Source organism: Allobosea sp. 2KB_26 (assembly GCF_052115715.1).
GTDB lineage: Bacteria > Pseudomonadota > Alphaproteobacteria > Rhizobiales > Beijerinckiaceae > Allobosea.
Genome location: NZ_JBFRHE010000005.1, coordinates 1 through 114,036, shown reverse-complemented (window position 1 = coordinate 114,036; position 114,036 = coordinate 1). Strand labels below are relative to the sequence as shown.

99 protein-coding genes and 3 pseudogenes (1 of these 102 only partly in view) are annotated in these 114,036 nt (G+C 65.4%); 54 read left to right on the top strand and 48 right to left on the bottom strand.

Features of this window, described 5'->3' with window-relative positions; all coding sequences use genetic code 11:
• Positions 1 to 3,318, bottom strand: partial view of an apolipoprotein A-IV repeat region-like domain-containing protein gene (locus AB4099_RS16370; protein WP_441478822.1) — the 5' portion only. It extends 3,108 nt beyond the left edge of the window; the window shows 3,318 of its 6,426 coding nt (coding positions 1–3,318); its start codon is at positions 3,316 to 3,318; the stop codon falls past the left edge of the window.
• Between the two features lie 216 nt (positions 3,319 to 3,534).
• On the opposite strand from AB4099_RS16370, the gene AB4099_RS16365 reads away from it, so the two are divergent.
• A complete protein-coding gene (locus AB4099_RS16365; RefSeq protein ID WP_113515579.1) occupies positions 3,535 to 3,924 on the top strand; it encodes an Hpt domain-containing protein in 390 nt (129 codons plus the stop codon).
• Between the two features lie 84 nt (positions 3,925 to 4,008).
• Positions 4,009 to 4,329: a 2Fe-2S iron-sulfur cluster-binding protein gene (locus AB4099_RS16360; RefSeq protein WP_069882120.1), complete on the top strand. Its 321-nt coding sequence runs from the start codon at positions 4,009 to 4,011 to the stop codon at positions 4,327 to 4,329.
• Positions 4,330 to 4,349: 20 nt separating this feature from the next.
• On the opposite strand, the gene AB4099_RS16355 is transcribed toward AB4099_RS16360, so the two are convergent.
• Positions 4,350 to 5,588, bottom strand: a complete 1,239-nt coding sequence (locus AB4099_RS16355) for an MFS transporter (protein WP_113515580.1) — start codon at positions 5,586 to 5,588, stop codon at positions 4,350 to 4,352.
• Between the two features lie 205 nt (positions 5,589 to 5,793).
• Here AB4099_RS16355 and AB4099_RS16350 point away from each other — a divergent pair, with 205 nt between their 5' ends.
• A complete protein-coding gene (locus AB4099_RS16350; protein WP_069877316.1) occupies positions 5,794 to 6,222 on the top strand; it encodes a universal stress protein in 429 nt (142 codons plus the stop codon).
• 20 nt (positions 6,223 to 6,242) lie between these two features.
• On the opposite strand, the gene AB4099_RS16345 is transcribed toward AB4099_RS16350, so the two are convergent.
• The 3 genes and pseudogenes from AB4099_RS16345 to AB4099_RS16335 all read right to left on the bottom strand — a co-directional run.
• Positions 6,243 to 6,839, bottom strand: coding sequence for a hypothetical protein (locus AB4099_RS16345; RefSeq protein ID WP_441478821.1), 597 nt, complete (start codon positions 6,837 to 6,839; stop codon positions 6,243 to 6,245).
• A gap of 32 nt (positions 6,840 to 6,871) precedes the next feature.
• Complete coding sequence (locus AB4099_RS16340; protein ID WP_441478820.1) at positions 6,872 to 8,047, bottom strand: vWA domain-containing protein; 1,176 nt, start codon at positions 8,045 to 8,047, stop codon at positions 6,872 to 6,874.
• Positions 8,048 to 8,127: 80 nt separating this feature from the next.
• Positions 8,128 to 8,418 (bottom strand): annotated as a pseudogene (locus AB4099_RS16335) (HU family DNA-binding protein); the annotation flags it as partial.
• Between the two features lie 271 nt (positions 8,419 to 8,689).
• Here AB4099_RS16335 and AB4099_RS16330 point away from each other — a divergent pair.
• A complete protein-coding gene (locus AB4099_RS16330) occupies positions 8,690 to 9,931 on the top strand; it encodes a flavin-dependent oxidoreductase (protein ID WP_441478819.1) in 1,242 nt (413 codons plus the stop codon).
• Positions 9,932 to 9,939: 8 nt separating this feature from the next.
• On the opposite strand, the gene AB4099_RS16325 is transcribed toward AB4099_RS16330, so the two are convergent.
• The 15 genes from AB4099_RS16325 to xdhA form a co-directional block, all read right to left on the bottom strand.
• Entirely contained in the window at positions 9,940 to 10,305 is a 366-nt protein-coding gene (locus AB4099_RS16325; RefSeq protein WP_113515584.1) for a PilZ domain-containing protein, read from the bottom strand.
• A 225-nt stretch (positions 10,306 to 10,530) separates the two neighbouring features.
• Complete coding sequence (locus AB4099_RS16320) at positions 10,531 to 10,866, bottom strand: hypothetical protein (protein WP_441478818.1); 336 nt, start codon at positions 10,864 to 10,866, stop codon at positions 10,531 to 10,533.
• A 105-nt stretch (positions 10,867 to 10,971) separates the two neighbouring features.
• A complete protein-coding gene (locus AB4099_RS16315; RefSeq protein ID WP_069877310.1) occupies positions 10,972 to 11,430 on the bottom strand; it encodes a cupin domain-containing protein in 459 nt (152 codons plus the stop codon).
• A 15-nt stretch (positions 11,431 to 11,445) separates the two neighbouring features.
• Positions 11,446 to 12,144, bottom strand: a complete 699-nt coding sequence (locus tag AB4099_RS16310) for an ABC transporter ATP-binding protein (RefSeq protein ID WP_441478817.1) — start codon at positions 12,142 to 12,144, stop codon at positions 11,446 to 11,448.
• Positions 12,145 to 12,147: 3 nt separating this feature from the next.
• Entirely contained in the window at positions 12,148 to 12,897 is a 750-nt protein-coding gene (locus tag AB4099_RS16305; protein WP_441478816.1) for an ABC transporter ATP-binding protein, read from the bottom strand.
• Entirely contained in the window at positions 12,890 to 13,885 is a 996-nt protein-coding gene (locus AB4099_RS16300) for a branched-chain amino acid ABC transporter permease (protein ID WP_441478815.1), read from the bottom strand. Before AB4099_RS16300 ends, AB4099_RS16305 begins: the two co-directional genes overlap by 8 nt.
• A complete protein-coding gene (locus AB4099_RS16295) occupies positions 13,882 to 14,808 on the bottom strand; it encodes a branched-chain amino acid ABC transporter permease (protein WP_113515619.1) in 927 nt (308 codons plus the stop codon). The genes AB4099_RS16300 and AB4099_RS16295 overlap by 4 nt, the downstream gene beginning before the upstream one ends.
• Positions 14,809 to 15,138: 330 nt before the next feature.
• On the bottom strand, positions 15,139 to 16,308 hold the full coding sequence (locus AB4099_RS16290; RefSeq protein ID WP_113515589.1) for an ABC transporter substrate-binding protein: 1,170 nt from the start codon (positions 16,306 to 16,308) through the stop codon (positions 15,139 to 15,141).
• A gap of 218 nt (positions 16,309 to 16,526) precedes the next feature.
• Positions 16,527 to 17,606 (bottom strand): BMP family ABC transporter substrate-binding protein, encoded by a 1,080-nt coding sequence (locus tag AB4099_RS16285; RefSeq protein WP_441478814.1) that lies wholly within the window; start codon positions 17,604 to 17,606, stop codon positions 16,527 to 16,529.
• A 31-nt stretch (positions 17,607 to 17,637) separates the two neighbouring features.
• Positions 17,638 to 18,561, bottom strand: coding sequence for an ABC transporter permease (locus AB4099_RS16280; RefSeq protein ID WP_441478813.1), 924 nt, complete (start codon positions 18,559 to 18,561; stop codon positions 17,638 to 17,640).
• Positions 18,558 to 19,637 carry an ABC transporter permease gene (locus tag AB4099_RS16275; RefSeq protein ID WP_441478812.1) on the bottom strand — a complete coding sequence of 360 codons (1,080 nt, stop codon included), beginning with the start codon at positions 19,635 to 19,637 and terminating at the stop codon, positions 18,558 to 18,560. Before AB4099_RS16275 ends, AB4099_RS16280 begins: the two co-directional genes overlap by 4 nt.
• The gene (locus tag AB4099_RS16270; RefSeq protein ID WP_441478811.1) at positions 19,630 to 21,195 is read right to left on the bottom strand and encodes an ABC transporter ATP-binding protein; all 1,566 of its coding nucleotides are present in this window, start codon (positions 21,193 to 21,195) and stop codon (positions 19,630 to 19,632) included. The genes AB4099_RS16275 and AB4099_RS16270 overlap by 8 nt, the downstream gene beginning before the upstream one ends.
• The gene (gene xdhC / locus AB4099_RS16265) at positions 21,176 to 22,054 is read right to left on the bottom strand and encodes a xanthine dehydrogenase accessory protein XdhC (protein ID WP_441478810.1); all 879 of its coding nucleotides are present in this window, start codon (positions 22,052 to 22,054) and stop codon (positions 21,176 to 21,178) included. The genes AB4099_RS16270 and xdhC overlap by 20 nt, the downstream gene beginning before the upstream one ends.
• On the bottom strand, positions 22,051 to 24,402 hold the full coding sequence (xdhB, locus tag AB4099_RS16260) for a xanthine dehydrogenase molybdopterin binding subunit (RefSeq protein ID WP_441478809.1): 2,352 nt from the start codon (positions 24,400 to 24,402) through the stop codon (positions 22,051 to 22,053). Before xdhB ends, xdhC begins: the two co-directional genes overlap by 4 nt.
• A complete protein-coding gene (gene xdhA, locus AB4099_RS16255) occupies positions 24,395 to 25,873 on the bottom strand; it encodes a xanthine dehydrogenase small subunit (RefSeq protein WP_441478808.1) in 1,479 nt (492 codons plus the stop codon). The genes xdhB and xdhA overlap by 8 nt, the downstream gene beginning before the upstream one ends.
• Before the next feature lie 117 nt (positions 25,874 to 25,990).
• On the opposite strand from xdhA, the gene guaD reads away from it, so the two are divergent.
• Positions 25,991 to 27,331: a guanine deaminase gene (gene guaD, locus AB4099_RS16250; protein WP_441478807.1), complete on the top strand. Its 1,341-nt coding sequence runs from the start codon at positions 25,991 to 25,993 to the stop codon at positions 27,329 to 27,331.
• On the opposite strand, the gene AB4099_RS16245 is transcribed toward guaD, so the two are convergent.
• From AB4099_RS16245 to AB4099_RS16205, 9 genes are all read right to left on the bottom strand, one after another.
• Positions 27,292 to 28,149 (bottom strand): D-amino-acid transaminase, encoded by an 858-nt coding sequence (locus AB4099_RS16245; RefSeq protein ID WP_113514572.1) that lies wholly within the window; start codon positions 28,147 to 28,149, stop codon positions 27,292 to 27,294. The two genes, guaD and AB4099_RS16245, sit on opposite strands and share 40 nt — an antisense overlap.
• 162 nt (positions 28,150 to 28,311) lie before the next feature.
• Entirely contained in the window at positions 28,312 to 29,907 is a 1,596-nt protein-coding gene (locus AB4099_RS16240) for an ABC transporter ATP-binding protein (RefSeq protein ID WP_441478806.1), read from the bottom strand.
• Between the two features lies 1 nt (position 29,908).
• Positions 29,909 to 31,030: an ABC transporter permease subunit gene (locus AB4099_RS16235; RefSeq protein ID WP_441478805.1), complete on the bottom strand. Its 1,122-nt coding sequence runs from the start codon at positions 31,028 to 31,030 to the stop codon at positions 29,909 to 29,911.
• A gap of 4 nt (positions 31,031 to 31,034) precedes the next feature.
• The gene (locus AB4099_RS16230; RefSeq protein ID WP_441478804.1) at positions 31,035 to 31,955 is read right to left on the bottom strand and encodes an ABC transporter permease subunit; all 921 of its coding nucleotides are present in this window, start codon (positions 31,953 to 31,955) and stop codon (positions 31,035 to 31,037) included.
• A 66-nt stretch (positions 31,956 to 32,021) separates the two neighbouring features.
• Positions 32,022 to 33,623, bottom strand: coding sequence for a peptide ABC transporter substrate-binding protein (locus tag AB4099_RS16225; protein WP_441478803.1), 1,602 nt, complete (start codon positions 33,621 to 33,623; stop codon positions 32,022 to 32,024).
• A 131-nt stretch (positions 33,624 to 33,754) separates the two neighbouring features.
• Positions 33,755 to 34,873, bottom strand: a complete 1,119-nt coding sequence (locus AB4099_RS16220) for a dienelactone hydrolase family protein (RefSeq protein WP_441478802.1) — start codon at positions 34,871 to 34,873, stop codon at positions 33,755 to 33,757.
• A 76-nt stretch (positions 34,874 to 34,949) separates the two neighbouring features.
• Positions 34,950 to 37,247, bottom strand: coding sequence for an NADP-dependent malic enzyme (locus AB4099_RS16215; protein ID WP_441478801.1), 2,298 nt, complete (start codon positions 37,245 to 37,247; stop codon positions 34,950 to 34,952).
• 278 nt (positions 37,248 to 37,525) lie between these two features.
• Positions 37,526 to 37,762 carry an Lrp/AsnC ligand binding domain-containing protein gene (locus AB4099_RS16210; RefSeq protein ID WP_038361355.1) on the bottom strand — a complete coding sequence of 79 codons (237 nt, stop codon included), beginning with the start codon at positions 37,760 to 37,762 and terminating at the stop codon, positions 37,526 to 37,528.
• 50 nt (positions 37,763 to 37,812) lie between these two features.
• Positions 37,813 to 38,637 (bottom strand): alpha/beta hydrolase, encoded by an 825-nt coding sequence (locus AB4099_RS16205; RefSeq protein WP_441478800.1) that lies wholly within the window; start codon positions 38,635 to 38,637, stop codon positions 37,813 to 37,815.
• A 153-nt stretch (positions 38,638 to 38,790) separates the two neighbouring features.
• Between AB4099_RS16205 and AB4099_RS16200 the strand changes: the two genes are divergently transcribed.
• Entirely contained in the window at positions 38,791 to 39,792 is a 1,002-nt protein-coding gene (locus AB4099_RS16200; protein WP_441478799.1) for an asparaginase, read from the top strand.
• Positions 39,793 to 39,889: 97 nt separating this feature from the next.
• On the opposite strand, the gene AB4099_RS16195 is transcribed toward AB4099_RS16200, so the two are convergent.
• Both AB4099_RS16195 and meaB read right to left on the bottom strand, forming a co-directional pair.
• Positions 39,890 to 41,266 (bottom strand): TIGR03808 family TAT-translocated repetitive protein, encoded by a 1,377-nt coding sequence (locus AB4099_RS16195; RefSeq protein ID WP_162768119.1) that lies wholly within the window; start codon positions 41,264 to 41,266, stop codon positions 39,890 to 39,892.
• 106 nt (positions 41,267 to 41,372) lie between these two features.
• On the bottom strand, positions 41,373 to 42,347 hold the full coding sequence (meaB, locus tag AB4099_RS16190) for a methylmalonyl Co-A mutase-associated GTPase MeaB (protein WP_441478798.1): 975 nt from the start codon (positions 42,345 to 42,347) through the stop codon (positions 41,373 to 41,375).
• Positions 42,348 to 42,456: 109 nt separating this feature from the next.
• Here meaB and AB4099_RS16185 point away from each other — a divergent pair, with 109 nt between their 5' ends.
• The 3 genes from AB4099_RS16185 to AB4099_RS16175 all read left to right on the top strand — a co-directional run bounded on the left by AB4099_RS16185 (position 42,457) and on the right by AB4099_RS16175 (position 45,720).
• Positions 42,457 to 43,620, top strand: a complete 1,164-nt coding sequence (locus AB4099_RS16185; RefSeq protein ID WP_441478797.1) for an alpha/beta hydrolase — start codon at positions 42,457 to 42,459, stop codon at positions 43,618 to 43,620.
• Between the two features lie 147 nt (positions 43,621 to 43,767).
• A complete protein-coding gene (locus AB4099_RS16180) occupies positions 43,768 to 44,769 on the top strand; it encodes an alpha/beta hydrolase (protein WP_441478796.1) in 1,002 nt (333 codons plus the stop codon).
• Between the two features lie 57 nt (positions 44,770 to 44,826).
• Complete coding sequence (locus AB4099_RS16175; protein ID WP_441478795.1) at positions 44,827 to 45,720, top strand: alpha/beta hydrolase family protein; 894 nt, start codon at positions 44,827 to 44,829, stop codon at positions 45,718 to 45,720.
• Between the two features lie 3 nt (positions 45,721 to 45,723).
• On the opposite strand, the gene AB4099_RS16170 is transcribed toward AB4099_RS16175, so the two are convergent.
• On the bottom strand, positions 45,724 to 46,182 hold the full coding sequence (locus tag AB4099_RS16170) for an Lrp/AsnC family transcriptional regulator (RefSeq protein ID WP_441478794.1): 459 nt from the start codon (positions 46,180 to 46,182) through the stop codon (positions 45,724 to 45,726).
• A 150-nt stretch (positions 46,183 to 46,332) separates the two neighbouring features.
• Between AB4099_RS16170 and AB4099_RS16165 the strand changes: the two genes are divergently transcribed.
• The gene (locus AB4099_RS16165) at positions 46,333 to 47,616 is read left to right on the top strand and encodes a cystathionine gamma-synthase family protein (RefSeq protein WP_113514600.1); all 1,284 of its coding nucleotides are present in this window, start codon (positions 46,333 to 46,335) and stop codon (positions 47,614 to 47,616) included.
• 92 nt (positions 47,617 to 47,708) lie between these two features.
• Here the strand turns inward: AB4099_RS16165 and AB4099_RS16160 are convergent, their stop codons facing one another.
• The gene (locus tag AB4099_RS16160; RefSeq protein WP_441478793.1) at positions 47,709 to 48,446 is read right to left on the bottom strand and encodes a DUF3750 domain-containing protein; all 738 of its coding nucleotides are present in this window, start codon (positions 48,444 to 48,446) and stop codon (positions 47,709 to 47,711) included.
• 142 nt (positions 48,447 to 48,588) lie between these two features.
• On the opposite strand from AB4099_RS16160, the gene AB4099_RS16155 reads away from it, so the two are divergent.
• The 5 genes from AB4099_RS16155 to AB4099_RS16135 all read left to right on the top strand — a co-directional run bounded on the left by AB4099_RS16155 (position 48,589) and on the right by AB4099_RS16135 (position 52,954).
• Positions 48,589 to 49,704, top strand: a complete 1,116-nt coding sequence (locus tag AB4099_RS16155) for a polyamine ABC transporter substrate-binding protein (RefSeq protein ID WP_441478792.1) — start codon at positions 48,589 to 48,591, stop codon at positions 49,702 to 49,704.
• Complete coding sequence (locus AB4099_RS16150; protein ID WP_441478791.1) at positions 49,701 to 50,897, top strand: ABC transporter ATP-binding protein; 1,197 nt, start codon at positions 49,701 to 49,703, stop codon at positions 50,895 to 50,897. Before AB4099_RS16155 ends, AB4099_RS16150 begins: the two co-directional genes overlap by 4 nt.
• Positions 50,898 to 50,932: 35 nt before the next feature.
• A complete protein-coding gene (locus tag AB4099_RS16145) occupies positions 50,933 to 51,799 on the top strand; it encodes an ABC transporter permease (RefSeq protein WP_441478956.1) in 867 nt (288 codons plus the stop codon).
• Positions 51,796 to 52,584 (top strand): ABC transporter permease, encoded by a 789-nt coding sequence (locus tag AB4099_RS16140; RefSeq protein WP_441478790.1) that lies wholly within the window; start codon positions 51,796 to 51,798, stop codon positions 52,582 to 52,584. The genes AB4099_RS16145 and AB4099_RS16140 overlap by 4 nt, the downstream gene beginning before the upstream one ends.
• Positions 52,585 to 52,684: 100 nt before the next feature.
• Positions 52,685 to 52,954, top strand: coding sequence for a hypothetical protein (locus AB4099_RS16135; protein WP_441478789.1), 270 nt, complete (start codon positions 52,685 to 52,687; stop codon positions 52,952 to 52,954).
• Positions 52,955 to 52,998: 44 nt separating this feature from the next.
• Here the strand turns inward: AB4099_RS16135 and scpA are convergent, their stop codons facing one another.
• The 4 genes from scpA to AB4099_RS16115 form a co-directional block, all read right to left on the bottom strand.
• Entirely contained in the window at positions 52,999 to 55,167 is a 2,169-nt protein-coding gene (gene scpA / locus AB4099_RS16130; protein WP_113514611.1) for a methylmalonyl-CoA mutase, read from the bottom strand.
• The gene (gene thiD, locus AB4099_RS16125; protein WP_441478788.1) at positions 55,164 to 55,988 is read right to left on the bottom strand and encodes a bifunctional hydroxymethylpyrimidine kinase/phosphomethylpyrimidine kinase; all 825 of its coding nucleotides are present in this window, start codon (positions 55,986 to 55,988) and stop codon (positions 55,164 to 55,166) included. Before thiD ends, scpA begins: the two co-directional genes overlap by 4 nt.
• Before the next feature lie 16 nt (positions 55,989 to 56,004).
• Positions 56,005 to 57,999 (bottom strand): methylmalonyl-CoA mutase family protein, encoded by a 1,995-nt coding sequence (locus AB4099_RS16120; protein WP_441478787.1) that lies wholly within the window; start codon positions 57,997 to 57,999, stop codon positions 56,005 to 56,007.
• Between the two features lie 169 nt (positions 58,000 to 58,168).
• A complete protein-coding gene (locus AB4099_RS16115) occupies positions 58,169 to 58,555 on the bottom strand; it encodes a DUF2267 domain-containing protein (protein WP_113514613.1) in 387 nt (128 codons plus the stop codon).
• Positions 58,556 to 58,705: 150 nt separating this feature from the next.
• On the opposite strand from AB4099_RS16115, the gene AB4099_RS16110 reads away from it, so the two are divergent.
• From AB4099_RS16110 to AB4099_RS16100, 3 genes are all read left to right on the top strand, one after another.
• Positions 58,706 to 60,247 carry a helicase HerA-like domain-containing protein gene (locus tag AB4099_RS16110; protein WP_441478786.1) on the top strand — a complete coding sequence of 514 codons (1,542 nt, stop codon included), beginning with the start codon at positions 58,706 to 58,708 and terminating at the stop codon, positions 60,245 to 60,247.
• Between the two features lie 115 nt (positions 60,248 to 60,362).
• Positions 60,363 to 61,745, top strand: coding sequence for a dipeptidase (locus tag AB4099_RS16105; RefSeq protein WP_441478955.1), 1,383 nt, complete (start codon positions 60,363 to 60,365; stop codon positions 61,743 to 61,745).
• Entirely contained in the window at positions 61,742 to 62,323 is a 582-nt protein-coding gene (locus AB4099_RS16100; RefSeq protein WP_113514619.1) for an LOG family protein, read from the top strand. The genes AB4099_RS16105 and AB4099_RS16100 overlap by 4 nt, the downstream gene beginning before the upstream one ends.
• Positions 62,324 to 62,484: 161 nt before the next feature.
• Here AB4099_RS16100 and AB4099_RS16095 read toward each other — a convergent pair whose 3' ends face one another.
• Complete coding sequence (locus AB4099_RS16095) at positions 62,485 to 63,327, bottom strand: S1 family peptidase (protein WP_441478785.1); 843 nt, start codon at positions 63,325 to 63,327, stop codon at positions 62,485 to 62,487.
• A gap of 63 nt (positions 63,328 to 63,390) precedes the next feature.
• Positions 63,391 to 64,170, bottom strand: coding sequence for a S1 family peptidase (locus AB4099_RS16090; RefSeq protein WP_441478784.1), 780 nt, complete (start codon positions 64,168 to 64,170; stop codon positions 63,391 to 63,393).
• Between the two features lie 340 nt (positions 64,171 to 64,510).
• Between AB4099_RS16090 and AB4099_RS16085 the strand changes: the two genes are divergently transcribed.
• From AB4099_RS16085 to AB4099_RS16035, 11 genes and pseudogenes are all read left to right on the top strand, one after another.
• Positions 64,511 to 64,831, top strand: a complete 321-nt coding sequence (locus AB4099_RS16085) for a PepSY domain-containing protein (protein WP_069877267.1) — start codon at positions 64,511 to 64,513, stop codon at positions 64,829 to 64,831.
• Between the two features lie 59 nt (positions 64,832 to 64,890).
• Complete coding sequence (locus tag AB4099_RS16080; protein WP_043241156.1) at positions 64,891 to 65,559, top strand: response regulator transcription factor; 669 nt, start codon at positions 64,891 to 64,893, stop codon at positions 65,557 to 65,559.
• A gap of 9 nt (positions 65,560 to 65,568) precedes the next feature.
• A complete protein-coding gene (locus AB4099_RS16075) occupies positions 65,569 to 66,939 on the top strand; it encodes an ATP-binding protein (RefSeq protein WP_113514623.1) in 1,371 nt (456 codons plus the stop codon).
• A 71-nt stretch (positions 66,940 to 67,010) separates the two neighbouring features.
• On the top strand, positions 67,011 to 68,114 hold the full coding sequence (gene ccmI, locus AB4099_RS16070) for a c-type cytochrome biogenesis protein CcmI (protein ID WP_441478783.1): 1,104 nt from the start codon (positions 67,011 to 67,013) through the stop codon (positions 68,112 to 68,114).
• Positions 68,115 to 68,155: 41 nt separating this feature from the next.
• Positions 68,156 to 68,617 (top strand): cytochrome c maturation protein CcmE, encoded by a 462-nt coding sequence (ccmE, locus tag AB4099_RS16065; RefSeq protein ID WP_441478954.1) that lies wholly within the window; start codon positions 68,156 to 68,158, stop codon positions 68,615 to 68,617.
• Between the two features lie 7 nt (positions 68,618 to 68,624).
• Entirely contained in the window at positions 68,625 to 70,601 is a 1,977-nt protein-coding gene (locus AB4099_RS16060; protein ID WP_441478782.1) for a heme lyase CcmF/NrfE family subunit, read from the top strand.
• A gap of 4 nt (positions 70,602 to 70,605) precedes the next feature.
• Positions 70,606 to 71,076: a cytochrome c-type biogenesis protein gene (locus AB4099_RS16055; RefSeq protein ID WP_441478781.1), complete on the top strand. Its 471-nt coding sequence runs from the start codon at positions 70,606 to 70,608 to the stop codon at positions 71,074 to 71,076.
• Between the two features lie 123 nt (positions 71,077 to 71,199).
• Positions 71,200 to 72,390: pseudogene (locus AB4099_RS16050) on the top strand (trypsin-like peptidase domain-containing protein); the annotation flags it as partial.
• 131 nt (positions 72,391 to 72,521) lie between these two features.
• Positions 72,522 to 73,205 carry a winged helix-turn-helix domain-containing protein gene (locus tag AB4099_RS16045; protein WP_113514633.1) on the top strand — a complete coding sequence of 228 codons (684 nt, stop codon included), beginning with the start codon at positions 72,522 to 72,524 and terminating at the stop codon, positions 73,203 to 73,205.
• A 55-nt stretch (positions 73,206 to 73,260) separates the two neighbouring features.
• Positions 73,261 to 74,718, top strand: coding sequence for a HAMP domain-containing sensor histidine kinase (locus AB4099_RS16040; RefSeq protein WP_441478953.1), 1,458 nt, complete (start codon positions 73,261 to 73,263; stop codon positions 74,716 to 74,718).
• Between the two features lie 16 nt (positions 74,719 to 74,734).
• On the top strand, positions 74,735 to 77,692 hold the full coding sequence (locus AB4099_RS16035) for a bifunctional [glutamine synthetase] adenylyltransferase/[glutamine synthetase]-adenylyl-L-tyrosine phosphorylase (protein ID WP_441478780.1): 2,958 nt from the start codon (positions 74,735 to 74,737) through the stop codon (positions 77,690 to 77,692).
• 7 nt (positions 77,693 to 77,699) lie between these two features.
• Here the strand turns inward: AB4099_RS16035 and AB4099_RS16030 are convergent, their stop codons facing one another.
• The 3 genes from AB4099_RS16030 to AB4099_RS16020 all read right to left on the bottom strand — a co-directional run bounded on the left by AB4099_RS16030 (position 77,700) and on the right by AB4099_RS16020 (position 84,355).
• Positions 77,700 to 79,994 (bottom strand): PAS domain-containing sensor histidine kinase, encoded by a 2,295-nt coding sequence (locus tag AB4099_RS16030; protein WP_441478779.1) that lies wholly within the window; start codon positions 79,992 to 79,994, stop codon positions 77,700 to 77,702.
• A 218-nt stretch (positions 79,995 to 80,212) separates the two neighbouring features.
• Positions 80,213 to 82,858 (bottom strand): aminopeptidase N, encoded by a 2,646-nt coding sequence (gene pepN, locus AB4099_RS16025; RefSeq protein WP_441478778.1) that lies wholly within the window; start codon positions 82,856 to 82,858, stop codon positions 80,213 to 80,215.
• Positions 82,859 to 82,936: 78 nt separating this feature from the next.
• Positions 82,937 to 84,355 (bottom strand): cation-efflux pump, encoded by a 1,419-nt coding sequence (locus AB4099_RS16020; RefSeq protein WP_441478777.1) that lies wholly within the window; start codon positions 84,353 to 84,355, stop codon positions 82,937 to 82,939.
• A 109-nt stretch (positions 84,356 to 84,464) separates the two neighbouring features.
• Here AB4099_RS16020 and AB4099_RS16015 point away from each other — a divergent pair, with 109 nt between their 5' ends.
• The 16 genes and pseudogenes from AB4099_RS16015 (at position 84,465) to AB4099_RS15940 (ending at position 97,842) form a co-directional block, all read left to right on the top strand.
• Entirely contained in the window at positions 84,465 to 84,917 is a 453-nt protein-coding gene (locus tag AB4099_RS16015; protein ID WP_113514643.1) for a VOC family protein, read from the top strand.
• A gap of 106 nt (positions 84,918 to 85,023) precedes the next feature.
• A complete protein-coding gene (locus tag AB4099_RS16010; RefSeq protein ID WP_441478776.1) occupies positions 85,024 to 86,073 on the top strand; it encodes an aldose epimerase family protein in 1,050 nt (349 codons plus the stop codon).
• A 5-nt stretch (positions 86,074 to 86,078) separates the two neighbouring features.
• Positions 86,079 to 86,977, top strand: a pseudogene (locus AB4099_RS16005) (PfkB family carbohydrate kinase).
• Positions 86,978 to 87,066: 89 nt separating this feature from the next.
• Positions 87,067 to 87,957 (top strand): urease accessory protein UreD, encoded by an 891-nt coding sequence (locus AB4099_RS16000; RefSeq protein ID WP_441478775.1) that lies wholly within the window; start codon positions 87,067 to 87,069, stop codon positions 87,955 to 87,957.
• 10 nt (positions 87,958 to 87,967) lie between these two features.
• Positions 87,968 to 88,282: a hypothetical protein gene (locus AB4099_RS15995; RefSeq protein ID WP_441478774.1), complete on the top strand. Its 315-nt coding sequence runs from the start codon at positions 87,968 to 87,970 to the stop codon at positions 88,280 to 88,282.
• Positions 88,279 to 88,899: an urease subunit gamma gene (locus AB4099_RS15990; protein WP_441478773.1), complete on the top strand. Its 621-nt coding sequence runs from the start codon at positions 88,279 to 88,281 to the stop codon at positions 88,897 to 88,899. Before AB4099_RS15995 ends, AB4099_RS15990 begins: the two co-directional genes overlap by 4 nt.
• Before the next feature lie 33 nt (positions 88,900 to 88,932).
• Positions 88,933 to 89,760 carry a DUF1003 domain-containing protein gene (locus tag AB4099_RS15985; RefSeq protein WP_441478772.1) on the top strand — a complete coding sequence of 276 codons (828 nt, stop codon included), beginning with the start codon at positions 88,933 to 88,935 and terminating at the stop codon, positions 89,758 to 89,760.
• A gap of 41 nt (positions 89,761 to 89,801) precedes the next feature.
• A complete protein-coding gene (gene ureC / locus AB4099_RS15980) occupies positions 89,802 to 91,538 on the top strand; it encodes an urease subunit alpha (RefSeq protein WP_441478771.1) in 1,737 nt (578 codons plus the stop codon).
• Positions 91,539 to 91,671: 133 nt separating this feature from the next.
• Positions 91,672 to 92,712, top strand: a complete 1,041-nt coding sequence (locus tag AB4099_RS15975; protein WP_441478770.1) for an ABC transporter substrate-binding protein — start codon at positions 91,672 to 91,674, stop codon at positions 92,710 to 92,712.
• Between the two features lie 164 nt (positions 92,713 to 92,876).
• Entirely contained in the window at positions 92,877 to 93,185 is a 309-nt protein-coding gene (locus AB4099_RS15970) for a putative quinol monooxygenase (protein WP_113514657.1), read from the top strand.
• A gap of 26 nt (positions 93,186 to 93,211) precedes the next feature.
• Positions 93,212 to 93,949 carry an urease accessory protein UreE gene (locus AB4099_RS15965; RefSeq protein ID WP_441478769.1) on the top strand — a complete coding sequence of 246 codons (738 nt, stop codon included), beginning with the start codon at positions 93,212 to 93,214 and terminating at the stop codon, positions 93,947 to 93,949.
• A 6-nt stretch (positions 93,950 to 93,955) separates the two neighbouring features.
• Entirely contained in the window at positions 93,956 to 94,633 is a 678-nt protein-coding gene (locus AB4099_RS15960) for an urease accessory protein UreF (RefSeq protein WP_441478768.1), read from the top strand.
• Entirely contained in the window at positions 94,630 to 95,262 is a 633-nt protein-coding gene (ureG, locus tag AB4099_RS15955; RefSeq protein WP_441478767.1) for an urease accessory protein UreG, read from the top strand. The genes AB4099_RS15960 and ureG overlap by 4 nt, the downstream gene beginning before the upstream one ends.
• Positions 95,263 to 95,273: 11 nt before the next feature.
• Positions 95,274 to 95,852 (top strand): HupE/UreJ family protein, encoded by a 579-nt coding sequence (locus AB4099_RS15950; RefSeq protein WP_441478766.1) that lies wholly within the window; start codon positions 95,274 to 95,276, stop codon positions 95,850 to 95,852.
• A 39-nt stretch (positions 95,853 to 95,891) separates the two neighbouring features.
• Entirely contained in the window at positions 95,892 to 96,476 is a 585-nt protein-coding gene (locus AB4099_RS15945) for an ANTAR domain-containing response regulator (protein ID WP_441478765.1), read from the top strand.
• A 223-nt stretch (positions 96,477 to 96,699) separates the two neighbouring features.
• Complete coding sequence (locus AB4099_RS15940; protein ID WP_441478764.1) at positions 96,700 to 97,842, top strand: alpha-D-ribose 1-methylphosphonate 5-triphosphate diphosphatase; 1,143 nt, start codon at positions 96,700 to 96,702, stop codon at positions 97,840 to 97,842.
• Positions 97,843 to 97,861: 19 nt separating this feature from the next.
• Here AB4099_RS15940 and uxuA read toward each other — a convergent pair whose 3' ends face one another.
• Both uxuA and AB4099_RS15930 read right to left on the bottom strand, forming a co-directional pair.
• Positions 97,862 to 99,058: a mannonate dehydratase gene (gene uxuA, locus AB4099_RS15935; RefSeq protein ID WP_441478763.1), complete on the bottom strand. Its 1,197-nt coding sequence runs from the start codon at positions 99,056 to 99,058 to the stop codon at positions 97,862 to 97,864.
• A gap of 55 nt (positions 99,059 to 99,113) precedes the next feature.
• Positions 99,114 to 99,806 carry a GntR family transcriptional regulator gene (locus AB4099_RS15930; RefSeq protein ID WP_441478762.1) on the bottom strand — a complete coding sequence of 231 codons (693 nt, stop codon included), beginning with the start codon at positions 99,804 to 99,806 and terminating at the stop codon, positions 99,114 to 99,116.
• A 134-nt stretch (positions 99,807 to 99,940) separates the two neighbouring features.
• Here AB4099_RS15930 and AB4099_RS15925 point away from each other — a divergent pair, with 134 nt between their 5' ends.
• The 9 genes from AB4099_RS15925 to AB4099_RS15885 all read left to right on the top strand — a co-directional run bounded on the left by AB4099_RS15925 (position 99,941) and on the right by AB4099_RS15885 (position 107,839).
• Positions 99,941 to 101,134: an ABC transporter substrate-binding protein gene (locus AB4099_RS15925; protein ID WP_113514676.1), complete on the top strand. Its 1,194-nt coding sequence runs from the start codon at positions 99,941 to 99,943 to the stop codon at positions 101,132 to 101,134.
• A 100-nt stretch (positions 101,135 to 101,234) separates the two neighbouring features.
• Positions 101,235 to 102,308, top strand: coding sequence for an ABC transporter ATP-binding protein (locus tag AB4099_RS15920; RefSeq protein ID WP_113514678.1), 1,074 nt, complete (start codon positions 101,235 to 101,237; stop codon positions 102,306 to 102,308).
• Positions 102,305 to 103,192, top strand: coding sequence for an ABC transporter permease (locus AB4099_RS15915; protein ID WP_441478761.1), 888 nt, complete (start codon positions 102,305 to 102,307; stop codon positions 103,190 to 103,192). Before AB4099_RS15920 ends, AB4099_RS15915 begins: the two co-directional genes overlap by 4 nt.
• Positions 103,193 to 103,196: 4 nt before the next feature.
• Positions 103,197 to 104,027 carry an ABC transporter permease gene (locus AB4099_RS15910; protein ID WP_069882107.1) on the top strand — a complete coding sequence of 277 codons (831 nt, stop codon included), beginning with the start codon at positions 103,197 to 103,199 and terminating at the stop codon, positions 104,025 to 104,027.
• Between the two features lie 127 nt (positions 104,028 to 104,154).
• Positions 104,155 to 104,877: a GntR family transcriptional regulator gene (locus AB4099_RS15905; RefSeq protein WP_441478760.1), complete on the top strand. Its 723-nt coding sequence runs from the start codon at positions 104,155 to 104,157 to the stop codon at positions 104,875 to 104,877.
• Positions 104,878 to 104,951: 74 nt separating this feature from the next.
• Positions 104,952 to 105,842 carry a class I SAM-dependent methyltransferase gene (locus AB4099_RS15900; RefSeq protein ID WP_441478759.1) on the top strand — a complete coding sequence of 297 codons (891 nt, stop codon included), beginning with the start codon at positions 104,952 to 104,954 and terminating at the stop codon, positions 105,840 to 105,842.
• Positions 105,843 to 105,952: 110 nt separating this feature from the next.
• Positions 105,953 to 106,951 (top strand): tRNA dihydrouridine(20/20a) synthase DusA, encoded by a 999-nt coding sequence (gene dusA / locus AB4099_RS15895; RefSeq protein ID WP_113514680.1) that lies wholly within the window; start codon positions 105,953 to 105,955, stop codon positions 106,949 to 106,951.
• A gap of 9 nt (positions 106,952 to 106,960) precedes the next feature.
• On the top strand, positions 106,961 to 107,422 hold the full coding sequence (locus AB4099_RS15890; RefSeq protein WP_441478758.1) for a PaaI family thioesterase: 462 nt from the start codon (positions 106,961 to 106,963) through the stop codon (positions 107,420 to 107,422).
• Positions 107,423 to 107,455: 33 nt separating this feature from the next.
• Positions 107,456 to 107,839 carry a cupin domain-containing protein gene (locus AB4099_RS15885; protein ID WP_441478757.1) on the top strand — a complete coding sequence of 128 codons (384 nt, stop codon included), beginning with the start codon at positions 107,456 to 107,458 and terminating at the stop codon, positions 107,837 to 107,839.
• 210 nt (positions 107,840 to 108,049) lie between these two features.
• Here the strand turns inward: AB4099_RS15885 and AB4099_RS15880 are convergent, their stop codons facing one another.
• From AB4099_RS15880 to AB4099_RS15865, 4 genes are all read right to left on the bottom strand, one after another.
• On the bottom strand, positions 108,050 to 108,517 hold the full coding sequence (locus AB4099_RS15880) for a DUF1579 domain-containing protein (RefSeq protein WP_441478756.1): 468 nt from the start codon (positions 108,515 to 108,517) through the stop codon (positions 108,050 to 108,052).
• Between the two features lie 858 nt (positions 108,518 to 109,375).
• Positions 109,376 to 111,334 (bottom strand): TniQ family protein, encoded by a 1,959-nt coding sequence (locus AB4099_RS15875; protein ID WP_441478755.1) that lies wholly within the window; start codon positions 111,332 to 111,334, stop codon positions 109,376 to 109,378.
• On the bottom strand, positions 111,331 to 112,449 hold the full coding sequence (locus AB4099_RS15870; RefSeq protein WP_441478754.1) for an ATP-binding protein: 1,119 nt from the start codon (positions 112,447 to 112,449) through the stop codon (positions 111,331 to 111,333). The genes AB4099_RS15875 and AB4099_RS15870 overlap by 4 nt, the downstream gene beginning before the upstream one ends.
• On the bottom strand, positions 112,446 to 114,036 hold a 1,591-nt coding region (locus AB4099_RS15865), incomplete at its 5' end, for a hypothetical protein (RefSeq protein WP_441478753.1). The genes AB4099_RS15870 and AB4099_RS15865, both read right to left, overlap by 4 nt.

Here is a 114,036-nt window from a genome sequence, read left to right as displayed (position 1 = left end):
GAGGCGTTCGTCGAGGCCATTCGCGATGCCGTGACCTTGCGTGTCGAACAGATGGGTGAAGGCGGCGAGGCGTTCGTTGAGCCCCGTCTCGATGCCACGGCCCTGTGTGTCGAACAGCTGGGTGAAGGCGGCGAGGCGTTCGTTGAGGCTGGTCTCGATGCCACGACCCTGCGTTTCAAACAGCTGGGTGAAGGCGACGAGGCGCTCGCTGAGGTTGCTCTCGATGCCGCGGCCCTGCGAGTCGAACAGATGCGTGAGCGCGGCGAGGCGCTCGTTGAGGCCGTGCTCGATGACGCGCCCCTGCGAGTCGAAGAGCTGGGACAGGGAGACAAGTCGCTCGTTGAGCGTCGCCTCGATACCCCGGCCCTGCGTTTCGAACAGCTCGGAGAAAGCAGCGAGGCGTGCAGCCAGGGTGCCGTCGATCTGGCGACCCTGCGCATCGAAGAGCTGGTTCAGCGCGTCGTGGCGGCTTGCCAGCGTCTCGTTCAGCGCCTGGGCACGGTTCTCGACCGAGCGCAGCATCGACTCGGCATTGGCGGCCAGAGCCTCGTTGACGCGCCCGCCCTGCTGGGTCAGCGCCAGTACGATTTCCCTGCCGGTGTCGGCGAGAAGCGTGCGCGCGTCCTCCGCGTGCACGGTGAAGGTGTCGCGCAACCCTTGCGTCGCTTCGCTGACGCGTTCGGCGACATGGCGGCCATCGACATTGATGGTCTCGGTGAGGCTGCGGGTGGCGTCGGTCATGCGCCGTGCCAGGTCCTCGCTCTGCTCGCCGAGCAGGGTGTGAACGTCGCGGCCGGTGCTGACGAGATCGCGGATCATCGTCTCGCGCTGCTCGCCGAGCAGGGCGCCGACTTCCAGGCTGGTTTCGCCGAGGCGGGTGATGAAGCCCGCCTGCTGCTGCTCGAGGGCGGAGCGGGCGCTCTCGACGCTTTCCGTCACGCGGGTCGCAAGCGCATCGCCTTGTTCGCCGAGCTTGAGGTGGAGGTTCTCGCCGGTCTCGGCAAGTTGAGTGATCAGCGCGCCACCGCGTTCGGCGAGCAGGTTGTGGACGGAACGGCCGACATCGGCGACCCGCGTAACCAGCGCCTGGCTCTGGCCGCTGAGGAGATCCTGCATGTCGAGGCCGGCCTGCGAAACCTTCACCGTCATGCCGCCGGTCTGCTCTTCGAGCAGGGCGCTGACCTTGGTGCCGGTCTCGGACAGACTGGTGATGAGAGAGCTGCGCTGCTCGCTGATCAGGCTATGGACTTCCTGCCCGGCCAGGCCAAGGCGTGCGACCAGGTTGTCGCCTTCCTGTCCGATCAGGTTCTGGACGTCCTTGCCGCTGCGGCCAAGGCGAGCGACGAGCGCGTCGCCTTGCTCGTTCAGGAGCTTGTGCACGTCCTCGCCGGTCTGGCCGAGGCGGGCGGCGAGCGTCTCGCCGTGGCGATCGAGCAGGGATTCGACTTCCGTTCCGGCGCCGGAGACGCGGCTGGCGAGCTTCTCGGCCTGCTGATCGAGCAAGGTATGCACGATCTCGCCGGTCTCGGAGAGGCGGGTCACGAGGTTGCCGCCCTGCTCGGTGAAGAGCCCATGCAGGCTGGTGCCGACATCGGTGATCCGGGTCGTCAATTCGTCGCCCTGGCGGCCGACCGTATCGCCCAGCGATTTGCTCGCCTCGTCGAAGCGCAGCACGATCGCGTCGCCGCGTTCGCGCAGCACGTCCTCGACGGTGCGGGCCGTCTCGGTGAGACGGCTGACCAGGGTCTCACCCTGGCTATCGATCAGCCCGTGAACGTTGTTGCCGACTTCGAGCAGGCGCGAGGCCATGCTCTCATGCTGCCGGCTGAGCAGGCTGTGGACGCCGCGGCCGACCTCGGCGAGGCGCGTGGTGACGCTTTCGCCTTCACCCGAGAGCGCGCTGCGCAGGGTCTCTCCGGTCTCCGCGAGGCGCTGGGTCAGGGTCTCGCTCTGGCCCTCGATCAGGCCGACCAGCGTGCGGCCGCTCTGCTCGAAGCGCTCGGCGACGGTGGTGCCCCGCTCGGAGATCTCCTGGGCCAGGCCTTCGCCCGTCTGCCTCAGGGTCTCGTTCACGGTCTCGACTCGCGCCGTCAGCGTCTCGACGACCTGCGAGCCGGTCTCGCTGATCGCCTTGGTGACGTCGCGTGCGCCCGAGGTCAGGCCCTCGGTCAGAACCTGGCCGGTACGCTCCAGCGAGGAGGCAATTTCCTGCGCGCGACCGTCAAGCATCGTCGACAGGTTGTCGCTGGCACCGGACAGCCGCTCGCTGACCTCGCCCGAGGTGATCTGCAGGCGTTCGACCAGTTCGTGGCCGCGGCCGCTGATCTCGTCGATCATGCGCTCGCCGGCGCGGCCGAGCGCGATCGTGATCTGGTCGCCCTTCTCGCCGAGCGAGCCGGTGACGCGATCGCCGGCCTGAGAAACGGCTTCGGCAATGCTGCGGCTGGCGCTTTCCAGATCCTTGGAGAGGGACTCGTGCGCGCCGCTGATCGCGAATTTCACGCGCTCGGCATTGCCCACGACGGATTCCCGCTGGGTGACGAGCTCGTCGATCAGCGCGCGCAGACGAATTTCGTTATCCGCATAGGCGCGCTCAAGCGTGGCGATCTCGCCGCGCACGATCGTTTCCAGTTCGCCGGCGCGTGCGACGGCGCGCTCGATGCCGTCGCCCATGGCGGCGACCTCGCGACGGATGGTCTGGCTCAGCGAGAGAACGGAATCGGCGCCGACCACTTCCGGCTCGGCCAGGCGCAGCGCGACTTCCGTCATCGCACGCGAGACGAGGCGCATCTCCTGGGTGCGGCGGTACAGTGCTGCGAGCACGAAGAAGAAGACGATGGGGGTGCCGATCGCCAATGCGAGCATGGCCCATTCGCCGGGGCCGAAACCGGCCAGACCTTGCGGCACGCCGCCGCTGAACGAGCCGAAGCGGCCGACGAGCACGAAGGCGACGCCGGCGAGCCAGAGCAGCGAGGCAAAGGCTGCGAACCAGGAGGGGCGGCGCGAAGGGCGGACCGAGAAGGCCTGGACGAGGGAACTGGAATCGCGGCGGTCGTCATTGGCGACGCGGCTGGTATCGGGCGCGATCGCCGGGCGCGGGGCCGCTGCCTGTGGTGCGGGGGCGGGTTCCTGCGGCCTGGGCGCGGGCTCGACGCGAGGCAGGTCGAGCTTGAGATCGCCTTCAACGGCCGAAGGCAGCTTCGGTTCGGATGGGCGGGGCTCCTCGCCGAGGGGCTTCGACTGGTCGAGCCGCAGGGCCTCCTCGATCGCGGACATCGCCGCTTCTGTCGGGTCCTGGAGCTTGTTTTGTCGGGTCATGATTGCCGCCTCGCAACGCTACTTCGATGGGTCGACATCGCCGCGACCCTCACGCTGCCGGGCGCCGCCTCTGGCGACCGACATCAGGAGGGACAATGCGCCCATCATTTACCAGTTGGAAGGGTAGTGGAGGCTCTATGCGATTGGAACCCATTTGAGGCCCCGATTCACAAACGTCGTTAACGCCTCGTTCACCATGTTGGCGCTTGTTTGAGCATGGGAGCCGCCAAGTCGGCTCGTATAAAATGCGTGTTTCCGAGTGCTCCAATGCCCCAAAAAGCCATTGATCTTGCTCACCTCGCCCGCCAGAGCGGCGGCGATCACGACCTCGAGCGCGAACTGCTCACGCTCTTCGCGCAGCAATGCGTCAGCCATTTGCGGACCATCCACTCCGGCAGCGATATCAAGGCCAGGATGGACGCGGCGCATACCCTGAAGGGAGCGGCCAGCGCGATCGGGGCCTGGTCGGTTGCCGAAGCCGCAGATGCAATGGAACGTCAACTGGCCAGCGATGATCCGACGCGCAGGGACAACGCGATGGACGCCCTGGCGCTTGCCGCGGCCGAGGCTCGCGCTGCGATTTCCACGATCGATTGCGCCGCCTGAGGGGCGGTCAGGCGGTCAACGCTCTTTCCACAATGCCTGGAAATGCTCTAAGCGGTGCCGGCGTTGGCCCCGCCGGAGTTTATGATGCCGAAGATCACTTTCATCGATGCCCAGGGAGAAAGCCGTACCGTTGAGGCCGAGACCGGCTCGACGGTCATGGAAACGGCCGTGCGCAACGGGATTCCCGGCATCGAAGCCGAATGTGGCGGTGCCTGCGCCTGCGCGACCTGCCACGTCTATGTCGACGACGCCTGGGCCGAGAAGACCGGCCATGCCGAGTCCATGGAAGAGGATATGCTCGACTTCGCGTTCGACGTGCGCCCGACGTCGCGGCTCTCGTGCCAGATCAGGGTTCGCGACGAACTCGACGGTCTCGTGGTGCGCACGCCGGCCCGCCAGGGCTGAGCCGACAGGCCGGGGCGGGCCTATTCGGCCGCAGCCGGCACTGGCGATTCAAGCATCGTCTCGCGCCCGGGCATGGGATGGCGCGGGACCAGGAAAGCCAGCGTCAGCGAGACGGTGGCGACCGCGGCTCCGATGTAGAAGACGATCGCAGGGTCGCGGATCCAGAGCAGTCCGAAGGTCACGGGCAGGAACACCGCGGCGATGTGGTTGATCGTGAAGGCCACTGCCGAGGTCGGCGCGATATCGGCCGGGTCCGCAATCTTCTGGAAATAGGTTCTTTGCGCCAGGACGAGCGTGAAGAAGACCCCGTCTACGATGAAGAGCGCGCCGGCGACGAAGACGCCCCAGCCGGCGAAATGCCCGTGGCTTGCCAGCGCATAGCCGACGAAGACGGCGATCAGCGAGATGTTCTCGAGCTGGATTGTCGCGCGTTCACCTACACGCCCGACGAGATGGCCGAGCATCGGCCCCACGAAGGTGTTGATGCCGTAGGTCGCAAGCAGAAGCGTCGCCGTCGCTGCGACATCGTAGCCAAAACGCTCGACCAGCAGGAAACCGCCAAAGGCCATGAAGATCTGCCGGCGCGCGCCCGACATGAAGGTCAGGGCATAATAGAGCCAGTAGCGCTTGCGCAGGACGAAGCCCTTGTTTTGTGGCACCGAACCCTGGAAGCGTGGAAACAACAGCCAGGCTGCGGCGGTCAAGCTGATGGTGAGCAGCCCCGCCACCACAAAGACGATCGTGTAGCCCGGCTGGAACAGCCGCCAGATCAGCGCGATCGAGCCAAAGGCAAGCAGCTGTGCGGCGGCTGCTGCGCCGGCGATCTTGCCGAGGAGGGCTGGAGCCTCCGCCTTTGGCAGCAGCTGCAACTGCAGGGATTGCTGCGCGGTCTCGTAGTAGTGGAAGCCGAGCGACATGATCGTGGTGGTGATCAGGAGCCCACCGAGGCTGGGATAGAAGCCGGTGATCGCAACCCCGAAACCGAGCGTGAGCAGGCTGAGATAGGCGAGTATCTGCTCGCGCATGAACCAGAACAGGATGATGGCGGTGAAGGCGAGAAAGCCTGGAATCTCCCGGACCGACTGCAGGATGCCGATATCCTGCCCGGTGAAGCCGGCGGCTTCCTTGGCGAAATTGTTGAGCAGCGCGCTCCAGCTTGCAAAGCCGAGCCAGTTGACGAAGGCCAGCACCATCAGGAAGGCGGCAGGCGAATGCAGCAGCCCGTGTGGGGGGCGTGAGGCGGGCTGGGCGTCGGTCATTGGATTACCGGACAGGAGGAACGGCCATTGGCGTCGCCACGGACTTCACAAGGCTGGTTCCGTGCGGCGATACTCTTAGGCGAGGCTCGGCCTGCGTCAATTCCGCCCTGTCATTGTGACCATGCAGAACGCTGCGCGTGCCTGGATGTGGTATCATGGGGTGGCAACCGCGGAAGCTGACGATGCCGAAAATCGGGGGGATGCGATGTACAGATCGATTCTGGTTCCCGTTGATCTTGCCGAGGTCGACTTCGCGGCGCTCGCCATCAATGCGGCGGTGTCCTTCGCCGAGGCCTCCGGCGGTACCATAAGACTGGTCTATGTCCGGTCGCTCGTGCCGATCACCTACATGGAGTTCGTGCCGGCCGACTTCGACACCGAACAACAGAGCGAGGCGGAGGCTAAGCTCGCCGATATCGCGGCCGGCATTCCGTTGCCGCCGGATCGTGTTTCCGCAAAGGTGCTGGTCGGTTCGATCCATGGAGAGGTGCTGGCGGAAGCTGATGCCAGCGGCGCCGATCTGATCGTGATCGGCTCGCACGAGCCCGGCATGCTCGCCTATGTCATCGGCTCCAATGCATCGGCCATCGTACGCCGTGCGAAGTGCTCGGTGCTGGTCGTGCGCAGCGGCTGAATCTGCTGGAATGCGGCCTGTCAGCCTGCCGAGGCGCGCGGCACCAGGTCGTCCGGCACTTCGCCTGCCTGCAGCGTGCGGGGGCGGTTGAGTCTGACCATCGGCCCGACCTGCCAGAGCGAGGCGAGGGCAAGCAGGATACCCAGCCATCCGGCCGAGCTCGAGCCCTGCAGGAAGGCGCGCAGCGTGAACATGATCAACATGAGCAGGGACAGGCCGCTGACCACGGTCAGCAGCAGCCAGTTCCAGTTCGGCTTGCCGGAGAGAAAACGGACGCGCGGATTGGCCCTGACGATCGCGGCCGACAGCGCTTCGACAAAGGCACGATAGCCGGCATCATCGCGCTCCATATCGGTGAGCGAGCGCCAGGACAGGTTGCCGAAGGTGATGCTCTTGCCGTCGCTCAGCCTGAGCTGCGTCTTGAAGCCCTTCGAGGAGATATTGCTCGGCGCATAGACGAAGCGCACTTGCTCGACCGCCGAGAGCCTGACCTGATCGACCTTGCGCGTGCTGTCGATCTCGAGCGTATCGCCCTTCAGCCGGTACGTGATTTCGAAGCCGACCGGCTTGGGACGCTGGCGCCAGGACGGCGGGAGCACATCATCGTCATCTTGCATGGCCGCAGCCATAGCGGCTCACCGCGGATTTGTCAGCGGGCCAGGACCTTCATGGCGCCGTCGAGCCCGTCCAGCGTCAGCGGAAACATCCGTCCGCCCATCAACCCGCCGATCTGCCGGATCGACTGGGTATAGCTCCAGAGATGCTGCTGGACCGGGTTGAGCCAGACCGATTTCGGGAAATGATTGGTCAGGCGCTGCATCCAGACCTCGCCCGCTTCCTCGTTCCAGTGCTCGACAGAGCCGCCGGGCATTGCAACCTCATAGGGACTCATCGAGGCGTCGCCGACGAAGACGATGCGATAGTCGGCCGAATAGGTCCGCAGGATGTCCCATGTCGGTATGACCTGATCGTGCCGGCGCCTGTTCTCACGCCAGACCCGTTCGTAGGGGCAGTTATGGAAGTAAAAGTGCTCGAAATGCTTGAACTCGGCCCGCGCCGCGGAGAACAGCTCCTCGGCCAGTTCGACATGCCAGTCCATCGAGCCGCCCACATCGAGGAAGAGCAACACCTTGACCGCGTTGCGGCGCTCGGGCCGTAACTGCACGTCGAGATAGCCGTGCTTGGCTGTTTCCGAGATGGTGTTGTCGAGGTCGAGTTCCTCGGCCGCTCCCGTGCGGGCAAAGCGGCGCAGCCGCCTCAATGCGACGCGCAGATTGCGCACGCCGAGTTCGCGCGTGTCATCGAAATCCTTGAACTCGCGCTTGTCCCAGACCTTGACCGCCCGGAAGTTGCGATTGCCGTCCTGGCCGATGCGGACGCCCTCGGGATTATAGCCGTAGGCGCCATAGGGCGAGGTCCCGGCGGTGCCGATCCATTTCGAACCGCCCTGATGCCGACCCTGCTGCTCCGCGAGCCGCTGCTTCAGCGTTTCCCAGAGCTTGTCCCAGCCCATCGCCGCGATTTCGCGCTTTTCCTCGTCGGTCAGGAATTTCTCGGCGAGTTTGCGCAGCCATTCCTCGGGAATGCCGGCCTGTTCGATCGCCTGTTGCAGGGTCTCCATGCCCTTGAATACTTGGGCGAAGACCTGATCGAATTTGTCGAGATGGCGCTCGTCCTTCACCAGGCAGGTGCGAGCGAGATAATAGAATTCGTCGACGCGGTGCTCGGCGAGATCGGCTTCCACGCCTTCGAGCAAGGCCAGGTACTCCCGCAGCGTGACGGGAACCTTGGCGGCGCGCAGATCGGTGAACAGGCGGAGGAACATCGCCCCACTGTGCGGAAGGCCGCGGCGGGGTCAAGCAGCACCGGCCCGAAGGCCAGGTGCTGCTTTAAAATATGATCGGCTTACGCCACCGCGTCGGCAAGGTCCTTGGTGACCTTGAATTTGACGACGGTCTTGGCGGGAACCTTGATCATGGCGCCGGTCGACGGGTTGCGGGCCTCGCGGGCTTCGCGCTTGGCCGCCGACAGCTTGCCGACGCCGCCGAGCGTAACATCGTCGCCGGACTTCAGCGTCTTGGCGACAACGGCTGCGAGTGAGCCGAGGATGGCGGACACGTCAGTCTTGGTCTTGCCGGTTTCGTCGGCAATGGCGGCGATCAGTTCGTTCTTGGTCATGAAACTCTCCTGAAGAACGGTGTTGGTTAGTCGTCGCTGGGGAGGACGCTAACTCCTGCTGCCGCCGCGAATCGCGCGACGACTGCATGTCCGCCCTGTGCGAAACTGCCACTTGGCACGGTTGACGTCCAAAAACACGGCATTGGGGCTAGATACGCACAGCATTTCGCTTCGTTCCCGCCTCAAGGATGCAAAAAAATTGGAGGGACGCCACCAGGACAGGGGTCATTGACAAATCTTACCCTGTTATTTCAAGCTTAAAATAATAAGTGCTGATGCGGGGGGACGCATGAAGGTTGTCATCGTCGGAGGCGGAATCGGCGGCCTGACGCTCGCATTGATGCTGCACGCGCGCGGCATGGCCGCCACCGTCTACGAGCAGTCGAGCGATATCCGCGAGGTCGGCGTCGGCATCAACACCTTGCCGCATGCGATCGGCGAACTGGCTGAACTCGGCCTGCTGCCGGCGCTTGATGCCGTCGCGATCCGAACGCGGGAACTGATTTACATGAACCGCTTTGGCCAGACCGTCTGGCGTGAGCCGCGCGGCCTCCATGCGGGAGCACCGGTGCCGCAGTTCTCGATCCATCGCGGCCGCTTGCAGTCGGTGATCTGCGCGGCTGTGCGCGAGCGCCTGGGGGAGGGCGCTCTGCGAACCGGGCGCCGGTTGCAGGGTTTCGTCCAGGATGAGGGCGGCGTGACGGCCCATTTTACCGATGCGCGGCGCGGCGAGGCCGGCGAGACTGCGCGTGCCGACGTGCTGATCGCGGCCGATGGCATCCATTCGAGCGTGCGCGGACATTATTTCCCGAACCAGGGAGCACCGCGCTGGAACGGCGTGCAGATGTGGCGCGGGGCCTGTGACTGGCCGGCCTTCCTCGACGGCGAGAGCATGATCATCGCCGGCGGCATGTCCGGAAAACTGGTGCTGTATCCGATCGCCGCGGGCAGCAAGCCCGGTACCCGCCTGACCAACTGGGTCGTCAATATCCGGACCGGGGATCCGGCGAAGCCACCTCCGAAGGAGGCCTGGTCGAAACCGGGCAGACTTGAGGATGTGCTGCCCTATGCCCGCCGCTTCTCGATTCCCGGCGTCGATATTCTTGCGCTGATCCAGGCCTCGCCCGGATTCTGGGATTACCCGATGTGCGACCGCGATCCGCTGCCGCGCTGGACCCATGGCCGCGTTACGCTGCTCGGCGATGCCGCTCATCCGATGTACCCGGTCGGCTCGAACGGAGCCTCGCAGGCGATCCTCGATGCGCGGGCTCTCGCCGATGCCCTGGTTCGCAGCGAGCATCCGCGCCAGGCGCTGGCGGCCTATGAGGGGGTGCGCCTGCCGGCAACCGCGCAGATCGTGGCCCTGAACCGGGTTGGTGGCCCCGAACGTGTGATCGATGCCGTCGAGGCGCTCGCGCCGAATGGCTTCGACGATGTCGAACGGGTCATGAGCTACGCAAGACGGGAGGCGATCGTGAAATCCTATGCCGGCAAGGCCGGCTTTGCGCCGGAGCAACTGACCCGACGCTGAGGGGGCGATCAGCCGGCTTCGGTCAGTTGCTGAATGCGCGCCTTCAGCTGCGCGTTGCTCTGCTCGCATTGCTTCAAGCGCCGGGTGTGGTCGAGAGGCACGATTTCGGCGGTTGAGGCAGGCTGCCGGTCCAGGGCGATCCCGACCCGCTCGCCATCGCGCCACCGAAAGCGTGCGCCGTAGACGCGTCGCTTATGCTCGATCTCAAGCTCGAATGCTGCCGGCAAGGCGATGGCATCGGAGATGAGCACCATGGCGCCAGAGTCGGAAAAATTGCGCACCACGCAGTCGAGCGTGGATTGGCGGTTGTTGAAAACGATGCGCGCGCCCAGCAGGGTACGCTGCCGTGGAACTTCACGGCGTTCGGTCATCATGATGCCGCCCCCTCCAAGCCGCTGCTGCAAACATTTTGCCTGCCGCTACGTAAGAGGAGTAATTGCCACTTTAACGCGAGTCGTGCAGCCTTAACCTTGCATTAACCTTAACGGCCATTTGGCAGCTCCTCCGGGCACGGTTCGGCGTTCGTCGCCCTCTCAGCGTGCTGCATGTCGGGTCAGCGCGCGTGCCCGATCGCGGAGGGCAGGGCGTCCGCACCAGAATCAGTCGTCGTCATCGTCGTCTTCGCGATAGCGGCGATATCCCCGGTAGCGCGGATAGTCGTCATCATCGTCAACCCGACGGCGCCCGAAGCGATAGTCTTCGCCGTAAGGGCCAAGCCGTCCCCGCGGGCGGCTGCTGGGATAGCAGCCGCGGTAGTCGCAGGTGCTTTCGGTGTAGATGCCGTTGCGCGGATTGATGCAGCGAAATTCATTGCAGCGCATCTGGACCTGCGTGACCGGCAGGCCCGTTTCGCCAAGTGCCGGGAGCGGCATCGCTGTCGCGCTGCCCGCCGCGAACGCGGCGAGCAGGCCAAGGGAAAGCGTCGCCTTCCTCATGTTTCATCCTCCATCATTGCTCGGCAGACTAGCGCCGGCAGATGAACGCGGGATGCACGGGTTTGGGTTCCGCCAGGGCCGGTTTCTCCCCTGCCGCGGGGTTTGTCAGGCCCCGTCTGGAGGCGGCGGCAGGAAGTCGATCTCGTATTTGGCGGCGAGTGCGACGACCTCTGCAGGGTTCTGCTCCGGCATCGAATGGATCGCCCAGAACAGATCGTAGAGCCGGCCGGTCGGAGCGACCCAGAACAGGCACTTGGCCGGGCTGTCGCTCTTGTTGAAGATGCCGTGTGGAACGTTGCGCGGCAGGCGGATCAGGTCGCCAGGCAAAGCGTGCGCTTCTTCTCCGTCGAGAACGAGATCAAGCCGGCCTTCGAGCAGATAGATGAACTCATCCTGCGTCGGGTGGACATGCGGCGGCACGAAGGTCCCGGGCGGGAAGGTCGCATGCCAGGAGAAACTATCCTCGCTCAGCGTCTTCGGGACATAGGTCTGGCCGAGAATATTCCACGAGATGGCATCGATGCCCTGATTGGCCCTCGTCACGCCGGCTGTCAGTGGCTTCATCGGTCTCTCCTTCTCTTAAAGATGCAGGAAGCGATCTTTCACAGCGCTGTCGCTGCGCAAGTCGTCGCTCGATCCGCGCCAGACGACGCGGCCCTTTTCCAGGACGATATGTCGGTCGGCGATCCTGGCCAGCGCATCGACATTCTTGTCGATGACCAGGATCGATTCGCCATCAGCCTTCAGTGCGGCAAGGCAGGACCAGATCTCCTGGCGGATGATCGGAGCGAGCCCTTCCGTCGCCTCGTCGAGAATGACCAGTTTCGGGTTGGTCATCAGGGCCCGGCCGATCGCCAGCATCTGCTGCTCGCCGCCGGAAAGCTGGTTGCCGCGATTGGTTCGCCTCTCCTTGAGGCGCGGCAGGAACGAGTAGATGCGCTCGACATCCCAGCGCGGCTTGCCGAAGCGGCTGGCCGCCGTGGCGATCAGGTTTTCTTCCACGCTGAGCGTCGGAAAGATCTGGCGGCCTTCCGGCACCAGCCCGATTCCGGCCTGTGCGATCCGGAAGGGAGGCGCCCCGGTCAGGTCGCGGCCGGAGACGCAGATGCGGCCAGCCTTGGCCGGGATCAGCCCCATGATGGCACGGATCGTCGTGGTCTTGCCCATGCCGTTGCGGCCGAGCAAGGTCACCACCTCGCCCTCGGCGATCGCGAGATCAACGCCGAACAGGATCTGCGCTTCGCCGTAGCCGGCGTCCAACGCTTCGACGACGAGCATGCTCTAGCCCTCCTCGCCGAGATAGGCTTCGCGCACGGTCGGGTCCGCACGGACGGACGCCGGTTCGCCAGAGGCGATGACCCGGCCATAGACGAGAACGCTGACCGTGTCGGCGAGTGCGAACACCGCCTCCATGTCGTGTTCGACCAGCAGCATGGCGTAGCGACCCTTGAGGCTCTTCAGCAGCGCGATCAGGCGCGCGCCTTCCTCGTGTCCGACACCGGCCAGCGGCTCGTCGAGCAGGATCGCGGCGGGCTCGAGGGTGAGAGCCATCGCAATCTCGAGTGCGCGTTTCTCGCCATGCGAGAGCCGGCCTGCCGGCACATGCGCGCGCTCGCCGAGACCGACGGCGTCGATCGCGGCCCAGGCCGGGCCGTTCAGGCGCTCGTCGCGGGCGGCGTTGCGGAACAGCGCCAATGGATGCGTCGCGCGCGCCTGCACGCTGAGAGCGACGTTCTCCAGCACCGAGAGCGAAGCGATGGTCGAGGTGATCTGAAAGGTGCGCGCAAGCCCGGCGCGCGCACGCTTCTCGGGCGACAGTCCGGTGATGTCGGCACCGCGGAAGCGAATGCTGCCGGCATCGGGACGCAGCATGCCTGAGATCTGGTGCACGAGTGTGGTCTTGCCGGCGCCGTTCGGGCCGATCAGGGCATGCAATTCGCCGGGAGCGACGGAGAAGCTGACGCCATCGGTCACCTTCAGCGCACCGAAGGACTTGCGAACGCCATCGAGGGCGAGAACGGGATCAGCCATCGCTGCGTCCCCGCATCTTTGCGAGGATGCCGACGATGCCGCCGCGCGTGAACAGCACGAAGAGAACGATGAGCGGCCCGAAGATCGCCTTCCAGTGTTCGGTGATCCCGGCGAGCACGTCCTCGGCGAAGAGAAAGGCGAGCGCGCCGATGATCGCGCCATGCAGAGAGCCGACACCGCCGAGCACGACCATGAAGATCAATTCGCCCGAGCGCTGCCAAGACATGAAGGCGGGGCTGACGAATTCGGTCTGGTTGGCGAGGAAGAAGCCGGACAAGCCTGCGATCATGCCGCTGATGACATACGCGATCAGGCGCACGCGCCCGACATCGTATCCGGTCACGGTTACGCGCGTCGCGTTCTCGCGCGCGGCGCGCAGCACGCGGCCGAAGCGGGAGGCGACGATGATGCAGACCAGCCCGTAGCAGCCGATGAGCGCACCCAGCACGATGTAGAAGAAGCCGGTTCGGCTTGCGGCGATGTCGAGGCCGGCGATCGTGCTGCGGGCATAGAGCGTCAGGCCATCGTCGCCGCCATAGGCCGAAAGCGCCTGCGCCAGGAAGAACACCATTTGCCCGAAGGCCAGCGTGATCATGATGAAGGCGACGCCGCGCGTGCGCAGCGAGACCGCGCCCGTGACCGCCGCAAAGATGGCGCAGACGACGAGGAGCACGGGCAGGATCAGCAGCGTCTCGGTGCGGCCCTCGGTGATCATGATGCCGGTCACATAGGCGCCGATGCCGATGAAGGCGGCATGCCCGAAGGAGACCAGCCCCCCGACGCCCAGGATGAGGTCGAGCGACAGGGCCGCGATGGCGAAGATCATCGCCCGCGTCACCAGCGACAGCCAATGCGCGGGGACTCCGAGCGAGACGGCGACCGGGACGAGAGCGAGCGCTGCGAAGAGCACCAGCGCCAGGAGCGGGCGCGATCCTGGCCGGGATTGGGTGGACCCGGCTGCGCCGGCGGTGGTGGGCGCCGCGCTCATGTCCGGCCCTTGGCGGGCAGCAGGCCTTCGGGGCGCACGAACAGGACGATGGCCATCACCAGGTAGATCAGCATCGAGGAGAGCGCGGCTCCGGTCGCACGGGCCGAGGGGGCGCTCATGAACAGGCGCAGCAGGTCGTTCATGAAGGAGCGCCCGAGCGTATCGACCAGTCCGACGATCAGCGCGCCGACGAAGGCCCCGCGGATCGAGCCGATGCCGCCGACCACGATGACGACGAAGGCGAGGATCAGCACCGTGTCGCCCATGCCGGGCTCGACCGAGAGGATCGGCGCCGCCATCGCACCGGCAAACCCGGCCAGCATGGTTCCGAAGGCGAAGACGACCATGAAGAGCTTGCGGATATCGACGCCGAGTGCCGAGACCATCGGCGCGTTCGAGGCGCCGGCCCGCAACAGCATGCCGGTGCGCGTCCGCTCGACGATGAACCAGAGCAATCCGCCGACCGCGAGCCCGGCGCCGATCAAGGCGAAGCGGTAGGTAGGATAGAGAATGCCGTCCATCAACCGCACGGAGCCTGACAGGAATTCCGGGACCGGGACGGAGAGAGGGGCCGCGCCCCAGACGATCTTGACGCCCTGGTTCAGGAGCAGGATGAGCCCGAAGGTCGCGAGTACCTGGTCGAGATGGTCGCGTTCATAGAGATGGCGGAAGACCAGGAATTCGAGGGCAAGCCCGATGACGAGCGCGGCCGCCAGGGCGAGCAACAGCCCCAGCACGAAACTCCCGGTCAGCCCGACGAAGGTCACCGCGAGATAGGCCCCCAGCATGTACTGCACGCCATGGGCGAGGTTGATGAAATCCATGACGCCGAAGACCAGCGTCAGCCCCGCTGCCACCAGGAACAGCAGGACGCCGAGCTGCAGCCCGTTCAGGATCTGGACGATGAGGAGACTGGTGGTCATCAGCTCGGTGCTTGTTGGCTGGCGCGGCACGCCCCTAGATCACGCTGCGTTTGGAAAACGTGATCGACTCTCATAGTTTAGAGCATGCCCAATGCGAAAAACCGTTGCCGCTCTTTCGCAGCATGCTCTGGGCGGCCGCAGCGAGACGCATGTCAGGCACGGGCTCCCTTTCCCCGGAAAGGGCAGGGGCGGCGAGTGTGAGGATGTTGCCAAGGGGAGCTGATGTCCTGCTCCGATGACAGGCGGGTACTCTTCGGCACCCTGCCATCATCCAAGCTCGTCTCTCCTCCCAGAGAGACGAAGGGACATGAGCTCCCCCGGGCAGTCTCCTCACTTCAGGGCGCAATCCTTCGCATGCGGGTCGGCATAGTCCGAGAACACCTTCTGCGCGATCTCAGTCTGGAACTTGCCGTCCGCGCGCTTGGCAACCTTGACCAGGTAGAAGTCCTGGATCGGGTAGCCATTGCTGTTGAACTTGAAGTTGCCGCGCAGCGACTTGAAATCGGCCTTCCGGATCGCGGCCCGCAGCTTGTCCTTGTCGGCCGTACCGCCGGCACCCTTGACCGCCGAGTCGATCAGCAGGGCGGCGTCATAAGCCTGCATGGCATAGGAGCCGGGGACGATCTTGTAGGCAGCCTCGTAATCCGCGACGAATTTCTTGTTCTGCGGATTGTCCATATTGGGGGCCCAGGTCATGCCGCCGAAGAGGCCGACCGCAGCGTCCTGCTGCGCGGGCAGTGTCGATTCGTCGACCGTGAAGGCGGAGAGGAACGGGATCTTGCCCTGCAGACCGGCCTGCGACCACTGCTTGACCAGATTGACGCCGAGACCCCCCGGCATGAAGGCGAAGACGACGTCGGGCTTGGCCGAAGCGATCTTGGCGAGCTCTGCTGAGAAATCGAGCTGGTTCAGCGGGACATAGACCTCGTCGACGACCTCGCCCTTGAAGTAGTTCTTGAAGCCGGCGAGCGAGTCCTTACCCGCCTGGTAGTTCGGCGCCATGATGTAGGCGCGCTTGAAGCCCTGGTCCTGCGCGTATTTGCCCAGCACCTCGTGGACCTGGTCGTTCTGGTACGAGGTCACGAAGAAGTTCTGGTGGCAGGCCTTGCCTGCGAGCGTCGAAGGGCCGGCATTCGGGCTGATCAGCACAGCGCCGGAGTCCAGAACCGGCTTGGCGATGGCGCCCAGAATGTTCGAGAAGACCGGGCCGACGACGAAATCGACCTTGCCGCCCTCGACGAAACCGCGAACCTTGCCGACCGCGACATCGGGCTTGAGCTCGTCGTCGATCACCGTGATCTGCACCGGCCGTCCGCCGAGCTTGCCGCCCATCTGGTCGACTGCGAGCTGGAAACCGTCGCGCAACTGCTGGCCAAGTGCCGCCTGCGGGCCGGAAAGAACGCTGACGACGCCGATCTTGATCGGCTCCTGGGCCTGTGCGCCGGCAACACCCAGCGCGACGAGCGCCGTGCCGATAGACAATGCGAGTTTGAGCTTCATGTCCGATGTCCTCCCGGGACCTGCAAGGAGCCTACTGGCCGGCGGAGATCCCCATCCCCTTCCGGCCCGTATGTTCCTCATTTTGTTTCAAGCTTAAAATATCTGCAAGAGGCTTTCATGCTGAATCGTTGGGGGTGTCATGCCGCCTCCGTCATTCCCGTCAGCCGAAATCTCGATCCGGCTGCCGGGATGTCGTCAGGATTGGTTGGCCTGCGCGCTCAGGCCTGCACGCCGTCGACGTACCAGTCCATCTTCGACAGCATCTCGTCGGGGGCAGTCTCGCCGGCCTTGAGGCGCAGCACGCCCTTCTGGTCCTTGAGCTCGCCGGTGAAGGGGTGAAGCGTGCCGGCAACGATGCCCTTCTGGACTTCCTCCGCGCCTGCGCGTGCGGCCGGCGTCATCGCCGGATTGAAGGGGGCGAGCTTGACGAAGCCGTCCTTGATCCCGCCCCAGACGTCACCCGACTTCCAGCTGCCGTCCATGACCTCCTTGACGCGCTTGATGTAGTAGCCCGACCAGTCGTCGACGATCGCCGAGAGATGCGCCTTGGGGGCGAAGGCGCTCATGTCGGAGGCCTGACCGAAGGCGAAGACGCCGCGCTGCTCTGCCGCCTGCAGGGCGGCGGGGCTGTCGGTATGCTGGGTGATCACATCGGCGCCCTGGTCGATCAGCGCCTTGGCGGCGTCGGCTTCCTTGGCCGGGTCGTACCAGGTCGAGGCCCAGATGACCTTGGTCTTGAAGTTCGGGTTCACCTTGCGGGCGGCCAGCGTGAAGGCATTGATCCCCATCACGACCTCCGGAATCGGGAAGGAGGCGATGTAGCCGGCCTGGCCGCTCTTCGACATATGGCCCGCAATCGTGCCGATCACCGCGCGCCCCTCATAGAAGCGGGCATTGTAGGTCGCGACGTTCTCGGCGCGCTGATAGCCGGTGGCGTGCTCGAATTTCAGCTTCGGGAACTGCTTTGCGACCTGGATGGTCGGGTTCATGAAACCGAAGGAGGTCGCGAAGATCAGCTGGTTGCCGGCCTGCGCCAGCTGGCGCAGCGCGCGCGCCGCATCCGGCCCCTCGGCGACGTTCTCGATGAAGCTGGTCTTGATCTTGTCGCCATACTGCTTCTCCAGCGCCTTGCGGCCCTGATCATGCGTCCAGCTCCAGCCGTGATCGCCGATCGGACCGACATAGATGAAGCCGACACCCAGTGGCGCCTGCGCGGAGGCGCTGCGGCCGAGCAGGGGCAGGGCGGAAGCCGCGGCGCCGCCGGCAACGAGCGTGCGGCGGGTGATGATGGATGACATGGTTGTTCTCCCCACGGGGTTGGCGGCGCCGTCAGGACGCCGAGAAGGGTTTGCCGAGACATGCGGGCGCGTCGAGCCGGCCCGTTTTGCGACCGAGCGACATCATCGTCAGAACCAGGATTGTCGCAAGATAGGGGGCCATCGCCAGCACCTCCGGCGCGAGCCAGGCGATGCCGGCGGCCTTGGCCTGGAGCTCGAAGGTCATCACCGCACCGAAAAGATAGGCCCCGAGCAGAAGCCGGCCGGGCTTCCAGGCGGAGAAGACGACGAGCGCGAGCGCGATCCAGCCTCGCCCCGCGGTCAGGCGGTCAGCCCACATCGGCGTCAGCGCCAGCGAGAAATAGGCGCCGCCGAGGCCCGCCAGCGCGCCGCCGAAGGCGATCGCCGCATAGCGGATGCCAATGACGGGATAGCCGATGGCATGGGCAGAGGCGTCATTCTCGCCGACTGCCCGCAGGATCAATCCGGCGCGCGTTCGACGCAGGAAAAGGCTCACGCCGAGAACCAGGGCGAGCGAGAGATAGACGACGATGTCGTGCCCGAAGAGCGCGCGCAGCCAGGGATGGCCGGAAAGCGCTTCGGGAAACAGGGGGCCCAGACGATCGATCGTGCGGCCGACGAAGCCGGCACCGATCAGCGAGGAGGCACCGACGCCGAAAATCGTCAGCGCCAGGCCCGTCGCGACCTGGTTCGCGGTCAGGCTGAGCGTCAGCACGGCGAAGATCATCGCGGTTGCGATGCCGGCGATCACGGAGGCAATGAGCCCGAGCGCGATGCTGCCGGTGCTGAAGGCGACCGCGAAACCGGCGACGGCTCCGGTCAGCATCATGCCTTCGACGCCGAGATTGAGCACGCCCGACTTCTCGACGACGAGCTCGCCCAGCGCCGCCAGCAGGATCGGCGTCGACGCCGCGACAAGCGTCATGATGATCGAGACCAGGATGACGCTGTTCATCGCGACGCCACTTTCGCCGGCCTTGCGCTGAAGGCGATGCGATAACGGACCAGCACGTCGGTCGCGAGCAGGAAGAACAGCAGCATCGCCTGGAACATCCCGGTCGCGGCCTGGGGCAGTCGCACGGTCGTCTGGGCGATCTCGCCGCCGACATAGGTTGCCGCCAGAACGACGCCGCCGAGCACGATGCCCAGCGGATGCAGGCGGCCGAGGAAGGCGACGATGATGGCGGTGAAGCCGTAGCCAACCGGGAATTGCGGGGTGAGCTGGCTGAAGGGGCCTGCAGCCTCAAAGATGCCGGCAAGACCCGCGAGCCCGCCGCCGATCAGCAACGTCACCCAGGTCGTCCGTTCGGCGCTGAAGCCACCATGACGCGCCGCAGCCGGTGCGAGCCCGACAACCTTCACCGCATAGCCCGCGGTCGTCTTCTCCAATACGAGCCAGGCAATGACGGCAATGACGAGTGCAAGCGGAATGCCGAGATGGACGAGCGTCTCGGGGATGACGACCGGCAGCGTCTGATCGGCCGTGAACATCCGCGTCTGCGGGAAGTTGAAGCCGTCCGGATCCTTCCATGGACCGCGCACGAGATAATACAGCACCTGCACCGCGACATAGGTCAGCATCAGGCTGGTCAGGATTTCGCTGACCTGAAGCCTGACCCGCAACAGCGCCGGGACTGCAGCCCAGGCCATGCCGCCGAGGATGCCGGCGAGAGCCATGGCCGGCAGGATCCACCAGCCGCTCATCTCATAGGTGGCGAGGGCAACGCCGGTGCCGGCGATGGCGCCCATGATGTACTGGCCCTCGGCGCCGATATTCCAGACATTGGCACGAAAACCGATGGCGAGGCCGAGCGCGATCATCACCAGCGGCGCCGCCTTGACGCCGAGATCCGGCCAGCGATGCGGTTCTAGGAAGGGCACGAGGAAGAAGTCGAAGACCGCGGTCAGCCCGTCATAGCCCATCGCCGTGAAGACCATCGCGCCGGTCACCATGGTGAGCGCGATCGCGATCAGCGGGCTCAGATAGAGCATCGCCCGGCTTGGTTCGCGGCGGCGGCGCCATTCAAGCATGAGGCGGCGCTCCCTCGGGCTGGGCTGCGCCGTGAATGCCGCCCATCATCAGGCCGATCTCGTCGATCGCGAGTTCCGCGACCGGGCGCGGCGGCGAGAGCCGGCCCTCGTTGATGACGCTGAGCCGGTCGGCCAGCTCGAGCAGTTCGTCGAGGTCCTGCGAGATCACCACGACCGCGGAGCCCTTAGCCGCCAGATCGACCAGCGCCTGCCGGATCGCCGCTGCCGCGCCCGCATCGACCCCCCAGGTTGGCTGCGAGACCACGAGGACGCCTGGCTCCTGGCCGATCTCGCGGCCCATGATGAATTTCTGCAGATTACCCCCGGACAATGAGCGGGCCGGAGAACCTGGACCGGTGGTGCGTACATCGAACCGGCCGATGACGGCTTGGGCGAAGCGCCGAACCGCCCCGAGACGGATGAAGCCGCGTGGCGCCAGCGGCAGCCGGTAGCGCGCCGTCAGGATGGCGTTCTCCGCCAGCGAGAAATCCGGCACGGCGGCGTGTCCGTTGCGCTCCTCCGGAACGCAGGCGAGGCCGGCGCTGCGCCGCTCGCCCGCCCCCTCGCTGCCGACGGACTTGCCGTCGAGCATGATGGCGTTCGGCACCGCGCTGAGGCGCTCGCCGGACAGGGCGCCGAGCAGCTCGGCCTGGCCGTTTCCGGCGACGCCGGCGATGCCGAGGATTTCGCCGGCGCGTGCCTCGAAACTGATGTCGCGCAAGCTCGTGCCGAAGGGCGGCTCACCGGGCAGCGAGAGGCCAGATACGATCAGCCGACGTTTGCCGATCCTGCCGGAATGGGCGTTCTCGATCTGGCGCAATTCGGCGCCGATCATGAGTTCGGCCATGCGCCGTGTCGTCTCCTGCCGCGGGTCGCAGGTCGCCACGACCCGGCCGGCGCGGAGGATCGTGGCGGTGTCGCACAAGGCTTTGATCTCGTGCAGCTTGTGGCTGATGTAGAGGATCGAGCAGCCTTCGGACGCGATCTGCCGCAAGGTCTCGAACAGACGCTCGACTTCCTGCGGTGTGAGGACCGAGGTCGGCTCGTCCATGATCAGGAGCTTCGGCTTCTGCAGCAGGCAGCGGACGATCTCGATGCGCTGCCGTTCGCCGACCGAGAGCGTATGGACCTCGCGCTCGGGATCGAGCGGCAGCGAATAGCTTTGCAGAACCTTGGCGACTCGGGTCTTCAGCTCGTCGCGATCCACGGCCTCGTCGAGGCCGAGCGCAATATTCTCGATCACCGTCATCGCATCGAACAGCGAGAAATGCTGGAAGACCATGCCGATGCCGAGCCTCCGCGCCGCCTTGGGCGAGGGAATCGAGACAGGCTTGCCATCCCAGGAGATGCCGCCTGAATCGGCCTGCTGAACGCCGTAGATGACCTTGACCAGCGTCGACTTGCCGGCTCCGTTCTCGCCGAGCAGGGCGTGGATCTCGCCTGGTTTCACGCTGAAGCTGATATCGTCATTGGCCTTCACGCCGGGAAAGCTCTTGGAGATGCCCGACAGCACGAGTCTGGGCGGCGTATCCGTCCTGTCATGCGGCGACGCCGTCATCTCCTGCCCTTCTCCCCGGACCCTGTCGGCCCTGCGCCACGCTTTGCCCGGAAGCCCGTTGCTTGGCAAGCAAGCTCCGCACCAGCTCGGCTGCCGTCAAGGCGGCGATGACCTCGGGGCGCTTGTCGTCCACATCATCCCCGCCGATTGGGCAGGTCAGGTGCGCCAAGGCATCGCTTGCAGGGTGGCGGCGGCGAAAGCTCGCCACGAAGCGCGCGCGCTTTGTCGCCGAGCCGATCATGCCGACATAGGCCGCATCCCCGCGCAGCAGCGCAGCCTCGGTCAGCCGGTAGTCGAGCGCATGGCTGTGAGAGAGGATGACGAAGGCGGTGCCGGGCTGGGCCGACGCGATGGCCTCGACCGGGTCGTCCAGTCGTACCCGTGCGACCCCATCGGGAAGGTCGTGCATCTGGCCTTCGCGATCGTCGATCAGAATGACCGTCAGCGGCAGGCGCATGAGGGCCTCGGCAAGCGCCCGCCCGGTATGGCCAGCGCCGATGATGAGGACGGCAGGTTGCGCTGCGCGCCTTGCCGCTTCGGCGGCCTGGAGAGTCGCGAGATGGCACGGCCTGGCCCGCTCCAGCACGACACCGACCCGGCCGCCGCAGCACTGGCCCATTTGCGGCCCAAGCGGAATATCGAGGCGTCGCGAGGTCTCGCTGCTCGCCAGCATCTCAAGGGCGATGTCGGTACAGTGGAATTCGAGCTGGCCGCCGCCGATCGTCCCGGAATTGCCCTCGCCGGTGACGACCATCGTCGCGCCGGTTTCGCGTGGGGTCGATCCTTCGGCGCGCTCGATGCTGACAAGGATGGCGCCTTGCTCGATATGGGCTTCGAGGAAAGTCGCCAGCCCGGTCATGGTGCCGCGCCCCGTGCCTGTTCCCGTACGCGATCGATCGCATCGAGTACACGCTCCGGCGTCGCCGGCGCGTCGAGACGGGGACAGAAGCGATGGTCACCGACGCTCGCGACCGCGTCCGACAAGGCGTGGAGCACGCTGATCGCCAGCATCAGCGGCGGCTCCCCGACCGCCTTGGAGCGGTGGATCGTCGGCTCGCGATTGGGGGCGTTCTCGAGCAGGTCGACATTGAAGATGCGCGGCCGGTCGGAGGCGAGGGGGATCTTGTAGGTCGAGGGCGCATGGGTCTTGAGCCGGCCTTTGTCGTCCCACCAGAGTTCCTCGGTGGTGAGCCAGCCCATGCCCTGCACGAAGCCGCCCTCGATCTGGCCCTTGTCGATCGCCGGGTTCAGCGAGGTGCCGCAATCATGCAGGATGTCGACCCGCTCGACCTTATACTCGCCGGTGAGCGTGTCGATCGCGACTTCGGCCGCAGCCGCGCCATAGGCGAAATAATAGAACGGGTGGCCACGCCCGGCCTTGCGATCCCAATGGATCTTCGGCGTCGCGTAGAAGCCGGTCGCCGAGAGCTGGACGCGGGCCATGTAGGCCGCCGCGACGAATTCGTCGAAACTCATCTCCTGCGTGCCGATCCTGATCCGGCCCGGCAGGAAGGCAATCTCCTCGGTTGCAACCTCCCAGCGCTTCGAGGCAAAGGCGACGAGCCGTGCCTTGATCGTCTCGCAGGCATCGAGCGCGGCCATGCCGTTGAGATCGGAGCCGGAGGAGGCGGCCGTCGCCGACGTATTCGGCACCTTGCCGGTGGTCGTCGCGGTGATCTTGATCCGGTTGAGGCCGATCCCGAAGGCCTGCGCCACGACCTGCGCCACCTTCACATAGAGGCCCTGGCCCATCTCGGTGCCGCCATGGTTCAGCGCCACCGTGCCGTCCGTGTAGACATGCACCAGGGCGCCGGCCTGATTGTACCAGGTCGCGGTGAAGGAGATGCCGAACTTGACCGGAGTCAGCGCGATGCCGCGCTTGATAACCGGGCTCTTGCGATTGCCCTCACGGATCGCCGTCTGGCGCGCGCGGTAATCGCAACGCCGCTCGAGCTCGGCGATCACGTCGCCGGCGATATTGTCCTCGACCTGCTGGTGATAGGGCGTGATGTTGCGGCCGACCGCGCCATAGAGATTGCGCCTGCGGATCTCGAGCGGGTCGAGCCCGGTCGCAAAGGCAACCTCCTCGATGAAGCGTTCCGCGCCGACCATGCCCTGGGGGCCGCCGAAGCCGCGGAAGGCCGTGTTCGAAACGGTGTTGGTCCGCAGTGGCTGCGAGCGTGCGCGCACCGCCGGGTAGAAATAGCAATTGTCCATGTGGAACAGCGCGCGGTCCGTGACCGGGCCCGAGAGATCGGCGTTCCAGCCGCAGCGCGCCGCATAGACCGCGTCCACCGCGTGAATATGCCCCTCGTTATCGAAGCCGATCTCGTAATCGACCACGAAATCATGGCGCTTGCCGGTGATGACCATATCGTCGTCGCGGTCGGGCCGGAGCTTGACCGGGCGCTTCAGCTTGCGGGCAGCGAGCGCGGCGACGCAGGCGAAGAGATTCGCCTGGGTTTCCTTGCCACCAAAGCCGCCGCCCATGCGCCGCACCTCGATGGTGACGGCGTGGGAGCCGACGCCGAGCACCTGCGCGACCATGTGCTGGACTTCGCTCGGATGCTGCGTCGAAGACAGCACCAGCATGTCTTCGTCCTCGCCGGGTATGGCGAGCGCGATCTGGCTCTCCAGATAGAAATGATCCTGTCCGCCGATCTCCATCGACCCCTTGAGCCGGCGCGGGCTGGCAGCAAGGGCACCAGCCACATCGCCGCGCTCCAGCTTCAGCGGGTCGGTGACAAGCTCGCCGCCCGCCGCGCGGGCCGCTGCGACATCCAGTAGCGGAGCGGCTTCCTCATAGGCGGCCTTGGCCAGCCCGGCAGCACGGCGCGCCAGATCGCGGGTTTCCGCGATGACCGCGAAAAGCGGCTGGCCGTGATGCAGGATAGTCTGCGTCGTGAAGACAGGCTCGTCATGCCGATGCGTCGAGCTGATGTCGTTCGCGCCCGGAATATCCTCTGCCGTCAGCACGGTCAGCACGCCAGGTGCCGTGCGCACAGCGGCGAGGTCGAGTGATATCAGCCGCCCATGCGCGACCTCGGAAAGGCCGAGATAGGCATGCGCGAGGCCGGCCGGCTCGGCGATGTCGTCGATGTAGAGGGCCTCGCCAGCGACATGCTTGGCGGCGGAATCATGATTGCTGGACCGGCCGAGCGGCCCGGCTACGGCCTCGGTCTCAAGCCGTTTGCGCGCGTCAGCCATGGGCGACCTCCGCAAGCAGGCCCGCAACGCGGGTGTCGACGTCAGGTGCCGTCGTTTCGATCAGGAACCGGCGCAGGAGATTGCCGGCCACCTTCAGCCGGTACGCCGCCGAGGCGCGCATGTCGGTCAGCGGTGTGAAATCCCGGGGCAGGGCGGCGATGGCGGCAGCGACCGCAGCCTCGTCCCAATCCCTCCCCAGCAGCGCGGCTTCCGCGGCTGCCGCCCGTTTCGGGATACCCGCCATGCCGCCATAGGCGAGCCGTGCCTCGCTCACCCTATTGGCTTCGTCGAGACGCAGCAGGAAGGCGCCGCACACAGCCGAGATGTCCTCGTCGAAGCGCTTTGAGATCTTCGAAATGTGGAACAGAGCGTCACTCTGCAGTTTCGGCACCAGCACGGCCTCGACGAATTCGCCTGGCTTCCGGTCCTGGCGGCGATAGTCGAGGAAGAAGGCTTCGAGCGGCAGCGCGCGCCGCTCGCTGCCGCGCCGCAGCACCAGCCTTGCACCAAGCGCAATCAGCGCAGGCGGCAGATCGCCGATCGGTGAGCCATTGGCGATATTGCCGCCGATCGTCCCGGCATTGCGCACCTGCTCGCCGCCGAAGCGGCGCATCAGCTCGTCGAGCTGCGGCGAGAGCGCCGCGAGTGCCGTGCGGACATCGATATGGTTCGCCATGGCGCCGATGCGCAGATGCTCCCCCTCGTCGCTGACCGCACGCAGAGCCTCGATGCGGCCGAGATGGATGACGGTTTGCGGCTGCTGCATCCCCTTGGTGATCCAGAGACCGACATCGGTCGCGCCGGCGACGAGAATGGCCTCGGGATGGGAGATGACGAGATGGGCGAGGGCGTCTGTTGTCGTCGGAGACAGGAAACGCCGCGCGCCATGGGTGAGCGTCAGCGTCTCCTGATCCACGAAAGCGTGCAGGCGTGCGGCGATGCCGGGCGCCGAAAGCGCGAAGCGATCCTGCGTCCGGTCGGTATGCTCGTAGAGGCGCCGGGCCGCGGCGATGATCGGCTCGTAGCCGGTGCAGCGGCAGAGATTGCCCGCGAGCGCGTCCTCGATCCGCCGCAGCTCCGGCACGGGCTCGTTCAGCCAGAGCGCGAGGAGCGACATCACGAAGCCCGGCGTGCAGAAGCCGCATTGCGAGCCGTGGCAGTCGACCATCGCCTGCTGCACCGGGTGCAGGCGTCCGTCCGCGCCCTTCAGGTGCTCGACGGTGAGCAGATGGCAGCCATCGAGGGTCGGCAGGAAGCGGATGCAGGCGTTGATCGCCTCATAGCGCAATCGGCCGCCGTCGAGCCGCCCGACGACGACGGTGCAGGCTCCGCAATCGCCTTCGGCACAGCCTTCCTTCGTACCGGTCCGGCGGCGCCCGAGGCGCAGCCAGTCGAGCAGCGTCAGCGTCGGATCGCAGGACGCGATCTCGACCAGCTCATCGCCGTAGAGGAAGCGCACTATCTCACGCATGGCGGCCCGGCCGCTCACAGATCCAAATCATGCCTCCAGATTAGGCATGTTCGACGCTTGGCCGAAAGCTTTGATTTGGTGCAGATATGACGTGATTTTGAGGCGGAGCACGAGCCCGTGAACGAAGACCGTCACCTTCGCGCCCTGCGTGGCCGCCTGCTCTGGTTCGTCGGCGATCCCGAGACCGCGGGCGAAGCGGCGCATCGCTATATCGAGGACGGTCTGATCCTCATCTGCGATGGATTGATCACGGCCGTCGGCGCTGCATCGGAACTGCTGCCGACGCTGCCGGCGGAGGCGGAAATCGTCGATCATCGGCCAAACCTGATCATGCCGGGCTTCATCGATGCGCATCTGCACATGCCGCAGACTCAGGTGATCGCCTCTTATGGTGCGCAGCTGATGGAGTGGCTGAACAAATACACCTTCGTGGAGGAGCAGAAGCTGGCGCAGCAGGGCCATCCGGAGAAGCTGACGCGTTTCCTGCTGGACGAGTTGCTGGCGAGCGGCACCACCACGGCAGCGGTCTACTGCTCCGTCCACCCGCAGTCGGCCGAAGCCTTCTTTGCCGAATCCGAGCGCCGCAACACGCGGATGATCGCCGGCAAGGTGATGATGGACCGCAACGCCCCGCAGGCACTGACCGATACAGCCGAGAGCAGCTATGCCGACAGCAAGGCCCTGATCGAGCGCTGGCATGGCCGGGGACGCCAGCTCTATGCAATCACGCCGCGCTTTGCGGTGACCTCGACGCCGGAACAACTCACGGCTGCCGGACGGCTCGCCTCGGAACATCCGGATTGTTTCGTCCAGACCCATATCAACGAGAACCAGGCCGAGATCACGCTCGCCCGCCAGCTTTACCCGGCCGCCGATGACTATGCCGGCATCTATCGCGATTACGGCCTGCTCGGCCGCAAGAGCCTGATGGGCCACTGCATCCACATGACCAAGCATGAATGGCGCGCCTTTGCCGAGGCCGGTGCCGTCGCCGTCTTCTGTCCGACGTCGAACCTCTTTCTCGGTTCAGGCCTGTTCGACTGGGCCCGGGCGAAGCGGGAGGGCGTGCGGATTGCGGTCGCGACCGATATCGGCGGCGGCACCAGCTACTCGATGCTGCGGACCATGGCCGAGGCCTACAAGGTGCTGCACCTGCAGGGCCAGTCGCTTTCCGCGTTCGCGGCGCTGCATGCGATCACGCGCGGCAATGCGGTGGCGCTCGGGCTCGAACATCTCATCGGCTCGCTCGAGCCTGGCCGTGAGGCGGATGTCGTGGTGCTCGACCCGGCTGCGACGCGGGCGATGGCGCATCGGCTGGAAACAGCGCGCGATCTGGCCGAGGAATTGTTCGTGCTCGTCACGCTGGGTGACGAGCGCAATGTCGCCGCGACCTATGTCGCGGGGGAGCGTGTGGGCAATCAGCCCAGCACGCCGCCCTTCCTGGCGAAGTCGATATAGATCTCGCGCAGGCGGATCGCGGTCGGTCCCGGCGCGCCGTTATGGATCGTGTGGCCGTCGATCGAGACCACCGGCATCACGAAGCTGTTGGCCGAGGTGATGAAGGCTTCCTCGGCATCGAGCGCCTCATCCAGAGTGAACGTGCGTTCCTCGAAGGTGAAGCCGGTTTCGGCCAGGAAAGCCAGTACGGCCTTGCGGGTGATGCCCGGCAGGACCTTGTTCGAGAGCGGCCGCGAGATCAGCGTCTTGCCCTTGACGATCCAGGCGGTCGAGGACGCACCTTCGGTGACGACGCCGTCTTCCACCAGCCAGGCTTCCTGCGCGCCGCTTTCGGCAGCGAACTGCTTGGCCAGCACCGGCCCGAGCAGGTTGACGCTCTTGATGTCCCGGCGGGCCCAGCGCAGGTCCGGGCAGGAGACGACCTTGATTCCAGTCTTTGCGGCGGGCGCCTCGCTCAGGTTGCGGGCCTGCGAGAACATCACCAGGGTCGGCGCTACATCCTTCGGGAAGGCGAAGTCGCGGTCGGCAGCGCCGCGCGAGACCTGGAGATAGATGCCGCCCTCGTCGATAGCGTTGCGCTTGATCAGCTCTTCATGGATCGCGATCAGTTCGGCGCGCGACCAGGGCAGGTCGAGCCTGATTTCACCACAGGAGCGTTCCAGCCGGGCAAGATGCGCATCGCAGTCGACCAGCTTGCCCCCGAGCACGGCCGAGACTTCGTAGATGCCGTCGCCGAAGATGAAGCCGCGGTCGAAAATCGAGATCCTGGCCTCTTCCTCGGGCAGGTACTCACCATTCACATAGACAATGCGGCTCATCGGCTTTGGTCTCGTGGTTGAAGGAATGCCGGCATTGGTAGCGGAGGCGCGGGCAGGAGGCGAGTGCCAAAGAGGGCTTGCAGATCGGCGTCGGGCGCAACACTGCCGAGCCGGAATGACGAGGAACGCCATGGCAAGCAGACCTGACCGGATCTCCGCCGCTTACGCCTTCAGCGCGGCCGCGATCAGCCTTCGCGTGTAGCTTTCGCGCGGCGTGGCGAAAATCGCTTCGGTCGGCCCGCTTTCGACGACGCTGCCGTCCTTCATCACCATGATCGTGTCGGCCATGGCGCGGACCACGGCGAGGTCGTGGCTGATGAAGAGATAGGAGAGGTCGTGGCGGGCCTGGAGGTCCTTGAGCAACGCCACGATGCTCTTCTGCACGGTACGATCGAGCGCCGAGGTCGGCTCGTCCAGCACGACCAGCGCCGGGTGCAGGATCATCGCGCGCGCGATCGCGATGCGTTGGCGCTGGCCGCCCGAGAATTCGTGCGGATAGCGGTTGCGCAGGCGCGGATCGAGCGAGACCTCCTCCAGGGCCTGCACCGCGCGCATGTCGCGTTCGGCGCGGGTTAGTTGAGGGGCGTGGACGAGCAGCCCCTCGCTGACGATTTCGCCCACGGTGAGGCGCGGCGAGAGCGAGCCGAACGGGTCCTGGAAGACGACTTGCAGGCTCTTGCGCAGAGGCCGCATCTGCGAGCGATCGAGCGGCGCCAGTGCCCGGTCCTCGAACCGGATCTGCCCGCTGGCCGGGACGAGCCTGAGGAGCGCCTTTCCGAGCGTCGACTTTCCCGAGCCGGACTCCCCAACGATGCCAATGGTCTGGCCGCGCTGCAGCGTCAGATCGACGCCGTCGACGGCGTGGAGCAGGGCTTGCTTGCGCCTGAGAAAGCCACGACCGAGATCGTAGCTGACGCGCAGGTCACGGGCCTCGAGCAGGATCGGGGCGCCCTTCGGCGCAGGTTGCTTATGGCCTGCGGGCTCTGCCGAGAGCAGCAACTTGGTGTAGGGATGGCTCGGTGCTGCGAAGAGGGCCTCGGTGGTTCCGCTCTCCACCACTTCGCCAGACTTCATGACATAGACGCGCTCTGCATATTTCCGCACCAGCCCGAGATCGTGGCTGATCAGGACGACGGCCATGCCGAGCCGCTTCCTGAGATCGGAGATCAGCGCCAGGATCTCGGCCTCGATGGTGACGTCGAGCGCTGTCGTCGGTTCGTCGGCAATCAGGATATCGGGGTCATTGGCCAGCGCCATCGCGATCATGACGCGTTGGCGCTGCCCGCCCGAGAGCTCGTGCGGATAGGCATCGAGCCGTTCCTGCGGCCTGGGAATCTGGACGAGTTTCAGGAGTTCGAGCGCCCGCGCCCGCGCGGCGCTGCGTGACAACCCCTGGTGTTTGCGCAAGGGGGCGGCCATCTGGCTCCCGATCCGGAACAGCGGATCGAGCGATGTCATGGGCTCCTGGAAAATCATCGCGAGCTTCCGGCCGCGATAGGCGTTGAGTTGCTTGGGCTTCAGCCCGAGCAGCTCCGTGCCGCGATAGCGGATCGAGCCTTCCGCCTCGCCATTCCCTGCGAGCAGACCCATCGCGGCCATCACCGTCTGGCTTTTGCCGGAACCGGATTCGCCGACGATGGCGACGAATTCGCCGGCTCCGACGGCGATGTCGACGCCGTTCACAGCATCGAGCAGCCCATCATTGGTCCGGAAGCGCACGCGCAGGTCGCGGATGTCGAGAATGGTTCCGTCTGCCATCTCAGCGATCCCTGGGATCGAGCGCGTCGCGCAGGCCATCGCCGAGGAAGTTCAGCGCGAACAGGGTGGCCACCAGGAAGCTCGCCGGGAAGATCAGCATCCAGGGCGCGCCCTGGATCGAGCGGGCACCGTCCGAGATCAGCACGCCCCAACTCGTCATCGGCTCCTGCACGCCAAGGCCGAGGAAGGAGAGAAAGCTCTCGAGCAGGATGATCTTCGGCACCAGCAGCGTGACATAGATGATGACCGGGCCAAGCGTGTTGGGAATGACATGGCGCCTCAGGATGCCGCCGGTCGTGACGCCGAGCGCCTCGGCCGCCAGCACATATTCCTGTCGCTTGATCGAGAGCGTCTGTCCGCGCACGATCCGGGCCATGTCGAGCCATTCGATCGCGCCGACCGCGAGGAACATCAGGATGAAGTTCCGGCCGAAGAAGACGACCAGCAGAATGACGAAGAAGATGAAGGGCAGTGAATAGAGCACGTCGACGATGCGCATCATCAGCATGTCGACGCGGCCGCCGAGATAGCCCGCTGTGGCGCCGTAGCTGACGCCGATTACGAGCGCGACACCCGTCGCGAGCAGTCCGATCGCCAGGGAAACCCGCCCGGCGATCAGCGTGCGGGTCAGCAGGTCGCGGCCATTGGCATCGGTGCCGAACCAGAAGCGCTGCCGCTTGATCGGGACGTCCAGAGAGAGCCTGCGGCCATCCTCCTCATTGGCCAGGATCTTCGGTGTGCCGAACTGGTCTGAGCGATCGAAATAGACGAGAAGGCGCTGATCGATCGGGCGCTGTGACGTCAGCGTCAGACGCACGCCATCTTGGCTTACGGCGATATCGCTCGCTATCGCCCGGACGCGCGAGGCGATGCGCTGGACGGCGGCTGGTATCGCCTCGGCCTTGGGATAGCTGTCGATGCTGGCGGGCACACGGACATAGTCCTGGTAGACCCGATCATGCGGATGTCCGGTCATCAACGGGCCGATCAGGCAGGCCAGCGTCATCAGCGCCAGCACGATCAGGCTCGCGACCGCCGCGCGGTTGCGCATCAGGCGGATGCGCGCATCCTGCCAGAGCGAGCGTCCGGCGACGGGCAGCGGGGCAAGCGTGATCTCGCTCATGCGCTCACTCCAGCCTGACGCGCGGATCGAGCAGCGCATAGACAACGTCGACGATGAGATTGAAGACCAGCACGAAGATCGCGACGACGACGACCGTGCCCATCACCAATGTGTAGTCGCGGTTGAGCGCACCTTCGACGAAATAACGGCCGATGCCGGGAATGGCGAAGATGCTCTCGACCACGACCGAGCCGGTCAGCAAGGCTGCGGCCGCCGGCCCGAGATAGGAGACGACGGGCAAGGCTGCGCCGCGCAGGGCATGCAGCGCGACCGTCACGCTGGAAAGCCCTTGTGCCCGCAAGGTGCGGATATGGTTGGCGCGCAGGGTCTCGATCATCGCCGCGCGGGTCATCCGCGCGATCACCGCGATCTGTGGCAGCGCCAGGGTCACGATCGGCAGGATGGTGTTGCGGGCGGCGCCGCCATTCCAGCCGCCGACCGGCAACCAGGCCAGCATCAGCCCGAAGACGATCTGCAGCACGGGCGCGACCACGAAATTGGGAATGGTGATTCCGGCCGTGGCAAAGCCCATCACCGCATGGTCGGCATGCTCGTTCTGGCGGAAGGCGGCGAGCACGCCGAGCGGGGCGCCGATCAGCAGTGCCAGCGCGAGTGCCGATGCGCCCAATCGCATCGAGACCGGCAGCCCCTGCGCGAAGAGTTCGGCGATGGAGAAGTCGCGGAAGTAGAAGGAAGGGCCGAAATCACCCCTGATCAAGGCCGCGAGATAGGTCAGGTATTGCTGATGGAGCGGCCGATCGAGCTGATAGATCCGGCGCAGGTTCTCCATCACCTTCGCTTCCAGCGGCTGTTCGAGGTCGAACGGGCCGCCCGGTGCGACGCGCATCAGGAAGAAGGAAATCGTCACGATCACGAACAGGGTCGGGATCGCGATGGCGAGGCGACGCAGGATGAAGGAGAGCATTTCCGAATGAACCGGGCCGTCTGCGGCGTCATGACCGGGCAGGCCCGGTCATGACGCGCGGGTTGCTTACGGCTTCAGGCTCATGAAGCGTGTCGGCAGCGCGCCGCGGAGATTCTGCTGGAAGCCGACGAGCTTGGGCGAGACCAGGTTCTTCGACGAATAGAACATCACCGGAATCCACGGCACCTCGGCAGCGAGGATCGCGTCGGCCTCGCGCAGGATCGCGGCACGCTTGGTCAGGTCGATCTCGTCGGCGGCCTTGGCAAGCAAGCCGTCGAAGGTCGGGTTATTGTACTTGCCGGAATTGAACCCCTTGTTGTCGCTGAGGAACAGGAACAGGAAGTTCTGCGGGTCCGAAAAATCGCCGATCCAGCCATAGCGGGCGATGTCGAAATCGCCACCGTCACGCAGAAGGGCGAAATGGGTCTTGCCGTCGGTGTTGATGAAGCTGGTCTCGACGCCGAGTGCCTTCCACTGCTCGGCAATGGCGATGACGGTGCGTCGGTTGTTGTCGGTCGTGTTGTAGCGGAGCTGTATCTTCAAGGGCATGCTGGGCCCGAAGCCCGCATCCTTGAGCAACTGCTTGGCCTTCTCTTCGCGGTCGAGCGGCGAGGCGTTCTTGAAGTCGGCTTCGGCGGCCGTGCCGTAATTGCCGATATTCGGCGGAATGACGCCATAGGCCGGCAGCATCGTGCCGCCCCAGATCTCGTCGGCGATGAACTCACGGTCGAGCACCATGGACAGGGCCTGGCGGACGCGGACATCGTCGAAGGGTTTCTTCGAGCTGTTGATGATGAGGAAATAGGTGCCAAGATAGGGCGCGATCTTGACCTGATCGCCCAGTTTTTCGCGCAGCTGCTTGATCTGGTCGGCAGGAATATCGGTCGTCATATGCAGTTCGCCGGCCTGGAAGCGCCGGGCGGCGGCGGCGAGGTCCGGCGACGGATAATAGATCACCGTATCGATCTTGACGTTGGCCGCGTCGTGGAAGGCCTTGTTCTTTTCAAGCTTGATATGGGAGTTCGGCACGAACTCCTTGAGCACATAGGCGCCGTTCGAAACCCAGTTCTCGGGCTTGACGAAATCGCTGCCGAATTTCTCGACGGAGGCCGGATGGACCGGAAGTCCGGTCTGGTGCGTCAGCAACTCCAGAAAGTAGGGGGTCGATCGCTCCAGCTTGATCTCGAGCGTCGTGTCGTCGATGGCCGTCACACCCAGATCGGCAAGCTTCGCGCCCCCGTCGCTCTTGTTGATCTTCTCCGCGTTCAGGATCGGATACAGGATGTTGGCGTATTTCGCCCCCGTCTCGGGATTGACCATGCGCCGCAGCGAGAAGACGAAATCCGAGGCTTTCACCGCGTCCCCGTTCGACCATTTCGCATTGGGGCGCAGCTTGAACGTATAGGTCTTGCCGTCCGGGCTGATCGTCCAGCTTTCCGCCACACCGGGCACGACAGTGCCGTTGATGTGGTGGATGACGAGCCCTTCGGAGAGATCACGCAGCAGATGCGCTTCCGACACGGTCGAGGTCTTGTGCGCGTCGAGCGTCTCGGGATCGGAGTCGTTGCCGCGATGGAAGGTGACCTGGGCTTGTGCGACCGTGGTGGTGGCGAGCGCCAGAGCCGCGGCAATGGCTAGCGGCGCCGCGCGGCGCGTGATCCTGAACATGACGAAACTCCCCTGAGGGCAGGTCTTCCTGCCTGTTCCTGACATGACCGGGAGAGTAGAGCGCGCTGCTCGCGCGCTGCCAAGCAGGAAAAAAACTTGCAGGCAGGAAAAGTCCTGATCCCCGTTTTCGTTTACGGGGCACCGCCGGCGGGCAGCATGAAGGTGTCGTTCTCGAAGGCGATCACGCAGTCGCCAGCGGCTTTGGCACAATCGTTCAACGTCGCTTCCTTGGCGCGATCGAGCGTCTGGGAGCCGAAGGTGTAGCGGAAATGCTTGCGTGACCGGCTGAGCGCCATCGCCTTCTCGCCGGGCGCTGCAAAATACTGCTCGAATGCGGCGGCGCGTGCCGTCAGCCCCAGCTTGGCGAAGAGCTCCCTTGCCTGGGCGGGCGACCAGGTCGGCAGCTTCCAGGCACGCAGCGACGCGTCCACCTCGCGCAGCCAGAAGAACCGGGCCTGTCCGTGACGGAAGATCAGATGACCAGTGGGCCGGACTTCGGGCAGCTCGACGAAGCGGATATCCCCGCCGGCATCGCGTGCGGCGCCGCGCATGCGGTCGACGAGAGCGGGCGGAAACAGCTCGTCGTTCTTCGCATAGATCCAGAGCTGTGGCGGCGCGCCGGGCACCTGCCAGCCCTTGACGACTCCGACCAGCGCATCGCGCGCCTTGTCGACACAGCTGTCGATATTCAGGCCGCCGGCGACATTGACGATGCCGCGCAAGCCCGCTGGTTTGCGCTGGGCGAGCGCCAGGACCGCCGCGCCTCCCGCCGATTCTCCGACCGCAATGGCGCGCGCCGGGTCGACATCGTCGCGCTGCTGCAGCACCCGCAGGGCGGCTTCGAGTTCGCTGGCATCCGCCTCGAATCGGCTGGTGAAATCGAGATCGGCGCAGGAGGTCGAGGCCGGGAAGGGCCCATCCGACTGGCCGAAGCCACGGCGCATGACGACGGCTGCGAGCCAGTTACGCCGGGCAAAATCCCGGGCGACGGTGGCGTAGGACGCCGCCCGCAAATCGCCCATGCTGACGCTGCTCGAGGATTTGCCGTGAGTGATCAGCGCCAGCGGGAGGCGCCCCTCGGCCCGCTCCGGCCTGACGATCAGCGCCTCGAGCCTGACGTCACGCCCGTCGAGCTTGATCCGGAGGAAGGTGCTCTCCTCGCGGAGGGGCTCCTGCGCGCTGGCCGCTGCCGCGGCCAGGAACGGAAGCATGAAGGCCGCGAGCCGCAGCAGCATCCTGGTGATGCGCATGGCCTGTTCCCCGCAATCCCGTTCCGCCGGAGCACCGCAGAATGGCAGGAAACGGCGCCGCTGCAACGCCTCCTGACTAGGCTGGCGAAGCCGCAGCGCGTTCCTGCGCCTCGACCACGGCCACGGCCGTCATGTTGACGACGCCGCGTGCCGTCACCGAACCAGTCAGGATATGCACCGGCTTGGCCGCTCCGATCAGGATCGGGCCGACGGGGAGTGCATCCGCCAGCACCTTGGCGAACTGGTAGGCGATGTTGGCGGCGTCGAGATTCGGGAAGATCAGCACATTGGCGACGCCCTTGAGATGCGAGGAGGGCAGGACCCGCTCGCGCACCATCGGCAGGAGGGCGGTGTCGGCTTCCATTTCGCCGTCGCATTCGAGATCGGGCGCGCGCTCGCGGATCAGGCAGACCGCCTTGCGCATCTTCAGCGAGGAGGGGGTGTCGGCCGCGCCGAAATCCGAATGCGAGAGCAGGGCGATCTTGGGCGTGATGCCGAAGCGCGCGACATGGCTCGCCGCGATCACCGCCATGTCTGCGATCTCCTCGGCGGTCGGATCATGCTTCACATGGGTGTCGGCCAGGAAGAAGGCGCCCTTGTTGGTGATGATCAGCGTCATCGCCGAGATATCACGTGCGCCGGGCGCAAGCCCGATGATGTCCTTGATGTGCCGCAGCCGCGACAGGAAGCGCCCTTCCAGGCCGGTGATCATGGCATCGGCCTCGCCGCGCATGACGGCGAGGGCCGCGATCACGGTGTTGTTGGTCCGCACCAGCACCCGTGCGGCCTCGGGCGTGATACCGCGCCGGCCTGCGATCTCAAGATAGGTCTGCACGTAGTCGCGATAGCGCGGATCATCCTCGGGGTTGATCACCTCGCAATCGATCCCTGGCCGGATCGTCAGGCCGAAGCGCTTCACCCGGGTTTCGATGACGCTCGGGCGGCCGATCAGGATCGGCACGGCCATGCCTTCTTCCAGCGCCACCTGAGCGGCGCGCAGCACGCGCTCATCCTCGCCCTCGGCGTAGATGACGCGCTTGGGGTCGGCCTTCGCCTGCGCAAAGAGCGGTTTCATGATGAAGCCGGAGCGGAAGACGAAGCGCGACAGGTCCTCGCGATAGGCCTCGATATCGGCCAGTGGCTTGCGCGCGACCCCGGTATCCATCGCAGCCTGCGCGACCGCCGGTGCAATGCGCAGGATCAGGCGCGGATCGAACGGGTTCGGGATCAGCGAGGTCGCGCCGAATGTCTGCGACTCGCCGCCATAGGCGCGCGCCGCGATGTCGGACGTGGCCTCCCGCGCCAGCGATGCAATGGCGCGCACGGCGGCCAGCTTCATCGCTTCGTTGATCGTCGTGGCGTGCACGTCGAGCGCGCCGCGGAAGATGTAGGGGAAGCACAGGACGTTGTTGACCTGGTTCGGATAGTCCGAGCGGCCGGTGCAGATCATCGCATCAGGACGTGCAGCAAGCGCATCCTCCGGCGTGATCTCCGGGTTCGGGTTGGCCAGCGCCAGGATCAGCGGACTCGCCGCCATGCGCTTGGCCATCTCGGGCTTCAGGACGCCGGCGGCAGACAGGCCGAGGAAGACATCGGCGTCGCCGATCACGTCGCTGAGCGTCCGCGCATCGGTCTCCTGCGCATAGACCTCCTTCCAACGGTCCATCAGCGTGTTGCGGCCCTTGTGGACCACGCCTTCAAGGTCGGTGACCCAGATATTCCGGCGTTTGGCCCCGAGCTCGACCAGAAGGTTGAGGCAGGCAAGTGCGGCTGCGCCGGCGCCGGAGACGACGATCTTGACGTCGCCGATCTGTTTTCCCGCGAGATCGAGCCCGTTCAGGATCGCGGCGCTGACGATGATCGCGGTGCCGTGCTGATCGTCATGGAAGACCGGGATGTTCATCCGGGCCTTGAGCTGCTCCTCGATCTCGAAGCATTCAGGACCCTTGATGTCCTCGAGGTTGATGCCGCCGAAGGTCGGTTCCAGTGCCGCGACGACATCGACGAATTTCTCGATGTTCTTCTGGTCGACCTCGATGTCGAAGCAGTCGATCCCGGCGAATTTCTTGAACAGGACCGCCTTGCCCTCCATCACCGGCTTGGAGGCGAGCGGGCCGATATCGCCGAGGCCGAGAACGGCGGTGCCGTTGGTGATGACCGCGACGAGGTTTTGGCGCGATGTCAGTTCGGCGGCTTCCGCCGGATCGTCGACGATCGCCTCGCAGGCGGCAGCCACGCCGGGAGAATAGGCGAGCGCCAGGTCGCGCTGGTTGCCGAGAGGCTTCGTTGCCTGGATCTCGAGCTTACCGGGCCGGGGCAGGCGGTGGTAGACGAGCGCGCCCGAGCGAAGATCCGTCGACAAGGTGCTTTTCATCGTCCTGCGTTCCTGGCTCCACGGCCCAAGGCCAAATCAGCTTGGAGGTCGCCCGGAAACGCGGTGCCGTCAAGCGTGCCGGGGGCAACAATCATTCAACCGAAACGACAGGATCGCTCGAGGCCGCCATTGCTCGGACTCCGCCGTCATGCAGATGACAGGCCGCGACATGGTCGGATGCAAGCGTTTTCAGCGCCTGGCGCCGCCTGGCCGCACCGGCGGACGATCTTGCAATGCCGGAACATGGCTGCGCGCCAGGACGAGGGCGGCAATAAGCCTCAGAACGCCTTGAAGGTGATGATCGTGTGCGTGTCGGCGATCTCCGGGATCGACTGCACCTTTTGCGCCACGAAATGGCCGATATCGACATCGGCGGCGACGTGGAACTTGGCCAGGATGTCATAGTTGCCGGCGGTCGAATAAATCTCCGAGGCGATCTCGCGATCGGCGAGTTCGCTGGCGACCTCATAGGTCTTGCCGAGCTTGCATTTGATCTCGACGAAGAAGGTCTGCATCGCGCGCTCCGAAAATCCTGTCCCTCTGGATAGAGCCTCGCGCCGGAAGATCAAGCGCCTGCGAGTTCGGCGAGGCGCTGGCTCATCGCGCTTTCCGGATCGGGAAGATCGGCAAGGACGGTGAAATGGTTCGCGCCGTCGATCTCGGCATAGCGCGTCCTGACGCCTTCCAGGCCCCAGATATCGGTGATGCGGCGGCTTTGCTTCAGGTACTCGTCGCTCTCGGCCCCACCGACCACTGCGTCCATCAGCAATCCCGAGGGGGCCGGCCAGAACAATGGGCTTTCCCGCTCGGCCGATGCCATGTCGAGCCCGAGCGCCTTGTTGATACTGGTCTCGGTCAGGGGCTTCAGGTTGTAGAGACCGGAGATGCCATAGGCTGCCGGCACCAGCTGGTCCGGCAGGTCGGGGTCGACATTCTTCCAGTCGGTGGCGAGCAGACAGGCGGCGAGATGGCCGCCGGCCGAATGGCCGGATGCGACGATCGGCCGGTTGAACTGCCGCCAGAGGGCCGCCGCCGCCTGTTGCAGCTCCCAGACGATGTGGCCGAGCTCGACCTGTGGGCAGAGATCGTAGCCCGCGACCGCCATGGGGACACCGAGCCGATTCACGCCCCGCGCCATATGCGAGAAATAGGAGCGGTCCAGCGCCTGCCAGTAGCCGCCATGGATGAAGAGCACGATGGCGTTGCCCTTGACCGCCTCGGGCTTGAACAGGTCGTAATGCTGGCGCTCGCCCGGGCCATAGGAGATGCCGAGTTCGCTCACGGCGACAGCGCGATAGGCCGCGGCGTCCGCCTGCCAGCCGGCAATGATTCCGGGATGCTCCGGAACGCGGGCGCGGTTATTGTATTCTGTCTCGTAATCCGTCGACATGACTGGCTCGGCTTCTCCGGCTCTGCGGCTTGCGGACAACGTCCTGAATCGCAGACCTCACCAGTCTGCGCCATGGCTTTTGACAGGTCGAGCCGCAAACGCCACAAGGCGGGGCGCCATGTGCATGGCCTCCCTGCGAGCCTGGAGATCGTTATGGAAAACCCCGTTCTTGCCGAGGTGATGCGCGGCGCCGTCGTCGAATCGCGCCATCGCGGCGCGGCAATCGTGGTCGATGCGGACGGCGCGGTGGTGCTGTCGCTGGGGGATGTCGAGCGCCCGGTGTTTCCGCGCTCGGCGGTGAAGGCGATCCAGGCCCTGCCGCTGTTCGAGAGCGGTGCTGCCGACCGCTACGGATTGACCGAAGCCGAGATCGCGCTGGCCGTCGCCTCGCATTCCGGCGAACCGGCTCATGCGGAAACCTCGCTCGGCATGCTGAAAAAAGCCGGCCGGGATGCCGGCTGCCTCGAATGCGGCGCCCATTGGCCGATGAACGAGGCAGCGGCACGCGCCATCTCCAAGGCCGGCCAGCAGCCAACCGCTCTCAACAACAACTGCTCGGGCAAGCATGCCGGTTTCGTCTGTCTGTCCTGCGGCCTTGATGAGGACCCGACCGGCTACGTCAAAGCCGGCCACGCAGTGCAGAAGGCCGTGCGTGGTGCGCTCGAAGAGGTGACGGGCGCTGCCCACACCGCCGATCTCATGGGTACCGATGGCTGCTCCATCCCGACCTATGCCGTGCCGCTGACGTCGCTGGCGCTGGGCTTCGCCCGCCTCGGCTCCGGCCACGGGCTTGGACCAAAGCGCGCCGAGGCCGCATTGCGCATCCGCAAGGCGGTCGCTGCTCATCCCTTCATGGTGGCGGGAACCGGTCGGTTCGACACGCGCGCGATGGAACTCCTGCGCGAACGCATCTTCATCAAGACCGGCGCCGAAGGCGTCTATTGCGGCACGATTCCGGAGCTCGGGCTCGGCATCGCGCTGAAATGCGATGACGGGGCAGGGCGCGCGGCCGAGGTGGTGATGGCCTCGCTGATCGCGCGCTTTCTGCCGATGAGCGAGACGGAAGCAGCGAGCTTCGCGCCGCTGCGCGAAAGCGTCCTGAAGAACTGGAACGGCATCGAGGTCGGGCGGGTGAGGGCGGCGGCCGGCGCCTAATGCATCGGCCCGAAAAGTGGATTGCGGTTTTCGGGAAAGCCGATGCAAAAACAGATGGCTAGATGATTGGACCGGATACGATGTCTGGTCCAATCATCTAGCTTACCGCATTGTTTTCGACGCGGATGCCGGCCGCCCGTTTGTCGGGACTTTGCGTCAGGTCGCCGGTGACGATCTTGCCGTATTCGGTGCCGAGGACGGCACCGAGCTTCGCGTCCGCAATGACATTGTTGGCGATCAGGGCGTTGCGTTCCTTCGGCACCAGCGAGACCGAGATGCCGATCCCGGTCTTGCGGACGATGTTGCCGGTGGCCACGAGGTTGCGCATGGCCCAGGACCAGCCGAGCGAGATGCCGACATCGCTGGCATTCTCCACGACATTGCCGGTCACGGTGGCCTCCGCCTCGACATGCACGCCCATGCCCCCAACCGGCTCCTTGCCTTTCGGGGCATAACCCTTCTGGGCGTTGCGGATGACGTTGTTGGCGACGACGGCAAGCCGCCCACCGTGGTCGAGATTGGTGACGCTTATGCCCATGGCACATTCCTCCAGCAGATTGCCGCTGATGATGGCGCCCTCGAAGGCGAATTCCGAATAGAGCGCGGTCTCGCCACAGCGCTTGCCCTGGTTGCCGATGATCTGCACCGTCGAACCGGAGTTGTTCCGGATGAAGGTCAGCGCGCAGTCGCGCAGGCTGTTGCTCTCGATGATGACGCCGCCGGCGCGGAACAGGCTGATGCCGTTGCCGTTGGGCCCGTCGCCGCCGGAATCCGAACGGATGCGGTTGATCCGGTTGCCGCGGATGAGCGACTGATCGTCGCCCGCCTGGCTGCGCCAGATCTGGATGCCGTTATTGCCGCAATCCTCGATCTGGTTGCCTTCGATCGAGAGCCCGCGCGAATCGAGCGAGAACAGCGCCGATTCGCGCATGCTGCGAAACCTGCTGGCCTGGATCCGCCCGGCCGTTCGGGTCAGGACGAGGCCGACCGAGCCCGCATTGGCGAACTCGCAGTCATTCAGGGTGAACTCCAGGACCTCCTCGGCCGCCACAAGTCCGGCTCGCTCGCTGGCGCGGATGTCGAGCCCGTCGAAGCTGAGCCCTGTCAGCGCCGTGCGCTTGATGCGGCGGGCGATGAGCAATGGGCCTGCTTGCACCGCGACGAGCTGAGTGGCGCCGGGGACACCGACCAGCCGTGAGCCCTCGGGAAGGATGACGTTGGACACGCGATAGCGCCCCGGCGGCAGCAGCAAGGGCGCGCTGCGCCTGGCCGCTTCCGCCAGCGCATTCTGAAGCGGCCGCGATTGATCGTCGGTGGAGCCGGGCCGGAGTCCGAAATGAGTGGCCTCCAGTCCGAGCTGACCGAGCGCGCGCGCTGGTTCACTCCGCGCTGCCTGCTGCGCGGCGGCCGGAACGGCGCATCCTGCTGTCCCAAAAATGGTCGCCGCCAACAGGGAACGTCGAGAAATCGCCATGAGGGCCTCCATGACGCCGCACGAGTACAAGCGGCGTGCCGGCCTGGTTGTGCCGTTTCAGGCCCGTGCGCCGGCCGGGCGGCCCCGTCCGTGGCGATCACTCACTTCAGAGGCCGAGAGCCTGCGCGATTTCCTCGGCCGCCAGGGTGGGGTTGAGTTCTCCTGCCCCAACGGCTGCTTCGAGCGCCGGAGTGCGTGCCTTGAGGACCGGATCATGCCGGAGCTTGGCGCGCAGGCGGTCTTCGACCATGGCCCACATCCATTTGACGTCCTGCTGGCGACGCTTCTCCTGGATCAGATTCCCCGCACCCATCCGCTGGCGATGATCCTCGACCTTCGCCCAGAGTGTGTCGAGCCCATCGCCGGTCAGCCCCGAGACCGTCACCACCGGAGTGGACCAGACGCTCGATACGGGAGCGAGAATGTGCAGGGCCGCGCGGTACTGCGCGGCTGCGGCCTTCGCCGCCACAGCTCCGGCGCCGTCCGCCTTGTTGACGGCGATCATGTCGGCGAGCTCGATGATGCCCTTCTTGATGCCCTGCAATTCGTCGCCGGCATTGGGCAGCATCAGCACGAGGAAGAAATCGGTGAGATCGGCGACCGCGGTTTCGGATTGGCCGACGCCCACCGTCTCGACCAGGATGATGTCGAAGCCGGCGGCCTCGCAGAGCAGCATCGTTTCGCGCGTCTTGGCTGCGACGCCACCGAGCGTGCCGGAAGACGGGGAGGGGCGGATATAGGCGTTGGGATCGACCGCAAGGCGGGCCATCCGCGTCTTGTCTCCAAGGATCGAACCGCCGCTCCGCGTCGAGGATGGGTCGACCGCCAGCACGGCGACCTTGTGACCGAGCCCTGTCAGGTAGGTGCCGAGTGCATCGATGGTGGTCGACTTGCCGACGCCGGGAACGCCGGTGATGCCGACCCGGATCGACTTGCCGGTATGCGGCAGCAAGTGCTGGATCAGTGCATGGGCCTGCCTGCGATGATCGGCCCGGCGGGATTCCACAAGCGTGATGGCACGCGCCAGGGCCGCCCGTTCACCGGAGAGAATTGCATCGGCGAGGGTGGAGACGTCAGCCATGACAGGCACCTAGCAAGCCTTGGGCTCGGGCGACAAGCCGCGAGTTCCGTCATCACTGTGTCATCCGCGCCTCTTGAACATCCGCAACGTCAATGAGACGAGATCGGTCATGATGCGTGCGGCATTCCGGGTTCGATTGATTGCGCTGGCCTTGCTGGCACCTCTTGGCCTCGCGGCATGCGGCGGCCCACCAAGAGACCTGTCGCTCACCAGCGTCAATGCAGCGGATATCGTCGGGACCGTGCGGATTTTCGTGGCCTCGACCCGTGAGATGGGGGCGGAACCGCAATATTTCACCGGAGAACGGGGACAGCAGCTCTCCTTCGCCAAGATCGATATCTCGGTGCCGAAGGCGCATAAGTTGGGTGAGCTCGAGCTTCCCGGCAGCTACGGCAAGACCAACCCGGCGGAGCATTTCGCGGTGACTTCGGTGGAGCGGATCGACCTCTCCCCGATTGTCGCGCGCGTCCGGCGCGAGATCGCGGCAAGGCCGGCAAAGGAGCGCGAGGTCCTCGTCTTCGTTCACGGCTACAACACGAGCTTTGCGGACGCGGCCTATCGTTTCGCCCAGATCGTCCATGACTCGGATTTCAAGGGCGTGCCGGTGCTGTTCACCTGGCCCTCGCGAGGGCAGCTATTGGCCTACCCTTACGACCGGGAAAGCGCATTCTATTCCCGCGATTTCCTCGAGATGAACCTGCGCGCGATCGCCAAGGACCTCGGTCCGAGCCGCATCGACATCCTCGCGCATTCCATGGGAACGCAGTTGACGCTGGAAACCCTGCGGCAGGCATCCATTCGCGGCGACGGCAATTTCGGCGGAAAGCTCCGCGACGTCATGCTGGCTGCGCCCGATGTCGATCTCGATGTGTTCAAGACCGTGATGCGCGAGATCAAGACGCCGGTGACGGTCTTTGTCTCGGCCGACGACAAGGCGCTCGAATTTTCGCGCCGCTTCGCCGGCGACAAGAAGCGCCTGGGGGCGATCTCCGCGAGCGACAAGGATACGGTCGCGGAGCTGGCGAAATCCGGGGTCGATATCATCGATCTGTCCGACGTTTCGACCAGCGACAGTCTCAACCACGGCAAGTTCGCCGCCTCGCCCAAGGTCGTCCAGATGATCGGCAAGCGGCTGCAGGCGGACAGGGGCATCGCGATGCGCGGCCCTCAATTCGGCGATCGCCTGGGCGATATCGCCGGCGGCGTGGTCGGCACCGTCGGTGGCACGCTGGAACTCGTGGTCACGGCCCCGGCTGCGATCGTCCAGCAATAGGGCGGCAGCTGTTGCGCCAGGGCCACGCGCGAGGCTTGCGCGAAGATTGCTGCAGGGTTGCCGCAATATGGCCGCGTTAGCTTGGCCTTAAGGCCGGGCTGGCCATTTCCGCCCGCATTCCTGCAACACTGGAATTCTCGATCGCCCATGTCCGCTGTGCGGCACGCCCCTTCCCGTCGCTTCGTTGCGCTTGCAGCGCTGCTTTCGCTCGGCCTGTCGGCCTGCGCGCAGACCGAGGCGGCGATCTCGCCATTCTCGGAAACGGCTCATGCTGATTCGTCCACTTTCGGCAGGGAGCCCGTGCTTCTGGTTGCGACCACGCGGAAGTCACTCGGCGACCGCGAGCCGTTCTTCGGGCCGGATCGCGGTTCGGGCTTGAGTTTCGCTGAAGCGCGCCTGTCGCCTCCGGGACGCGGCGTTGTCGCGGCGACCGTCGGCAGTGACTGGCGCGTCGTCGGTGTCAGCAACCGGACGTCCACCAACGCGGCCCGCGCCTTCGCGGACGCTGCGACCGGGCGCGACGTATTGCTCTATGTCCACGGCTATAACGAGACCTTCGAATCCGCCGCCCGCAGCGCCGGACAGCTGTCGCATGCGCTGAAGTTCCAGGGGCGTACCGCGCTGTTCACCTGGCCCTCCGGCGGCAAGCTCTTCGATTACGGCTATGATCGCGAGAGCGCGCTCTGGTCGCGTGAAGGCTTCGTCCAGGCCTTGCGCGCCCTCGTCGCCAACCCGACCGTGGGTCGCATCCACATCGTCGCACATTCGATGGGCACCTTCCTGACACTGGAAGCCCTGCGCGAATTGCGGGATTCGTCGGACGTCTCCTCGCAGATTGGCTCGATCGTCTTCGCTTCGCCCGATATCGACATCGACGCGTTCGAGCAGACGGTCTCCCGGCTGGGTCCGCTTGCCCAGCGCATGACCCTGATCATCGACCCTGATGACAGGGCGCTTGCCATATCCTCGCGTATCGCCGGCGGCGTGGCGCGGGCCGGCGCGGCCGAACGCTCGCGGCTCGAGGCTCTGGGTGTGCGTGTCGCCGATACCTCCGGCCGCGGCTGGAGCATGCTGAGGCATGATCTGTTCCTGACGGACAGCGAGGTCACGCAGGTGGTGCGTCGCGCCATGGACCGCACGGGCTCCTGAGGCTTGCGGAGCGGCCCGTCTTGGGGGCAGCATCGCACTACCTTCAAGGAGACGCCGATGCCACGCGTGTTGTTGCGCGCCGCTTGCCTGCTTGTGCTCATGCCTTGGGCCGGGCAGGCGCATGACCTGACGCCGTTCCAGGAAGCCGGGCGCTCGCATGTCTTGCATGAGGACGTTTCGCCCACCGGCACCGAGACCATCAATATCGAGACCTATGTACCGCAGGCCTGCGCCGACAAGCGCTGCCCGCTGGTGATCTCGCTGCACGGCCTGCTGCGCAATGCAGCCTCCGCGCGCGACAACTGGGTGGAAGCGGCAGACCGGCATGGCCTGATCATTGCCGCCCCGCATTTCGACAAGGAGCGCTTTCCGACGCGTCTCTACCAGCAGGGTGGAGTCCAGGGTGAGCCGGACCGGACGAAATGGGTCTACGCGGTCATCGAGCGCTTCTACGACCGGGCGTTGAAGAGCGGTCGCGTCACGGACACAGGCTATGTCCTATTCGGCCATTCCGCCGGAGCGCAGTTCGTCCACCGCATGGCGATTTTGATGCCGGAGGCACGATTCTCGACAGCGGTCACCGCCAATGCCGGCTACTACACCTTGCCTGTCGGCAAGGAGGCGGCCGGCGGCTTCAGTTATCCCTATTCGCTCGATGGCACGCCGGCGACCGCGGCCAGCACGAAGGCGGCCTTGGCCAAGCCGATGCTGATCATGCTGGGCGATCGGGATACCGACCCAAACCACCCGCAACTCAACAAGTCCAAAGGCGCAGAGGCGCAAGGCCCCAACCGCTTTGCCCGCGGAGAGAATTTTACGCGCGTTGCGGCCGCAGAGGCGAAGCGCCTTGGGGTTGCCAGCCCATGGCGCGAGGTTGTCGTGCCAAACGCCGGACACGAGCAGGGCAAGATGGCGAATGCGGCGGCGCAGGCGCTGTTCGGCGGCAGATAGGGCTCAGAGCGGTGGCAGGCCGTTGCGCTTCTTGATGGTTGCCATGGCGAAATTCGACTCGACCGAGTGGATGCATTTCAGCCGCGTGATCTTCTGCTTCAGGAAGCGCTCATAGCCCTCGATCCCGTCTGTCAGCACCCGCAACAGGTAATCCTGCGACCCGGTCATCAGATAGCGCTCGGCGACCTCGTTCCAGCTCTCGACGGCTTTCTCGAACTCGCTGATATGCTCCTGGGTCTGCTGGCTGAGCCGAATCGAGACAAAGACGCTGAAGGGCAGGCCATAGGCCTTGGGGTCGACGACCGCAGAGTAGCCCCTGATCACGCCGGTCTCTTCCAGTCGCTTCAGCCGGCGCAGGCAGGGCGTCGGCGACAGGCCGATCTTCTGCGACAGGTCCTGATTGGTGATGCGCCCGTCCTCCTGCAGCACGGCAAGCATACGGCGGTCTGTCGTATCGAGCATAAGATGCTCCTCGAATTCGATATCTGAGCAGGAAGATGCGCAAACGGGATCTAATCCCGAGGGGATCATTCATGCAATGCCGCGCGGATCGGCCTAACCTGCCTTTCTGGTGCCGCAAGGTCGGCAGCCTGATCGGCAGAGGAGAGTGCGATGAGCCAGGACAATTATCACAAGGACCGCATCGCCAACCGCAAGCTCCATCCCGAGACGCTGATGATGGGCTATGGCTACTCGCCGGCGATGTCGGAGGGCTCGCTCAAGCCGCCGGTCTTCCTGACCTCGACCTTCGTCTTCGAGAGCGCCCAGCAGGGCAAGGATTTCTTCGATCTGACCTCGGGGCGTCGCCAACTCAAGCCCGGCGAGAAATCCGGTCTGGTCTATTCGCGCTTCAACCATCCGAACATGGAGATCCTCGAGGATCGCCTGGCGATCTGGGACGAGGCGGAACGCTGCGCGGTCTTCGCCAGCGGCATGGCGGCCATCGCGACGACCTGCTTCGCCTTCCTGCGCCCGGGCGACACCGTCATCCACAGCCGGCCGCTCTATGGTGGCACCGAGACGCTGCTGAAGAACCAGATGGGCGCCTTCGGGGTGACGCCGTTCGGCTTCACCGACGGCGTCGATGTCGCGCAGATGCGTGCGACCGCCAAGGCCGCCGCCGCCAAGGGCCGCGTCGGGATGATCCTGGTCGAGACGCCGGCCAACCCAACCAATGGGCTGGTCGATCTCGCAGCCTGTGCGACGATCGCCGACGAACTCGAGAAGTCACAGGGACATCGCCCGCCCGTCGTGGTCGACAACACCATGCTCGGCCCGAAATTCCAGAAGCCGCTGCAGCATGGCGCCGATCTCTCGCTGCTTTCGCTCACCAAATATGTCGGCGGCCATAGCGATCTCGTCGGCGGCTCGATCAGCGGCAAGGATGCGCTGGTACGCCAGGTCAAGGGCTGGCGCTCGTCGCTCGGCACGCAGCTCGATCCGAATTCCTGCTGGATGCTGATGCGCTCGCTGGAGACGCTCGACATCCGCATGAGCCGCGCCAACGAGAATGCCCGGCTTGTGGCGGAGTATCTTGCGGGCCATCCCAAGGTTGCCAAGCTGCATTACCTTGGCGATCTGAAGGACGGCGATCCGCGCAAGCCGGTCTTCGACAAGCAGTGCTCGGCGCCGGGCTCGACCTTCTCCTTCGACGTCAAGGGAGGCGAGAAGGAAGCGTTCGCGCTGCTCGACAATCTCCAGATCATGAAGCTCGCGGTCAGCCTCGGTGGAACGGAGACGCTTGTCTCGCATCCCGCCGCGATGACGCATTCGGGTGTCGCCCGCGAATTGCGCGAGGAGATCGGGCTCACCGATGCGCTGATCCGCATCTCGGTGGGCATCGAGAATATCGAGGATCTGATCTCGGATCTGGCGCAGGCCTTCGAGGCGGTCTGAGCGGGAGCTTCATGGCCGGTTTCGAACCGGCCATGCCAGCTTGCCAATTACGGGCATGCCGCCTCTGATTTGGCGCGGCATGCCGAGCGCGCCTAGACGCCCACTCTCCCCCAGCCCGGCAGCTTCAGTGCCGGCTGGCGGATGTCGAATCCGGTGACGAGCCCGAGCAGATTGATCTCGACGCCTTCGACCCAGGCCAGCGTGATGCCGGCGACCCCGAAGAGCGAGACCTGGATGCCCGTGCGGCTCGGCGCCATGCCGAGAAACAAGCCGTCATCGCGCCAGTCCTTCCCGATCGCGGTTGGCGGCAGCGCATGGGCGAGTTCGGGAATCTCGGCGAGCACGTGCTGCACGAAGCTGTTCGAATTGGGCCCCGGCCAGGCGGAATAGCTGTCTGACGTGCTATAGGCGTAGCTCTGCACGGCAGCGCGAATGCGCGGAATCAGCGCCTCGGCTGCGTCGCCCTTCACCTCCGTCACCAGCTCCGGCACGTTGCCGAACCAGCGGCCATCGGCCTCGCGATGGTTGATGCGCACCGGACTGCCCCAGCCGACGACATCGAAGCGGGTATAGGCACTCGCGCCCGCCTCCTTGACCACCACCCAGGAATGATGCGCGAAGATCCCGCGCCAGCGCCCGACGCGGGCAGCGAAGACATGGATCGTCGCCTCGGGCACGGTTGCTGCGGCCGGTAGGAGCCTGGCGCTGGACCAGTCCGCCCGGCGCCAGTCGGCGGCGAGCGGTTGCCATTGCCACCAGGCCGCATGCGTCGCGACAGGCAGCAGGAAAAGGACGATGAAAAGGGTCAGGACGCGGCGCAGATGGTGCATGGCAGGACGATAGTGAGCCCGATTGCGGCATCGCAAGAAAAGACACTGCGACATGACTTCACGAAAAGGTGGTTGAGGCTTGGCGGCAAGCTGATAGCGTGCCGCGCGCCGGGTGGAGATTCACCCGCTAAGGAGGGGCAGATTGGGTTCATCGGTACGGGGGCTGAAGGGCCTTGCGACAGCCATCGCGCTTGGATGGGCGCTGGTTTCGGGCACGGCCGCTAGCGCGCAGGACAAGCAGCTGCGCATTTTCAACTGGTCGGACTATGTCGATCCGGAGGTGCTTGATGCCTTCAAGAAGGAAACCGGCATCACCGTCGTCTATGACACGTTCGACCAGATGGAGACGGTCGAAACCAAGTTGCTCGCAGGCAAGACCGGCTATGATCTGATTGTGGTCACGGCTTCGTTCCTGCCGCGCCATATCCCGCTCAATCTCTACACGCCGATCGATACGGCCAAGGTTCCGAACCTGAAGAACGCCTGGCCCGAGATCCAGCAGCGGCTTGCGAAATACGATCCCGGCAACAAGTTTGCCGTGAACTACATGTGGGGCACGACCGGCATCGGCTACAACGTCGCCAAGATCAAGGAGCGGCTTGGCCCCGATGCAGTGATCGATTCCTGGCGTATCCTGTTCGAACCCGACCAGCTCAAGAAGCTCTCGAACTGCGGCGTGCATGTTCTCGATGCGGTCGAGGAAATGTTCCCGGCGGCGCTGCGCTATCTCGGCCTGAACCCGGATTCGAAGAACGAGGCGGATCTGAACAAGGCCGGCGAATTGCTGCGCAAGATCCGTCCGCACATCCAGAAATTCCACTCCTCGGAATATATCAACGCTCTCGCCAATGGCGATATCTGCCTCGCGGTCGGCTATTCCGGCGACATCCTGCAGGCGAAGAAGCGGGCGGAAGAGGCCAAGAACAAGGTCGAGATCGCCTATTCCATCCCGAAGGAAGGCGCGCTGATGTGGTTCGATTCCTTCGTCATTCCGAAGGATGCCGCCAATCCGGATGCCGCGCTGAAGTTCATCGATTTCGTCAACCGGCCCGAGATGGCGGCGAAGAATTCGGACTTCATCCAGTACGCCAATGGCAATATCGCCTCGAAGCCGCTGCTTTCGGCGGCGGTGCGCGACAATCCCGGCATCTATCCGTCGGAAGCCGTGATGAGCCGGCTCTACACGATCACACCCTACGATCAGAAGAGCCAGAGGGTGGTCAACCGGCTCTGGACCCGCATCAAGACCGGCAAATGAACGCACGCGATGCCGGGGCTTTGGCTCCGCTCCGGGCGAAGCGCAAGGCTTCGCCCGGGAGCGTTCGCCGGGCCTTCCAGCCTTGGAACGACCCTGCGGCAGAGCCGCTGGTCGTCTTCCGCAATGTCACCAAGCGCTTCGACACGGTGACGGCGGTCGATGACCTGTCGCTTGCGCTCTACCCGCGCGAGTTCTTCGCGCTGCTCGGTGCGTCAGGCTGCGGCAAGACCACGCTGATGCGGATGCTGGCAGGGTTCGAGCAGCCGGATGCCGGCGAGATCCTGCTCGACGGCGTCGACATCACCGCCGTGCCTCCGCATCGCCGGCCGATCAACATGATGTTCCAGTCCTATGCGCTGTTTCCGCATCTCAGCGTCGGCGACAACATCGCCTATGGCCTGAGACGGGAAGGGCTGCCCCGCCAGGAGATCGCGCGGCGCGTCGGCGAAATGCTGGCTTTGGTCAAGCTCGACGGGCTCGGGAAGCGCCGCCCGGACCAGCTCTCCGGCGGCCAGCGCCAGCGCGTCGCATTGGCACGCTCGCTCGCCAAGCGTCCCAAGCTCCTGCTGCTCGACGAGCCGATGGCGGCGCTCGATCGCAAGCTGCGCGAGTCGACGCAGTTCGAACTGATGGATCTGCAGAGCGAACTCGGCCTCACCTTCATGGTCGTCACACACGACCAGGACGAGGCGATGACCATGGCCGACCGCATGGCGGTGATGAACCATGGCCGGCTCGTCCAGATCGGCCCGCCCGATGAGATCTACGAGGCGCCGACCAGCCGCTACGTCGCGGAATTCGTCGGGGACATCAACATCCTCGAAGGCCGCGTGGCATCCGTCGCCGGCGAGATCGTACGGGTCGAGACGGCGACGGCCGGCGCGATCGAGCTCGACGAGGAGACGGCCTCGCTTGCCACGGGAGAGACGCTTTTCGTTGGCCTCAGGCCCGAGAAGATCACGCTCAGCCATGACGAGCCGGCGCAGGCGGTCAACAAGGTCGCCGGCGAGATCTGGGATATCGGCTATCTCGGCGATTTCACCATGGTTCAGGTCATGGTCGGCGGGGATGACGGGCAATTGCTCAAGGTTGCGCTTGCCAACCGCACCCGCCGGATCGAGCGTCCGTTCGCCTGGGAGGACAGGGTCTGGCTCTCCTGGGATGTCGAAGCCGGGCTGGTCCTGCCGCCATGAGGACGGGGAATGCTCCCACGCGCCGGCTTGGCCGCCTGGTCGTGGCCGTGCCCTATCTCTGGCTGCTGCTGTTCTTCTTGGCGCCCTTTGCGATCGTCCTGCGCATGGCGTTCTCGGACGCCGCGACCGATCTGCCGCCCTATGCGCCGCATTTCCAGGGCTTCTCCCAGCTCGGCGAGTTCATTGCCGCGCTCGATCTCGAGAATTTCAGGCTCCTTGGCGACGACCCGCTCTACTGGCAGAGCTATCTCTACTCCCTACGCATCGCCGCGCTGACGACGCTGATCGCGCTCGCGATCGGCTATCCCCTGGCCTATGCGATGGCGAGCGCGCCGAGGCGCTGGCAGAGCCTGCTGCTGGTGCTGGTCATCCTGCCGTTCTGGACCTCCTTCCTGATCCGCGTCTACGCCTGGATCGGGATCCTGCGGCCAGAGGGGCTGCTCGACATGGTGCTGGCGGGCACGGGTGTGACGAGCGAGCCGCTGCGGCTGCTCAACACGGAAGCCGCCGTGCTGATCGGCATGGTCTATTCCTATCTGCCCTTCATGGTACTGCCGCTCTTCGCGACGCTGCAGAAGCTCGATCGCTCGCTGCTGGAGGCTGCCGCCGATCTCGGTGCCCCGGCATGGACCGCCTTCGCGACTGTGACGCTGCCTTTGTCCATCCCCGGCATCCTGGCGGGTTCGGCGCTTGTCTTCATTCCGGCGGTCGGCGAGTTCGTCATTCCCGATCTGCTCGGCGGCCCCGATACCGTGATGATCGGCAAGGTGCTCTGGAGCGAATTCTTCTCGAACCGCGACTGGCCCCTTGCCTCTGCCGTCGCGGTCGTCCTGCTGTTCGTGCTGGTCGCGCCGCTCGCCTTGCTGCAGCGGGCGCGCCTGACGCGGGGAGGGGCGGCATGAAGCGGCTCGGTCCCGGTTTGATCATGGCGCTGGTGGCGGGCTTCGCCTTTCTCTATCTGCCGATCCTCGCGCTCATCGCCTATTCCTTCAACGCCTCCCGGCTGGTGACGGTCTGGGGCGGGTTCTCGACGCATTGGTATGGCGCGCTGATGGCAAACCAGCCTTTGCTGGACGCCGCTTGGCTCAGTATCCGCCTCGCCTTCGTCTCGGCGTCGGTCGCGACCGCGCTCGGGACATTGGCTGCGCTGGCGCTCGCACGCTATGGCGCCTTTCGTGGTCGCACCCTGTTCGCGGGCATGGTGCTGGCGCCGCTGGTGATGCCGGAGGTGATCACCGGCCTGTCGCTGCTGCTGCTGTTCGTTTCGGCACAGGTGGAGCGCGGCTTCTGGACCGTCACGATCGCCCACGCCACTTTCAGCCTCGGCTTCGCCTGCATTGTCGTGCAGTCGCGGCTCGCCGGCTTCGACCGCTCGCTGGAGGAAGCGGCGCGCGATCTCGGCGCCACTCCAATCGTCACCTTCTGGACCGTGACCCTGCCGCTGATCTGGCCGGCGGTCGCCGCCGCCTGGATGCTCGCCTTCACGCTCTCGCTCGACGATCTCGTGATCGCGAGCTTCACGACGGGGCCAGGCGCGACGACCCTGCCGATGCGGCTCTATTCGGCGGTCAGGCTGGGCGTCTCGCCAGAGATCAATGCGGCCTGCACGATCATGATCGGTGCCGTCGCTCTCGTCGTCATCGCGGCTTCTCTGCTCCTGAAGCGCGATCAATTGGCCGGCGCTTGAACGGCTGGTGAATGGCCCCCTCAAGGGCCGTTCAGACGGAACCTGCGAATGTCCGTGTCAGGCAAGGGGATCGCCCGGGCCGCCACACAGGATCAGGACCATGTTCCGCAAACTCGCCTCAGCCGGCCTCGCGACCTTCATCATCGGCGCTGCGACCCTGGGCGCGGCAAGCCTCGCGGGGACGGGCTCCGCCGCAGCCTTTGACGGCCGTTGGGATCGCTCTCAGGAGCGCCCGGCCTATGGCTGGCGCCCGGCCCCGCCCGCGTTCCACGGCTATTGGGGACAGCGTCAGTGGCGCCGCTTCGGCGAGGACGACCGGCGCTTTGTCCGCCCCCGTCACTACGAGAGCTATGGCTACGGCTGGCGTTGATATCCTGTAGGCGCGGGCGCGGCTCTTCCAGCCGCGCCCGTCTGCTATTCCGCGGCGGTGCGCTGGCTGTAGCCCAGCCGCTGGTTGAGTTCCTCGAGCAGCTTCTCGGCCGCGTCGGCGATCACGGTCCCCGGCGGGAAGATCGCGCTTGCACCGGCTTCGATCAGCGCCTCGAAATCCTGGGGCGGGATCACGCCGCCAACGACGATCATGATGTCGGGCCGGCCGGCCTTGCCCAGCGCCGCCTTCAGTTCCGGCACCAGCGTCAGATGCCCCGCCGCCAGCGAGGAGACGCCGACGATATGGACATCGTTCTCCACGGCCTGCCGCGCCGCCTCGTCCGGCGTCGCGAAAAGCGGTCCGATATCGACGTCGAAGCCGAGATCGGCGAAGGCCGACGCGATCACCTTCTGACCGCGGTCATGCCCGTCCTGGCCCATCTTGGCGACGAGGATGCGCGGCCGGCGACCATCGGCCTCCTCGAAGGCTTCAGTCATCATCTGCACGCGCGTCACCGCCGGATTCTCCATGCCGACCTCCCGCTTGTAGACGCCGGAGATCGACTTGATCTCGGCCCGGTGCCGCCCGAAGACCGTCTCCATCGCCATGGAAATCTCGCCGACCGTCGCCTTGGCGCGGGCCGCCTTGACCGCGAGATCGAGCAGATTGGCGTCGCCGGCGGCGCCATGGGTGAGGGCGGTCAGTGCGGCTTGCGTCTCGGCCTCGTTGCGCTCTTCCTTGAGGCGGCGGAGCTTGTCGAGCTGCTGGGTGCGAACCGAGGCATTATCGACCTTGAGCACGTCGATCGAGGCCTCGTTCTCCGGCTTGAAGATATTGACCCCGATGATCGCCTGCTGCTTGCCGTCGATGCGTGCCTGGGTCTTGGCGGCCGCTTCCTCGATGCGCAGCTTCGGGATGCCGGCCTCGATCGCCTTGGCCATGCCGCCGAGCGCCTCGACCTCCTGGATATGCGCCCAGGCCTTGGCCGCGAGTTCGGCGGTGAGCCGCTCGACATAATAGGAGCCGCCCCAGGGATCGATGATCCGGCTCGTGCCGCTCTCCTGCTGCAGCAGGATCTGGGTGTTGCGGGCGATCCGGGCGGAAAAGTCGGTCGGCAGCGCCAGCGCTTCGTCGAGCGCATTGGTGTGGAGCGACTGGGTGTGGCCCTGCGTCGCGGCCATCGCTTCGATCATCGTGCGCGGCACATTGTTGAACACGTCCTGCGCGGTCAGGGACCAGCCGGAGGTCTGGCAATGCGTGCGCAGCGGCAGGGATTTCTCGTTCTGGGCGCCGAAATCCTTGACGAGCTTGGCCCAGATCAGCCTGGCCGCCCGCAGTTTCGCCACTTCCATGAAGAAGTTCATGCCGATGGCCCAGAAGAAGGAGAGCCGCGGCGCGAAGATATCGACGCCGAGACCGGCCCGCTGCCCGGCGCGCATATACTCGACGCCGTCGGCAAGCGTGTAGCCGAGCTCCAGGTCCTGCGTCGCGCCTGCCTCCTGCATGTGATAGCCGGAAATCGAGATCGAGTTGAATTTCGGCATGTTCGCCGAGGTATAGGCGAAGATGTCGCCGATGATCCGCATCGAGGGCGAGGGCGGGTAGATATAGGTGTTGCGGACCATGAACTCCTTGAGGATGTCGTTCTGGATGGTCCCCGAGAGCTTGGCCGCGGGCACGCCCTGTTCCTCGGCCGCGACGATATAGAGCGCGAGAACCGGCAGGACTGCGCCGTTCATCGTCATCGATACGCTCATCTGGTCGAGCGGGATGCCGGAGAACAGCGTGCGCATGTCGTAGATCGAGTCGATCGCGACGCCTGCCATGCCGACATCGCCGCCGACGCGCGGATGGTCGCTGTCATAACCGCGATGGGTCGCGAGATCGAAGGCGACCGACAGCCCCTTCTGCCCGGCGGCGAGATTGCGCCGATAGAAGGCGTTCGAATCCTCTGCGGTGGAGAAGCCGGCATATTGCCGGATCGTCCAGGGCTGGTTCACGTACATGGTCGGGTAGGGGCCGCGCAGATAGGGTGGCAGGCCCGGCAGGCTGTCGACGAAGCCAAGCCCGTCGCGGTCGGCAGCGGTATAGACGGGTTTGACCGGGATGCCCTCGGGCGTCAGCCAGGGCTCGGTTGCCGCAGCCGGGAGCGGGGTTGCTGCCGGGGCGCGATCGCCGAAGGCGAGCGTCGTGAAGTCCGGGATCGCGGTCATGGCTTTCTCCCGTCGGTCCTGTCCCACCAATGGTGGAAATGATGCACCGGTCCATGGCCATGGCCAACCGGAACCTGGTCGGCGGCGGCGATGGCTGCTGAGATATAGGTCTTTGCCTGGCCGACCGCTTCAGGCAGCGTCAATCCCTTGGCGAGCCCGGACGCGATCGCTGAGGACAGCGTGCAGCCGGTGCCGTGGGTATTGCGCGTCTCGTGGCGCGGCGCGCTGAAGCGCTGACGCTGGCCGCCCGCCAGGAGCAGCAGATCCGTGCTGGTCTCGCCGCTGCCATGCCCGCCCTTCAGCAGCACGTTCTCGGCGCCGAAGCCGATCAGCCTCTCGGCCTGTTCGTCGATCGCCGCTTCGCTTGTCGCCATCGTGGTGCCGAGCAGCGCCGCTGCTTCCGGCAGGTTGGGCGTGACCAGCGTCGCAAGCGGGAAGAGCAGACGCCGGATGGCCTCAACGGCCTTGTCTTCGAGCAGGCGAGCCCCTGACGCTGCGACCATGACCGGGTCGAGCACGATGTTGCGGGCCTTGTGCCGCACCAGGCCCGCGGCAACCGTCTCGATCAGTCCGGCCGTGGCGAGCATGCCGATCTTCACCGCTGCCACGTCGAGATCGGAAAAGACGGCGTCGATCTGCTGCGCGACGAAATCGGCCGGCACGGCGTGGATGGCAGTGACGCCGGTGGTGTTCTGTGCGGTCAGCGCGACGATGACGCTGGCGCCATAGACCTGATGGGCCGCAAAGGTCTTGAGATCGGCCTGAATCCCGGCGCCGCCGCTGGAATCGGAGCCGGCAATGGTGAGGGCGATGGGTGTCACGGCAATGCTCTCCGGATCAGGCAGCCGCGATCGCCTGCGCCTGTTCAAGCGCGGCGACGACATCGGCTCCCGCAAAAATGAACGAGGCCACGCCGGCCTGGTTCAACGCATGCTCCATTTCACCGGGCTTGCCGGCGAGCCAGATCGTCGCGCCCTGGGCACGGAGCGCCTCCGTGGCGGCAACCGCCTCGGCCGCATAGCCGGCATCCGAGCCGCAGAGGCAGGCGAGGCGCGCGCCCGAGGCCTGATAGGCCTCGACCAGTGCCGGAATGTCGGTCCCGCCATTGCTGGGGAAGCCATCATGGCCGGGAGCCGACAGGCCGCCAGCCTCGAACAGGTTCCGCGCGAAGCCGGCGCGCGCCGTGAAATCGGCAACAGGCCCCAGGGTCGCGAGGAAGACGGTCGGGCGCTTGCCGCGCTCCCGCGCCAGCACATCCGCCTTGTCGCGCAGGGTCTCGAAAGCCTCCGCAAGCCGCACCGAGGGCAGGGCTTCGACCTTCAGCCCATCCTGTTCGGGAGCCGTTGCGGCGTCAGCGCGCGTCGCACCCGTTGCAAGCTGGCCGATCAAGGCCGCCTGGTTCTGATCGGCCGCCCTGATCGAGGATGGCGAGGATCGGGTCCGCTTGACCGGCGCGATGTCGAGGACGCTGACCGGAGCCTCCGCGAGATTCGGGAATTCGCTGGTTCCCGTGATCGGCTCGCGGCGAGTCGCGATCGCCTTGGCGCGGATATCGCGCTGGCGGGCAAGACCCTGCTGGACATGTCCGTTCGCGAGTGCCGCGACGATGCCGGGCCGGCCGTCACTGGCTTCGCGCTCCAGATCCTGCATTTTGGTCCAGGCCTGCTCGCATAGCGCCTGGGTCAGTGCCTCGAAACCGCCGGCTCCAGCGGCGGGGTCGGCGACGCGCCAGAGATTGGCCTCCTCCAGCAGGACGAGCTGGGTATTGCGGGCGACGCGGCGGGCAAAGGCGTCGGGCAGGCCGAGCGCGGCGGTGAATGGCAGGACGGTGAGAGAGTCCGCCCCGCCTATGCCGGCCGAGAAGGTCGCGACCGTCGCACGCAGAAGATTGACCCAGGGGTCGCGCCGGGTCAGCGAGCGCCATGCCGTCTCGGCGTTCAGCACCATGGGCTTGGGATCAAGCCCGCAGGCCTGCTGTACGCGCTGCCAGAGCAGCCGCGCGGCGCGGAACTTCGCGATGGTCATGAACTCGTCGGTATCGGCGACGAGAACGAAGGATATGGCGTCGCGGGCCTGATCGAGGGGCATGCCGCCGGCTTCCAGCGCGCGCAGATAGGCAATCGCGGTTGCCATGACCGCGCCGAGTTCCTGCGCCTCGGTCGCGCCGGCCTCCTGATAGGGGCGCGCATCGGCCGTGACGAAGGGGCCCGCGAATCCGCGCGCCTTCAGGGCTTCGATGGTTTCGACGAGGCGGCGGCCGATCTCGGGCCAGGAGGCCGCGAAGACGCCCTGGCTCGCCAGGATGCCGACCGGGTCGAGCCCGAAGTCGATTGTCGTCGTCGCGGGGTCGATCTTGCGACGTTCGACAAGCGCGGCAAGCAGCAGCGCGTTGATGCGGCCGCCCGCCGCGGGGTCGATCCGCAAGTTGATCAGGTCGAGCATCACGCCGTCGAGCGCGGCATCCAGCGTGGCGACATCATCGGCGACAAGCCCATAGCCGCGGGCCGCGCGGGCGCCGGCAAAGCTGAGAACAAGCGAGTCCGCGCCGCCTTCGAGATCGGCCAGCGCCAGTTCGCGGGCCTCTGCGGGGGAGGGGTGGTCGACCCGCGTGCTGACATGCCAGCGTCCGGCTTGTGATCGTGCCGGCCGTGCCTGCGGGTTGGCTGCTGCATAGAGCGGCTCGATCCGGATGCCGTCGGCCGTCCGCCGGACGAGGCGTTTCTCGAAATCGGCACCCTTCAGAACCTTGTCGACGGCCGCGCGCCACTGCGCCTGGTCGGGCAGCGGAAAGGCTTCCATGAAGGGCAGATCGGATGTCGAGGCCGAGTTCATGCGCGCCGGTCTCCCTGCTTGCGGCATGCTGCAATTGCGAATGCGTGATGCCACGTGCGCAGACGCACCGCCATCCCTACTTCGTCCAACGCCGCGTGCGCAAACCCCCGATCGAATCGAAAACGCCGCCCGTTGCCGGGCGGCGCTCGATCCTCAAGCCGAATAGGGATCAGACGAACTGGCCGAGTCCGGGAATCGCTCCGACGATCGCGCCCATCGCATCTTCGCCGGCCTTTTCGCGGCCGACCGCGAACATCTCCTTGGACACGCTCTGGATCTGGCCCATCGAGAGCCCGGCGCCCATCAGCTGCCCGCCAAGCGCCATGACACCGCCGCCACCGCCCATCAGGCCGCCGACCATGCCCATCAGGCCGCCTTTACCGCCATTGGCGGAATCGGCGAGCTCCTGTGCACCGGGGAGGGCGGACATCAATTGCTCGATCTCGGTGGCCGGGCCTTCCTTCTGCAGGAAGGCGAGGATGATGCCGATCGCCTTGCGGGCGAGACCTTCATCGAGACCGGAAGCCGCCACGATGCGGGAGATCAGTTCATCCATCGGTTTGTCCTCTTCAACGGGTCGGCCTGTGCCGCTTGGCGATAGTTTACATATTTACGATCTGAATCAAACAGGGTTCAGGCTTCCGCCGGTCGGCCCGTTTCGCTACACCCATCGCCTGACGCTTCGACAACAGCATAGGCGAATCTCATGGCGGATGACGGCACGATTCTGATCGGCAAGAGCTGGAAGCCCGAATCGCTCCTGCTCAAGCTTGCCAATCGTCATGGCCTGATTACCGGCGCAACCGGCACCGGCAAGACGGTGACATTGCAGGTTCTGGCCGAAGGCTTTGCGCGCCACGGCGTTCCCGTCTTTGCAGCCGACATCAAGGGCGACCTGTCCGGTGTTGCCGCGCCGGGCGATTCGAAGCCGCCCTTCCTCAAGCGCGCCGAGGAGATCGGCGTGACCTACCAGCCCGACCAGTTCACCACCGTATTCTGGGACGTGTTCGGCGAGCAGGGCCATCCTGTCCGCGCCACCATCTCGGAAATGGGGCCGCTGCTGCTCTCGCGCCTGCTTGATCTGAACGACACGCAGGAAGGGGTGCTCAACATCGCCTTCCGCATCGCCGACGAGCAGAAGCTCCTGCTGCTCGACCTCAAGGACCTGCGCGCGATCCTCTCCTTCATCGCCGAGAACGCGCAGTCGCTGACGACGAAATACGGCAATGTCACCGCGCAGTCGGTCGGGACGATCCAGCGCTCCTTGCTGGTGCTGGAAAACCAGAAGGGCGATCTGTTCTTCGGCGAGCCGGCGCTCGACATCAACGACCTGATGCGGACCGACCGCGACGGGCGCGGCGTCATCAACATGCTTGCCGCCGACAAGCTGATGGCCAATCCGCGGCTCTATGCCACCTTCCTGCTCTGGCTGCTCTCGGAGCTGTTCGAGCAGCTGCCGGAGGTCGGCGATCTCGACAAGCCGAAGCTGGTGTTCTTCTTCGACGAGGCTCACCTGCTCTTCAACGGCGCGCCGAAGGCCCTGCTGACCGCCGTCGAGCAGGTCGTCAGGCTGATCCGCTCGAAGGGCGTCGGCGTCTATTTCGTCACGCAGAACCCGCTCGATATCCCGGACACGGTTCTGGCCCAGCTCGGCAACCGCGTGCAGCACGCGCTTCGCGCCTTCACGCCGCGCGATCAGAAGGCGGTCAAGGCGGCCGCCGAAACCTTCCGCCAGAACCCCAAGTTCAAGACCGAGGACGCGATCACCCAGCTTGCGGTCGGCGAGGCGCTGACCTCGACGCTGGAGGGCAAGGGCACGCCGACCATGGTCGAGCGCACGCTGATCGCCCCGCCCATGGCACAGGTCGGCCCGGTTTCTCCGCAGGTACGCGCCCAGTGCATGCGCGATTCCGGCTTTGCCGGGAAATACGACACCATGATCGACCGCGAGTCGGCCTATGAGGAGCTGATGAAGCGCAAGGGCCTGAACGCCGATGGCTCGCCGGTCGAGGCGTCGACTGGCGGCGGCGGCATCATGGATACGATCGGTGGCTGGCTTGGCGATGCCGTCGGCAATGGCGAGCGTCCGAAGACCGGTCCCGGCAGCCGTGGCGGGCGCCTTCCGCCAAGCATGACGGAGAAGATCATTACGTCGGCAGCCCGTTCGGCCGCCTCGACGATGGGGCGCCAGATCGGCTCGGCCATCCTGCGTGGAGTGCTCGGCTCGATGATGGGCGGGCGCAAATAGCTGGCGACGCGGGACAGCCATGCCGGCCGGCCTGCTGGCGCCGGCCCCGTGGCTTGTCATGATGATGCAACCTTTAATCCGCTCATGCCTTGAGCCCATTGTGAGATCGAGCGACATGCCCAAGCTTCCTGCGATTCTCTCCCGTCTCGATGCCGAACTGGATGCCTCGCTGGCCCGATTGGCGTCGTGGATCGCGATTCCCTCGATCGCCACCGATCCGGCCTATGCCGCCGATAGCCGCCGCGCCGCGGAATGGCTGAGGGACGATCTCGAATCGCTTGGCTTCAAGGCTTCGCTGCGCGAGACGCCCGGCCAGCCGATCGTCGTCGGGCATCGGCCCAAGCCGGGCGCGCCGCATGTGCTGTTCTATGGCCATTACGACGTCCAGCCGGTCGACCCGTTGAACCTGTGGGAGAGCGACCCGTTCAAGCCCGTAGTCAAGGAGATCGCGCCCGGCCGCAAGGTCATCACGGGGCGCGGGGCCTGTGACGACAAGGGCCAAGTGATGACCTTCATCGAGGCCTTGCGGGCGACGCTGAAGGAAACCGGCGATCTGCCGGTCGGCATCACCATCCTGGTGGAGGGCGAAGAGGAATCCGGCTCTCCCAATCTGCCGCCCTTCGTCGCGGCGCATGCCGAGGAGCTGAAGGCCGATGTCGCGCTGATCTGCGACACCGGCATGTGGGACCGGGAAACGCCGGCCATCACCGCCTCGCTGCGCGGGTTGGTCTATCAGGAGGTGACGATCACCTGCGCCGACCGCGACCTGCATTCGGGCCTGTTCGGTGGTGCCGCCGCCAATCCGATTCATGTGCTGTCGCGCATCGTCGCGGCGCTCCACGACGAGACCGGCCGCATCACCATTCCCGGCTTCTATGACGGTGTCGAGGAACCGACGGCCGAGCAGAAGGCGGATTGGCAGGCGCTCGGCCTGACCGAGGCGGAATTCCTCGGGGGGATCGGCCTCAAGCACTCGATCGGGGAGAACGGTCGGATGCTGATCGAGCAGATCCAGTCGCGCCCGACCTGCGACGTCAACGGCATCTGGGGCGGCTATATCGGCGACGGCACCAAGACGGTGATCGCGGCCAAGGCTTCGGCCAAGATCTCCTTCCGCCTCGTCGGCAAGCAGGATCCGCAGAAGATCGCGGCCGCCTTCCAGGCTTTCGTGCGGGCGCGACTGCCGGCGGATGTCACGGCCGAGTTCGTTGCGCACGGCGCCTCGCCGGCGATTGCCGTTCCCGTCGATTCGCCGGCCCTGCTCAAGGCGCAGGCCGCGCTGACCGAGGAATGGGGCCGCAAGGCGGTGACCATCGGCTCGGGCGGCTCGATCCCGGTCGCCGGGGACTTCAAGCGCACGCTCGGCATGGACACGCTGCTCGTCGGCTTCGGTCTCGATGATGACCGGGTCCACTCGCCGAACGAGAAATACGACCTGTCTTCCTTCCACAAGGGCCAGCGTTCCTGGGCCCGCATCCTGCAGGCGCTGGGCGCATGAAATCAGTTTGTATCTTTTGCGGCTCCAACCCGGGCAATGACGAGGTCTACGCCGCCGGCGCCCGGGCCATGGGCGCCGAGATCGCCAGGCGCGGGCTGACGCTCGTCTATGGCGGCGGTGCGGTCGGTCTCATGGGGACCGTTGCCAATGCGGCGCTCGCGGCTGGAGGCGAGGTCCACGGCATCATCCCGCGCGCGCTGCGCGAAAAGGAGATCGGCCATAACGGGCTGACCCGGCTCGAAGTGGTCGACACCATGCACACGCGCAAGGCGAGGATGGCCGAACTCTCGGATGGCTTCGTCGCGATGCCGGGCGGTATCGGCACCTTCGAGGAGATTTTCGAGATCTGGACCTGGGGCCAGCTCGGCATCCACACGAAACCGCTCGGTTTCCTGAATATCGGCGGCTTCTACGACCCGCTCGCGACCTTCCTCGACAACACGGTCGAGGCCGGCTTCCTGAAGCAGAACCACCGCGCCATGGCGATAACGGATACCGAGCCGGCGACCCTACTGGAAAGGATGGATCAATATGTTCCGTCCGCGACGTTCAAATGGGTGGAGAAGGAGGAGACCTGAGACCTCCTTCAACTGCTGCGCGTCCCGGCTCGCGCTGCCAATCCGGACGGACCTGTTCGGATCGCCGGGTCACCGCGACCCGATGGTTGCGAACTCCACGCGCGTCGAGCGGCTCTGCTGGCGCGGGCGACCGACACTCAATCTGAGCCGCCGGATCCGGCTCAGCGGCTGAACCACCAGCTATAGCTGGCGCGCGGCGCGACCGGAGCGTCCTGGCGCCCGCCTTCGCCAAGCGCGAGAAGCCGGCCGCTGGCCTCGGTGATCCAGGAGCGGTGCTCGCTGATCGGCGTAATGGCGGTGAAACCGCCGCAGATCCGCCTGACGCGCGAATTCAGCGGGCCGCTCGACCAGCTGACGATGCCGACCAGGTCCCGCGAGGCAGCCGAGCCGCGCAGGACGGGGCCGCCGGAATCGCCACGGCAGGCACCCGCGCCGGGTGTCTCGCCCAGCGCCTGCGTATCGACTGCGACCTTCACCGTGTTCGAGGTCGTGTAGTTTCCGGCGTTGACGAGCGGTGTCTCGCGCAGCCGCCGCGCGGTGCGCTTGTTGTTCTCGGACGAGAGGCCATAGCCAGCCATCGTCACGGTCTCACCCTGCCAGAGACCGCTGCCAAGCGAGAGCGGCTCGATATCGGCGGGAAGGGGAGAGGCCAGCCTGAGAACGGCGAGGTCGGTGCCGGGTTGGGTCCGTGGCGTGGTGCCGGGAACGAAGCTCGGATGCGGCAGGACCCCGATCACCGGGTGGCTGCGCTCGCGAAAGCGCGTGTCCAGGCTCACCACACGGACGGCCCCACCGCCCATCAGGCAGTGCGCCGCGGTCAGGACGAGTTCAGGAGCGATCGCCGCGCCGGAACAGAGCTCGCCGCGGCTGGTCTCGACCCTGACCGTCCAGGCGCGCGGCCCGTCGACCCCTCGCGAGGGAGCGCCACCGACGACGGCCGCCGCCGGGGAGGCAGCCGAGCAAAGCGCGGCGGCAAGGGCAAGGATCGGAGCACGAGACATCATGAAGCAACCGCCGGATTCACATTGCCACTCTATGGCCTGTTTCGAGCCAGTCCAGTGTTTCGATCAGCGACCGGTCGTCCAGGATGCGCTCTCGCCCCATTGCGACAAGGTGCGGTCGACCCAGTTTCGCTGCGGCGCGATGAGAACGCCCTGGCTGAGCAGGCCGCAACTCCTGCCCTTCGGGCCGGTGGACCAGCTCGTCACGGCAATGACGCCGTCACTGCCCTGCCAGATAGGGCCGCCGGAATCGCCCTGGCAGGCGCCGGCGCCGGGGCGGCTGCCCGCGCCAGCGGGATCTGCCGCCCAGAGCAGGATCTTGCCCGGGCCATAGGGCTCGACCGTCGTCAAGGCGGCAGAACGGTAGGTGCCGGTCGTGCGGGCCTCTCCCTCCCGGGAGACCCCATAGCCTGCGAGCGTTATCTCCGAACCGGCGCGTGGCAGGCCGCCGTCGATCAAGGCGGCGGGGGAGAAGCGCGAGGGCAGCGGTGCGGAGAGGCGCACGAGGGCGAGATCAATCGAGCGGCGCCGGGCCGTGATCGCCTTCGCGTCGAAGCCGGGATGGAAGGCAACCGCGGCAGGAGCGATCAGCACCGGTTCGCCGCTGCCGTCCTTCCAGTGGATACGCAGCTCGACGCCGCCATCGGCGCAATGGGCCGCGGTCAGGATCGTTCGCGGTGACAGGACGATCCCGGTGCAGACGCCGCCGCGCGCATTGAGAACCATCAGCGTCGACGCAGCCGAAGGACCGCCCTCACGCCCGCCGAGCACGGCCAGGGCAGGCGTTCCCGCCAGCATCGCGGCGAGTGCGAGCCCGCCAAGGCCAATCGAACCTCCGACGCGCATCGGATCTCCTCTCCTCGTGAGCTGGGAGCGATAGCGCGTCGAACCGCATAATTGAACCCGCAATCGCAGTCGCTGCGACAACCGGCACCTGAACTCTGGCTGCACCTGAGCCGGTCCAATTTGTTGGCCAGCCGGCGCCGCACCGCGGCCGACGCGGCGCGAGAATAGGGGATTTCTGGATCCGGTCGTCTGCAAACCGAGATTGAGATCGCCGATGCACAGCTCCGCGAGGTTGTGGGCAAAGGACAGGAATGGCGTGGACGGCTGGCGCTGCAGTGGCATATCCTGACGACACGCGAGCCGCCCATTCATGGCGTGTTCAGTTGCTCGGGATTAGCGAATGTCGATGATGCCCGTCGAAACGATCTTCGCCCTGACACTGCTTGCCCAGCCCCTCCCGATTGTCACGATCGACAGCCAGGAGCCTATCTCCTGCCTGTCGGCGGACGAGATGCGCGAGGCGGTGTCGGATGGGCGGGTGATCCAGCCGGCCCAGGCCTCCAGGCATGCGCGCAACGCCGCGCCGGGCGAGGTCGTCCGTATCAGACTGTGTCGCCAGGGCGATGATTTCGTCTATGTTGTAACAACGTTGAAGCGCGATGGTCGCGTGGCCCGTGTGACGCTCGAGGGCCAGTCCGGCAAGGTCTCAACCATTCGCTGAGCGGCAGCCTTCAGGCGAAGGCATCCGGCCCCGGGACATCAAGACAGGAGTGAGCCGACGTGAGACTGCTCGTCGTCGAGGACGACAAGGACCTCAATCGCCAGATCGTGACCGCGCTGGAGAATGCCGGCTATGCCGTCGACAAGGCGTTCGATGGCGAGGAGGGGCTCTATCTCGGAGAGACCGAACCCTATGATGCAGTGATCCTCGATCTCGGCCTGCCGAAGGTCGACGGCGTGACTGTGCTCCAGGGCTGGCGCCGGGCCGAGAAGACCATGCCGGTGCTAATCCTGACGGCGCGGGATCGCTGGAGCGACAAGGTATCGGGCTTCGATGCGGGCGCCGACGACTATGTCGTCAAGCCGTTCCATATCGAGGAGCTGCTGGCCCGCGTCCGGGCGCTGCTGCGCCGTGCGGCCGGCCATGCCACCTCGGAGCTGACCTGCGGCCCCGTCCGGCTCGACACACGCGCCAGCCGGGTCGTCGTCGACGGCAATCCGGTCAAGCTCACCTCGCACGAGTACCGGCTGCTTGCCTATCTGATGCATCATCAGGGGCGTGTCGTCTCGCGCACCGAGCTGGTCGAGCATCTCTACGATCAGGATTTCGACCGGGACTCCAACACCATCGAGGTTTTCGTCGGCCGTCTCCGAAAGAAGCTCGGCGTCGAGATCATCGAGACCGTCCGTGGGCTTGGCTACATCGCCGCCGCGCCTGCCAAGGTCTGACGACGGTCCATGCCGGGCAAATCGCATCGCTATTCGCTCGGCGCTCGCCTCTTCCTGTCGGCGGCAGTGTGCTGTGCGCTGGTGCTGGCGCTCGCCGGCTTCGGCCTGACGACATTCTACCGCCGCTCGGCCGAGCGCGGCTTCGACGAGCGGCTCAGCGTCTACATCAAGGAACTGGTCGCCGATCTCGCCGCGCCGCCGGAAACCGAACGCCAGGCGATCGGGGATCTCGGCGAGCCGCGTTTCGATCTGCCGCTATCTGGCTGGTACTGGCAGATCGTCCGGCTCGACGGTGAAAAGCCCGTGGTGCGCACCTCGCGCTCCCTCGTCGGCGGGCAGTTACCGAAGCTTCTCGACCAGCAGCTGACGCCGAACGCGCGGGGCCTGCGGGAGAGCTATGTCTCGGGTCCGGACGAGAGGGGCCTGCGCATCATCGAGCGCGAGATCGATGTCGGCGAGGATGGCCGCTTCATCGTCGGCGTCGCGGCCCCTGCCGACGAGATCGAAGGCGACATTCGTGATTTCCGCCTGGCGCTGACATTGACCTTCCTGCTGCTGGGGCTCGCACTCGTCGCCTCGACCCTGATCCAGGTTCGCTTCGGCCTGCGCCCCCTCGTCAGGCTTGGCACCGCGGTCGGCTCGGTGCGAACCGGCGAGGCGGCCCGGATCGCCGGAAAATATCCACCCGATCTTGCGCCGCTGGCCGGCGAACTCAATCAGCTCATCGACGCCAACCGCGAAATCCTGGAACGGGCCCGGACACAGGTCGGCAATCTCGCCCACGCCCTGAAGACCCCGCTCAGCGTGATGCTGAACGAAGCCGAGGCAAGCGACCCGCATCTGCCGCAGACGGTGCGGAACCAGGCGGCGATCATGCGCGACCAGGTGCAATATTATCTCGATCGCGCGCGGGCGGCCGCACTCTCCGGCGCGCTCGGCAGCGTCACCGAGGTTGCGCCCTCGCTCGATGCGCTGATCCGCACCTTCGCCAAGATCTCGCAGGGGCGCGACATTACCGGCACGCACCACGTCCCACCCCATGTCCGCTTTCGCGGCGAGCGGCAGGATCTGGAGGAAATGCTCGGCAACCTGCTCGACAATGCGTTCAAATGGGCGCGCTCGACGGTCGAGGTGAGCCTCGCTCCCGAAGCCGAAGAGGGGCGGATCGCGCTGCTGATCGATGATGATGGTCCCGGGTTGCCGTCCGAGGCCCTGCTCGACGTGCTCAAGCGCGGTCGCAGGCTCGATGAGACGACGCCGGGCTCCGGCCTCGGGCTCTCGATCGTGGTCGATCTCGCCAAGCTCTATGGCGGCGAGGTCACGCTCGAGCGCTCCCGCCTTGGTGGCCTGCGGGCACGCCTGCTGCTTCCTTCGGTTTGACGGTGCCGACGTGACCCTTTGTCGCCATCGGCAGACATGATACGGCGTCAGCGATTGGCTATGAACGCGACATGCTGATCTGGATCATCTTTGCAGCAATGACGGCGGCGGCGGTCTTCGCCTTGCTCTGGCCTCTTGGGCGCGGGGGCGCGAACGCGTTTGCCGAGGTCTCAGACGCAAAGAGCCTTTATCGCTCGCAGCTTGCCGAAATCGATCGTGATTTTGGCCGCGGCCTGATCGGCGGCACCGAGGCGGATGCCGCGCGTGCCGAGGCCGGGCGCAGGCTGCTGCGGGCGGCGGACGGGGAGGCTGTGCCCACGGGAGACAGCGAGCCTGCGCTGCGTCGGCGGCGTGCAGCCTCGGCGATCGCGCTGTCCTGCGTGCCGCTCTTTGCACTTCTGCTCTATGGCGCCCAAGGCTCGCCCGAGCAGCCGGATCAGCCCCTCTCGGCACGGCTAAAATCGGACCCCTCTCAGGATTTCGCGCTCGCGGTCAGCCGCATCGAGGCTCATCTGGCGGCGAACCCCGGAGACGCGCGGGGCTGGTCCGTCGTTGCGCCGGTCTATTTGCGCCAGGGTCGTTACGACGAGGCGGCGCGGGCCTTCGCGGCGGCACTGGAGCATGGCGGGGCCAATGCCGAATTGCTGGCCGGCCTTGGCGAGGCGCGTGCGCTTGCCGCAGGCGGCGTGGTGACGGCCGAAGCGCGCCAGCCGCTGACCGAAGCGGTCAAGCTCGACGGCGGCAATGCCCGGGCCCGTTTCTTCCTGGCGATCGCCAAGGAGCAGGACGGCGACAGCGCCGGCGCGATCGCGGATCTGCGCGCTCTGCTCGCCGATGCTCCGGCCGACGCGACCTGGGTCGGGACGGTGCGCCTACGCCTGGAGGGGCTGGAGGCCGCCCCGTCCACCGGCGCCTCGATCGCGGCCTTGCCGCCGGGCGAGCAGCAGCTTGCGATCCGGGGCATGGTCGATGGTCTTGCCGAGCGCCTCAAGATGGGCGGCGGCACCTTCGCCGAATGGACGCGACTGATCCGTTCGCAGGTCGTGCTGGGCGACAAGCCGGCCGCGCGAGAGGCGATCATCGCGGCCCGCCAGCGCTTCGCCGACGATGGTGCCGCGCTTGGCCAGCTTGATGCCCTGGCCGGAGAACTCGGATTGCGGGAGCCCGCGCCATGACCGCCACAGAACCGTCGCGGATCGTGGCGCCGCGCCGCGGGATGAGCCGCAAGCAACGTCGCCTTGCCCTGATCGGAGCGGCAGGTGCGGTCCTGTGCGTTGCCGCTGGCCTCGTGCTCTTCGCGATGCGCGATTCGATCGTCTTCTTCTACGGACCGACGGAAATCACCGAAAAGGGATTGCAGCCCGGCACGCGCATGCGGCTCGGCGGCCTCGTCGAGACGGGGTCCGTGTCTCGCGGGCCTGGCCAGCGCGTGACCTTCGCCATTACCGACAGCAAGACCACCGTCCAGGTGAGCTATGATGGACTCTTGCCGGATCTTTTCCGCGAAGGGCAGGGCGTCGTCACCGAAGGCGTGCTTGAGGTGGCAGGCCGGTTCCGTGCGGATTCGGTTCTGGCCAAGCATGACGAAACCTACATGCCACGCGAAGTCGCGGACGCACTGAAGAAGCAAGGCCATTGGCAGCCCGGCGACGCCGGTGCGCAGAAGCCGCAGCGGTGAGGGCAGGATGATCGTCGAGATCGGACATTTCGCGCTCGCGCTGGCGCTGGGTGTCGCCGTCGTCCAGGCGCTCGTCCCACTCTGGGGCGTCTCGCGGCGGGATGCGGCGCTGGCTTCGGTCGGCCCGGCCGCGGCGGTGACCTGTTTCCTGCTGGTCGCCTTCTCCTTCCTTGCGCTCGTCGTGTCCTATGTGCGCTCGGATTTCTCGGTCGAGAACGTCGTCGCCAATTCGCATTCGGCCCAGCCGCTGATCTACAAGGTGACGTCGACCTGGGGCAATCACGAAGGCTCCATGCTGCTCTGGGTGCTGATCCTGACGCTGTTTGGCGCACTGGTCGCCGTGTCGCGCCGGTCTCTGCCCACGCGTCTCAGGGCCGGCACACTGGCGGCGCAGGGTTTCGTCACGGTCGCCTTCCTGGCTTTCGTGCTGCTGACCTCGAACCCGTTCCGGCGGCTCGATCCGGCGCCGGGCGAAGGCCAGGACCTCAACCCGATCCTTCAGGATCTCGGCCTCGCGATCCACCCGCCGCTGCTCTATGTCGGCTATGTCGGCTTCTCCATCACCTATGCCTTCGCGGTCGCCGCCCTGATCGACGGGCGTATCGATGCCGTCTGGGCGCGCGCCGTCAGGCCGTGGACGCTGCTGGCCTGGGTCTTCCTGACGCTCGGCATCGCGATGGGGTCCTACTGGGCCTATTACGAGCTTGGCTGGGGCGGCTGGTGGTTCTGGGACCCGGTCGAGAACGCCTCGCTGATGCCCTGGCTGGCCGGAACGGCGCTGATCCACTCCACCGTGGTGATGGAGAAGCGCGATGCGCTGAAGGTCTGGACGATCCTGCTCGCGATCCTGACCTTCTCGCTCTCGCTGCTCGGCACCTTCATCGTCCGCTCCGGCGTCCTGACCTCGGTGCATTCCTTCGCCAGCGATCCCGGGCGAGGCCTCTTCATCCTTGCGATCCTGGTCTTCTTCGTCGGCGGCTCGCTGGCGCTTTTCGCCTGGCGTGCGCCGCTGCTGCGGCAGGGCGGCCTCTTCGCCCCGATCTCGCGGGAGGGCGCGCTGGTCGTGAACAATCTCTTCATCGCGACCGCCTGCGCGACCGTCTTCATCGGGACGCTCTATCCGCTGGTGCTGGAGATGCTGACCGGCGACAAGATTTCCGTTGGCCCCCCGTTCTTCAACGCCACCTTCGTACCCGTGGTCGTGCCTCTGCTGCTGCTGCTGCCGATCGGCCAGACGCTGGCCTGGAAGCGCGGTGATCTGCTCGGTGCGGCGCAACGCATGTCGGCGGCTCTCGTGCTCGCAATCGTCTCCGGGCTTGCAGTCGTCGCGATCATGCGCGGCGGCCCCGTCCTGGCGCCGCTAGGCATCGGGCTTGGCGTCTTCCTCATCGCAGGTTCGGCCTGGGATATCGGCGAGCGCGTGGTGCGGCGGGCGAGCGGCGCCTCCGCGATGCTGTCGCGCGCAATCGGCCTGCCGCGTTCCGCCTGGGGTACGGCCTTCGCCCATGCCGGCGTCGGCCTCAGCGTGATCGGTATCGCGGCTGCCGCATGGAGCGCGGAGGGGATCGGCGTGCTGAAGCCGGGCGAGAGCCTGACCAGCGGCCGCTATACCGTGGTCCTGGAGTCGGTCACGCCGCGCAAGGGCCCCAACTTTACCGAGGATGTGGCGCGCTTCCGCGTTTCTGCCGGCGACAGGCAGCTGAAACCCATCGAGGCGATGAAGCGGGTCTATACCGCCCGCGCCATGCCGACGACGGAGGCCGGCATTCGGACCGACGGCCTCAGCCAGGTCTATGTCAGCCTTGGCGAGCCGCAGGGCGGCGGAATTGCGGTCAGGGTCTATGACAAGCCGCTTATCCTGCTGATCTGGATTGGTGCTGTCGTCATGGCTTTCGGCGGAGCGCTTTCGCTGACCGACCGGCGCTTCCGTCTCGCCGTGCCGCGGCGTGCCGCGACGCGCGCCGTCATCCAGCCGGCGGAGTGAACGCATGCGCCGCGTCCTTGCCTTGCTGATGCTCGGCTTGCTCTGCGCCAGCCCGGCCAGGGCGGTGCAGCCTGACGAGGTCCTGCCGAACGTCACGCTCGAGCAGCGGGCGCGCCAGATTTCCGGTGGCCTGCGCTGCCTCGTCTGTCAGAACCAGTCGATCGACGATTCCGACGCGCCGCTGGCCCGCGACCTGCGCATTCTCGTGCGCGAGCGGCTGGTGGCCGGCGATACCGATGAGGCCGTGCGCGATTTCGTCGTCGCGCGTTACGGAAATTTCGTCCTGCTCAGTCCGCCCCTCAATATCCGCACGATTGCGTTGTGGGTCGCGCCGTTCCTGATCCTTGCCTTCGGTCTTGCCTATCTCGGCCGGAGAAGCCGGCTGATGCGGACCCCGGCCGGGCAGCAGACGAGACCCCTGAGCGAAGATGAACAGGCACGCGTCGACGCGCTGATCAGGCGGGACGGCAACTAAGGCATCGGCCCGCTCAACCTTACAAAAACGTCATCTCGGCGCGAAAACGGGGTAAGGCGCCACCCGTCATGGTCACGACACCAAGCAGGGAATACCCCTGCCGTCAGTCGCAGAGGTAAAACCATGACGACCCCCACCACTTCCAGGTCCATTCTCAAGCGCGGCGCCATGATCGCCGGTGCGGCCACGCTCGGCATCGGCCTTGCCGCTGGTCTCGCGGATGGCGCTCTCATGCAGAATCACAGCGCCTTTGCCCAGCCGATCCAGCTCTCCGGCGTCCAGACCCAGCTCCCGTCCTTTGCGGACATGGTCGATCACGTGAAGCCGGCTGTCGTTTCCGTTCGCGTCAAGACCAGCGTCGCTGCTGCCTCCGCCGAGGATGGCGAGAGCGGCATCGAAGGTCTGCCGCCCGGCCACCCGCTCGAGCGCTTCCTCCGCCGTTTCGGAGAAGAGGGCCAGGGCCAGGGCCCGCGCCAGGGCAAGCCGCAGCCGCGTCAGGGCATGTCGCAGGGTTCGGGCTTCTTCGTCAGCCAGGACGGCTATGTCGTGACCAATAACCACGTCGTCCAGAACGCGACAGAGGTCCAGCTCGTCACCGATTCCGGCAAGACGCTTGCGGCCAAGGTCATCGGCACCGATCCGCGGACCGATATCGCATTGCTGAAGGTCACCGAGGAGGGCAACTACCCCTTCGTCCAGCTCGCCAAGTCGAAGCCGCGGATCGGTGACTGGGTCTTGGCTGTCGGCAACCCCTTCGGCCTCGGCGGCACCGTGACCGCGGGCATCGTCTCGGCCCAGGGTCGCGATATCGGCTCTGGTCCCTATGACGACTTCCTGCAGATCGATGCGGCCGTGAACCGTGGCAACTCGGGTGGCCCGACCTTCAACCAGAAGGGTGAGGTCGTCGGCGTGAACACCGCGATTTACTCGCCGTCGGGCGGCAATGTCGGCATCGCCTTTGCCGTTCCCGCTGCCACCGTCGACAGCGTCGTCGCCTCGCTGAAGAAGGATGGCTCGGTGGCCCGTGGCTTCATCGGCGTCCAGATCCAGCCGGTCACCGCCGAAGTTGCCGATGCGATCGGCCTCAAGGAGCCGCGTGGCGCCCTGATCGCCGAGGCGCAGGCCAATGGCCCCGCCGCCAAGGCAGGCATCAAGCGTGGTGACACGATCATCGCCGTCAATGGCGAGAAGGTCGCCGACGCCCGCGATCTCTCCAAGAAGATTGCGGTCTTCGCCCCGGGCACCAAGACGACCCTGACCGTGTGGCGCGAAGGCAAGGAGCGCGAGGTCAGCTTCGAGGTCGGCCGTCAGCCGGCCGCCTAAACAAGGTTGGGCGGGCTTCCTGGCCTTCAGTCGCCCCTGCCAGGTAAACCAGCCTTAACGCGGCAGGCCGGATGTATTCATCCGGCCTGCCGTTTTTCAGTTTCCTGAGGTAACCTGCCGTCATGCGACTCCTAATCGTTGAAGACGACGCCGAAGCGGCGGCCTATCTCGTCAAGGCCTTTCGCGAGGCTGGGCATGTTGCCGATCATGCCGCCGACGGCCTGCAGGGCTATGCCATGGCGGAGGGGGGCGCCTATGACGTTCTGGTGGTCGATCGCATGCTGCCGCGGCTCGATGGCCTGTCGCTGATCCGTTCGCTCAGGGAGCAGAACGATGCGACGCCGGCCCTGATCCTGTCGGCGCTCGCGCAGGTCGATGACCGCGTCAAGGGCTTGCGTGCCGGCGGCGACGATTATCTGCCGAAGCCCTATGCCTTCTCCGAGCTGCTGGCGCGCGTCGAGGTGTTGTCGCGGCGGCGTGCGGCGCCGGCCTCGGAGCCGACGACCTATCGCGTCGGCGATCTCGTGCTCGACCGGCTGGCCCACCGGGTCACGCGCGGCGACAGCGAGATTCCGCTGCAGCCGCGCGAATTCCGCCTGCTCGAGTATTTGATGAAGCATGCCGGGCAGGTCGTGACGCGCACGATGCTGCTCGAAAATGTCTGGGACTATCATTTCGATCCACAGACCAACGTCATCGACGTGCATGTCTCGCGGTTGCGTTCGAAAGTCGACAAGGGCTTCGAGCATCCGATGATCCACACCATTCGCGGCGCGGGATACATGGTTCGTGACACGACCCGCTGACATCGTCTCGCCGGGCTCCGGTGCGCCTCAGGCTCCGAGGAGGAAGCAGCGCTTCCTGCCGAACCTGTTCCGCACCACCGCCTTCAAGCTGACGGCGATCTATCTCGTCATCTTCGCGCTCTTCGCCGGGTTTGTGCTCGGCTATGTCGCCTGGAACGCCAAGCGGCTGCTCGATGACCAGATCCGCTCGACGATCGACGCCGAGATCCAGGGGCTCGCCGAGCAGCAGCGCCTGGGTGGCATAAGGCGCCTCGTCAATATCATCGAGCGGCGCTCGCGCGCGCCGGGCGCTTCGCTTTATCTCGTGACGACGCCGGTCGGCGAGCGTCTGGCCGGAAATGTCGAGGCTCTGCAGCCGGGCGCTCTCGATCTGCCGGGTGAGAGCGAGATCGAATATTCCCGCAGCAGCGACGCGCTCGACTCGCCGAGCCGCGCCATCGTCCGGGTCTTCGTGCTTCCGGCCGGCTTCAGGCTGCTCGTCGGCCGGGACCTCGAGGAACGGGACCGGCTGGGCGTGGTGATCCGGCGGGCGGCCGGCTGGTCGCTCCTGCTCGTCTTCGTGCTGGGCTGCTTCGCGAGCTGGTTTGTGGCGCGGCGCGTGCTCAAGCGCATCGACGACATGACCGATACCGCGCAAACCATCATGGCGGGGGATCTCAAGGGACGGCTCGCGATCTCCGGTACCGGCGACGAGCTGGACCGGCTGGCGCTCAATCTCAATGCCATGCTGGACCGGATCGGCGAGCTGATGTCTGGCATGCAGGAGGTCTCGGACAATATCGCGCATGATCTCAAGACGCCGCTGACACGTCTGCGCAACCGGGCGGAGGAGGCGCTCCGGACCGCCCAGTCGCCGGACGAGCTTCGCGGTGCACTGGATGCGTCCATCGACGAGGCCGACAATCTGATCCGCGTCTTCAATGCGCTGCTGATGATCGCGCGGCTGGAGACGGGGCGGATCAATGACAGCATGGCCGAACTGGATCTCTCGGAAGTCGTCTCGGGGCTCGCCGAGCTCTACGACCCCTTGGCGGAGGAGGCAGGTCTTGAGATCGTCACTGAGGTCACGCCTGACCTGCGCGTATTGGGCAATCGCGAGCTGATCGGACAGGCGCTCGCCAATCTGATCGACAATGCCCTGAAATATGGCAAGCCGACCGGGGACGCCGCTCCCGTCGTGCGCGTTGCCGCAGCGGTGGTCGCGCAACAGATCGAGCTCTCCGTGACCGATAATGGGCCAGGTATTCCCGAGGCCGACCGCGGCCGCGTTCTCGAGCGCTTCGTCAGGCTCGACCAGAGCCGCAGCAAGCCCGGCTTCGGGCTCGGCCTCTCACTCGCGGCCGGCGTCGTCCGGCTCCACGGCGGCCAGATCAGGCTCGAAGACAATGCGCCGGGCCTGCGCGTCGTCATGCTGCTGCCGGAAGCTCCGCCCAAGCCTGTGGAAACAGCCGGGGAAGGAGCGCTTCCCGCCTCGACAGCGCAGACGAACCCTGCTGGCCTCCAGTCGGCTTGATCGGCGGGGTTATGCAATGGACGGGCAGCTTTGCGAGAGAATTTCGAGCGCGCCCGTTCTACCGGCGCGGGCCAAGTCCGATGCGCTCATCGCGCATGACCTGATCGATCGTCTGCGGGACGAGAAGGCCGCCCAGGCACTCGCCGCGCATTTCGCGGACTATCCGCGTTCGACCGAACTCGTTGCCGGCCTGCTGGCGCATTCGCCCTTTCTCGCGCAGGTCATGCGGCTTGATCCCGAAGGGCTGCTCGCCTCGTTGACCTTGCAGCCGGAAGCGCGGCGGGACGCCCTGCTCGGTGATATCCAGGCTCTGGGTGCCGCCGCCGAATGCGAGACCGGCGAACTGATGCGCGGCTTGCGGCGCTTTCGCCAGGCCATGGCGCTGCTCGTGGCGCTCGCCGATATCGGCGGCCTCTGGGACGTCGAGACGGTGACGGCGGCCTTGACCGCGACGGCTGACATGGCGGTGCGGCTGGCGGTTGCGCATGCGTTGCGGCAAGCGGCCGACCTCGGTCGGATTACGCTGGCCGATCCAGCCAACCCAGGCCCGGGGTCGGGGCTCGTCGTGCTCGCGCTCGGAAAGCACGGCGCCGGCGAGCTGAATTACTCCTCTGACATCGATATCGTCGTCTTCTTCGATCCCGAAGCGGCCGAGGCTGCGGGCGTCGCCGAGCCGTCGAGTTTCTTCGTCAAGCTGACGCAACAGATCGCCCGGATCATCCAGGAACGGACCCCGGACGGCTATGTCTTCCGCGTCGATCTCAGGCTCCGGCCCGATCCCGGCTCGACCCATGTCGCCGTCGCGCTGCCGACCGCCTATTCCTACTATGAGACCGTCGGTCAGAACTGGGAACGGGCGGCGATGATCAAGGCGCGTCCCGTGGCGGGCGACCTCGAACTCGGCCACCGCTTCATCCGCGATCTCGCCCCTTTCATCTGGCGCAAATATTTCGATTTCGCCGCGATCGCCGACATCCATGCGATGAAGCGCCAGATTCAGACGGTGAAGGGCCACGAGACCGTTGCGGTCGCGGGCCATAACGTGAAGCTCGGGCGCGGTGGCATCCGCGAGATCGAGTTCTTCGTGCAGACACAGCAACTCGTCTTCGGCGGCAGGCGTCCGGCTTTGCGCGGCGCGCGGACGCTCGACATGCTGGCCGAACTGACCCGCGAAGGCTGGATCACGCCCCAGGCGCGCGACGAACTCGGCGAATCCTATCGCTTCCTGCGCACGATCGAGCACCGCCTGCAGATGCGCAATGATGAGCAGACCCAGACGTTGCCGACGCAGAAGGCCGATCTCGAGGCTTTTGCCCGTTTCTGCGGATATCCCTCGACGACTGCTTTCGGCAAGGCGCTGACGGCTCATGCCAAGCGCGTCGAAGGCCATTATGGGCTGTTGTTCGAGGAAGGACCGAGCCTGGCGAGCGAGGCCGGCACATTGAGCTTCACCGGCACCGAGCTCGATCCCGACACGCTGGAAACGCTGGGAAAGCTCGGCTTCCGCGCCCCGAAAACCGTGGCGGAGACCGTGCGCGGTTGGCATTTCGGCCGCCGTGCCGCCGTCACCAGCGCCCGCGCCCGTGAGGTGTTGACCGAGCTGACGCCGGCGCTGCTCGTGGCGCTGGGCCGCACGGCCGATCCCGATGGTGCGCTCGCCCATCTCGACAACGCCTTCGTGCGGATGCCGGCGGCCGTCGAGCTGCTGACTCTGCTGCGTTCGCATGGCTCGCTCTTGACGATCTTCGCCGAGATTCTGGGCAGCGCGCCCCGCCTGGCCAAGGTCGCTGCCCTGCATCCGCATGTGCTCGACGGTGTCATCGACCCGGCCTTCACCTCATCCGTCCTCGATGGCGAGGCGGTCGTGCGGCGCATTCGCGCCGCGGTCGGCACGCCGCCGCCCAGTGTGGAAGACGGGCTCGATCGACTGCGCGATGCGGCCCGGCAGGAGAACTTCCTCGTCGGGGCGCGGCTGCTTTCGGGCGTCTATTCTGCCCAGCAGGCGGGTCAGGCTTATTGTGCGGTCGCCGAAGCCTGCCTGGGCGTTGCCTTCGACGACACCAAGACGGCCTTCGCCGAGGACCATGGCGTGGTCGAGGGGGCGGAGACCGTGGTCCTCGGGCTCGGACGGCTCGGGGCGGGCGAGCTGACGCCGTCCTCCGATCTCGACCTGATCCTGCTCTATGACCGACCGGCTGCAGCGGAGGCCAGCGCCGGGCGAAAGTCGCTCGATCCGGTGACCTGGCATATCCGCTTCACCCAGCGCCTCGTTGCTGCCCTGACGGTGCCGACGCGGCGTGGCACGCTCTATCAGGTCGACATGCGGTTGCGGCCCTCCGGCAACAAGAGCCCGGCCGCAACCCAGTTCGCCGGCTTCGAGGCCTATCACAACGGCGAAGCCGAGATCTGGGAGGAAATGGCGTTGACGCGTGCCCGCGTCATCACCGGCGATGCTGGGCTTGCACATCGTGCCGAGGCGGCGATCGCGGCTATCCTGGGCCGCAGGCGCGAGCCGGCCAAGGTCGCTGCGGCGGTTGCCGACATGCGGGCACTGATCGCCAGGGAGAAGGGTGAAAGCGATCCATGGGATCTCAAGCTCGCTGCAGGCGGACTGACGGATCTGGATTTCCTGGCGCAGTTCCTGATCCTGGCTCACGCCAGCGCTCACCCCGGGCTTCTGGTGCGCGATACCGCGTCGGTCTTCGTCGCTGCGCGCGAAGCTGGGCTGCTGGCACAAGGTGATGCCTCGGTTCTCGCGGAGGCGCATCGCCTGATCGGCGACGTGCAACTCTGGCAGCGCTTCACCGTTGAGGAGGCTTTCGATCCGAAGGCGGTGCCGGAGCGTGTGCTGCGCCGGATCGCGACGGCCGTCGGCCGGCCGGATGCCAAGGTGCTGCGCGCAGAACTGGACGAAACGCGGAGCGCCGTGCGCGGGATCTTCAAGCGGGTACTGGGCGCAGCCCGTCAGGGCTGAGGGAGCCTTACGCAGCCTGAGCGTTGATCCGCCCGGCGCCCCCGTTCAGGGGCAGGTGCACCATCACGATCGTGCCGGCGCCGCTGGTCGAACGCAGGCGTAGCGAGCCGCCATGGAGCTCCGTCAGCGACCGGGCAATGGCGAGACCGAGACCGGAGCCGCCATGGCTGCGGATCAACTCGCCCTCGACCTGCTCGAAGGGCCGGCCGATGCGGTCGATCTTCTCCTTCGGAATACCGATGCCGGTATCCTCGACATAGATGTTGAGCGCGTCCGGTACCTGCCGCGTGCGGATGGCGACGCGCCCACCGGTGGGGGTGAACTTGATCGCGTTGTCGAGCAGGTTCTGGAGAATCTGGTAGAGCGCATGCGGATCGGCGACGAGGTGCAGGTTCTTGGCCCCCTCGACGGTCAGGGTGAGGTCCTTGCGCGCGATCTGGTCCTGGGCCTCATGCACAGCCTCGGCCACGACGAGGTCGACTGCGACATCGGAGGCTTCCAGCCGGCGCTTGCCGGATTCCAGCCGCGACATGTCGAGGATGTCGTTGATGACGCTGAGCAGATAGCCGCCGCTGGTCCGGATGTCGCGCACATACTCGACATAGCGTTCGCTGCCGAGGGCACCGAACATCCCGTTCTCCATGATCTCGGAGAAGCCGATGATGGCGTTGAGCGGCGTGCGCAGCTCGTGGCTCATATTCGCCAGGAATTCCGACTTGGCGCGGTTGGCGCTCTCGGCGGCAGCCTTCTGCTCGAGATAGCGCTCGGCGAGGTCGGCGAGTTGCTGCGCTTGCGCTTCGAGCTTCTGGCGTGAGGCCTTGAGATTGGTGACATGCATCAGGAGTTCGTGCTCGGACTGCGTGAGCCGCTCTTCCTGCTGCTTCAGCGTGGTGATGTCGGTGCCGACCGAAACCGAGCCGCCATCCTTCGTGCGGCGTCCGTTGATCTGGAGCCAACGGCCGTCAGAGAGGCGCGCCTCATAGGAGGTGCCGTTCTCGCGGGAGTGGCGGGTCGGCTCGCGGTCGATATTGGGTTGGGCGCTGAGGCTCATCACTTCTTCGTGGCTGACGCCCCGGTGGACGGCTTCGGCGGAAAGCTGGTGCAACTGCTGGTATTTAGCGTTGCAGAGTACGAGACGATTATCCGCGTCCCAGAGCACGAAGGCTTCCGAGATGGCCTCGACGGCGTCGCGCAGGCGGGCATCGGCTGTCGCGGTCTGCTCGGCCATGCGGCGTTGCTCGGAGATGTCGACGGCGATACCGACGAGGTGCTGCGATTGGGTGCGCCGGTCGGTGACCAGCTCGGCGCGGGCCTTGAGCCAGACCCAGCCGCCATTGACGTCGCGAACCCGGAATTCCTGGTCGAGATGGTCGGCCTCGCCGCGGCTGATGGCGTCGGCGAGCGCGTAGAGATCGACGTCGGCAGGATGGATGAAGGCATTGACCTCGCCGAAGGACATGAAGTCGCCGGCGCGGTCATAGCCGAGCATCGCATACATCGAGTCCGACCAGTAGATGCGGCCGCGCGCGAGGTCCCAGTCCCAGAGGCCGCAATGGCCGCGGTTGAGCGCGGTATCGATACGCTCGCGCACGCAGTCGCAATCCTCGTCGGCAGCACGGGCGCGCTTCGACTGCATCAGGAAGGCGACGGTCAGCGCGGCAAGGACCAGCGCTGCCGAGCCGAACAGGATGGTGAGCGCGCGACTGCGCTCATTCCAGAGTGACAGCACGCGCGAGGCGGGCTGCAGCACCGCAACCTGGCCGAGCGGGGCGGCGAGGTTGCGGACGGTCGCGAAGGTCTCCAGGCCGCCTGGGAGGACGATCTTCATGACGCCGGCCCGGTCGCCGAATACGGTCAGCGGCTGGGTCTGGCCCAGGAAGTCGACCAGCGTGCGCCGGGCCTGTCCGATCATGGGCTCGCTGGCGATGACCTGACCGCTGGCATCGCTGATATGGACGAGGCGGCCGTGCGAGGACAGGTGCTTGGTCGCAAGTGCAGCAAGAACAGTTGCAGGTGCCGTATCGAGCTTTGTCGCGATATCGAGTTCTCGCGCGATCAGTGATGCGACGAGGTCGAGATCAGATATCGCATCCGACAATGCATCGTCGCGCATCGCGGATGTCTGGATATAGGCGCCGGCACCGAACAGGACGAAAAAGCCGAGGACGAGGGCAGGAATGACTTTGCGAAAGGTCGGCTCAGCCTTCTCAAACCGCTGGTAGAGCGGATGAGTCAGCGATCTTGCGACACCTAGAATCGTGCCTGCGCGCGTTGCCGCGCAGGTCGCGTTCGCACGCGCCATGCCCGTCCCCCTTCGGATAACAGTACCGTCAGTAAGATCGGGAGACGTGCCGCATCCCCTCGAATCACCGCCAGTTGAATCCGACCGAATCGGTTTGTCTAGCTTTGAGTTGAATCAGGGCCTCAGAATTCACCCTATGGTTGTAGTAATTCATAGAATGAATCTTGTGCGGGTAATAAATCGTTAATGAACTGGACAGGCGGTGCGCGCCCCGCCTCTCAGGCGAGTGCGCGCTCCGCGATATCGGCGACATCCCGCGACAGATTGGGGGTGCGCGACACCATGGTGAGGGCCGCCTGAGCGAGGGCGCGACGGCCCGGCTCCAGCGTGCGCCAGGTCTTGAAGGAACCGAGCAGGCGCGAGGCGATCTGGGGATTGGTCCGATCGAGCGCGATCACGATATCCGCGACGAAATCATAGCCTGCGCCATCGGGTCGGTTGAACTGCGTCAGGTTGGCGGCAAAGCCGCCAATGAGCGAACGGACGCGGTTCGGGTTGCCGAGAGAGAAGGTCGGGTGCCGCATCAGGTCCTTGACGCGGTCGAGCGTGCCGGGCTCGGCGATGAGGGCCTGCGCCATCAGCCATTTGTCGAGCACGAGCGGTTCAGCCGCATAGCGCTCTCCGAAGCGCCGGATCAGGGCTTCGCGAGCCTCACCCGGGATCAGCGTCATGGCGGCGAGCGCCGCAAGCCGGTCGGTCAGGTTGTCGGCGGCGCTGAACTGGGTGTCAGCGAGGCGCGCGCTGGTTTCGGGGGCGCCGATGGCGAGCAGTCCCAGGGCTTCGTTGCGCAGTGCCCGTCGCCCGGCTGCCGTGGCATCCGGCGAATAGAGGCTCGTCTCGTCAAGCGCGTCGCGCAGGCTCGAAAGCCGGTCGGCCAGGGCGTTGCCGATCTGCGCCGAGAGCGCGCGGTGGGCCGCATGGATCCTGTCGGGATCGACATCCCGACCGATCTCGCGGGCGATATCCGCAGCGGCGGGCAGGCGCAGCACCTGGGCGGCAAAGGCAGGGTCGGCGAGCGCATGATCGCGCAGGAAGGCGTCGAGCGCGCCGGCGATTTCCGTGGCCTTGTCGGCAAGCCCGGCCGCGCTGAGGGCTCCGCGCCCGGCGCTGGTCAACGCGCGCGTCGCGACCGTTTGGAGCGCCTGCCAGCGATTGAAGGAATCGCTGTCTGCGGAGAACAGGCGCAGCAGATCAGCATCGGCAAGATCGAGTTCGAGTCGTGCCGGGGCTGAAAAGCCGCGCAGCAGGGACGGGATCGGCGCCTCGTCCAGGCCCGTGAAGGTCACTGACAGCGAGGGTTGGTCGAGGACGATGAGGCCGTCGCCCGCATAGGCATTCGAGTTGCTGTGGAGCGGCAAGTCGCCGGCCTTGCCGACGAGGCCGAGCGCGATCGGCAGCGCCACCGGCGCTTTCTGGGGCTGGCCGGGCGTCGGCGGCGTGCTCTGGGCGAGGTCGAGCGTATAGCTCCTTGTGGCAGCATCGTAGCGGCCGGAGGCGACGATCGTTGGGGTGCCCGCCTGTTCGTACCAGCGAGCGAAATGGCTGAGATCCTGGCCCGAACTCTCGGCGAAACAGGCCAGAAATTCCTCGATCGTCGCGGCAGTGCCGTCGCAGCGCTCGAAATAGAGATCCATGCCGCGCTTGAAGGCCTCGTCGCCGATCAGGACCTTCAGCATGCGGATCACCTCCGCGCCCTTCTCATAGACGGTCGGCGTGTAGAAGTTGTTGATTTCCTTATAGGCGCGCGGCCTGACGGGGTGGGCGAGGGGCCCCGCATCCTCGGAGAACTGGGTTGCGCGCAGGGTCCGCACATCGGCGATGCGCTTCACCGGGCGGGAGCGCTCGTCGGAGGAGAATTCCTGGTCGCGGAAGACGGTGAGCCCTTCCTTCAGGCATAGCTGAAACCAGTCGCGGCAGGTGATGCGGTTGCCGGTCCAGTTGTGAAAATACTCGTGCGCGATGATCGCCTCGATGCTGGCATAATCGCCATCGCTGGCGGTCTGCGGATCGGCCAGCACATATTTGTCGTTGAAGATGTTGAGGCCCTTGTTCTCCATCGCGCCCATGTTGAAATCCGACACGGCGACGACGTTGAACACGTCGAGATCATAATTCCGGCCGAAGACGCGCTCGTCCCAGCGCATGCAGCGCACCAGCGAGTCCAGTGCCCAGCCGGCGCGGCTGCTCTTGCCGGGCTCGACATAGACGGCGAGCTCGACCTTGCGGCCATCGGCGGTGACATAATCCTCGCGGACATGATCGAGCGTGCCGCCGACCAGGGCAAACAGATAGGCGGGCTTGGGATGGGGGTCGTGCCAGACCGCGAAATGCCGGTCGGTGCCGGCGACATCCCCGGTCGCGACCCGGTTGCCGTTCGAGAGCAGGACGGGAGCCTCGGCCTTCTTCGCCTCCAGACGCACGGTGTAGACCGACATCACGTCGGGGCGGTCGAGGAAATAGGTGATCCTGCGGAAGCCATCCGCTTCGCACTGGGTGCAGTAGACGTTGGACGAGCGATAGAGCCCCATCAGCTTGGTGTTGGCCGAGGGGTTCAGCACCGTCTCGATCGTGAGGGTGAAGCCGCGCCGAGGTGGCGCGAGCACGGTCAATCCCTGCGGCGTGGCGCTGTAGGCCGCCTCATCCAGCGTCGTTCCATCGAGCTTGAGCGAGACCAGCGTGAGTTCGTCCCCGTCGAGGACCAGTGGCGATCCTGGCTGGCCCGCCGGATTCGGCCTGAGGCCAAGCTGGGCCCGCACCTTCGTTTCATGCGCATCGAGAACGAAGTCGAGATCGACCGTATCGATCAGCCAGTCGGAGGGACGATAATCCTCGAGACGGATCAGGGGGGTATCTTCGGCGCGCATGGACAACCCTGGCGAAAACGACATCTGAGCCTTGTCTGTAGCCCGAGCCCCCTTCCGCTGAAAGTCCGTGTGCGCTGATCAGGCAGGCTGGCGCAGATGCGCAGGCTCGGCATGGCTGACCAGCCGGCAGACCTGCGGGCGCGCGATCCGGACGGCGCGCTCGATCGCGTCAACCGCAGCATGGACTGCCGCGACATCGAGCGCCGGATCGACGCGGCAGTGATAGTTCACCACGAGACCGTTCGGGGTCTGGCGGACGCGGACGCTGTGGATGTCGTGGATCGGGCCGTCGAGTCCCGCGGCCTCCTTGGCAAGCGCCTTGCCGATATCCTCCACCGCGTCCCAGGCGGCATTGTGGCCCGGCGGCGTGCCGGTTTCCATGGGCTCGATATGGGTCTCGACCTCCGTCTCGCCGCCGAACTCGGCGCGGATCGCGGTCTCGAGCCGCGTCGCGATCTCATGCGCCTCACCGAGCGGCAGCCGGGAATCGACCTCCATATCGAGGCTGACCGAGAGCCGGTCGCCGATGCTGTGCACCGTGACGTGATGTACCGGGATCTTGAGCTTGAGCGCGATCAGCAGAACCCGTTCGAGCGCGGTTTCGTCATCGACCTGGATCGGGTTGGCGGTGACGGTGATCTCGGCTCCCGGCTCGACCTCGCGCAACGCCAGCACGAGCGCGTCCTTGATGGCGACGACACGGTCGAGCGGGAGCGTCCGCGAGACGCGAATCCCGATCTCGCCATGGGTCTGGCCGCCCGAGGGCCGAACCTTCAGCCATTCCACGGCGACGACGCCGGGCACAGCCCCGGCTGCGGCGCTCAGGCGCTCGCTCAGCCCGGCGGGGGCAGCGTCGAGCAATGTATTGATCGTGCGGCGCCCGAGCTTGAAGGCGGAATAGGCCATGAAGGCTGCGATCGCGAAGGCGGCGATCGTGTCGGCCCGCCCGAAGCCCAACCAGGCGGCGATGAGGCCGACGAGAACCAGGGCTGAGCCGACGAAATCCGCCGAAAAATGCGTCGCCTCGGCGGCCAGGGCCTCGCTGCCCGTTTCCGCCGCGACCTTGCGCAGCGAGTGCCAGCGGATCGCGTCGACGATCATGGAAAACAGGATGACGCCGAGCACGATGGGCGTGACGGTAACGGCGTCGACCGTACCGCTCCACAGTCGGCTGATCGCTTCCCAGAGGATCGCGCCGGCCAGCGTAAAGAGGATCGCGGTCTCGACCAGCGCTGCCAGCGCCTCGACCTTGCCATGGCCATAGTGGTGCTCCGCGTCGGCCGGCTTGTCGGCCGCGCGCACCGCGAACCAGGTGAACAGCGTCGAGCCAATATCGATCAGCCCCTGCAAGGCGTCGGTCAGCAGGGCGAGCGAGCCGGAGAGGATCGCGGCGATGCCCTTGGCTCCGGTCAGCAGGAGCGTCGCCATCACCGACAGCAAGGCAGCACGCTGCTTGATGCTGGAAATTGTTGCGGCGTCGGGGCGTTTCGTGTCCACGTCTTGCGTTCTCGTCATGGCCCGCCTCGCGCGCCGCCTCTTGGAAAGCAGAGCGTCTGGCCCGATTTAGGAGCGAGATCAACCCGGCCGAACAAGGGGAGCCCCAAGCATGCGATATCTCCACACCATGGTGCGTGTCACCGATCTCGACGCGTCGCTCGAATTCTACGTGAACACGTTCGGCCTTGTCGAAACCCGCCGCATCGAAAATGAGAAGGGACGCTTCACGCTGGTCTTCCTGGCTGCGCCCGATGACGCCGCCGACGCCAAGGGCGCCGAAGGCAGCCGCGGCCGCCCCACACTGGAACTGACCTATAACTGGGACCCGGAATCTTATACCGGCGGCCGTAATTTCGGTCACCTCGCCTATGAGGTCGACGATATCTACGCGACCTGCGACAAGCTGATGAAGGCGGGCGTCACGATCAACCGCCCTCCGCGCGACGGAAACATGGCTTTCGTCCGGTCGCCCGACAACATCTCGATCGAGCTTCTGCAGAAGGGCCCCGCCAAGGCGCCGGCCGAGCCGTGGGCGAGCATGCCGAATACCGGGGTATGGTAAGGACGTAGGCGCCGGGCCCAAACGCCCGGACGTTGAGCGCGGCGATGAAATCGGGCACGAGAGAGCGCGGCTTCGGCCGCGTTTCCTTGCCGGTGGTGTGATGCCCATGACCAAGCCTGCTCTCGCTGCGACCCTTCAGGACGGCACGCCGATCCACGACATCGTGCTTCGCTCGCCAGGTGGGGCCGAGGCGCGTGTCATGGACTGGGGTGCGACGCTGCGCGATCTCAGCGTAGCGCTGCCGAGCGGCGAGACGCAGCGTGTCGTACTCGGGCTCGCGGATGCGGCCGATTATCCCCAGCACGCCTCGCATATGGGCGCGATCGCCGGACGCTTCGCCAACCGTATCGGCGGCGGGCGCTTCACACTCGACGGCAAGACCTATCATTTGCCTCTGAACGAGAACGGCCGGCATTCGCTGCATGGCGGCGGGCAGGGATTTGGCAAGCGGCCCTGGACGATCCTGCATCATGACGTGGCAAGCGTGACGCTGGCCTTGGTCTCGCCCGACGGCGATGCCGGCTATCCCGGTGCGCTGAACCTCTGGTGTCGCTACAGCTTGGTCGGGGCAGCGACGTTGCGCATCGAACTCACCGCCACCACCGATGCGCCGACGATCGTCAATCTCGCGCATCACTCCTATTTCAAGCTCGATGATGGTCCCGACATTCTTGACCACGAGCTGGAGGTCCGCGCCAATCTGATGACGCCGGTCGATGCCGACCTGATCCCGGACGGATCGCTCGCTCCGGTCGCCGGCACGCCCTTCGACTTCCGCAAGCCGCGCGCGATCGGCTTCACAAACCCCGACGGCACGCGCGTCTGGTTCGATCACGACTATGTCCTGCTTCGCGACCGGTGCGAGCCGAGCGTGCTCGCCGGGCTGACGCTCGCCCATGCCGCGACCTTGCGCTCGCTGCGCAGCGGGCTCGCCATGCAACTCTGGACGACGGAGCCGGCGCTCCAGGTCTATGACGGCGCCAAGCTCAACACCTCCGTGGCGGGGCTCGATGGCCAGCCCTATGGTCCAAATGCCGGCATCGCGCTGGAGCCCCAGCACGTGCCGGACTCACCCAATCTGCCGCATTTTCCCACGACCGTGCTGCGTCCCGGCGAGGTCTACCGGCAGGTCAGCGAATATCGCTTCAGCGGTTGAAATCCATGGCAGGCGTCTTCAGTCTCGGCATCGCAACCCTCGACTATGTCTACAGCGTCGAGACCATGCCGACGCGCGGCGAGAAATACCGCTCACGCGATCTGGCCGTGGTCGGCGGCGGCTGCGCCGGCAATGCCTCGGTCGCTATTGCGCGGCTGGGTGGTCGATCCTGGCTGGCGACCCGGCTCGCGGACGATCGTGTCGGCGACGAGATCGTGGCTGAGCTCGGAGGCGAGGGGGTCGATACCCGCTTTGCCTTGCGCGCCGTGGGGCTGCGTTCACCGGTTTCAGCCATTCTTGTCGACGCCGCTGGCGAACGCATGGTCGTCTCCTATTCCGATCCGGCGATGCCGGAGAGCGCCGACTGGCTCCCGAAAACCCTGCCGGATGGGGCGAAGGCCGTGCTCGCCGACACGCGCTGGGGCGAAGGAGCGCTCGCGGCCCTGACGCTCGCGCGCCAGGCCGGAGTTCCAGGCCTGCTCGATGGCGACCGCAGGCCGCCGCATCCCGATCTCGTGGCGACCGCAAGCCATGTCGCCTTCAGCGCCCAGGCGCTGCGGGAGGTCTCGGGGGAGGAGGATCCGCGCCTTGGCCTCGCCCGGATCGCGCAGGGTACAGCGACCTGGCTTGCCGTCACGCTCGGCAAGGAGGGGTGCTCTTCATCGAAAATGGCGAAGTCGCGCATGTGCCGGCCTTCGCGATCGAGACCGTCGACACGCTTGGCGCAGGCGACGTCTGGCATGGGGCCTTTGCGCTGGCGCTGGCCGAGGAACAGGACGAGCGCAGCGCCATCCGCTTCGCCTCGGCGGCCGCTGCGATCAAATGCACGCGCTTTGGTGGTCGCGCCGGCGCGCCGACGCGCGGCGAGGTGATGCGCTTCCTGATCGAAACGGGCCCCGGCTGAAGCGGCGCCCGTGGAACGGGCATCGCCTGCCTGAAATTTGGGCAGCGCTGACGGCGCCGCCTCTTGCCCGTCGAGGCCGCAGGCGGAGAATGGCTGAAGGTTCATTCGCGCCAGGGCCCTTGATGTTCGCGCCGCCGCTCCCGCCCTCCGCCGATCCGCTGTTGCCGGCCTATGTCCGGGCCAATGGCGGCGTGCGCCTGCGGCTCGCCAGGATTGGCGAGGTGACGCGCCGGCTCGAACTCGCGGAGTCCGGCGGCTATCGCGCCCGCTTTCCCGACACGTTTGCTTCAACCTGCGAGGCCGTGCTGATCAACACCGGCGGTGGCATGGCCGGTGGCGACGCGATGCGGGTCGATGCTGTCATCGAGGCGCAAGCCGAGGCGGTCATCACGACGCAGGCGGCCGAAAAGATCTACCGCAGCCAGGGCGATGACACGCGGATCGAGACCAGTCTCTCGGTTGCCGCCGGGGCGAGCCTCGCCTGGCTGCCGCAGGAGAGCATCCTGTTCTCGGGCGCTCGCCTCGCCCGGAATTTGACAATCGATCTTGCCGGTGACGCACGGCTCGTCGCCTGTGAATCGATCGTCTTCGGCCGCACGGCCATGGGCGAGACGATGCAGCGCGGCGCCATTCGCGACCGCTGGCGCATCCGCCGCGACGGCCACCTCGTTTTCGCCGACGCGCTTCACCTCGATGGCGCGGTCGCCGCCACGCTGGAGCGGCCTGCCATTGCCGCAGGCGCGCGGGCCGTCGCAACCGTGATCGCCGCCGGCTCGGGACATCTCGCCGGGCTCGATGAGCTCCGTGCGCTGCTTGCCGAGGATCCCGCCTGTGAGGCAGTCGAGGCCGGGGCCGGGCTTATCTCCGGCCTTCTCGTCATTCGCCTTCTCTCCCGCGATGCCCAGGCGCTCCGTCGCGCCCTCGTCATGCTGCTTCGGCATGTCACGGGGCGTGCGCTGCCGCGCACATGGTCCACGTGAGGAGAGCACCATGCTGGCGATCCAAGGCCTGAAATGCATTTATGACACCGGCTCGCGGGGCTGGGCTGTTGAGCTCGCCCTTGCCGGCGAGGGAGAAACCGTCACGCGTCGCTTCGACGTCGACGGGCCCGATGATGCCGAGATGCTGATCGAGGCCTTCGAGGAATCCACCACGAGCAGCTTCGATCCCGCCACCAGCGAGATCGTATTCGCCTATGAATACGCCGATCTCGACCTCGATGAGGACGAGGCGGAAGACGACGAGGTCGAGGCCTTGGAAGACGAGTCCGAAGAAGACGAGGAAGACGAGAAGGAAAAGGCATGAACCTGACGCCGCGCGAAAAGGACAAGCTGCTCGTCGCCATGGCTGCCATGGTGGCGCGGCGAAGGCTGGAGCGCGGCGTCAAGCTCAACTATCCGGAGGCCGTTGCGCTCATCACCGATTTCGTGGTCGAGGGTGCGCGCGACGGTCGCTTCGTCGCCGAGCTGATGGAGGCCGGCGCCCATGTGATCTCCGCCGACCAGGTCATGGACGGTATCGCCGAGCTGATCCATGACGTGCAGGTCGAGGCGACTTTTCCCGACGGGACCAAGCTCGTCACCGTGCATGAGCCGATCCGCGGCTCGGCGGGGCGGTTGAAGCCCGGCGAAGTGACGACGTTGCCCGGCGACCTCATTCTCAATGAAGGTCGCGAGAGCCTGATGCTCGCCGTGGCCAATACCGGTGACCGGCCGATCCAGATCGGCTCCCACTATCATTTCTTCGAGGCGAATCCCGCGCTCTCCTTTGAACGCGAGAAGGCGAGGGGCTTTCGGCTCGATATTCCCGCGGGAACGGCGGTGCGCTTCGAGCCCGGCCAGACCCGCGAGGTCAGGCTCGTGGCGCTCGGCGGCAAGCGCGAGGTCTATGGCTTCCGGCAGGAGATCATGGGTAAGCTCTAGCGAGACCGATGCCGGTGCGGAGTGAGAGTGCCGATGACCGTGATCGCAGAGAAACCGTCGCAACAACTGGCCGCGAACGGAAAGAAGCGCGGGACCTGCGCCATTTCAGGCGTCGAGACCAGCCGCAAGAACCTCGTCCCGCTTGCCACGCTGCGTCCTTCGCTGGCCGAGCGCATCCAGTCCGACTTCCCGCAGCTTACCGAGCAGAGCCTGATCAGCAAGGCGGAGCTTGCGCGCTACCGCACGCGCTATGTTGAGGAAATCCTGCGCGAGGAGCATGGCGAGTACACGGAGCTGGACCGTGAAGTCGTCGAAAGCATCGCCAAGCAGGACACCATCGCGGCGAATGTCGAGGACGATTTCGAGGAGCATCGCACGGTAGGGCAGCGCCTCTCCGACGGTCTCGCCGGCTTCGGCGGCTCCTGGGCCTTCCTGATCAGCTTTGGCGTCGTGCTGGCGATCTGGATGATGATCAATGTCGTGGAAGGAATGGACAAGGCCTTCGACCCCTATCCCTTCATCCTGCTCAACCTCGTCCTCTCCTGCATCGCGGCGATCCAGGCTCCGATCATCATGATGAGCCAGAAGCGGCAGGAGCAAAAGGACCGTCTGCGCTCGTTCAACGACTATCAGGTCAACCTCAAGGCCGAACTCGAGATCCGCCATCTGCACGAGAAGATCGACCATCTGATCACCCGGCAATGGCAGCGACTGGCCGAGATCCAGCAGGTCCAGCTCGAGATGCTGCAGGAGGAGAGCCTGCGCGCTACCCGCCGCCGCAAGCCCGCGGGTGCGAAGGCCAAGACGAAGCGGCGCGCTGAGGACCGGCAGCCCAAATCGGAGCCGGATGCGTCGGCCTGAGAATTGCTAACACGTCGCAAGAACCGACCAGGGACTTCGAGATGCCCTTTCCCTTCCCGCGCAATGCCTATGCCGCCATGTTCGGCCCCACGACCGGCGATACGGTGCGCCTCGGCGATACCGAACTCGTCATCAAGGTCGAGAAGGATTTCACCACCTATGGCGAGGAGGTGAAGTTCGGCGGCGGCAAGGTCATCCGCGACGGCATGGGCCAGAGTCAGGTCAGCAATACCGCTGGTGCGGTCGACACCGTCATTACCAACGCGCTGATCCTCGACCATTGGGGCATCGTCAAAGCCGATATCGGCATCCGGGCCGGACGCATCTGCGCCATCGGCAAGGCCGGAAATCCAGACATCCAGGACGGGTTCGGGAATTTCGATCCCTCCGAGACCATCGTCGTCGGCCCCGGGACCGAGGTCATCGCGGGCGAAGGCAAGATCATCACCGCCGGCGGCTTCGACAGCCATATCCACTATATCTGTCCGCAGCAGATCGAGGACGCGCTGATGAGCGGCCTCACCACGATGCTGGGCGGCGGCACGGGCCCGGCCCATGGCACGCTCGCGACGACCTGCACGCCCGGCCCCTGGCATCTCGGTCAGATGATCAGGGCGGCCGACGCCTTCCCGATGAACCTCGCCTTTGCCGGCAAGGGCAATGCCGCGCTGCCGGGCGCGTTGACCGAGATGATCGAGGCCGGTGCCTGCGCGCTGAAGCTCCATGAAGACTGGGGCACGACACCAGCCGCGATCGACAATTGCCTCTCCGTCGCCGACGATTACGACATCCAGGTGATGATCCACACCGACACGCTGAACGAGAGCGGTTTCGTCGAGGACACGATCGCGGCCTTCAAGGGCCGCACCATCCACGCCTTCCACACCGAGGGGGCCGGCGGCGGCCATGCGCCGGACATCATGAAGGTGGCGGGCCTGCCCAATGTGCTGCCGTCCTCGACCAACCCGACGCGGCCCTTCACGGTCAACACGCTCGACGAGCATCTCGACATGCTCATGGTCTGCCATCACCTCTCGCCCTCTATCCCCGAGGATCTCGCCTTCGCCGAAAGCCGCATCCGCAAGGAGACGATCGCGGCCGAGGACATCCTGCACGATCTGGGCGCGCTCTCGATGATGTCCTCGGATAGCCAGGCCATGGGGCGCATCGGCGAGGTCGTGACCCGGACCTGGCAGACCGCGCACAAGATGAAGGTGCAGCGCGGCCCGCTGCCGCAGGACGCCGGCACCGGCGCCGATAATTTCCGCGCCAAGCGCTATGTCGCGAAATACACGATCAATCCGGCGATCGCGCATGGCATCTCGCGCCATATCGGCTCGATCGAGATCGGCAAGCTCGCCGATCTCGTGCTCTGGTCGCCGGCCTTCTTCGGCGCCAAGCCCGATCTCGTCCTCAAGGGTGGCATGATCGCGGCGGCGCCCATGGGCGATCCCAACGCCTCGATTCCAACGCCGCAGCCGGTGCATTACCGCCCGATGTTCGGCGCCTTCGGCAAGGCGGTGACCACGACATCGCTGCTCTTCGTCTCGCAGGCCGCAATGGCGAACGGCCTCAAGTCCCGGCTCGGTACGGATAAGGAGATGGTCGCGGTTGAGAACACGCGCGGCGGCATCTCCAAGAAGAGCATGATCCACAACGACGCGACGCCCGACATCCGGATCGATCCGGAAACCTATGCGGTGGTGGCGGATGGCGAGTTGCTGGTTTGCGAACCTGCCAGCGAGCTGCCGCTGGCGCAGCGCTATTTCCTGTTCTGAGCGATTGGTTGGCGTCCTGGGCTGTGGACCGCCTGGGGCCGCGCCGCTTCCGTATTGACTAGCCCGCTCGCGCATCCTTTCTTCGTCGGCAAATGAATTTGTCAGACAGACAAGTTTGCCAGGGAGAGAGCTCGTGTCCGGTTTCCGTTTTGCCCGCCAGGCGTCGTTCTGGCTCGCCAGTGCTGCGCTTCTGGCCTCCCATCAGCCCGCCGCGGCGCAGGGGCAGGTCACGGTCTATTGCTCGATCCTCGAGGAGCAGTGCCGTGAGGGCGCGACGATGTTCGAGCGCGCCACTGGCATCAAGGTCTCGATGGTGCGCAAGAGCACGGGCGAGGTCTATGCGCAGGTCAAGGCGGAAGCCTCCAATCCGCGTGGCGATGTCTGGTGGGGCGGCCCGGGTGAGCCGCATCTGCAGGCCGCGGAGGAGGGACTGCTCGACGAGTATCGTTCGCCCAAGCTCGCCGAGCTGCATGACTGGGCGCAGCGTCATGCCGAGCAGTCGAAATTCCGCACCTCCGGCATTTATCTCGGCGCGCTTGGCGTCGGCTATAACACCGAGATGCTGAAGAAGAAGGGCCTGCCCGAGCCGAAATGCTGGGCGGACCTGCTCGACCCGGCCTATCGCGACGAGGTCCAGATTGCCGATCCGAGCTCGTCCGGCACGGCTTACGTCTTCCTCGCGACCACCGTGCAGCGCCTCGGCGAGGAGAAGGGCTTCGACTATCTCAAGGCCCTGCACAAGAACATCAACCAGTACACCAAGTCCGGCATTGCACCGGTCAAGGCGACGGCGCTGGGCGAGACGGCGATCGGCATCGCCTTCATCCACGACATGCTGACGCAGAAGCTTCAGGGGGCGCCGATCAAGACCGTCGCGCCCTGCGAAGGCACGGGCTACGAGACCGGCTCGGTTTCGATCATCAAGGGCGGCAGGAATGCCGAGGCGGCGCGCCGTTTCATCGATTTCACGCTCTCGCCCGAGGCGCAGAACATCAACGCCAAGCTCAAGATCAACTCCATCCCGTCGAACAGGAACGCCGAACTCTCTCCCGACGCGCCAAAGTTCTCGGAGATCAAGCTGATCGACTACGATACGCCGCGCTGGGGCAGCCCGGCCGAGCGCTCGCGCCTGCTGAAGAAGTTCGACACCGAGGTGAAGGCGCTGCCACGGTAAGGGCGGCGAAATCTGGCTCTCGCCTTCGCAAGCGCATCCCACGCATCCGGACCCTCTGCGCCATTCTGCTGCAGAGGGCGCGGCGGCTGCATCCAGCCGCCCGAAACAGGCGTATTCCCCCTGGGCGCGTGAAGCGCCCCTCAGGCAAGAGAGGAGAATGCGGTATGTCGGATCCGGTTATCGTCATAGCGCGGGCGCGCATCCGCCCCGAAACCCGCGCAGCCTTTGTCGCTGCGGCGCAGGACTGCATCGCCGCGACACGTCGCGAACATGGCTGTCTCGCCTATGACATGCATGAGAGCATCACCGAGCCCGGGTATTTCGTGTCGGTGGAGAGCTGGGAGCAGCGCGAGCATATCGACCGCCACCTGCAGCAGCCGCATCTTCAGGCATTCCTTGAGATCGCGGGGGCTTGCGTCACGACGCCTCCGGTGATCGAAGTGGTCGAGCCGCGATCGGTCGATCGCCTCTGATCCATCTCGTTGTCACGGGTACCATCATGCTGCGCGCCACCTCCGTCGTCCGCAAGGCCGCGGTCAAGCAGGACAAGGTCGTTGAGACCCTGACGCTCGACCATGAGGATCGCAATCGCCGCCGCATCGCGCTGAAGGGCGATGGCGGGCGCGAGATCCTGCTCGATCTCGACAAGCCGACGGTTCTGAACGATGGCGATGCCGTGAAGCTCGAAGACGGCGGCCTGGTCCTGATCAGGGCCGCTGCGCAGAGCCTGCTCGAAGTGCGGGCCGAGAACCCGTTGCGGTTGATGCGCGTCGCCTGGCATATCGGCAACCGGCACACACCGGCGGAAATCACGGCAGACGCCATCTATATCGAGAACGACCATGTCCTCGCCGAGATGGTCCGTGGCCAGGGCTGCGCCATGAGCGTGGTCGAGCGTCCGTTCCAGCCCGAGCGCGGCGCCTATGATCACGGTCACGACCATGATCACGATCACGCGCATGACGCATCCTGCGGCTGCGGGCATGATCATGGCCACGCTCACCATGATCACGGGCACGCTCACGCCGGGCATGACCATGGTCACGATCATCATGGCCATAACCACCATGGCCATGACCACGATGAGAAGAAGCGGGATGATCATGCCCAGCACGCCCATGGCGCGGATTGTGGCTGTGGTCACGACCACAGCCATGGCGATCATGATCATAAGCATGACCACGGCCACCATCATGGCGCCGAACACGCGCATAAGGGTCACAAGCACGACCATTGAGGGCTGATGTCGCACGCCCATCTGCCGTTGATGGTCTGGCTTTCGCCGTCCTTCCCGGTCGGCGCCTTTGCCTATTCGCATGGGCTGGAATGGGCCTTCGAGGCCGGCGACCTCACCAATGCCGACACGCTTCGCGATTGGCTCGAGGCGCTCGTCGGCCACGGCTCGCTCCATAATGACCTCGTCCTGTTCACGTGCGCCTACAACGCCTTCGGGGCTGAGGACGGCGCGGCGCTGAGCGAGGTGGCGGAACTGGCCCTGGCGCTGGCGAACTCCGCAGAGCGCCGGCTGGAAACGGTGACGCAGGGCAATGCGTTTATCGCGGCCGTGCGTGCCGCCTGGCCTTGCGCGGCATTTGATCGGCTGCGCGCTGCCTGGGAGGGAGACATCGCCTATCCCATCGCGGTCGCTGCTGCCGCCAGCGGCCATGACGTGCCGCTGCGCCCGGCGCTGGAAACCTACAGCCTCGCCTTCGTCGCCAATCTGGTTTCGGCCTCGGTCAGGCTCGGCATCGTCGGCCAGACCGACGGGCAGAGGATCACGGCTGGGCTGGTGCCGTCCTTGCATGCGGCTGCCACGCGCGCGGAAACCGCGACACTTGCTGATCTCGGCGGCTGCGCGCTGCGCTCGGACCTCGCGTCCCTGCGGCACGAAACCCAGTATTCGAGGCTGTTCCGCTCATGACCCGCTCTCCCCACGGCCCCTTGCGCGTCGGCATCGGCGGCCCGGTCGGTTCCGGCAAGACCGCCCTGATGGAGGTGCTCTGCAAGCGCATGCGCGATCGTTATGATCTCTGCGCCATCACCAATGACATCTACACCAAGGAAGATGCGCGTCTCCTGACCGTCGCAGGGGCTCTTCCCGAGGAACGCATCATGGGCGTCGAGACCGGCGGCTGCCCGCATACCGCCATCCGCGAGGATTGTTCGATCAACCTTGCCGCGGTCGAGGAAATGCGCGGCAAATTTCCCGGGCTCGACCTGATCCTGATCGAGTCCGGCGGAGATAATCTGGCGGCGACCTTCTCGCCCGAACTCGCCGATCTGACGATCTACGTGATCGATGTCGCCGCCGGCGAGAAGATCCCGCGCAAGGGCGGCCCTGGCATCACCCGTTCGGACCTGCTCGTCATCAACAAGACCGATCTCGCTCCTCATGTTGGCGCGGATCTTGCTGTGATGGACCGGGACTCGAGGACCATGCGGGGCAAGCGGCCCTTCGTCTTCACCAATACGAGGGAGGGCGAGGGCGTCGATGCGGTGGTGGATTTCATCGAGAGCGTGGGCGGCCTGAAGGCGAGCGCCGGGGGATAGGGGAGGCGAACATGCTGACGCGGTTGACGGGCGCCCTGGCATTGGTCTTGACGATAATGGCGGCGCCCGCCCTTGCCCATACCGGAATGGGCTCCGTCGATGGTCTCGTTCACGGGCTGCAGCATCCGCTCACCGGGTTGGATCATGTGCTGGCGATGATCGCGGTCGGCCTCTGGGCCGGGCTCATCGGTGGCAGGGCGCGCATCGCGTATCCCGTCGCCTTCGTCTCGGCCATGGCGCTGGCCGGGCTCTGGGCCATGGCCGGCGGACAGCTTCCAGGCGCGGAGGTTGGCATTGCCTTTTCTGTCGTCATCCTCGGGCTCGCCATCGCGCTCAATCTCTCGCCACCGCTCGCCGCCGGTGCCCTGGTCTGCGGGGTCTTCGCGATCTTCCATGGCTTTGCCCATGGTGCCGAGTTGCCGGAGGATGCCAGCGGTGTGAGCTATGCGATCGGCTTTGTGATCGCGACATCGGCTCTGCATGGAGTAGGCTTGCTTCTTGCGAGCCAGCTTGCGGTGCGGATGCCGCAGCTTGCCCGCATCGCCGGTGGCGGTCTCATTCTGGCAGGTGTCGCAATCCTGTCGGGCTGAGTGCGGGCCTTCCCCTCAATGCGTTAGGCGTCGTGGCTCATGACACCTGCGTTGAAAATTCTGATCGTCGATGCCAACCCGGTCCGGGCTGCCATTCTCGATGAGGGCTTCCGCGAAGCGGGCTTTACCGACCTCGTCCGAATCGGCGCGACGCATGGGCAAGTCACTGTCATCGAGGCCCATGACCCCGATGTGGTCGTGATCGATCTCGTGAATCCCGGCCATAATGCACTCGCCGAGATGCTTCTGGTCAGCCGGCGCCCGAAGCGGCCGATCAGCGCGTTCGTCGAACCGGTGGATGCGGCCTTGATCGAGGCTGCTGTTGAGGCAGGGGTCGCGGTCTATGTCGTCGACGGGCTGAAGTGGGAGGCCCTTGAGCCAATCCTCCAGACCTGCATCAGTCGCTTCAGCGCCGCCTCGAAGCTGCGTGAGGGGCTGGACGAGGTGCGGTCGCAGCGCGACGATCGCGCGCTGATCGATCGTGCGAAGGGGATCGTCATGCACCTCAAGGGGCTCCCCGAAGCGGAAGCCTATGCCCTGATGCGCCGCACCGCGATGAACGAGAAGCGCAAGCTGGTCGACATCGCCCGTTCCATCATCACCGCGGCGGAGGTGTTGAAATGACCCCGCACCGGTGCGTCGGCGATCTGCCCCTGGCCGATGCCGCCATTTGCTGACCGTTCCGGCCGATGCCGGCTTTGCGGAAGGCGGCTCGGTCGATGACGCTGTCGCCCGTCTCGGTACCTTGAACAGGGGGGGGCGCCATCCTGATCGGCCCGCGCCCGTCATTCCGCTGTCATGATGGCCCGTCAAGCGCGCTCTCCCAAGGGCTGCGGCGGAGGCGGGCGTGTCACTTCATATCACGGGCGGAACAGTTATGACCGCCGCGCTCACCCGTGCCGATCTCGTCACCGACGGATCGTGCATCGCCGCCCTCGATGCGTCCCCTCCTGCCGGCGCCTTGCACCTGGATGCCGCCGGCCTCCTCGTCTTGCCGGGCATGGTCGATTGTCATGGCGATGCCTTCGAGCGGCACATCATGCCGCGACCGCGGGTGTCCTTCGACATCGATCTCGCCCTGCGCGACGCCGATCGCGCCATGCTGAGTTGCGGCATCACCACGGCCTTCCACGGTGTGACCTGGTCCTGGGAACCCGGTCTGCGCGGAGCCGGCAATGCGCGGCGCCTGATCGACGCGATCGCGCGGCTCGCGCCGGAGCTCGGGGCCGATACGCGATTCCATTTACGCCACGAGACCTTCAACCTCGATGCCGAGGCCGAGATCATCGAGTGGCTGCAGGCGGGGCGCGTCGGAGTACTGGCCTTCAACGACCATACCGGCGGCATCCTCAAGGAGACGACCCGGCCGGACAAGGTCGCCAAGATGGTCGAGCGCACCGGCCTCTCGCATGCGGACTTCATGGCGCTGGCGCAGAACGTCCATGACCGCGGTAACGACGTGCCGGGATCGGTCGCGCGGCTGGCGAAAATCTCGCTGGCCGCCGGCATTCCGACGCTCTCGCATGACGACATGAGCCCGGACATGCGGCGCTGGTATCGCTCGCTCGGCGTGACCGTGGCGGAATTCCCGATGGATGAGGCGACGGCACGTGAGGCTGTCGCGCATGGCGAGGCGACGGTGTTCGGCGCGCCCAATGTCGTGCGCGGCGGTTCGCATACCGGCTGCCCGGCAGCGGAGGACATGGTCGGCAAGCGGCTCTGCACCATCCTGGCGTCGGATTACTACTACCCCGCGCTGCTGCTGGCGCCCTTCATGCTGGCGCGCAGCGGCACGGCGAGCTTTCCCGACGCCTGGAAGCTGGTCTCGCAGGCCCCGGCCGATGCCCTTGGCCTGATCGATCGCGGCGTCATCGCGCCCGGCAGGCGGGCGGATCTGATCATCGTCGAGGACGCGCCGCAGCCGCGCGTCGTTGCAACGATCGCTGGCGGCAAGCTGGTGCAGCTCGCCGACCAGCGTCTTCTGGCCTGAGTAGCGTCTTGCGGCCTGATCAGGCGTCGTAGCCGCGCAGGCTGGTCAGGGCGGTCATCACGCCGCGCAGCTCTGCCAGACCGCGCAGGCGACCGACGGCTGGGTAGCCCGGGAAACTGCCCTTGCCGACATCGTCGAGCAGTTCATGACCGTGATCGGGCCGCATCGGGATGCGCCAATGGCGCCAGCCGGCGGCCTTGCGGCGCTGCTCCTCGGCCATCAGCACATCGACCAGTGCCACCATGTCGGTGTCGCCGCCGAGATGCTCAGCCTCCATGAAGGAACCGTCCGGATCCTTGGCGACATTGCGCAGATGCGCGAACCAGATCCGGTCGGCGAAGCGCCGGGCGATTCCGGGTACGTCGTTCTTTGGGTTGGCCCCCAGCGAGCCCGAGCACAGCGTCAGGCCATTGGAGGGGCTGTCGACGGCACCGAGGATGAAGGCGATGTCGCTCTCCTCCGAGCAGATGCGCGGCAGGCCGAAGAGCGGGCGCGGCGGATCGTCAGGGTGGATGCACATGCGGATCCCGACCTCTTCCGCGGTCGGGATCACCGCCTCGAGAAACCGCTTCAGATTGGCGCGCAACCCGTCATGGCTCATCTCATGGTAGCGCGCGAGCATGCGCTTCAGGCCGGGCACGTCATAGCGGTCATAGGCGCCGGGCAGCCCGGCCATGATATTGGCGAGCAGGCGGGCGCGATCGGCCTCGGTCGAACGTTCGAACCAGGCTTTGGCCCGGTCCATCACCTCGGCCGAATGGCCGTCGGCAGCGCCGGGACGCTCCAGCATGAAATGGTCGAAGGCGACATATTCATGCAGGTTGAAGCGCAGCGCGGTGCCGCCGCCGGGCAGGGGGCAGGCGAGTTCGGTGCGGGTCCAGTCGAGAACCGGCATGAAGTTGTAGCAGACCACCTCGATGCCGCAGGCGGCGAGATTGCGCAGCGACTGGCGATAATTGACGAAGATCGGCTCGAGATCGCCTTCGCCGATCTTGACGCTTTCATGAATCGGCAGGCTCTCGACCACGGACCAGCGCAGGCCGAGGCTCTTATCCTTCTCGATGATCGCCTTGCGCGCCTCGATCTCCTCGACGCTCCAGACGACGCCATAGGGAATCTGATGCAGCGCGTTGACGATGCCTTGCGCGCCCGCCTGCCGTGCCTGGGCGAGCGTCACCACATCGTCCGGCCCGAACCAGCGCCAGGTTTGTTCCATCGTCGCGTTCCTTCTTAAGTCGTTTCTTGTTGGTGATGCAGAGAATGCGGCCGCCTCAGACCTTGCGGATCGGCGTGTTCGCGACGAAGGCGTCGACGTGTTTGTGTGCGATCGCCTCGATGGCATCGAACACCGTGCGCAGATGCGCCCGCATCGCCTTCTCGGCGCCGATCTCGTCGCCGGCGCTGACTTTTGCGGCGATCTCGCGATGCTGGTCCATGATCATGCCGGGCCAGGACGCAGCTTCGAGCGACAGGCAGCGCACACGATCAAGCTGCGCCTTGACGCCTTCGATCAGCCCCCAGACCGAGGGGTGGCCTGAGAGCCGCGAAAGCTCGGCATGGAAGGCCTCGTCGGCACGGAAGAAGTTGACGCGATCGCCCACTGCGAGCGCCTGTTCCTGCTGTGCGATCAGCCGTTCCAGCGCGGCGCGCCCGGCATCGTCGATCCGCTGCGCGGCCAGCGTGACAGTGCGGCATTCCAGGGTTTCGCGCACGAATTGGCTGTCATAGACTGCCGCCAGATCGATCGGCGCGACGAAGGTACCGACCTGCGGCACGACCACCAGGAAACCTTCGTCGACCAGTCGCTTGAAGGCCTCGCGCACGGGCGTGCGGCTGACCCCGAACTGGACGGCCATTCGCGCTTCCGACATCGCCTCGCCCGGCAGGAGCACCGCGTTGAGGACGTCGTCCCGCAAGGCGCGGTGAATCTGGTCTGTGCTTTGTCGTGCCGCTGCGCTGCCCATTGCCAAGCTCTAGTCCACTAGTATACTAGGATACCGGGCAATCCGAGGCGACGTCAATGTGAACTTCGCCGAGGCTGATGCCGAAAGGTGTCTAAGAATCCAAAAGCGGTAAATCCGTACCGAAGGGAGAAGTCATGGTCCAGGACAGCATCAATCGGCGCATATTTCTGGGTGGTGTCGCGGGTCTCGCGGGTGCCGCGGCCTATGCGCCGGGCGCCTTCGCGCAGCAACTCAAGTTGCCGACCTCACCGGTCGCGCTTTCCGTCGTCGATGTCGCCGGCAATCTGGCGCTGACGCAGAAGGCGATCGAGAATTATCGCAAGGCCAAGCCGAATTTGGTCTCGCGCATCACCTTCACCAAGGCGCCCGCGCCGGAACTTCCGGGCAAGCTGAAGGCGCAGCAGGAAGCAAACCGCGTCGATATCGACATGGTGCTGACCGGCACCGATGCGCTTTCCGCCGGTGTCGACCAGAAGCTCTGGACGCCGCTGCTGCCGCAGCTCGCAGGCTCGCTGCCGAAGCTCGACGAGATCTATCTCGAAGGTGCCGCCAAGATGCAGGGCCTCGCGAGCGGGCAGGGCGTCGTGGTGACCTATTATCCGTCCGGCCCACTGCTCGAATACATGCCCGACAAGGTCAAGAAGGTGCCGACAACGGCCGAGGAGCTGCTCGCCTATACCCGCGAGAACAAGAACCGCTTCTTCTATGCGCGCCCCGCCAATTCGGGCCCCGGCCGGACCTGGATCATGGGGCTGCCCTATATCCTTGGGGATTCGAACCCGAAGGACCCGGTCAAGGGCTGGGACAAGACCTGGGCCTATCTCAAGGCGCTGGGCGAGAATATCGAGTACTATCCGGCCGGCACCGGTGCGGTGATGAAGGAGCTCGGCGAAGGCTCCCGCGACATGACCGTCACGACCACGGGCTGGGACATCAACCCGCGCGTGCTCGGCGTCGTGCCGAAGGAGGCCAAGATCGGCGCGCTCAAGGGTTTCCATTGGGTCACCGACGCGCACTACATGTGCATCCCGAAGGGCGTCTCGGACGAGAAGCTCGCGGTGCTGCTCGACCTGATGAGCTTCCTGCTCACCAAGGAGCAGCAGGCCTACACCTATGATGAAGGCTATTTCTATCCCGGTCCGGCCGTGAAGGGTGTGACGCTCGACATGGCGCCCGCCGAGAGCCAGGCGGCGATCAAGGAATTCGGCCGCCCCGAATATGAGAAGCTCATCGCCGAGGCGCCGCTCGAGACGCCGCTCGACCCAGACCAGATGGTGATTGCCTTCCGTCGCTGGGACGAGGAAGTCGCCGGCGCCAAGCGCAAGTGAACGAAACCCGCTAACGACAGCGAGCCGGTTCCGGCCGGCTCGCTTCGCCGTCACATTTCCTGACAGAACCCATCAGCCGCTTTCCAAAGACGTGACCTAAATGACGATTCACGCTGCGAACTTCCGCGAGCTGCGGCTCGACAATCTGAGCCGCGACTTCGGCACTCACAACGCCGTCAAGGACGTGTCGTTGACGATCAAGAAGGGCGAGTTCATCGCGCTTCTCGGTCCGTCGGGCTGCGGCAAGTCGACGACGCTGAACCTGATCGCGGGCCTTCTGCCGGCGACCGGCGGCGGCATCTGGCTCGACGACCGGCGCATCGATCCGCTGCGGCCCGAAGAGCGCGGCTTCGGCATGGTGTTCCAGAACTACGCCCTCTTCCCGCATATGAGCGTGAAGCGGAATATCGGCTTCGGCCTGAAGATGCGCGGCGTCCAGAAATCCGAGATCGAGCGGCGCGTCGGCGAGGCTGCGGCCCTGGTCCGGTTGCAGGGGCAGACCGAGAAACTGCCTGGCCAGCTTTCCGGCGGGCAGCAGCAGCGTGTCGCCATCGCCCGGGCCATCGTCGTCGAGCCGCCGCTCGTGCTGATGGACGAGCCCCTCTCGAACCTTGACGCCAAGCTGCGTCTCGAGATGCGCGCCGAGATCCGCCGCATCCACAATACGCTCGGCGCAACCACGATCTACGTCACGCATGATCAGGAAGAGGCCTTGTCGCTGGCCGACCGCATTGTCGTGATGCGTGACGGCCAGGTCCGTCAGGTCGGCGGGCCGGAAGACCTGTTCTCCCGCCCCGACCATCTCGATGTCGCCGAGTTCATGGGCTTCCGCAACAAGGTCGCTGGCCGCGTCGCCTCCGTCGAGGGCGAGCATGCGACCGTCACCGTCGGCGATGCCAAGGTCGTCGGGCGGGTGCGCGGCACGGTGGCCCCTGGTGGGCAGGCCTGGCTTGCGATCCGGCCGGAGGACCTTCACCCCGCAGCTGCGGGAGGCGCGGGCCTCAAGGCGTCGGTCGTCTCGACCGAGTTCCGTGGCCGCGAATTCGTCGGCTTCTCCCGCATGGCGGATGGAACCGATCTCTCCTTCCTGGCGCATGACCGCATCGCGCCGGGTGGCGAGGTCACGCTGGCTGCAGATCCCGATCGCGTCCTGGTTTTCGGGGGGGCGGCGTGAGCGCGACCACATCCATCCCCCTCAGCCAGAGGCTCGCCGCACGCGGCATCGATTCTCTGACCCTGCTGGTTCTGCCAGCGGTGTTCTTCCTCCTGGCGCTGTTCATCTACCCGTTCCTCTATGGGCTCGTGCTCTCCTTCACGCCCAAGACCGGGCCGATGCTGGCGAACTACACGCGCTTCTTCTCGGATTCCTTCCTGTACGGCACGATCGCGACGACGCTCTGGCTGGCACTGCCGGTCACGATCGTGACGCTTCTGCTGGCGATCCCGATCGCCTTCCGGGTCCGGATGATGAAGCATCAGCGCTTGCTGACCACGATCCTGGTGATTCCGATCACGCTCGGGACGGTTCTCGTCGCGCAGGGCCTGTTGAATTATCTTGGCCCCCAGGGCTGGTTCAACCGCACCCTGCTCACGCTTGGGCTGATCTCGACGCCGGTGAAGCTCCTGCATAATTACTGGGGCGTCTGCATTTCTCTCGTCATTACCGGCTTCCCCTTCACCTTCCTGCTGACCCTGTCCTACCTCTCTGGCGTCGATCCGGCGCTCGAGCAGGCGGGCGCGACGCTGGGCGCCGGGCCGTGGGAACGGTTCAAGCACATCCTCCTGCCGCTCCTGCTGCCGGGTCTGGCGATCACCTTCTGCCTCAGCTTCGTGCAGGCCTTTTCGGTCTTTCCCTCGGCGGTCTTGCTGGGCGCGCCGGCAGGGCCGACGCGCGTCATCTCGATCGCGGCCTATCAGGCTGCCTTCGAGGAGTATGATTATTCGATGGCATCCGCTGTCGCGATGATCATGGGTGTGGTGCAGCTCAGCATCGTCGTCGTCGTGCTGGCCGCGCGCGGCATGCTCTACCGTGGCCCCGCCGGCGGCGGGAAGGGCTGAGATCATGGTCAAGGATACCCGCCTCTCCAGCAAGCTCTGGGCTGCCGCCAACTGGACGCTCATCGGCTTCTTCATCCTCAACCTCGGCGCGATGATCGCGACGGTGGTGACGAGTTCCTTCGCGACCCGCTGGCTTGGCACATGGCTGCCAGCCGGCTGGACCACGCGCTGGTATTCGGCCGCCTGGAGCGAATTCCAGCTCTCCGATGTGCTGAGCGTCACCTTCCAGATCGTCTTCCTGGTCGTGTTTCTCTCGGGCCTGCTCGGCGTGCCGGCCGCCTATGCGCTGGCGCGGCGGGATTTCCCGGGCAAGAAGCTCGTCATGCTGCTGTTCCTTCTGCCCCTGCTGGTGCCGCCGATCACGTTCGGCATCCCGCTCGCGACGGTGCTTTACAAACTCGGTCTTGCCGGCGGCATGTCGGGTGTTGTGCTCGCCAATCTGGTGCCGACGGTTCCCTTCGTCATCCTGGTGATGATCCCGTTCATCGAGCAGATCGACACCAAGATCGAGGCGGCCGCCCGGGTCTTCGGGGCGAACACCTTCAAGCTCTTCATTCACGTCCTGCTGCCCCTGCTGATGCCGGGCATTCTGGCCGCGTTGCTGCTGGTGCTGGTCAGGACGATTGCGATGTTCGAGCTGACCTTCCTGACCGCTGGTCCGACCAGTCAGACGCTCGTCGTTGCCCTCTATTATGCGGTCTTCGCCGCAGGCGTGCGTGCCGTGCAGTCGATCGATGCCATGGCGGTGATCTACATGATCACGACGCTGATCTGGCTGGTGATCGCACTGCGCTTCGTCAACCCGACGCAGATCGTCGCCCGGGCCAAGAAGTAGGACGCCAACACTGAAAACCCGGCCGCCTTCGGGCGGCCGGCCCCTGCGACGTATGGGCATGGCGACATCCACCATACCGGTATGCTAGATAGACCAACGGATGGGGGATGAGCGGGACGCTCTGCCCATGACGATGGAACCCAGCCTCCGCCTTAAGGATCCGATCGCTCCGCAATTGGTTTCGTCCTTGCGGCAGGCGATTATCGCCACGCAGCTCAGGCCCGGCGAGGCGCTCTCCGAAAAGGATATCGCCGGCCGCTTCGGCGTCAGCCGCCAGCCGGTTCGCGAGGCCTTCATCAAACTCTCCGAAGCCGGTCTCGTGCAGGTCCTGCCGAGCCGCGGCACCTATGTGATGAAAGTTTCGATGCGGGCGATCGCCAATGCCCGCTTCGTGCGGGAGGCGGTGGAATGCGCGATTGCGCGTGCAGCCAGCGCCTTGATCACCAAGGACGACGTGATGCGGCTGCGTTGGCTGATCGAGCGTCAGCGCGAGGCGTCTGCCCTTTCCGATCGCGCTGCCTTTGCCGTGCTCGACGAGAATTTCCACCAGACCCTCGCCGAGATCGTCGATTGCGACTACGCCGCCCGCATCGTCGAAGGTGCTCGCGCCCAGACTGACCGCGTCCGCTACCTGTCGCTTCCCGGCGCCTCGCCGGTTCCGTTGCTCGTTGCGCAGCACGCTGCGATCCTCGACGCCATCGAGGCTGGAGACGCCGACGGAGCCGAATGCGAGATGCGCAGGCACTTGCGCGAGATCCTCAACGCCTTGCCCCGGATCGCGCAGAATTATCCGGAGCTGTTCGAGGACGAAGTCATGCCGGCACATACGCAGGTGCTGCACAGGCCCTGATCGGTGCGCTCGGGGCGCGGGAAACGCCCGAGGCTCGCGCCGATCGATCCAGCAACGAGATCGGGGATCGTCCAATGGTGCGCAGCCAGACCACCCGAAATATGGCGCGGCCAGTGCAGGCTGATCCCGAGGCATTGCTGTCGGAGAAAGTGACCCTGACCAGGGAGCGGGAAACGCTGCTCATCACCCTCTACGCCAAGGGGGAAGAAAGCCGCCTGCGAGATTCCCTGCTGCATGATCGCTTCGCCGCGAGCGCGGTCCGCCGGATCGATTATGACTTCCGGAAACTGGGCGTCAGCCGGGACGACATGATCGCCCTGGCGATGCGGGCGCATATTTTCGACGGCTGGACCAGCGATTTCATCATGCGGCACCCCGATGCGACGGTGCTGCATCTCGGCTGCGGCCTCGACAGCCGGGTCTTCCGGATCGATCCGCCCACGGGCGTTCGCTGGTTCGATCTGGACTATCCGGAGGTCGTCGCTCTGCGCCGGCGTCTCTATCCGGAAAGACACGGTTACACCCTGATCGGCTCCCCGGTGACGGAGCCGGGCTGGCTCGACGGCGTGCCTTCGGGCCGGCCGACGATGATCGTCGCAGAAGGGCTGCTCATGTATCTCCGGCCTGATGCCGTGCCACGGCTGATCAAGCGGCTGGTTGCGCATTTCGGGCATGGCGAACTGGCTTTCGACGCGTTCAGCCCGCTCGGACTTTGGCTTGTCAGCCATCATCGCTCGGTCCGGGCGACGGGCGCAAAGTTGCTGTGGAGCATCGACGAGCCCCAAGAGCTTGAAGACCGTATTCCCGGGTTGAAACTCAGAAATGATCTGACCGCCTATGATCCACGCGGCTATGATCCCGCCCAGATCGCCCGGATGTCCTGGCCCGCCCGCCTGACGGTCCTTTTCCTCTCCGCATGTCCGCCGCTCGGACGCATGGGCCGGCTGCTGCGCTACCAGTTCTGAGCGCGGCAGATCGCCGGGCTGAATCCCATGCGCAAAACCGGTCGAAAATCGCCTGGTTTCGCGTATAAGGACGCGCGAAGCTCAACACGCGCCGCCCATGTCCGGATAAAATGCAGCACTATCAGTCATATCGATTTTCCGTCGCGCCCATGATGGATTGGACGGACCGGCATTGCCGCGTCATCCATCGCCTGATGTCGCGTCGGGCGCGGCTCTATACCGAGATGGTGACGGCGCAGGCGGTGATCCGCGGCGACCGGCAGCGTCTGATCGGCTTCGATGCGATGGAACAGCCTGTTGCCCTGCAGCTTGGCGGCAATGATCCGGCCCTGTTGGCGGAGGCCGCGAAGATCGGGGCCGATTTCGGCTATGACGAGATCAATCTGAATTGCGGCTGCCCGTCCGACCGCGTGCAGGGCGGCGCCTTTGGCGCCTGCCTGATGCGCGAGCCCGCGCTCGTCGGTGACTGCGTCGCGGCGATGAAGGCAGCGGTTTCCGTCGCCGTCACCGTCAAATGCCGCATCGGCGTCGATGATCAGGATCCGGAAGCCGCGCTCGATGCTTTGACCGCCAGCGTGCGCGCCGCCGGCGTCGATGCGCTCGTCGTGCATGCCCGAAAGGCTTGGCTGCAGGGATTGTCGCCGAAGGAAAACCGCGAGATCCCGCCGCTCGACTATGAGCGCGCCTATCGTCTGAAGGCGGCCAATCCGGACTTGATCGTGGCGATCAATGGCGGCATCCGCGCTCCCACGGAATGGCCGGCTCACTTGGCGCATCTCGACGGCGTGATGATCGGCCGCGAGGCCTATCAAAATCCCGAGGTGCTGCTGCAGGTCGATCCGCTGCTCTTTGGCGAGGCGGCTCCGGTTGACGATGCCTTCGCCATGCTGGAGGCGCTCGAACCACATATCGCCTCGCATCTGGAAAAGGGTGGCCGGCTGCATGCCTTCACCCGTCATCTGGTCGGGCTGTTCCCGGGCCGCCGGGGTGCGCGCCAGTTCCGCCGCCATCTCGCCGAGCATTGCGTCGGGAGCGAAGCGGGGCTTGCGGATTTGCGTGCCGCGATCGCCCATGTCTCGCGCTACGAAGAGGCGGCTGCCGCTGCATAGGAGCTTGCCATGACTGTGTCCGACCAGTCGCCTTCAGATGCGGATGTGGTCAGGCGCATCGAGGCAAGCTTCGGCAAGCAGGCCTTCATGACGACGATCGGCGCGCGCCTGACCCGGGTCGCGCCCGGCGAGGTCGAGATCGAGCTACCGGTCTCGGCCCATCTCACCCAGCAGCACGGCTTCGTCCATGCCGGAGCGGTCGCCACCATCGCCGATTCTGCCGCAGGCTATGCAGCGCTGACGATGATGCCGCCAGGCACCGGCATCCTCACTGCCGAGTTCAAGATCAACCTCCTTGCGCCCGCTGCCGGCGAACGGCTGTTGGCGAAGGGCAGGGTGGTCAAGGCCGGCCGCACTTTGACGCTCGCGACCGCCGAGGTCTTGGCGCTGAAGGATGGCGCAGCCAGGCTCTGTGCCATGATGACGGCGACCTGCATGACCATTGCCGGTCGCGACGGCGTGTCCGACTGAATGCAGGCTCCGATTGGGGAAGAAAGCAGCGCCATGGATATCCTCGACCACGCAACCCAGCCGCAGGAACTCTGGCGGGACGGGGTGAGGACGCTGATGCGCGTTTCGGCGACGGTCCAGAGCCGGCAGCTTTGCATCTTTGAGCAGTATTGCGACCCTGGCCTGGGCGCGCCGATGCATCTCCATGCCGTTGAGGAGGTGCTCGAAGTGATCGCGGGGACGGCCGAGATCACCTTGCGCGATGAAACGAGGACCGTGACGGCCAATCAGTCGGTGCTGATTCCGGCAGGCGCCCGCCATGGCTTCAGGAATGTCGGCGCCGGGATCCTGCATGTCCGCGCCACCCTGGCCGCCTCCATCTTTGAAGCGTCCTATGACGATCGCAACGAACTGTCCCGGCGCTATGTGCCGGATTGAGTGCGATGGCGTGGCGCTGGATGAAGCACTCGCCTCGTAACGGCGTGTAGGGAAAGCCGAAGTCCCTGGCAGTCGCGGCTTCCCGTTTTCCCGTTGAGGCCGCGACGCAATAATGCGGCGAAGGCAGGGGGGCGGACCTAACGCCCGTTGGTGTCGCGCTCGTCCCCATGATGGGACGGCGCCTTCGACAGTGTCTTCTCGTGGATCAGCTCATTGGGGGCGGCGGAACAGCATCACCCAGTTGGTTTCCCAGCTCTGTCCATCGTCATAGGAAAAGGCCTGGCTCCACTGAGGCGTGGCGGTCTCGGTCCCCGTCCATTCAAACCGGACGCGTATCGGACGAACGCCATCGAGATCGTCCCCTTCGAAGACGCCTTTGCCATCCGTGAAACGGCCGAAGACGGGCGGCTGCATCGCCCCGTCGCTCGAGTTGATCCAGTAGATCGCCCACTGGTCCTGGGCGGGGTCGTAGAGGCGCAGGGACATCCCCTTGAAGCCGCGGTCGGTGAAGTCGGTCTCATCGATCGAAACGGTCCCGCCCATCAGCAATTGCGCGTCTGTTCGGGTCTCGAACTGATCCCATTCGCCCGATCCGACGCCGCGCGTCCTGAGCTTGCGATGACTGACGCGCCACTCACCGTGGTTGAAGTCGAATCCGTTGCGGGAAGTCGCGCTCATCGTACAACGCCTTTCTTTGCGCGGCGCGGGGTCGTCCCGGGCGGCGGTTCGGGAGTTGGGAGTCATCGTGGACGCTCAGCGTCTGCGAAGACTCATAAGGGAGAGCGCAGCCGCAGGCTGTCAGCAGGATTCCGGTGAACACGCCCGTCGAGGCGAAATCCGCCGCAGCGAACGCGGCCGGGGAGTTGCTGGCTGCCTCGCCTTTCATGCTCCGCGGTTCGTGAGGTCTATGCCGTTCGGATCTTGGCTCAGCGCGTGCCCCATTTTGGACAGCTGCCGACACGAACCGACACAATTGCGATCGCTCTTTGCAATCGCGGCAAATGTCGGTTTTCCCTACAACGTTGTGCGCTACCCGAAGAATGTCGGCTGCCCCCTCTAGAAATGACCGAATCCATTGGTCCGAAAATCTGCTAGGGCACCGAGTGTGTCGGTAATTGCGTGCAATCTCTGTCGGCCACGACATCGATTTGAATCGAGGGGCCAAGTCGCCACATGAGGACGTTCGCTCTGTGGAGATCACCGCAGGAATTGAGGGACGGGCGCGGTCGCCTGACCACCAGCGAGTTGGAACTGCTGGCGCGGAGCGGGGTCATGCTGCTTGAAAATTGGCGAATATCAGAGAAGGAAGCGCGCCGCATTCTGGGCGGGCTTTCACCCTCGATTTTATGCCCAATGGAAAGTCGGATCTTCGGGCGGATCGGGCAAGCGCGTTTTCGCGAGTTGCCCTCCTGCTCTCGACTCACAAGGGACTGGGAATCTGCTTCCGATATTGACCGGAGATACGCCCGTATTCAAAAATTACACCCGGCGTTCAACGGGTTGCCGCCAGTCGAGTTGCTTGCTGACAAGAGTGCGTCAGGTGGGGTCCAAGTGAATAGTTAGGTCCTCTAGGCGTGCGGTATCCTTTGTTTTATTTCTTTTCCGATGAACAGTTTGGTCCCGATGATCCTTCGACAGCGTTAACGGGTTCGCGATTTCCTTGATTGCAGGATAGAGAACCGCAATATCCTCCCGTTTATAGAGCCTGAGTGATAGGCTCGTCGGTAAATCAAGGGGCCGGATTCCCGCGGCGGCAAAACCGGCCCGCAGCTGATGAAGATTTTTGGAAAGTTGTCTCGCCGCTTCAGTCATGGAAACAAACGTTCTTCTAAAATCCATGATCTGATCGAAGGTAATCCTCGGTAGCGACCGCCGGTTCGGGGGCTGCTTGATTGGCAGTAGCTCGATCAAACCGGCTCTAGCCAGGGCATAGATGGCCCCCGAGTTGACGCCAAGTAGCGGGTAGGCCTGATGGATCGTAAAATCTCCGAGTCTGGGGTCAATGACCTTTTTCCGGACTTCTCTGACGTCAATCAGAATTCCATCTAGTCCACGGGCTCGCGCAAGTCGGCCGGACCAGGCAAGTTCCCCCTTGAGCAACAGGTTCACGACAACTGATACCTCGCAGGGGACATGACGAGGTGCCATAGCGATGGGATGAGCTCCCAGCGGCGCTTCGTCTAAAACTTCTGATCCCACGGACAAGCGTGTCAGAAATGAGTCGACGTCCTCTCTTGCGTATCGGGAAATGCCGTTCGCTCTGCCTGAGCTGTGAAGGATGGGCGGAATGAAGCCTTCCCGGACGAGCATGCGCGATATCCGCAACGAGCAACCAGCGTAGGGGCCCACCTCCCTGATGTGCAGAGCTGATGCCAAGCGCCGAAAGGCGTCCGCCGACGCCGTCACATCGAAAGTGACCTCCGTGTCCGATTTTTCTTCTATCGAACCGCCAGCGATACCGGTCGCGTCCAGAACTCTCCGAATGAAGCGCGGGTGAATTCCGGTTTCTTGCGCTGCGGAGCGGACAGAGTGGACTTTTCGATCGGGCAGCGGCTTGCCGAAGACGGTGATATTGCTGGAAAAAGCGGCCGTCTCAACCAAGTTGAGCGTCATGATCGATCGCAGCGGATCATATACGGGGTCGGCGCCTTTCTCCCCCAACAGCCATTTGTACAGGGCGCCGAACCAAGAATATGGACCCGGTCGGTGGCATCGGTCGGACGCGCCCAGCCGCAGTTCCGTCAGAAACGCGTCGATGGCAACAGCTCCGCCCGACGCGATTTCATAACCTCGACTGCCGGCTAGCCACCACTCATCATCATTTAGCTTCTTGCGATTGTGACGAATCCCGAAAACGCTGGTTGCCCCGATTGCCTCGCAGCTATTCGCGGCGGCGTACAGCGGGAGAGTGTCGAGCCAACACGGGGCGTGCGGCTGATTGTAGAGCCGTGAGAGTATGTATGTCTCAAGGCGTGACGGTACGCGGTGCGGCGTCGAGAAATCGAGATCATCGAATTGAATTGCGACACGGCGGGCGAAATCCCGCCGCAGCCCCGTCTCATCAGGCGGCGGCAGCGTTACGATTGGTGTCTTATGAAGGTGGCAGGTGCGAAGGTTCGTAAGACGCCAGTGCCCGCGATAACGAATGCCGGCACCCGGTGGTAAGTCAGGAGCGACGCGATCGTCTTGAAGACATCGGAGGCAGGCCCTTCCACCTTCGCGACGAAGATAATTGACACCAAAGGTATGACCGCGAAAATAGGAGAACTCCGCTTCAGTACGCCATGCACTTGCGATGAGCTTGTTCGCTTCTTCGCCGGCGAGTTCAGCAAGTCGGCACACGTTATCCGGCTCACCTCGAAGCAATCCGTCGAGCCCGATGCGAAAATCCTTGCAAAAGATCTCGGCGGTGACCCCGTTCAAAATTGCCAGCCGTGAAGCATAGCTGGCGGGCGTCTCCCCGTCGATAAAGGGAGTTACTGGATATAGTCTCATCGGATATTCCGTGTATTCTTGATTTCGATGGCTAAGCTCGCTGCGTTGGCCTCGTTCGGAGTTCGTTTGAGCAGGAGTGTGCAGTCGAGGGATTGCCACTGGGTAACGACAAACGGGTTCACGCTGTCGGCACACCCGGTACGTGCGCGATAAGCCTGTCCAAAATGCTGAAGGGTCAGCTCAGGGCTCGAAGTTGAGATTGCTTCGGCGATGGCCTCATGGGTCAACTGCATCGTAGTGCCAAGCTCATAGAGTCCGGCGTGGATCAGCCTCGGCACAACGCGGTTTTCCATGTCTGCGGCGAAGCGCAAGCCGGTGGCTGAGGCGACGTCCCGAAGTGCTGCGAATAACATAGCAATATCGTTGGGGAGACTTAGCGATCGCAGATGGATGAATTGACTGCGCCTCCGAACCTCTCCCTTGGTGTCGGCTCGAAATTGCCCCTCTTCGTCCGTTTCCGCCAAGCCTTCAAAAAACGGGACGATCTCTGGAAGTCCCGACAGAACCAGGACAACAGGCCAGGTGTCCGAGACCATGAAAGTCTTGAAGAGCTTGCGAATTTCTCGGACTTCCCGGTCGTTCGCGTTCTCTAAAACGTTGTGAACCTCGTCGAAGTGCAAGACGAGGATACCTCGGTGCTGGAGCCGATCCCTGGCCCGTGAAAAGATGTAGGACTGGGTTCGCTGGGCCGCCAATGGGTAGTCCAGCACGCGAAGGATTTCGAGGCCCAGCGCCTTTGGCGTGCAGGGTGACGGAGTTCCGATCGTGACGGCGGGGCACCCGGAACGGGGCGTGCCGTAGCCCTTAAAGGCCGGATGATTGGAGAACATCCTGGAGAGGAGCGAGCTTTTGCCGGCGCCGGTCTTTCCCGTAACGACCAAGGCGCGGGTCTCAACCCGGTTTCCCGGGCCAAACGGGCGGGTTGGGTCGACGCGCATCATGAGATCGCGGAGCAGAAAGGCGAAGGCTCGGTCAACGGCGTCGTCTCGATCAGCCGTCCGCAGCACGCGTGATTTGACGCGCTCCATCACTGAAATCTGATCACGCTCTTCCGGGGAGAGCGCGGCCAGAAATTTCTCCAACACAGCGGTCGAGTTATCGGTCGGGTGCGTCACGACGTGCCCTCGTTGCGATCGCCCATCCGCCAGGTAGCGGCCGGTCCTGGGGGGGCGATCGCCAAGGGGGCTTCGTCCTCCTGAGGGGGCTCCACCTGGTGCGGGACCGCGATGACACCGTCCAGAAGATCTCGGCTAACGCCGTCAGCGTCCTCCTGCTCCCACTCCGGCAAACGGAAGCCCAGGCCAAGATTGTTGCGAGCGCGCTCAAGTGTTTCGGGCGTGTCCAACTCCTCGGAGATGCCAGCTTCTCGCTGGTACTGCCGCGCGACCGCATCGATGTCGCGCATCGCATCCAGCACAACCGGGCGCGACAATGCAGCCTCGTCCTTGAAACGAGCGCGCAGGATTGTTGCGGTCTCAACCCAGGTTCGCAACGTGGTGCCTTTGAACTCCTCCTTCACATTGGGGACGGTGACCCACTCCTCGCCAAGCTTGACCGAGGCGAAACCGAGGTCGGCGGGATCGACGCGAACGCGAACCTTTCTCGCGCCGTGCGTAGTGAACCAGTAGTAGATCCTCTTGCTCTGAAACCGCAGACCGAGCATGACCACACCGCTCTTGTCGAGCTGGCAAGTATCTTCCAGCCCGAAAATGTGACGCTGCATATGCTGATCGGGGATGGGGATACGGCCCGTGAGCGTCAAGACGCGGTGCCAGGCGTTGAACGGCGTTTCCCCGCCAAGTCCCTCATGCGGGCGATTATGATAATCGTCGACGACATAGCGGACGACCAGTTGCGCCAGCACGTCAAAGGGGATGTTGGCTTTTTCCTCGGACTTGTAATCCCCGCGCTGAACGACGTTTGAAAAAGTTCGCCCAGCGAAGTGGGGCATGAATCGGGTTTCGGTCGTCAGGAAAATGCGTTCGCAGGCGCCTCGGAATTCGGGCATGCTTGCTGGGGGATGGGTGTAAGTAGCGCCGGTAGAAATGACGACCGCTCGGGTCTTGTCAGCTCTGAAAGCAGAACCCCAATCCACGGCCAGAGCTCCGATGCCCGTTGACATTGACCAGTCGGTCATTGCGTTCGCACTTTCGACCAACTGTGCCTTGTCGGAGAAGATCATGCGAATGGTCGCAATGGCCTCATCCGCGTTGGGTTCGGCCATGAGCCGCATTGCCAGCACGCAGCGCGTTGCGCGATCCAGGGCGATGCAAAGCCAGTGGCGGCCGGACTTAACCTCCTGCCGCGTTTCGACGTCGAGTTCCCGCCACACCCGTGCTTTTATGAGCAGCGACTGCAGGCTCACCTTCCATTCGTCCATCTCGATGCGCTCCCCGATGCGGGTCGCCTCCGGTCCCTTATCTTGAGAAGCAAACTTCTTGCGAGCGGCATCAAGTGTGTGACGACTCGCGTGCACCCAGAAGCGGTCGAGGGAATCAATTTCCTTGTAGAACCGGCGCCTCGAAGGGCATTCGAAGGCCGGAAGCCCTTCTGTGCGGATTCCGATTGAAGCGGGCGGGGTATTCCGAAGCGAAGCCGGCAGGGCATTCCGATTTGAAGCCGGCATGTGATTCCGAGATGAAGCCGGCACCCTGAAGGGGGTGTTGGAGGCCTGGGTCAGCCACTCTGGCAGACGTTTTCCG

What these genes read in the sequence shown, in the direction of transcription:
- AB4099_RS16355 (WP_113515580.1), bottom strand. Translation starts at nt 5,588, where the DNA reads ATGACCGACGCCCAGCCCGCCTCACGCCCCCCACACGGGCTGCTGCAT.
- AB4099_RS16325 (WP_113515584.1), bottom strand. Translation starts at nt 10,305, where the DNA reads ATGATGACCGAACGCCGTGAAGTTCCACGGCAGCGTACCCTGCTGGGC.
- AB4099_RS16215 (WP_441478801.1), bottom strand. Translation starts at nt 37,247, where the DNA reads ATGAAAAGCACCTTGTCGACGGATCTTCGCTCGGGCGCGCTCGTCTAC.
- xdhA (WP_441478808.1), bottom strand. Translation starts at nt 25,873, where the DNA reads ATGCGTGAGATAGTGCGCTTCCTCTACGGCGATGAGCTGGTCGAGATC.
- AB4099_RS16185 (WP_441478797.1), top strand. Translation starts at nt 42,457, where the DNA reads ATGATGCGTGCGGCATTCCGGGTTCGATTGATTGCGCTGGCCTTGCTG.
- pepN (WP_441478778.1), bottom strand. Translation starts at nt 82,858, where the DNA reads ATGCGCGCCGAAGATACCCCCCTGATCCGTCTCGAGGATTATCGTCCC.
- AB4099_RS15880 (WP_441478756.1), bottom strand. Translation starts at nt 108,517, where the DNA reads ATGAGCGCGACTTCCCGCAACGGATTCGACTTCAACCACGGTGAGTGG.
- AB4099_RS16085 (WP_069877267.1), top strand. Translation starts at nt 64,511, where the DNA reads ATGTCGATGATGCCCGTCGAAACGATCTTCGCCCTGACACTGCTTGCC.
- AB4099_RS16295 (WP_113515619.1), bottom strand. Translation starts at nt 14,808, where the DNA reads ATGACCACCAGTCTCCTCATCGTCCAGATCCTGAACGGGCTGCAGCTC.
- AB4099_RS16345 (WP_441478821.1), bottom strand. Translation starts at nt 6,839, where the DNA reads ATGCAAGATGACGATGATGTGCTCCCGCCGTCCTGGCGCCAGCGTCCC.
- AB4099_RS16205 (WP_441478800.1), bottom strand. Translation starts at nt 38,637, where the DNA reads ATGTCGACGGATTACGAGACAGAATACAATAACCGCGCCCGCGTTCCG.
- AB4099_RS16115 (WP_113514613.1), bottom strand. Translation starts at nt 58,555, where the DNA reads ATGGATGAACTGATCTCCCGCATCGTGGCGGCTTCCGGTCTCGATGAA.
- AB4099_RS15985 (WP_441478772.1), top strand. Translation starts at nt 88,933, where the DNA reads ATGACCGTGATCGCAGAGAAACCGTCGCAACAACTGGCCGCGAACGGA.
- AB4099_RS16285 (WP_441478814.1), bottom strand. Translation starts at nt 17,606, where the DNA reads ATGTCATCCATCATCACCCGCCGCACGCTCGTTGCCGGCGGCGCCGCG.
- AB4099_RS16035 (WP_441478780.1), top strand. Translation starts at nt 74,735, where the DNA reads ATGGACGGGCAGCTTTGCGAGAGAATTTCGAGCGCGCCCGTTCTACCG.
- ccmE (WP_441478954.1), top strand. Translation starts at nt 68,156, where the DNA reads ATGAGCCGCAAGCAACGTCGCCTTGCCCTGATCGGAGCGGCAGGTGCG.
- ccmI (WP_441478783.1), top strand. Translation starts at nt 67,011, where the DNA reads ATGCTGATCTGGATCATCTTTGCAGCAATGACGGCGGCGGCGGTCTTC.
- AB4099_RS16330 (WP_441478819.1), top strand. Translation starts at nt 8,690, where the DNA reads ATGAAGGTTGTCATCGTCGGAGGCGGAATCGGCGGCCTGACGCTCGCA.
- AB4099_RS16090 (WP_441478784.1), bottom strand. Translation starts at nt 64,170, where the DNA reads ATGCGCGTCGGAGGTTCGATTGGCCTTGGCGGGCTCGCACTCGCCGCG.
- AB4099_RS16210 (WP_038361355.1), bottom strand. Translation starts at nt 37,762, where the DNA reads ATGCAGACCTTCTTCGTCGAGATCAAATGCAAGCTCGGCAAGACCTAT.
- AB4099_RS16270 (WP_441478811.1), bottom strand. Translation starts at nt 21,195, where the DNA reads ATGACGGCGTCGCCGCATGACAGGACGGATACGCCGCCCAGACTCGTG.
- AB4099_RS16365 (WP_113515579.1), top strand. Translation starts at nt 3,535, where the DNA reads ATGGGAGCCGCCAAGTCGGCTCGTATAAAATGCGTGTTTCCGAGTGCT.
- AB4099_RS16000 (WP_441478775.1), top strand. Translation starts at nt 87,067, where the DNA reads ATGGCTGAAGGTTCATTCGCGCCAGGGCCCTTGATGTTCGCGCCGCCG.
- scpA (WP_113514611.1), bottom strand. Translation starts at nt 55,167, where the DNA reads ATGACCGCGATCCCGGACTTCACGACGCTCGCCTTCGGCGATCGCGCC.
- AB4099_RS16235 (WP_441478805.1), bottom strand. Translation starts at nt 31,030, where the DNA reads ATGAGCGAGATCACGCTTGCCCCGCTGCCCGTCGCCGGACGCTCGCTC.
- AB4099_RS15900 (WP_441478759.1), top strand. Translation starts at nt 104,952, where the DNA reads ATGGTGCGCAGCCAGACCACCCGAAATATGGCGCGGCCAGTGCAGGCT.
- AB4099_RS16060 (WP_441478782.1), top strand. Translation starts at nt 68,625, where the DNA reads ATGATCGTCGAGATCGGACATTTCGCGCTCGCGCTGGCGCTGGGTGTC.
- ureG (WP_441478767.1), top strand. Translation starts at nt 94,630, where the DNA reads ATGACCCGCTCTCCCCACGGCCCCTTGCGCGTCGGCATCGGCGGCCCG.
- AB4099_RS16010 (WP_441478776.1), top strand. Translation starts at nt 85,024, where the DNA reads ATGACCAAGCCTGCTCTCGCTGCGACCCTTCAGGACGGCACGCCGATC.
- AB4099_RS15970 (WP_113514657.1), top strand. Translation starts at nt 92,877, where the DNA reads ATGTCGGATCCGGTTATCGTCATAGCGCGGGCGCGCATCCGCCCCGAA.
- AB4099_RS15920 (WP_113514678.1), top strand. Translation starts at nt 101,235, where the DNA reads ATGACGATTCACGCTGCGAACTTCCGCGAGCTGCGGCTCGACAATCTG.
- AB4099_RS16220 (WP_441478802.1), bottom strand. Translation starts at nt 34,873, where the DNA reads ATGCGCATCACCAGGATGCTGCTGCGGCTCGCGGCCTTCATGCTTCCG.
- AB4099_RS16120 (WP_441478787.1), bottom strand. Translation starts at nt 57,999, where the DNA reads ATGAACTCGGCCTCGACATCCGATCTGCCCTTCATGGAAGCCTTTCCG.
- xdhB (WP_441478809.1), bottom strand. Translation starts at nt 24,402, where the DNA reads ATGGCTGACGCGCGCAAACGGCTTGAGACCGAGGCCGTAGCCGGGCCG.
- AB4099_RS16100 (WP_113514619.1), top strand. Translation starts at nt 61,742, where the DNA reads ATGAAATCAGTTTGTATCTTTTGCGGCTCCAACCCGGGCAATGACGAG.
- AB4099_RS16310 (WP_441478817.1), bottom strand. Translation starts at nt 12,144, where the DNA reads ATGCTCGTCGTCGAAGCGTTGGACGCCGGCTACGGCGAAGCGCAGATC.
- AB4099_RS15930 (WP_441478762.1), bottom strand. Translation starts at nt 99,806, where the DNA reads ATGGGCAGCGCAGCGGCACGACAAAGCACAGACCAGATTCACCGCGCC.
- AB4099_RS15965 (WP_441478769.1), top strand. Translation starts at nt 93,212, where the DNA reads ATGCTGCGCGCCACCTCCGTCGTCCGCAAGGCCGCGGTCAAGCAGGAC.
- AB4099_RS16200 (WP_441478799.1), top strand. Translation starts at nt 38,791, where the DNA reads ATGGAAAACCCCGTTCTTGCCGAGGTGATGCGCGGCGCCGTCGTCGAA.
- AB4099_RS16105 (WP_441478955.1), top strand. Translation starts at nt 60,363, where the DNA reads ATGCCCAAGCTTCCTGCGATTCTCTCCCGTCTCGATGCCGAACTGGAT.
- AB4099_RS16170 (WP_441478794.1), bottom strand. Translation starts at nt 46,182, where the DNA reads ATGCTCGATACGACAGACCGCCGTATGCTTGCCGTGCTGCAGGAGGAC.
- AB4099_RS16015 (WP_113514643.1), top strand. Translation starts at nt 84,465, where the DNA reads ATGCGATATCTCCACACCATGGTGCGTGTCACCGATCTCGACGCGTCG.
- AB4099_RS16095 (WP_441478785.1), bottom strand. Translation starts at nt 63,327, where the DNA reads ATGATGTCTCGTGCTCCGATCCTTGCCCTTGCCGCCGCGCTTTGCTCG.
- AB4099_RS15995 (WP_441478774.1), top strand. Translation starts at nt 87,968, where the DNA reads ATGCTGGCGATCCAAGGCCTGAAATGCATTTATGACACCGGCTCGCGG.
- meaB (WP_441478798.1), bottom strand. Translation starts at nt 42,347, where the DNA reads ATGGCTGACGTCTCCACCCTCGCCGATGCAATTCTCTCCGGTGAACGG.
- AB4099_RS16280 (WP_441478813.1), bottom strand. Translation starts at nt 18,561, where the DNA reads ATGAACAGCGTCATCCTGGTCTCGATCATCATGACGCTTGTCGCGGCG.
- AB4099_RS15905 (WP_441478760.1), top strand. Translation starts at nt 104,155, where the DNA reads ATGACGATGGAACCCAGCCTCCGCCTTAAGGATCCGATCGCTCCGCAA.
- dusA (WP_113514680.1), top strand. Translation starts at nt 105,953, where the DNA reads ATGCAGCACTATCAGTCATATCGATTTTCCGTCGCGCCCATGATGGAT.
- AB4099_RS16140 (WP_441478790.1), top strand. Translation starts at nt 51,796, where the DNA reads ATGAAGCGGCTCGGTCCCGGTTTGATCATGGCGCTGGTGGCGGGCTTC.
- AB4099_RS16055 (WP_441478781.1), top strand. Translation starts at nt 70,606, where the DNA reads ATGCGCCGCGTCCTTGCCTTGCTGATGCTCGGCTTGCTCTGCGCCAGC.
- AB4099_RS16180 (WP_441478796.1), top strand. Translation starts at nt 43,768, where the DNA reads ATGTCCGCTGTGCGGCACGCCCCTTCCCGTCGCTTCGTTGCGCTTGCA.
- AB4099_RS16225 (WP_441478803.1), bottom strand. Translation starts at nt 33,623, where the DNA reads ATGTTCAGGATCACGCGCCGCGCGGCGCCGCTAGCCATTGCCGCGGCT.
- AB4099_RS16175 (WP_441478795.1), top strand. Translation starts at nt 44,827, where the DNA reads ATGCCACGCGTGTTGTTGCGCGCCGCTTGCCTGCTTGTGCTCATGCCT.
- AB4099_RS16135 (WP_441478789.1), top strand. Translation starts at nt 52,685, where the DNA reads ATGTTCCGCAAACTCGCCTCAGCCGGCCTCGCGACCTTCATCATCGGC.
- AB4099_RS16230 (WP_441478804.1), bottom strand. Translation starts at nt 31,955, where the DNA reads ATGCTCTCCTTCATCCTGCGTCGCCTCGCCATCGCGATCCCGACCCTG.
- AB4099_RS16300 (WP_441478815.1), bottom strand. Translation starts at nt 13,885, where the DNA reads ATGAGCGCGGCGCCCACCACCGCCGGCGCAGCCGGGTCCACCCAATCC.
- AB4099_RS15910 (WP_069882107.1), top strand. Translation starts at nt 103,197, where the DNA reads ATGGTCAAGGATACCCGCCTCTCCAGCAAGCTCTGGGCTGCCGCCAAC.
- AB4099_RS15960 (WP_441478768.1), top strand. Translation starts at nt 93,956, where the DNA reads ATGTCGCACGCCCATCTGCCGTTGATGGTCTGGCTTTCGCCGTCCTTC.
- AB4099_RS16315 (WP_069877310.1), bottom strand. Translation starts at nt 11,430, where the DNA reads ATGAAGCCACTGACAGCCGGCGTGACGAGGGCCAATCAGGGCATCGAT.
- xdhC (WP_441478810.1), bottom strand. Translation starts at nt 22,054, where the DNA reads ATGACCGGGCTGGCGACTTTCCTCGAAGCCCATATCGAGCAAGGCGCC.
- AB4099_RS15950 (WP_441478766.1), top strand. Translation starts at nt 95,274, where the DNA reads ATGCTGACGCGGTTGACGGGCGCCCTGGCATTGGTCTTGACGATAATG.
- AB4099_RS15990 (WP_441478773.1), top strand. Translation starts at nt 88,279, where the DNA reads ATGAACCTGACGCCGCGCGAAAAGGACAAGCTGCTCGTCGCCATGGCT.
- AB4099_RS16160 (WP_441478793.1), bottom strand. Translation starts at nt 48,446, where the DNA reads ATGCACCATCTGCGCCGCGTCCTGACCCTTTTCATCGTCCTTTTCCTG.
- ureC (WP_441478771.1), top strand. Translation starts at nt 89,802, where the DNA reads ATGCCCTTTCCCTTCCCGCGCAATGCCTATGCCGCCATGTTCGGCCCC.
- AB4099_RS16275 (WP_441478812.1), bottom strand. Translation starts at nt 19,637, where the DNA reads ATGCTTGAATGGCGCCGCCGCCGCGAACCAAGCCGGGCGATGCTCTAT.
- AB4099_RS15925 (WP_113514676.1), top strand. Translation starts at nt 99,941, where the DNA reads ATGGTCCAGGACAGCATCAATCGGCGCATATTTCTGGGTGGTGTCGCG.
- AB4099_RS16075 (WP_113514623.1), top strand. Translation starts at nt 65,569, where the DNA reads ATGCCGGGCAAATCGCATCGCTATTCGCTCGGCGCTCGCCTCTTCCTG.
- AB4099_RS15885 (WP_441478757.1), top strand. Translation starts at nt 107,456, where the DNA reads ATGGATATCCTCGACCACGCAACCCAGCCGCAGGAACTCTGGCGGGAC.
- AB4099_RS16165 (WP_113514600.1), top strand. Translation starts at nt 46,333, where the DNA reads ATGAGCCAGGACAATTATCACAAGGACCGCATCGCCAACCGCAAGCTC.
- AB4099_RS16245 (WP_113514572.1), bottom strand. Translation starts at nt 28,149, where the DNA reads ATGAGCCGCATTGTCTATGTGAATGGTGAGTACCTGCCCGAGGAAGAG.
- AB4099_RS16110 (WP_441478786.1), top strand. Translation starts at nt 58,706, where the DNA reads ATGGCGGATGACGGCACGATTCTGATCGGCAAGAGCTGGAAGCCCGAA.
- AB4099_RS16150 (WP_441478791.1), top strand. Translation starts at nt 49,701, where the DNA reads ATGAACGCACGCGATGCCGGGGCTTTGGCTCCGCTCCGGGCGAAGCGC.
- AB4099_RS15945 (WP_441478765.1), top strand. Translation starts at nt 95,892, where the DNA reads ATGACACCTGCGTTGAAAATTCTGATCGTCGATGCCAACCCGGTCCGG.
- AB4099_RS16320 (WP_441478818.1), bottom strand. Translation starts at nt 10,866, where the DNA reads ATGAGGAAGGCGACGCTTTCCCTTGGCCTGCTCGCCGCGTTCGCGGCG.
- AB4099_RS15875 (WP_441478755.1), bottom strand. Translation starts at nt 111,334, where the DNA reads ATGAGACTATATCCAGTAACTCCCTTTATCGACGGGGAGACGCCCGCC.
- AB4099_RS16195 (WP_162768119.1), bottom strand. Translation starts at nt 41,266, where the DNA reads ATGGCGATTTCTCGACGTTCCCTGTTGGCGGCGACCATTTTTGGGACA.
- AB4099_RS16360 (WP_069882120.1), top strand. Translation starts at nt 4,009, where the DNA reads ATGCCGAAGATCACTTTCATCGATGCCCAGGGAGAAAGCCGTACCGTT.
- AB4099_RS16240 (WP_441478806.1), bottom strand. Translation starts at nt 29,907, where the DNA reads ATGGCAGACGGAACCATTCTCGACATCCGCGACCTGCGCGTGCGCTTC.
- AB4099_RS16045 (WP_113514633.1), top strand. Translation starts at nt 72,522, where the DNA reads ATGCGACTCCTAATCGTTGAAGACGACGCCGAAGCGGCGGCCTATCTC.
- AB4099_RS15890 (WP_441478758.1), top strand. Translation starts at nt 106,961, where the DNA reads ATGACTGTGTCCGACCAGTCGCCTTCAGATGCGGATGTGGTCAGGCGC.
- AB4099_RS16030 (WP_441478779.1), bottom strand. Translation starts at nt 79,994, where the DNA reads ATGGCGCGTGCGAACGCGACCTGCGCGGCAACGCGCGCAGGCACGATT.
- AB4099_RS16305 (WP_441478816.1), bottom strand. Translation starts at nt 12,897, where the DNA reads ATGGCTGATCCCGTTCTCGCCCTCGATGGCGTTCGCAAGTCCTTCGGT.
- AB4099_RS16340 (WP_441478820.1), bottom strand. Translation starts at nt 8,047, where the DNA reads ATGTTCCTCCGCCTGTTCACCGATCTGCGCGCCGCCAAGGTTCCCGTC.
- AB4099_RS16290 (WP_113515589.1), bottom strand. Translation starts at nt 16,308, where the DNA reads ATGAAGCTCAAACTCGCATTGTCTATCGGCACGGCGCTCGTCGCGCTG.
- AB4099_RS16350 (WP_069877316.1), top strand. Translation starts at nt 5,794, where the DNA reads ATGTACAGATCGATTCTGGTTCCCGTTGATCTTGCCGAGGTCGACTTC.
- uxuA (WP_441478763.1), bottom strand. Translation starts at nt 99,058, where the DNA reads ATGGAACAAACCTGGCGCTGGTTCGGGCCGGACGATGTGGTGACGCTC.